We start from the raw sequence: 115,343 nt of genomic DNA on the forward strand, positions 1-115,343 counted from the left end.
GAGTAACTTTTGCATAGCCCCAACAGGTGCAACGGTAAAATCTTCCGGTTGTTGGGCATGTGTCGCATGACCTACAACTTTACACAGAGGCGTTAAACCGCGTTTATTGGCCTCAGATAAACGCATCATCACTAACGCAGCCGCACCATCTGAGATCGAGCTAGAGTTTGCTGCGGTTATAGTACCGTCGCGTTTGAACGCAGCGCGCAAGGTTGGTATCTTATCTGGTCTGGCGTTGCCGGGTTGTTCATCGGTATCGACCACCACTTCGCCTTTGCGAGTTTTTACGCTAACCGGCGTCACTTCATTGTTGAAAGCGCCTGACTCGATCGCCGCATTGGCTCGAGACAATGACGTTAGAGCAAAATCATCCATTTGCTCTCGACTGAATTCAACGTCATCAGCGGTATTTTGCGCAAAGCACCCCATGGCAATACCGTCGTAGGCATTTTCCAGACCGTCAAACATCATGTGATCTTTGATTTCACCGTGGCCCATGCGCATACCTTGTCGTGCTTTTGGCAATATATACGGCGCATTACTCATGCTTTCCATGCCACCGGCAACCGCAACGTCGATGCTCCCAGCAGCGAGCGAGTCGTAGGCAAACATCGCAGCCTTCATACCTGAACCGCAAACTTTATTAATGGTCGTACACACCGTTGATAACGCTAAGTCCGCACCAAGCGCAGCCTGCCTAGCGGGGGCTTGCTTAAGCCCCGCTGGTAATACACAGCCCATGATCACTTCATCAACTTGATCATTGCCAATCGCAGCCTGTTCTGTGGCCGCTTTAATCGCAGCACTGCCAAGTTCGGTAGCAGTGATTGAACTCAAACCACCCATAAAGCCACCCATGGGCGTGCGCATCGCACTTACAATTACAATTGGATCATTTAAAACCATAAGTTTTCCTACTCTTTGTGTTAACTATCATTGCAGATAACCAACAAACGTTACTTTTACTATTGCTATTGCGTTTTGTTGATTCTGTGGTTGTGTCGCAATGATTAAAATTACTCATAATGCTAGCCTACCGCAAAAGCTACGTTTACGCCAACGTAAAGCAAAAATAGTCGTAAAAAGTGTACAGTTTGATTGCCAACAACACGGAAACAAACCTTAAAAAGAAACACAAAAGCGATAAAAAACAAAGCATTAAACATTAAATATGGTCATTTTACATAGTGAAAGCTCTACCATCGACTCGATAAACCAACGATGAACAACTTTACCTTTACGTCAACTTACACTAAAGTAAAGGCACTATAGGTATTAGGCAGTTGTGTTTTACTGCCCAGACAATTCGGATAACTCATGGAAAAACAGCAATTTACAATTAGCGATCTTGCAAAAGAGTTTGATATCACGACACGAAGCATTCGATTTTACGAAGCGCAAGGGCTTATTACTCCGCTGCGCAAGGGGCAAACTCGCATTTACAATCGACGCGATCGGGTGCGCTTAAAGCTTATCCTGCGCGGTAAGCGTTTGGGCTTTTCATTAGCGGAAACCGGTCGTTTATTCGAGTTGTACGATACCGACAAAACAAGTGCAACTCAGCTCGACATGATCATGGATTTAATCGCTGACAAACGAGCTGCGCTACATCAGCAATTACAAGACATAAAAGTGGTGTTAACCGAGTTAGCCACATTAGAACAACGCTGTGCCGATGCTCGCAATGAGTTGAGCATAAAACAACACAGTGACCAATAAGTATTATTACGACAAAAACAAAAATTTTACAGCAAGGGTAAGACTATGATCTCTCGTTTTTCTTCTTTAAATTTCAATCTTGGTGAAACGGTCGATATGATCCGTGAACAAGTCAATGCGTTTGCCCGTGACGAAATTGCGCCACGTGCAGCGCAAATCGACATCGACAATGAATTTCCACACGATTTGTGGAGAAAGTTTGGTGATATGGGTCTACTCGGTTTAACTGTTCACGAGCAATACGGCGGTAGTAGCCTTGGGTATATTGAACATGTTATTGCCATGGAAGAGATATCGCGCGCCTCAGCATCGGTTGGTTTGAGCTACGGTGCTCACTCAAACTTGTGTGTAAATCAGATAAACCGCAATGGCACACACGAGCAAAAACTAAAATACCTGCCTAAGCTGTGTTCTGGTGAGCACATCGGCGCACTGGCGATGAGTGAGCCAAATGCTGGTTCTGACGTTGTCAGCATGAAAATTAAAGCGGAAAAACAAGGTGATGAATATATTTTAAACGGCAATAAAATGTGGATCACCAATGGTCCTGATGCCAATGTGTATGTGGTTTATGCCAAAACCGATATTCACGCCGGTTCTAAAGGTATTACCGCATTCATTATTGAACGCGACGCCCCCGGATTTTCTCGCCATCAAAAGCTCGACAAGCTCGGAATGCGTGGTTCAAACACCTGTGAGTTAGTATTCGAAAACTGTCGCGTTCCCGCTGAAAACGTACTAGGTGAAGTTGGTGCTGGCGTTCGTGTGTTGATGAGTGGCTTAGATTACGAACGCGTGGTTTTATCAGGCGGTCCTTTAGGCATCATGCAAGCGGCTATGGATGTCGTTGTTCCGTATATTCACGACCGTCAACAGTTCGGTCAATCAATTGGCGAGTTTCAATTAATTCAGGGCAAGATCGCCGATATGTACACGCAAATGAATGCGGCTCGCAGCTACGTATACGCGGTCGCGCAAGCTTGTGATCGCGGCGAAACCACGCGCAAAGATGCCGCAGGGGCAATATTATATGCCGCTGAGCTGGCTACTAAAATGGCGCTTGATGCGATTCAGATCCTCGGTGGTAACGGTTATATCAACGAATTTCCTACTGGCCGTTTGCTTCGCGATGCAAAATTATACGAAATCGGTGCCGGTACGTCAGAAATTCGACGCATGCTTATCGGTCGTGAATTATTCAACGAATCCAAGTAATCACCTATCCGCGTCAAGATGCTTTGGTGCGGATAACTATGTAACGGTTTCAAACCGGATAAACGAATCTATTGCAAAGGGGTTTGCTAGCCACAAAGGCGCAATCCCTTTGGTGTACCGAGAGGATATCTTGTGGCAGTAATAAACAGTAAAATAAATACGCGCAGCCAAGAATTCAACGACAATACCGAGCACATGCAAGCCCTGGTCGATGATTTAAATCAACTGGTTGAAACAATTAAGCTTGGCGGTGGTGAGCGCTCAAGAGAACGGCACTTGTCTAGGGGTAAACTACTACCTCGCGATAGGGTTTACCACCTGCTTGATCCGGGTTCACCTTTTTTGGAGTTGTCACAACTTGCCGCGCATCAAGTCTACGACGACAACGTCCCCTGTGCCGGTCTTATCACCGGTATAGGTCGAGTAAGTGGGCAAGAGTGTATGATTATCGCCAATGACGCCACCGTCAAAGGTGGCACATATTATCCGCTTACCGTGAAAAAACACCTCAGGGCACAAACCATTGCTGAACAAAACAACTTGCCGTGTATTTCGCTGGTTGACTCAGGTGGTGCAAACTTGCCAAATCAAGACGACGTATTCCCCGATCGCGAACACTTCGGTCGTATTTTCTTTAATCAAGCCAATATGTCGGCTGCCAATATTCCTCAGATTGCCGCGGTTATGGGCTCTTGTACGGCTGGCGGTGCTTACGTTCCGGCCATGGCCGATGAGTCAATTATCGTCAAACAGCAAGGAACAATATTCCTAGCCGGACCACCGCTTGTCAAAGCGGCAACAGGCGAGGAAGTCAGTGCGGAAGATCTAGGTGGCGCCGATGTCCATTGTCGCACATCGGGTGTCGCCGATCACTACGCGCAAAACGATCATCACGCATTGCAGTTGGCTCGCGCAAGCGTTGCTAATTTAAATCGGTTAAAGCCACAACAGTTACAATGCAAAGACGCTATCGACCCCAAATACGATAGCCGTGAGTTATACGGCATCATTCCCAAAGATTCTCGCCAACCATACGATGTACGCGAAGTGATCGCGCGCATTGTCGACGGCAGCGAATTTGATGAGTTTAAAGCGCTATTTGGTACCACACTGGTGTGTGGTTTCGCCCATATTTTTGGTTACCCTGTCGGTATCGTTGCCAACAACGGTATTCTGTTTGGCGAAAGCGCACAAAAAGGCGCTCATTTTATTGAACTGTGTGCACAGCGAAAGATCCCCCTTCTGTTCTTGCAAAACATCACCGGCTTTATGGTGGGTAAGCAATATGAATCGAGTGGTATCGCCAAGCACGGTGCCAAAATGGTGGCTGCCGTTGCCTGTGCAAAAGTACCGAAGTTTACCGTGTTAATCGGTGGTAGTTTTGGTGCCGGAAATTACGGCATGTGCGGTCGCGCCTACGATCCAAGATTTTTATTTATGTGGCCCAACGCGCGAATTTCGGTCATGGGAGGCGAGCAAGCCGCAGGTGTGTTAGCGCAAGTCAAACGCGATCAAAAACAAAAACAAGGTGACAGCTGGAGTGCTGAGCAGGAACAAGCGTTCAAGCAGCCGATTATTGACGCATATGAACAACAGGGTCACCCGTATTATGCTTCGGCACGGCTGTGGGATGATGGGGTAATTGACCCAGCCCAAACCCGTAACGTACTGGGTTTAGCCATTTCGGCATCGCTTAACAAATCAATTGAAGATACCCAGTTTAGCGTATTTAGAATGTAATAAGGGCAACGCTATGACTCAGATATTAAACGAGATTGCTGCTAGCCAACACTTTGTCGACCTATCCATCGACGAGCGCGGGGTGGCACATATCACCTTAAACAATCCACAAAAACACAATGCCTTTGACGATAGCGTTATTGCTAGATTAACTAGCATTTTCGACTGTATTGAACAATGCGATGACATACGCGTCGTAGTGTTAGCAGCGAATGGCAAGAGCTTCAGCGCTGGTGCCGATTTGATGTGGATGAAACGCATGGCATCTTACAGTCGAGATGAAAACCTCGCCGACGCCAATGCCTTGGCCACCATGCTACAACGCCTCAACTTTTTGAACAAACCAACGATTGCCAAGGTGCAAGGAGCCGCATTTGGTGGTGCAGTGGGGTTGGTCGCCTGTTGTGACGTAGTACTAGCGAGCTCACACGCCAAATTTTGCCTGTCAGAAGTTAAGTTGGGATTAATTCCTGCGACGATCAGCCCTTATGTCATTCAAGCCATGGGCGTTAAGGCAGCGCGCCGCTACTTTCAAACCGCAGAGCGCTTTGATGCCAATAAAGCTCAGCAATTGGGTTTAGTTGATGACGTCTTAGCACCACAACAACTCGATGAAATGACCGACAATATCGTCACAGCGCTACTCGCTAACAGCCCAAAAGCCGTTGCACAAGCCAAGCAATTGGTATTCGATGTGGCCTATCAAACCATTGATAAAGCGCTGATGTCGACAACGAGCGAACGCATCGCCAATATTCGCGTCAGTCCCGAAGGACAAGAAGGTTTGGCTGCTTTTTTTGAGAAGCGCCAACCGAGCTGGATAAACAGCAAACAATAATCGATACAGGGATTTTTATGTTTACAAAAATTTTAATTGCTAACCGAGGTGAAATCGCCTGTCGCGTTATTCGTACAGCAAAACAAATGGGTATTTTAACGGTTGCTGTTTATTCTGATGCCGATCGTGATAGCCTGCACGTAGAAATGGCGGATGAAGCGGTGTATATCGGCCCTTCACCATCAAGAGAATCCTATTTACAAGGGCAAAAGGTTATCGACGCAGCCCTGCGAACTGGCGCCCAAGCCATTCATCCTGGCTATGGTTTTTTATCGGAAAACAGTGAATTTTGTCGCCTGTGCCAAGACCACAATATTACCTTTATCGGTCCCCCGGTAGGCGCTATCGAAGCCATGGGCTGTAAGTCGGCGGCAAAAACCATAATGCAACAAGCCAATGTGCCTTTAGTGCCAGGTTATCACGGCGAAGATCAAAGCGAAGCCGTGTTAAAAGCCGCTGCCGATCAGATGGGCTACCCGGTGTTATTAAAAGCAACCGCTGGTGGTGGTGGCAAAGGAATGCGCCAAGTTTGGTCTGAAGCTGAATTTAATAGTGAACTCGCTGCCGCCAAACGCGAAGCGATGTCTTCGTTTGGCGATCAACAAATGCTGGTTGAAAAATATTTGACCCAGCCTCGTCATGTCGAAATTCAAGTGTTTTGCGATGGCCGTGGCAACGCGGTGTATTTATTTGAACGAGACTGTTCTGTACAACGTCGTCACCAAAAAGTCATCGAAGAAGCACCAGCACCAGGGATCAGCGACACTTTGCGCCGACAAATGGGCCAAGCGGCAATTCAAGCGGCTCAAGCCATTGGTTATCAGGGTGCTGGCACGGTAGAGTTCTTGTTAGACGTTGATGATTCGTTTTACTTTATGGAAATGAATACGCGACTACAGGTTGAGCACCCAGTCACCGAGAAAATCACTCAACAGGACTTGGTTGAATGGCAACTGCGTGTTGCCGCCGGCGAAGCGTTGCCTTGCACCCAACAACAATTATCGATTCACGGTCACGCCTTTGAAGCGCGTATCTATGCCGAAGATGCCGATAATGACTTTCTTCCGGCGACAGGCAAAGTGGCCTTTTTATCCACGCCGAGTGAAACCGAGTATGTCCGTATCGACTCGGGTATTCGCCAAGGAGACGAGATCAGTGTGTACTACGACCCTATGGTGGCGAAGCTTATTGTCTGGGACGAAGACCGAGACAAAGCGCTACAACGACTGCAAAAAGCATTGATGGAATATCGAATCCAAGGGGTAACCACGAACATCAACTTTTTACATAATTTGGCCACCAGTCAGCCGTTTATCGATGCCGAACTCGACACCAGTTTTATCGACAAGCATCGCGACATAGTGTTTGCAAGTCAAGATCAAACGCCAATCGACAACTTGCCTATTGCGGCATTGTGTGTGCAGTTACAACAGGAACGAGAACGCGCTGTTTATGCCAATTCACGAGATGTTCATTCACCGTGGAACGCGCACAACAATTGGCGTTTAAATGGGGCGGCCATCAATCGCTTTGAACTTGAATATCAGGACTGTATTTATCCTGTCAGTATCGAGCGCAATGACAGCAACGAGTCGACGCAATACACCATATCGGTTGCTGAGGTCACGGTAACTGCGCGAGGTTGGTTGCAAGGCGACTGTTTAACGGCGAGTATTGATGGTCACAACCGTCGCTTTCAAGTCAGCAAACACCAACAGCGAATAAGCCTTTTTGGCGAATTCGGTGCCATCGACGTTAAACTGAGCGACGAGCACCACGTTGGCGAGGAAGAGCAAACAGCGGGGGACTTCTCGGCACCGATGAATGGTACCATGGTTACTGTACTGGCCAAGCCCGGTGAACAAGTAGTCAAAGATCAACCATTATTGGTCATGGAAGCGATGAAAATGGAACACACCATCAAAGCACCGTACCCTGGGGTTGTAAATGAATTTTATTTTGCTCCTGGCGATCTGGTTGATGGCGGTGCCCAGCTATTGTCATTTAGCGCATTAGAGCAGTAAATGAGTAACATTACGCACATGAATAAACACAACAATCACCCCCTAGAAATTCTACCAAGTCAGGTTAAAATCGTTGAAGTTGGACCGCGTGATGGTTTACAAAATGAAGCGCAGTTTATCGAGGCTAAAGACAAGGTCAGCTTGATCAACAAGCTAACCGAAGCAGGTTTGAGTTACATCGAAAGCGGTAGCTTCGTATCGCCTAAATGGGTGCCGCAAATGGCGACATCAACGGCGGTATTCGAGACCATTAAACGAGGTGCTAACGTTACCTACGCCGCGTTGACGCCCAATATGAAAGGGTTCGAGTCAGCCTTAGCGGCGGGTGTTGATGAAGTGGCTATTTTTGCCGCGGCATCTGAGCGCTTTAGCGAAAAGAACATCAACTGCTCTATCGAACAATCGATACAGCGTTTCATCCCAATAATGCAAGCGGCTAAAGCTCACAATATGAAAGTAAGAGGCTATGTGTCTTGTGTGTTGGGGTGTCCGTATGAGGGTGATATCAGCGCTAAAAAAGTGGCGGAGGTAAGCAAAGCGCTTATTGATATGGGCTGTTACGAAGTATCGTTAGGTGACACCATTGGTGTTGGCACGCCACAGCGAGTGAAACAGTTACTAGCAGAGGTAAGTAAACGCGTTGCGTTAGAGCAGTTAGCGGTACACTTTCACGATACCTATGGACAAGCACTGGCTAATATTTACGCGGCATTGCAAATGGGCGTCAGTGTTATTGATAGTTCGGTTGCCGGACTCGGTGGCTGTCCTTACGCAAAAGGAGCATCAGGTAATGTTGCGACTGAAGACGTGGTTTATATGCTGAACGGCTTGGGGATCGAACACGGCATTAATTTTGATGCCTTGCTGCAAGCGGGTTGGTTTATTAGCGACACCCTCAACAAAGCGCCAACGTCTAAAGTGTCTCAGGCTTATCGTCATCAATGTGACGCCACCTAGGGCGTCTCTGGTAACGACGCTCAAAGTTTACGACAACGGCGAAAAAAAGTACTCTGTTCACGGTGAGTTCATCGTTGGTCAGAGTACTTTTGTATATCGCAATTAACTGGCTGGAATAATATTAATTTCTACGCGACGGTTACATTGACGCTGTTGCGCAGTGTCATTGCTACACAATGGCCATTGTTCGCCGAAGCCTTCGGCAATTAACCGGTTGCGAGTTACGCCTTGTTGGCTAAAGTAGTTTAGTACTGCCATGGCGCGTTGCTCTGATAGCAACTGATTTGATTGTTCACTGCCAACACTGTCGGTGTGACCAGCAATGTGGATTCGCGTTTGAGGAAACTCTTTCAATACTTCAACAATACCGTCTAACGTCGGGTTGATCTGTGCTTGTAAAAAGTACGAGCCCGTATCAAAGCCGATACCGTTACTCATCACTAACTGCAGTTGGTTCTCACCAACGCGTTTTACTTGCACCCCAGAAGCAAGCATCTTTTGACGTAAAATGCGCTCTTGTTGATCCATTTTATAGCCAACACCAGCACCGATCGCCGCACCACCAATAAGCCCTTGGAGAACGCCTTTCTTGCGATCGCTCTTGCTCGCAGTTGCGGCACCAATAATGGCGCCACCAATTGCCCCCGTTATTGCGCCCATGGTAGTTGCATTGGTTTCGGTCTGTCCTGTATGAGCATTTTCACGGGTGGTTTGACACCCTGTTAAAACCAGTGAACCAAGCATTATGGCTATCGTTGTTTTTTTCATAAGCTTCCCTTTCGGTATGTTAGATATGAACATCAGCTCTGCTCTCTCGTAACTGAGCTGACAAAAATTGCGCTCATCATACCTTTGCCGAATGCAAAAACAAATAGCCACAAGCCGTTTAACACGCGCTAGACAACTAACCGTACAAAAAACTAGCGATAACGCACTCTATACAGCATGGCGTAAAGCACGGGGACGGCAATTAACGTTAAAATGGTGGCAAACGCCAAGCCCCCCATAATGGTTACCGACATATCGGCAAAAAACGGATCGCTGAGCAATGGTGCCATACCTAAAATCGTGGTGATCGCCGCCAACGACACGGGGCGAAGACGACTGATACTGGCGTCTACTATGGCTAGCTTCTCAGCTTTGCCCTCTTGTCGTTGCAAATCGATTTCTTCAAGTAACACAATGGCGTTTTTAATGAGCATGCCAAATAGACTTAAAAAGCCCAGCAGTGCCATAAAACTGAAGGCCAAGTTGGTCACGTACAAACCTGCGACAACGCCAACCACAGCCATTGGCACAATCAGCCAAATGATCAGCGGTTGTCGTGCTCTACCAAACAGTAGCACGCTGATCACAAACATCGCCAAAAACCCGGCTGGCAAGCCTTTACCCAGCGCTTGCTGAGCGTCTTTGGAAGCTTCGTATTCTCCGCCCCATTGAAGTTCATAGCCCGGCGGTAATTCGATGCTTTCAATCACTGGACGAATTCTTGCCAAGGCTGAAGCTGCGGTTTCATTAAAGCCAGGGTCAGCGTGAACAGTGATCGTGCGAATGCGATTTCTGCGGCGAATTTGCACCTCTTCACTAACTAATTCAATACCTTTCGATACTTGTCTAAACGGCACGTATTGACGCTGTTGCAATGACCACACTTGCGCATTTTCTACCGCCTTTATCGGGTCTTCATCGGCATTGGCCATTTTGGCGATAATTTTATAGCGATAATCGCCATCTTGTAATTGTCCCAACTGTAGGCCTGAGCTTGCATATTGCATTGCATCATTAAAATCACTGCGAGAAATGCCGGCGACACCGGCGCTAACTTCGTCGTAGTGACCGTTAAGTGCTTTGCCTTTATCTCGCCAATCGTGCCGTATATCGCGAACTTGACCGTCGTCTCTCAGTTTGGCAACGGCTTGCTCAGCTAACTGACGAAGTACCTCACTGTCTGGACCGGAGAATCGCGCGGCCAATTTAGCACCATTACTCGGACCGAACTGCATACGCTCCGAATACCAGTTGGCATCTAAGTCCAACGTGGGTAACTGACGCAGTAAACGCTTGGTAAGATTTTCTATTTGCTCACTGCTCTTGGCGCGAACCATTAATAAGCCATAACTTTCATTTGGCGATTGAGGGGCATACGTTAAGGTATAACGAGCTGCTCCTTGACCGACAAAACTGGTCACTGACTCAACGTCTGACAGCCCTAACACGCTTTGCTCGGCCAACTTAATGACCACATCTGTGCTGCGAATATCCTGATCTTGAGGTCCCCAATAGTGAATAAAGAAAATTGGCGTATTCGAGGGAGGAAAAAAGCCTTGCTTGAGTTTCGAAAAACTGGCCATAGAGCCGATAGTCACCAGCAACAAAACCAGCATGGTAATACTCCGATGGCGAAGACACCAACTAAGCCCACGATGATAACCTGCTAACAAGCGATTTTTACGGTCATGTTGATCGCCATCACCACTGCCCACTTGATAAAAGTAAGCACCGAATAACGGGGTAACAAACACCGCTAACAGCCAGCTTAGCAACAGTGATATCAAGATAACCGCAAACAGCGAATAAAGAAATTCTCCCGTTGAATCGTTAGAAAGGCCGATTCCTGAGAAGGCGGCAATTCCGATAACTGTCGCCCCAAGTAACGGCCACTGGGTGCGTTTTAAAATAAATGTCGCAGCCTCTGTCGCATTCTTGCCGGCGCGCATGCGCAACATCATTCCCTCAGCGACGACGATGGCATTGTCAACCAACATTCCCATGGCGATAACCATGGCACCAAGTGAAATTCGCTGCAGTTGTAACCCCAGTTGCCACATAATTAAAATGGTGCCCATGACGGTTACTACAAGTATTGAGCCAACCACAACGCCCGAACGCCAGCCCATAAATACACATAAGGTGATAATGACCACTGCAACCGACATAAATAAATTTTCAACGAATCCCGATACGGCTTGATCAACTACTTGCGCTTGATCGTAAATCGGCTGCAAGGTTAGACCGAGTGGTAGCTGAGCGATAAGTTGGTTAATTTTCTGGTTCACTCGCTGACCAACGTCGACAATATTAACATCGTCAACGGCGGCCACCGCTAAAGTGATCGCACTATGGCCTTGGTAGCGAATAATCGTGCTTTGTACGTCAACCGGTTCAAGTTTTATTTGCGCAATGTCTTGCAGTTTAATGGTGCGATTAGTACCTGGAACGACGAGAGGCAACTGGTTTATTTCATTGAGCTTATTGGTTGGATTTTCCACCAATATTCGCACCTTCTTATCGCCAACTTGCAGCCGTGCACCGCTCGCTGGTGATAGATTATTGGCGAGTAGATTAACCACATCGGGAAATGACACTCCTAAACCGGCAATGTGATTTGGATCCATGTAGGCTACGATTTGCTCTTGCAGAACACCTTGAACATCGACTTTGCTCACCCCCGGTACGGTCAGTAAGTCACGGCGGATGATACGCGCAAATTCGCGCATTTGCCCTGGGCTAAAGTCTGGCGCAGTGAGTGCGTAATACAAGCCGTACACATCTCCGTAATCATCGTACACTATAGGCGTACCGCTGCCTTGTGGCAAAGACGGTTTTAAATCGACTAAACGCTTGCGCAATTCATCCCACACCTGGGGTAATTCACGTGAGTCGTAGTGCGATTGCATTTCAACCGTAACCTCCGATACACCGGGCTTGGATATAGAGGTCAGGCGACGCAGTTGTGACATTTGCTGCAACGCGATTTCAACCGGCTCGGTTACTTCTTGCTCAACTTGTTCTGCACTTGCCCCTTGATAAGGGGTGATAACTTTAATCGTTTTTATGGTAAAGGCAGGATCTTCAAGGCGCCCGATTTTCTCTAAGCCAATCACGCCACCAACTGTGAAAATGACGATCAACAACCAGATGTTTACCGGACGCGTAATCGCGTAATGAGCAATATTCATTAGCGCTCACCTTGATACACGCGTACACTCATGCCATCGCTTAAATGACTTGCGCCCGCAGATACGACGCGGTCGCCAACAACTAAATCTGACTCGAGTAAGGCATAACCATCAACGACTTTAATCACCTCAACAGGCACCAGCGACACTGTGTTATCACTCATCACTTTAAAGACTTTAAAACCACTTTCTGAAGCGCCAACTAGCGCTGAAAACGGCACCCGATGATGACCTAAATCAGAGCTGTTATTAAAAGCAATATCTACGGTTGCACGCGCTCCAGGGGTGATATTGCGATTGGCGATAGGGTCCATCGCAAACACAACTTTGTAGGTTTGACTTACCGGATCAACTGCGGTTGAATGTTCAACGTATTCAATGGCAAACGAGCCGGGTTGATTGACTAACTTAGCGCGTGCGGTCACAACCGGATTACCTTTATAGATAGACAGTAAACGCTCTGGCACGTTAAAGGTAAAATATATACGCGACATATCTTGCAAGGTGGCAATTGGTTGCCCCGCTTGAACTAAGTTATTCGAATCGATTAAGCGCTCAGACACTTGTGCATCAAATGGCGCGTATAGCTTAGTATAATCGAGATCCTGTTGTGCCTTGAGCAATGCGATTTGCGCCAACTCATAGTCCGTTTTGGCATTGTCTAATGCGGATTGAGCAACCAAGTTTCGACTAAATAACGCTTTTACCCGCTTTAACTCGCGAGCGGCCTTATCGCGTAACGCGGTTTTTTCATTGACTCGTCGCTGATACGGCACACTGTCAAGAGTGGCCAATAAATCGCCTTTTTTGACTTGGCTTCCTGTTAGTAGAGCGTTATCCAGCAAACGGCCTGATACTTCGAAACTCAATGCCAAATTTTTCACTGAGGTTACCGTCGCTGGAAACGTGTAATGGGTTAACTCAGGTCTATCAACCACCGCGGCCACTTGTACGACTTTAGCCGATGGCGAGGTTGATTCCACCGTTGTTTGACCGCTATCTGAACACCCCGCGAGTAGGCAGATAAGACAGACAACGAGATATCGACTTAAATGGTGCATAAAGTTCCCTTGAATTTTGAACAAAAAACACACGACAATTAACTGTCATCTAGAGTACAGCGATTATCGAAGCAACGACGGTATTAACCGGCTTGCGGATGTTAACACATTTACACTAAGTGTAAACATTGATGACCTGTAATTTATGCAATACGCTGTTCGTACCTACTATATTAGACCTTACTTAGCGTGTTAGAATGGTATTATCTACGCGGGACTCCCGTTTATTGGCGATCAACAACCTTGGTTACGACGAAGTTATGTGATGAGTAAACTATGGCAAAAAGCAGAGAGAGAATTTTAACTGCAGCAAAAAGCTGCTTTACCCAGCATGGGTACCAAGCAACCAACGTCTCGTTAGTTAGCCGTTACGCCGATATATCTAGAGTCACAATTCACAAGCAATTTGGCTCCAAGCAAGATTTGCTTAGAGCGGTAATCAATGAGCATTTTGACCAAGAAAATGCACTCTCTGAAGTGTTGGTCGAACGAGATATTGACTGCTGGTCGAAAATACATTGCCTGCTACAAACGTGGGCGACGCCGCTTTTTACCGATATTGAACAAGACCTTATCCGCAATGAGTTATTGTTTGCCGCCAACAAGTATTGTGATGACTTACTGTTCGAGCACCGTCAGAAAAATACCCGTTATATCGCCACAGTTTTAGAGCGGGCATTGGCTGCCAATCACATTCAGTTAGAGGCGGTTGATTTATCCACTGTGCAGTTTGCCGAGCTGATTGAATTAAACTTTAAAGGCTTATTACGCGCTCAGAACACTGGTGCGATTGACACACTTATTGAGCGCAATATAGGCGTGTATCGTCAAGCGACATTGGTTACTAACTGCAACTAAAATTCCAACTACCGACGGCTAGACTGCATTGACACCAAAGACACTGGCGCAGCGCGTGTTACTTTTTCGATTTTGCTCAGTTTAATTTTTTTATTTACTGCGATAAATCTTTACAGCGTCATAAAGTTTGCACATAGTTAACAAATAAGATGACCGTTTAACGTCACATGGCAGAGCATGGCTGGTAAGCAAAAAAAAACTTATAAAGATGGAAAAACCGGATTGCTACTCACCGGCGGTGGGGCGACGGCAGCCTATCAGGTAGGCGTGCTTAAAGCGATTTCTAAGTTTTTACCACGCAATCACTCAATTCCTTTTCCCATCATCACCGGAACCTCTGCCGGTGCCATTAATGCGACTACCATCGCCTGCTATGCGTCGTGTTATCACTTGGGTATTCGAAAACTAGAGTACGTGTGGAATAACTTACATACCTCAAAAATTTATCACTCGAATGCAAGTCGCGTTTTTGGCCATATTCTCACCGGTATCATCGATACCTATCGCGCTGACTACGCTGCCAAAAAAGCGGTTAGTTTACTCAATAACGAACCTTTGCGACAACTGCTCAATCAGGTCGTAGACTTTCGCCGGATTGACCGCAATATCGCACAAGGACACCTATCGGCCATCGCCTTGACCGCCTCGAGTTACACCTCTGGTGATTCAATCAGCTTTTATCAGGCTGACAAATCTATCACGCCGTGGAAGCGGGCAAAAAGACGCGGCGTGCAAACCACTTTGCACACAGACCACCTACTCGCATCAAGCGCAATACCAATGATTTTTCCATCAGTAAAAATCAAAAAGCAACATTACGGTGACGGCTCGGTTAATCAGTTATCGCCGTTGAGCCCCGCGATTCACTTAGGTGCAAAGCGAGTTTTTATTATTGGTGTGGCTCAGCCGATACAGCACGTGCACCAAGCGGTCGATTTTAATTCGCCGCCAACGACCGCTGAAATCGCCGGCCACTTAATGGATACGGTCTTTACTGAGGCTTTAAACAGTGACTTAGAGCGTTTACAACGCATCAATCGAACCCTGTCATTAATAGAACCTGAGCAACGCCAAGAGACGGTGTTAAAGCAGATCGATACATTTTTAATTAACCCCAGTAAAAACTTCCACGTTATCGCCAATGAACACTACGAAGAATTACGCTGGGCACTGCGGGTTATTTTACGCTTGATGGGCGGTGGTAAAGGCTCTGACTCTACCCTACTGTCGTATATTTTGTTTGAACAAAATTATTGTAAACGCCTGATCAACGCCGGCTTTGAAGATGGTATGAAACAAGAACAGCAAATTCGCGAATTTCTGCAACTGTAGTACCGGGCGTTTGCGTATATCAAGCCACTAAAATGTCGCCTCGCACTTCGCTCAAGATTGTTTGAGTTGCAACAACGCCGCTTTTAAAGATATCGTACAAACCGCATTAGCTCGACTCGCCTTGTTGCAAAAAGCGCTCAAGTCGCTCTACCCGGCGCGGTTTTCCTTGTAAAATAACCATATCCTGAGCCTTGATAATAAATTTGGCATCGATATCGGTTATTTCGTAATGCTCTCGGCGAACGCCAATAATATCAACACGGCGCTGGGTTAAATCCAGCTCACCGACTTGTTTACCAATTACCCAAGCGTCATCGGGAATCAATACCGGATGAATAAACTCCAAACGCTCGATAGACTCCGAACTCATATTCGTATCGACACCGGGGTAAAAGCCATGTAAACGATTGTAATGGTTTTTTCGTTCATCTTGGATACGCCGAATGACTCGAGCAAAAGGCACGCCCGATAGACTTAGCACTTGAGAGACTAACATCAAACTTCCCTCTAAGGATTCGGGTACCACCTCATTGGCACCGGCACCTTTAAGTGATGTCAACGCATCGTCGTTGCGGGTGCGAACCAGAATGGGAACGTCGTGTGATAAACTGCGAATCTTTTGCACAACTTCGACCGATTGTTCAGCCACCCCATACGATACCACAACCAAACGTGCCTGTGAGATGTTAGCGGCCTCGAGAACTTCGCTTTGCCGTGCTGAGCCAAATAATACGTGCTCGCCGGAGTCTTTTGCTTCATGTACTCTGAGCGGGTCAATATCGATGGCAACGTATGGTATTTTTTCTTGTTTTAAAAAGCGACTCACCGTTTGCCCTACTCGGCCAAAACCGCATATAACCACGTGTTTACTGATTTTTGCATGCTGTTTTGGTACTGATTCAACTGGCTCATCAAGCGTTTCACGATAGGCTAATTTAACCGCCCAAGCGCGTGCGTGTTTAATCATATAAGGGGTTATTGCCATCGACACAATACCCGCGCCGAGCAATAAAGAGCTCAGCTGTGGCGCTAACACATTATGGGTATCGGCCAACGATATCAATACAAAGCCAAACTCTCCCATTTGCGCCAGCATAAACGCCGCCGCCCAAGCGTCTTTTCTTGACTCCCCTGCGCGTATCGCTAAAACGCCGATAATCACAAATTTTATCAACATAAAAGCAACGACAATGGCCAATATCGTCAACGGGCTAGTTATTAAAATGGCCGGATCCAACTTCATGCCAACGGTAATGAAGAACAGTCCCATCAAGATGTCTCGAAACGGACGAATATCGGCTTCGAGTTGATATTTGTATTCGCTTTCACTAAGCATCATACCGGCTAAAAAGGCACCTAAGGCCAGCGACAAACCAAACGCTTGGGTGAGGCCGGAGGCAAATAAGGTAACAAACAAGGTGGTTAAAACGAATAATTCATCACTGCGCACTGAAGCGATTTGTTGATATATTTTAGGTAATATCCACTTGCCAACAGACATCAATAACGCAACCACAAACACGCCTTTTAGCAACGCTTGAGATAACGCCAGCATCATCGATGCACCATTTGACGAAGACAATAATGGAATAATAATCAGCAACGGTACAACGGCAATATCTTGAAACAGTAAGATGGCTACCGATATTTGTCCCGACTTGCGCTTGATAGAACCTCGCTCATTCAATTGGCGTATGACTATTGCAGTAGACGACAATGCCAATACCGCGCCAACCACTAAAGCCGACTTACTATCCATATTAAATAGCAACGCCAGCGCCCAAAATGCCAAAATCGACAACACCACTTGCTTCAGGCCAACGCCAAACACCAAGTGGCGCATCGCCATGAGTTTGGGCAAGGAGAATTCAAGACCGAGGGTAAACAACAAAAAGACGATACCAATTTCGCCTATGTGATCGTAGTCAACCTGACTGTTAAGCACGTTAAAACCGTGTTCGCCAATAGCAATACCTGCAACGAGGTATGCCAGTATCGCCGGCAAGTTCACGCGCCTAAACAGCCAAACACATACTACGGCCACAATCAGTAGCGCTAATATTTCATACACCTAATAATTGCCCTTTTCTCTCGTCACCTGTTAACAACACCTTAACATAAGAACGTTCAATTGCAGACTAAGATTTTTGTCTGCAATTAAAAGCAATGTTACCAAGCGAAATTGCTAAGCAGATTAGTAACATTGCAAACGTTGGCGCAAATACCATAATTAGTATTACCAAAAATGCCGTAACGAGACAGCTCATTGTCAGACACTACGCCTAAAAATGAAAAAAATAGCGCCGCTGAGTTCCATACAGTGATAGATCAGGCGACCTTGCAAAGCTTGCACCAAGGTTTTTGCTTAAATCACGTTATCGTTGAGCCCGATGAAGGGCTGATTATTCGCGACGGTACCCGCTATCACTTAGCGCCCAAAGCAATGGAAATATTAGTATTTCTCGCTAGTCAGCAGTGCCAAGTGGTCAGCCGTCAAGCGATCTTGAATTTTGGCTGGGGAGAAGGTGGTAGCAGTTACGCTAATGTAACGCACGTCATCAGTGAAATTCGCCATGCGCTCGGCGACCACAAAGAATGTCCTCGTTTCATCCAGACCATTCCGCGCAAAGGCTACCGAATGATGGTAGCGAGTGAGGAAAAGCCAATGAGTAGCTTTTTCAAACTAACCGATGACGCTGTTGAACCACTGCAGGCAAAACGCAAATGGAGCCTCACTTTATCCATCTTCAAAAGTAGTCGTCTGTTCAAAGCCAGTGTCGCGTACGTCATTTTTAGCTGGGTTATGCTGCAAGTTTTGTCGGTTGTCCTCCCCATTTTTCACGCCCCTAATTGGGTGTTGATTCTATCCACTCTACTACTGATTGTTTGTTTTCCCTTACTGATTTCATTTCAATGGTTTAAAGAACTTCGCAAGCGCCGAAGAAACCGCATAGATGAACGACAGCGATCGAAATTTTTTTACCAGCAATTGGCCGTAGACTCAGTGTTTGTTTCGCTGGTGTTAGTGGTTATTTATTTTGTTTCCAGTTATTTAATGGAGCGAATCGAAGAAGAGCAAAGTGGTCAACTTGATACGGTAAAAAACAGTGTCATCGAACAGCCTGTGACAGCCAACGCCATAGCCGTTATGCCCTTTACCGTCAACTCACAACAAGCCGATACAAATCAATACCTAGTCAATCAATTACAGGAAGAAATTATCAATGTCATCGGCATAAATCCACATTATCAAGTGGCCTCGTTACGAGCAACCGCTGGCATAGATAGCAACGCATCTATTGATGACATTAAGCGTCGCTTGGGGGTGCATTACATCGTTGAAGGCGTTGCCTATTTTAGTGGCAACTCGGTTCGAATTAACACCCAAATCATTGATACAGTGTCCGGATTTCAAGTTTGGAATGAACACATTGACAGCCCTCGCGACAGTGCTTTAGAGCTTTATCAAGAGCTGAGTCGCAAGCTCATCAGTGCACTACAACTATTACTCCCTAATAGTGCTAGCAATCAAGTAAGTGCCGAAATATCGACTAACAACGTTGATGCGTTTGATGCGTATTTGCAAGGTAAAGAAAAGCTGCGCAACAGCAAAAGTATTACCTCGTTAAATGACGCCATCACGTTTTTTAAGCAGGCCATTCAGTATGACCCAAATTTTGTCGATGCCTCAGCGATGCTGTGTCAAACTCATATGGAAGCGTACCTATTGAGCAGTCTGACAAGCCATTACGAAAGCGGCGTGCGAGTGTGTAACATAACTGCCAACGTGACCCGAATCAATGTCAATACCTATGTTTCGCTGGCCAAGCTGTATTTTACTGAGGGCAGACTTCTTCAGGCTCAACAACAGATAGACAAAGCCTTAGCTATCAACGCCAACGCTATTCCTGTATTACTTACCCAAGCGCAAGTATTAGAAAAGCAGAAGCAAATTGACGAGGCGGATCTCATTTTCAACAAAGTGATTTCGCTAGAGCCGACTTTTTGGCAAAACTATTACGATTACGGGCGTTTTCTATACAACCAAGGGCAATATCAACAAGCGATAGAGCAATTTAACAAAGCGACATTACTCAAAGAAGACGTTGCCATTGTTCACAATGCCTTAGGTGGCGCGTATTTTTTATTAATGGATTGGGAGAAAGCGAGCGTCAGTTGGTCAAAAGCGATGGCCATCGAGCCAACGGCGATGCTTTACTCAAATTTGGCCACGAGTCTATTTTTTAATAAGCAATTTGATGACGCCGCGACCACCTACTTGAAAAGTCTGGAGCTGTCACCTGACGATGATTTGCTTTGGGGTAACTTGGGCGATGCCTATAAATACTCTAGCGCACAACAACACAAAGCAACCGAATCCTACGAAACGGCGTTATTGCTGGCAAAAAAGAAAGAGATGATCAACCCAAATGATCTATTTTTGCAATCGCGAATAAGCCGCTACCACTCTGAGCTTGGTAACTGTAAAGCGGCTGACTCGTATCGACAAAATGTATTGCGCCAAACAATATCTGATCCGTACATTTATTACCAATTAGCGATATTAGCGCTCAATTGTAACGATAAAATCAGCGCCGAACAGCACTTACTAAGCGCCATTGAACTCGGCTACGCCAAACCTCTAATACTGGCAGATCCTCAATTTATGACCTATAAAGAACAACTTAGTAATGTGTTTAATTAACTAACCTCAACAACTGTGACCTAGCCTATTCGCTCAACTATCGTGGTTTTGAACGAGATTAAGGTGTATTGCAACTGACGTATAACGAGGTTAAATCACCTAGGACCCTAGATATGAACCACTATATGCCAACACTACCAAAGATGATTGCCACATGCCGTCGAGCGCTTATCATTGTGTTAACCGCTCTTGTAACAACGGGTGTCAGCTACGCCCAAGACGCCAATACAACCGATGCTGATGATAAAATCAAAAACACTACCATCACCATCAACCTTGATGAAAATAATTGTGTCATTGAGCCGTTAGCCATTTATCCTGATAATTGCGCGGCAAAATTTGGCAGTGAAAACAATCCGTGTCAAGATAAAAAAGACTGTATCTGTTCGAAAAAGGACAAGCACATTACTTGGCTGACATCGCCGAGTCAGGAGTTTGAAGTGCAATTTACCGCATCGGATAATGCCGATAGAAAAACGCCGTTCAAAGACGACTGTTCGCTAAAAGCTGATGGCGACGGTAATGTTGATTGCAAAGTCAAACACAAAGGCACGTTCGTCTACGATATTGCTGTAAAAGCTTGTGAAGGCTCTAGTTACGATCCGGTAATTATTATTCAGTAATATCGGCGTTTAGCTGACGTAACAAACGTTGTCGCTCGGCCGGGGTGTGATCAACGCACCCACGTGCAATGCGCACGGCCTGAGCGAATCGTTGCCTTCCTAAGATATGGACAATTTGCGTTAAAAACGCTTGTTCTAGGGCAAAGGTCTTAGCAAAAAATGAGATAGCGTGATGCACATCTGGGTAACGTACGCCATCAAAAGTGAACGCTTGGCTGATATCGTCAATGTGCAGTTCCTGGGCGTCGACAACGAGCGACCAGCCTTGAAAATTAAGCCGCTGTTTTGCAACTTCAAACACAAACCAAGCGCTCTTGGCAAATCCTGCAAAATTGCCCCCTTCAAACTCAGCCTCCGCCAACTCTTGTTGGGTCCAATTTTGACCGATCGCCAAGTGCTTTTGATAGCGGCTCAACAACGCCTGTTTGACCTCGTCTCGAACATCAAAGATAGTCGATTTTGACGAGGCTTTGGCGAAGCTTACGCATTCGTGGCAAGCGTTTAACGAGATCAACGGATGCGCGTTATCTACCAGCATAGAGTGAGCGTGTGGAAAGCAAAATTCTAGCGCACTAGGCTCTCCACAAAACCAACACGTATGGCGATAATTAAAAGGTACCTCTATGGCTTGATAGTCCATTATCTTTGCTCCGCTTAGCGCACTTATTTACTTGCTTGAGTAACGGCTACGCTTTTTCGGCTTGGTTGCTTTTTTACTGGTTTTAGCCGGTGTTTTTTTCGATACAGCTCTATTTTTTAGTTGCTGAGCTTGGTAACGATTTTTACCCGTTTTTGCGTTATCTGCTGGTGCACTTGCCTCATTGGCGGTAGCATCAAATTGATAACCGGGTAACTGAACCTTGGTAATCTTTTGACCTATGGTCTTCTCTATGTTGGCTAAAAACTTGTTATCTTTTGGCGATAATAACGAGATTGCTGTGCCCGTTTTACCTGCGCGCCCCGTTCGACCAATGCGATGCACATAATCCTCAGGCAAAAATGGCAAGTGATAATTGACCACAAATTGAAGATCGGGAATATCAATACCGCGAGCGGCAACATCGGTAGCAACCATGACTCGGGCTCGACCTTCAACAAAGTCTTGCAACGCTTTATTGCGCGCCCCTTGCGATTTTTCACCGTGACAAAGCACGGTTTTAATACCGTCTAGTTTAAGCTCTTTCGCAATTTGATTGGCACTGTCACGGGTTCCAGCAAACACCATTACCTGTTGCCAATTATTGACCCCAATAAGCTCGGCTAGCATCTCACTTTTGCGCTGCTCTTGCACCGGATAAACAAAGTGGCGTATTTTGGTGTTGGTGGCATTTTGCTTGGCTGTTTCAATCACTCTCGGATTGTGCAGAATCTGCTTGGTCAGCGTTTTTACTTTGTTTGAAAACGTCGCTGAAAACAAGCAAGTTTGGTACTGATGTTTGAGCGTCGCCAACAGCGTTTGAATATCGGTTAAAAACCCCATGTCCAACATCCGATCAGCCTCATCCAAAACGAGGTGCTTCACTTGTGACAAATTAACGTGACGAAGTTGTACGTGTTCCAATAAACGCCCAGGTGTGGCAACCAGTATATCGGCGCCTTCTTTGAGTTTTTTTTCTTGCTTAGCCATACCGGCACCACCGTATACAACGACGGTTTTCAAATGCGTATGACGGCAGTAATTCGTGATGTTTTCGGCCACTTGTTGTGCCAACTCGCGAGTTGGTGTAAGAATCAGCGCCTTAACCACTGGTACGCTTGAGGCTTTGGCCGTTAACAGGTGTTCAATAATTGGCAATGAAAACGCCGCTGTTTTACCCGTCCCCGTTTCTGCACTAACCAGCACATCTTGACCACTGCGAACCGCAGGAATAGCGCGTTGCTGTACTTTGGTCATGTTTTTGTAGCCGCACTCTTTTACGGCAGCTAACAGGGGCTCTGGTAAACCTATGGTGTCAAAACTCATTGCATTCCTAATTTGTTGTCAAAAATCGGCGCAAGCATAGCAAAGTCAGCGACGATAATAAAATAGTTAACACGTTAATACTGATCACGTTAGCCGCTAGTTGCGGTCAGTGCTGGCTTGTGTGTTGTGCAACGGATTATCTCGTTGCCAAATACCCGGCGTTAAATTCATTTGTTGCTCTTGCTCCGGTGACGCAACAAAGTGAGGTATCTCGCCGCGATCAATATGTTCATTATAGTCTTTTGCCAAGGTTACTAGGGTTTTGGTCATTAACACTATTGCACTGACGTTGATTATCGTCATTAAGGCCACGGCTAAATCGGCAAGCCCTAACACTTCACCTAACGTTGCAATCGAGCCATAGAAAATCATGCTTAAAAAGATCAACAAAAACGCTATTCGCCCCCATTTATTATTCATTTTTAAAAACGGTAAGGCATTTTCAGCATAAGCGTAGTTGGCAACGATTGAGGTGAAACCAAAGAAAAATATCGCCAATGCGATAAAATCGCTGCCCCAGAAACCAACTTGATTTTCTAACGCTTGTTGTGTCAGTTGAATACCAAAGGTTTGACCGAGTTCAATGCCACTGAGTAAAATAATCATCGCCGTACACGTACACAATACGATGGTATCAAAAAACACCCCCGACATTTGCACGTAACCTTGGGAAACAGGGTGTGGAGGGTTTGGCGAGGCTGCCGCGGCGGCGTGCGGCACCGAGCCTAAACCAGCTTCGTTAGAGTACAGACCGCGACGGATGCCTTGCATCATTGCCATACCTAACATACCCGCTCCAGCTTCTTGTAAGCCCAACGCAGAAAAAACAATGTCTTTTAATACCCCTGGAATTTGCTCTAAATTGGTTAAAATTACCCATAGCGCCACTAAAAAATACGCAACGCCCATAAACGGCACCACCATTTCAGAAAAGCTGGCAATTTTTTTCATTCCCCCCATCACAATGATACCGGCCAGGGTGGTAAGTACTACCCCAGTAATAATTGGCTCAATGCCATAGGAGTAATTGAACGCTTCAGCTATGGTGTATGCTTGTGGTGTTGAAAAAACAATGCCGTAGCCAATAAACAGACAAATCGAAAAAACCAATGCCATGGCTGGGCTTTTTAACCCTTTCAACATGTAATAAGCCGGACCACCGCGATAGTTACCTTGTTGGTTCTGTTCTTTATAAAGTTGCGCTAAGGTACTTTCGGCAAATGCTGTTGCCATCCCCAACAGGGCTATTAACCACATCCAAAAAATGGCACCAGGCCCACCAATAGATATCGCAACCGCTACCCCCATCAGATTACCCGTACCGACACGCGCTGCTAACGAGGTACACAGAGCTTGAAATGATGAAATACCGTGACCGTCAGTAACGCGGCTGTTTTTCATCACTTTAAACATATGCGCAAAGTGAAAAAACTGAATGGCTTTCAACTTAAAGGTAAACCAAACACCGGCAATAAGTAGTAGCGGTACCAGTAACTGGCCAAGTAAGCCATTTAATAAATGAAGAAGTTCAGTTAACAAAACAAGCCCTTAATTACACACAAATATGATGCTAATTGTTAGCACGCGTTTAGTCACTATAACTGCTATGACGCAACAGTAAAAGATTAACTATTACACCTTGTACCTAGCAGTTAATAATAGTGAGGGATACGGCAAAATGATATTTTATTGAATTGTTTTTGTGCGTGCACTGTTTTGTTGGGTATTTTTTATCAATTAGCACTATTTTCTTGCAACATTGGTCCTTAATTAATCGCTTGTGTAACCATTCTGGTTCCGCCGTTATCTACTATCGCCTCGCTCCCTCAGTGACGTACATTTTGGCTGTAAAAAGCAACGCGTAAATTGCTATTTTTTTATCGCCATGGCATATCCAAAAACCCAGCTGTAACGCTATAATACGCCCCCTGTTTACTGACTGTTTTATTCTCTTGTTAAAAACAATGTTCGATTCATTACAAAAAAAGCTATTTGCGTTAAAAGAAAATAAAGTGTTTGAGATGGCGGTGGTTGCCGTAATCATCATTTCAGCGTTAGAAATCGGTGCTAAAACATTTGAGCTGCCGGAAGGCGCGATCTCGATGACTCAGCTGCTCGACATTTTTATAACCGTTTTTTTCTTGTTTGAAATTACCATTCGCTTTTTAGCCGATGATAATAAAAAGGCATTTTTCAAAAATGGTTGGAATATATTCGACACGGTAGTGGTCGTTATAAGTCTTATTCCGATTAATGACGCTGAAATGGCCTTACTTGCGCGTTTGGTGAGAGTGTTTAGAGTACTGCGCATGGTATCTGTCGTACCGGAACTTCGGGTACTGATCAATTCCTTACTCAAGGCCTTGCCACAATTGGGTTATGTGTTGTTATTAATGTTTATCATTTTTTACATCTACGCGGCTATCGGCAGCTTTGTCTTTAAAGATATCAACCCGACCTTGTGGGGAGATATTGCTATATCAATGCTAACCCTGTTTCGAATTATGACCTTTGAAGATTGGACTGATATTCAATATGAAACAATGGAGTTTTATCCGTTAAGTTGGATTTACTACTTAAGTTTTATCTTTTTTACGGCCTTTGCTTTTTTAAATATGGTTATAGGCATTGTCGTGAATGTGATGGAAGAGGAGCACGCCAAGGCCAACAAAGAAAAGGCACAACAACAAGGCGAGCCAAGCATTGCCGATTTACACGCCGAAATACACGAGCTAAAAGCCCTGTTAACATTGCACATGAATACTAACACTGGCAACAATGTCGCAACCGAGAAAGTGACAAAGTCGGCTTAAGCCTGTGTTGCGCGGTCGGTATTGCGTATATGTTTTGCGCGCAATGCCGACTGTTCACAACACAATAACCAATTAGCCTCGCTGTACAACCCCGTTGCGCTGGTGGTGCTAGGGTGTCCTATGGCAGAACGGTAGTGGACTAAGCCATTTAGCACTAATTTTAGAGGTGATATAAGTTCCCAAGGGACATAAACCACTGACGACGGCTTTGCTCTTTGAGTCACTTGCCCAAAAATAGCGTCATCCCTGTGTCATTATTCCATCATGTTTTTCGACTGCAAGGATGCAGGAGCTAGAGCAACGCATGGAACAGTTACCGAGGATGGGATTTTTGCCAGTTTTAAGGTGCCTTGTACGGCTGTTTTGTGCCATTCAGAGTAGCTCACATAATTAGAAACAATTCAGCGTCATCCCATCATGTTTTTGGATGGGATCTCCTTCAGTTTCAATGTGTCTTGACCGGCCGTTTTGTGCCATAAGCCGAAGCTAGAAAAAGAGCACCGTCATCCCGTGCTACGACACGGGATCTCCGCATGTTTTGATGTGGCTATGAGGGGCTGCTTTGTGCCAATTACCGCCATAAACTATTACTTCAATAAATTAAAATCGAAATTGAGTTCTATTTAAAGTTTATCGATATTTGGAGCCCAACACCATATATCATCCTCTAGGGTTATAGATGAAAAGGTATAAGGCCAGTTTAAATTTGGAACTAACAAACTCGTTATTAAAATTTGCTCGCCTGTTTTTAATATAAGCACCGCATAACTATATGCTTGCCAAGGAAAACACTGTGGTGAGTTGTTCTTTTGGGCAGTATTTAAAACTATCCGTACATTATTTATATCCGAATGTTTAATTATCCGCTCTGAATTTCTAGATTTATATCGTATTTCTTTATTCTTTTTATCGAAAGAAACCTCTTTCCCGCGACTTAGTAGTGTGTATCTGATATGGATAATTGAATGGGGAATAAAGACGACAAAAAAAATTATTAACGCTGCATTGACACCAAATCCAAAGCTCTGTTCGCCGAACTCTGATACAAAAAGATAGGGGGTACAAAGTGCAATACCTAAAATGATAAAGATAGGCCAAGCTTGTATGAAGTGACTTTTAATGCTTAGGCTGAATTTTTTCATTTTAATTTATTATCGTTCTCGTCTAACGGCTGTAAATCGCTCACAGCAGCCCCTCACGACTATCAATTATCCAATAACTTATGTTATTTCTGACTGCGTCACAAATATGCCAGCAATAGACCGTGAGCTTTGGCTAATATAACAGCACTTGAAGTGCTAGCTCATAAATTCATGTCTAAGATGTCGGTAGCAAATTCATTATTCTGCTCTGACTCGAATTCTCTCAACGTTGGCGTATTGCGTTACCACCGGCTTTTCTGATAATGCAAATTCAATAACTACATACTGGTTGCGATGTTTTTGCGCTGACTTGGTGTAAACCCACTTCTGGATCCCAAGTATGGTTGTGGCATCAAAAAGGCCATCGAGATCTGAAGCAACAACTTGAATATCTGACACATTTCCATCTTTTTCTATACTGAAATTAACCAATACACTGCCTTCTAAGCCGTTTTTGATAGCGTACTTAGGATACACAGGCAATGCCCTTTTCACGACCGACACATCAGTAACATCGCCGCCAAAGGTGTTAAATGACAATAAACTGAGCATAAGTACAATTCCAACAGGAACTGCTCGCAAGGCATGAGTGAGCGCATTCAAAAAGTTAATAGGTGGTCTTATCATAGTGTTTTCCTTTTTTGTTTTTATAGGTGGTGATTCAATACCTGCGGCACTTTAGTTAACAAAGGATAGCAATATTCGTTCTGCTGCCAAATGAAGGTATCTGTACTGAAATAGTCATTTTTCAAACATTATAAAAGGCTGTAGGTCGCTCACAGAAAACGTTAAAGACTACATCTTATTCAATAACTTACGCCACATTACAAACAAACGCAAACGAATCAGAATCGGGCGTTTAACATACATATTTGGCTAAAATCGTATTTGAGTAACAAGTTTCAGTTGTCTTAACTCTAAGCGACAGGCCATATCGATTTTAAACGTAGCAAAACCTTTCCCTCTAGTTAAACTCATGCATGAGTCAAACATACTCATTATGGTCTATTAATTGCAAGAATAGCTTTAAATAAGTAAAAACAGCCACGAAATAGGACCATTATGCAAAAAATTAAAACAAATCAGATTCTAATATTTACCCTCAGTGTTTTACTTCTAAGCAGTGCTATATCTTACCTTGCTTACAATGCTGACAACTTAAATATTAGCTTTCTAGCGGTATTCACTCCGAGTTTGGTCGCACTTATACTAACCGTGGTGAATAATGGTAAAAATGGGGCTAAATCACTATTCATTAGTCAATTAACTAAGCGCTTTGACTTCAAGTGGCTGTTTTTTGCAATGTTGCTCTTTCCGTTTCTAGGAGGCTTAGCAATTATTATCCATAACCTTTTCGGTGGACCTGAGTTATCCTTGCGCACAACACAATTGTTCCCCCAACTCATCGTTATCTTGTTAATTTCACTAGGAGAAGAATTTGGTTGGCGTGGCTTCTTGCAGCCAAAATTGCAAAAACACGTTTCAGTGCTAACCGCCAGCTTAATCGTCGGAAGTGTATGGGCTATTTGGCATTACCCCGCCGCGTTAATTGGTACGGGAGTACCTCAAGACATGTCTTTTTTTACGTTCGCCATTTGGGTCTTGCTTGCAAGCATCGTTATTGGCTGGTTGTACAATAAAACAGGTAGCGTGTTAATCGCTATTATCATGCATAGCATGGCAAATATAACGTTTAATTATTTGCCTCTATTACCTGAATTTACTAATCAAATAACCACTTTTTATATATTTATGATTTGCGTCGCCGTACTGACAGTTCCATTTTTACCAGCCATTAACCGAAAATCAGTAGATGTGTTTTCTAAATAATAATTGCCCAAAAACAAGCTAGAAGTTAGATCCAGTGCTTAGAGCTGTAACTCCTTGGTTAAAGCCTTAAGCACGGTTTGTTAAAATCACAGTTAACATCCGCAAAGCCATTTGATTACAGCGTTTTGCTTAGATAATAACGCTTACCTGCTAACGGGTAGTCGTGCTGCGTACATTGCACTTGGTAACCGTTTTTTTGGTACAGTGGCTTGGCTTGAAAATCTAAGGTGTCAACAAATGCGAACTGGCACTGGCGTTGTTTGGCTTGCTCTTCGATAGCGACAAGCAATTGCTGACCAATGCCCTTACCGCGCAGACTATCAGCTACCCAAAGGCGCTCTATATGCAGCCAATGGCCAAATGTAACCCCTGATACGCCGGCTAAAATTTGCCCCTGCTGATCTCGATAGGTAAGTGCTAAGGGCTGTTTAGTAACCGTCCAATGCTGGTGATTAAATTCGACGATTTTTTTGCTCAAAAAAGATGCGACTTCAGCTTGTCGCGTCGTTTCAACGGTGATTTTCATTACTTACTCTTCAAAAACACAGGCACTCTTTGATACCGACAACATGCCCCAATACATTGGCTTTAACTTTTGCGTTAATGGCCGTCTTCGTTCACACAGGGACAGGCCTCGGTATCTAACGCACTCTAGCCGATTTTTGCATGCGTTCGCAATAGCGATAACAATTGTCGTCGCTGTTGCGATACACGAGGTGCTGCGTGTCACAAAAATTTGAGTCTTTTAAAAACGTATAGTTGAATAATACAGAGCAACAGTAATATCCCGCTAAAGATATAAAATGCCTGCCCATGTTCTACGCCGGGCATGCCGCCAATATTGATACCAAACAAGCCGGTTAAAAACCCAAGGGGTAAAAAGATCGCGGCAATGATCGATAGTAGATAGGTGTTTCGATTCATCAACGCTGCGTTTATTTGCTCGATATGTCGATTTAATACTTCTATTTGCGCTAAGTAAAAATCGATGGTTTCCACTAAACGACTAAGAAAGTCGAGTTGGTTGGCGCGATTGACTAATAAATTAGAAAAGCTGTTTAGTTCGACTTTTGTAAACGCTGTTAACGCATATGCTTGTGGTTTCAAAAAACGATTTAAGCGCAGTAACTTTTGTTGCATTTCATTCAGTGCGATCGAGTCGCGATGATCTAAGCCATTATCGTCGATATGGTCGATAAACGTCTCAACATCGGTTAAAAATGCGTCGATACGAATATTGAGTTGATTGATAATTTCGAGTAATAAATGCTCAATATCTTGCGGGCCGCGTCCGACCTCTAGTTGGGCAATGACCGCATCAATCGCCTTAGAGTTTTGCACGCTGCAGCTAATCAACTGCTTAGGAGTGTAGATAAAGCGTATTGTTAGCATGTCATCTGGGGTTTTGCCCTGATTCAAGTTCACGCCGCGTAAATTTAATACAAAACTGTCATCGCAAATCATTTGAAATCGCGGACGGGTATCATTGGCAACAACCGATTCGATAACCGAATCTGAAAAGCCGCGCTCGCTTAGCCAGTTGGCAAACTCAGGCGCTGAACGATCGGCATGAACCCAATCACACGTTTTCGCTTGCGCCGAATTCAACTCTACCCGGTGTGACTGTTCACCACCAACCATCCAACTCGTTGTAATGAAGGTACTCATTTATAATCCCAACTTGCAACGCCACCTTTTGTGTTAAGTGACATTTATTAATTGATATAAAAACCAATATAACACAGGCTATTAGATTGAAAATCTAAGATTTTATTAAACTTGATGAGACGCGCGTTACCGCAACCGATAAGAGGCTGTAAAGGTAAGCAAATTAAATCTCAAGTAAGACAAGTTAGCGATGTAAATACCGTATGGCGTCTACATCGCTACTTTGAACAAAGTATGGATTAGAAAGTGTTGTTAACCATTGGACGCAACAAAGGCATTTGCAGCATCGATATAGAAGTGCTCGCCTATTGCTTGACGACCCAATAGCATCAGGTAAGTCATATCTGAGCGATCGGTTAAGGTGATTTCTATATTCCAGTGATATTGACCTAACACCGCAGGGGTTTTTATCACATAGCGTTGCTCACTGATGCCATTAGACGACTTCACCTTTCGCACATCGTGAAGTAACGCTTGGCAACGAACAACTTTGTCAACATCGTGTATTTCAGGGTGTAAATCAAAAGCCACCCCCGGTTTTTGATCAATTTTGATGCGTTCAATATTGTCGACGTGTAGCGACGACGTTTGCGCTCCCGAATCAACGCGAACGGTGAGCTGTTGTATTCCCAAATCGGGTAAATCAATATTTTCGATATGGCCAATAATGATTCTGTCCATCACAGTAATGCCTCATTGTCTTGTATTTTTTCTACTAATTGTTCTTCTATTGATTCAATGTGCTCGGCAATCTCTTCATCGTCCTCTTTAAAATAGGCAATGTGATACATTGCTTCGCCTTCTTGCACCAAAGGAATATTTTGCTTGCCTATGATTACACCGCCCTTGTTAGCGGTAACCTCACCCAACGGTTCACCATATGGGCTACCGATATCAGCGAGAATTTGTCCTTTTTTAACCTGATCACCTAACTTAAAATGATGTGAGACAATACCGCTTGCGCTTGCCCTCACCCAACCGCTGTTATTGGCAATAAAATAATTAACCGCTTTTTTTCGAACCCGCCGTTTGGGCATCATTTTTAAATGACGTAATACATTGACCACACCGCGAATACCAGCACGGATAGAAAACTCATCAAGGCGTAACGCTTCTCCAGCCTCGTACAGCAATACTCGAGTATCATTAGCAACCGCAGATTGGCGTAGTGAGCCGTCTAATACATTTGAATTTAAAATAACTGGTACGCCAAATTCCTTGGCCAGTTCCAGAGTTTCATCATCACTCAGATCGGCTCGTATTTGTGGCAGATTAGAGCGATGAATAGCGCCGGTGTGTAAATCGATGCCGTAGTCGCAATGTTGGACAATTTCGGTGAGAAAAATATTGGCAACACGTCCCGCTAACGATCCTTTCGCAGAGCCGGGAAAACAGCGATTTAAATCGCGTCTATCGGGCATATAACGGCTTAAGTTAACCACACCGTAAACATTGACCATAGGAACAGCGATCAAGGTTCCCGCAGTAATTTTAAAGCCTTTTAAATTAATCAATCGGCGAATAATTTCAATACCATTAAGCTCGTCACCGTGCACCGCCGCACTGACAAACATAGTTGGTCCATCTCTTCTCCCCCTAACGATGTATACGGGTAAGTGCACATCAGCATCGGTATACAACTTCGCTACCGGCAGTTCAATTTTTTTTGTCTCACCCGGTAAAATAGTGTGTTCACCAATTTTTAACGCTTTCATCTGGCCACCTGCCACAATCGGTTATGCGACTAACCTTTGCCCTTTGTTTTATTTGCATTGAACTTAGCATTTTTTTCAATAAATTCAATAAGCTTACTGGCAACATCAAACCCAGTTGCGGTTTCAATACCTTCTAGCCCAGGAGATGAATTTACCTCCATTACCATGGGACCGCTGTTCGAGCGAAGTAAGTCAACACCACAAAAGTTTAAGCCCATGACCTTAGCGGCATTTACCGCTGTTTCTCGCTCTTGTTTGGTTAATTTAATAATTTCAGCGCTACCGCCGCGATGCAAATTGGAGCGAAATTCACCTTCTGCACCTTGTCGTTTCATTGCTGCCACCACTCTACCGCCAACAACGAGACAACGAATATCAGCACCACCTGCCTCTTTAACAAATTCTTGCACCAAAATATTCGCTTTTAAGCCCATAAAGGCTTCGATAATACTCTCCGCTGCTTTATTGGTATCCGCCAATACCACGCCAATGCCTTGCGTCCCTTCAAGTAGCTTAATAACCACCGGCGCACCACCAACGTTTTTAATTAAATCTTTGATTTTATCTGGTTTACAAGCAAACCCCGTTCGTGGCAGACCGATGCCCTTTCGCGATAATAGCTGTAATGAACGCAGTTTGTCACGTGAACGACTGATCGCCACCGATTCATTAACATTAAACGTGCCCATCATTTCAAATTGACGCGCAACGGCGGTGCCGTAAAAGGTAATTGAAGCACCAATACGCGGAATGATGGCGTCGTACAATGGCAGTTCTTGGCCGTGATAACGCACAGTCGGTCGGCTACTGGTGATATCCATATAGCAATGAAGTGTGTCGATTACATCCACCTCGTGACCTCGTTCTAATCCCGCTTCTTTTAGTCGGCGAGTTGAATATAAATTTTCATTTCTGGATAGAATGGCAATTTTCATTTGGTTTCCTTTTGTTAACAGCCGGGAAAGTATCAAAAAAATAATCAATAGAAAACAATAATTTGTCTTTTATATAACGAGCACTGCTTTGCTAAAGTCTAGTTGATAATTGAACAGCTTTGATGGAAACTGCACAAATTTGTTGAGTAAATATATGAACCCGATAATCAGCCGTTGATTATCGAATGATATGTATCAATAGATTGCATCAATTGTCGCTGCCAGAAGCTCATCCGCGCCATTCTACACTAGCAAAGTAAAGCTTTTATTCGCTAGCCCTACACACAGATAGAGCACTTGAATATCAATAAGCCATCGCGTGGTAAATGACGGTTTGCCGGTCATAGCAGATCAAACAATGTGATAAGACAACATATCGCTAACCGACCTTATTTGTTAGCGTGACTACATCACTCATATCCGACTGGATTTATTTTTATAAATGCGAAGAGTAGCAAGTGGTGAGATAAATAACAACGAGACCTTTATAAGATCTCGTTTGAGATAAAGAGGAAAAAGGTAAAAAGGTGTTCTATACCGAAGGCACTAGTGTTGGTGACCACCAACTCCATGAGCATGACCGTGACTGATTTCACTTTCTTCGGCCTCGCGTACATCGATGACGTCAATGTCGAATTCTAAGGTTTTACCAGCAAATGGGTGATTGGTATCCACAGTGATCATAAAGCGGCCCACTTTAACAACCGTTACTTGGCGTTGCCCCTGATCGGTATTAACGATGGCAACCATGCCTGGCTTCCACTTACTCGCACCTTGTAAGTGTTTAACCGGCACGCGTTGCTCTGCGCCTGCAACGTATTCACCGTAGCCGTCTTGCGGTGCAACTGTTACGCTGAAACTGTCGCCTTTTTGCTTACCCATCAGCGCGTTTTCAACGCCGACAATCATATTGCTATGACCAACTAGAATCGCTATCGGGTCGCTTGCCCGAGAGTCTTCAACCGTGTTGCCTTTGTCGTCCTTTAGCACGTAGTGAAATTGTACTACCGTATTTTTATCTATTTTCATGGATGTTAAGCCTAATTATTGATTAAATATCTATGTGTTTAACTTTAGTCGATTTATTGAGTAAGGCAGAAAAAAGCGGCGCAACAACACCTTCTTGGCCGGTGGTCAAAAAAACGTCCTCATCATCATGGCTTTGCTCGTCAACAAGACCAGATTGCAACAAGCGAGTTTCTACTTGACGGGCCACGGCCTCAGACGTATCAAAAATATCGACGCCTGCCGGCAATAACCGAGAAATTTGTTGTCTAACAAAGGGATAATGGGTACAACCGAGTACCAAGCCGTCAATGTTACACTCGGTGACTTGGCTGACAAAACCGGCTAACAGGTGATTAAGTTGCTCGCTATTGTGTGGGAGTGTTTCAATGGCTTCGACCAAACCTCGGCAAGCAACTGTGTGAAAGTCAACTTGCTGTTTGTACTTCGACATTAAGTTATTAAAGCTTGGGCTCGCTAGTGTAGCGCGCGTTGCAAATACGCCGACGTGTCCCGTTTTGCTGGCTAATGCCGCTGGCTTTACCGCTGGCTCAACACCGATAATCGGTAACTCAAACTCGTCGCGTAAGCGGCTAATCACCGACACCGTTGCCGTATTACAGGCGACGACGATAGCCTTTGCACCTTGTTGTTGCATAAAGCGACAAATAACTCGACAGCGCTGTAAAATATAATCCAGTGACTTTTCACCATATGGGGCATGCGCATTGTCGCCAATATAAACAAGCCGCTCATTGGCGAGGCGCTGTGTAATTCCTTGATAAATAGACAAGCCCCCCACGCCAGAATCAAAGATACCAATGCGATTAGTAAAGTTGTATTGGGTTGCTATCGTGTTAGCCGCAGATATCGATGCCAAAATAAGTAAGGGTCTGGAAATAAAAACAATTATAAACTGACACAGATTGCCAATGCCAGAGAAAAACGCCTCAACTGGACACTCCAATCGAGGCGCTGTGACATGTGGTTGTCAATTCATTAGAGCGCTTTAATAATTTGCTCAACGCTGTCTTTTGCATCACCGAATAACATATCGGTATTATCTTTAAAAAACAAAGGGTTTTGCACACCGGCATAGCCGGTATTCATTGAACGCTTAAACACCACCACTTGTTTTGCATGCCAAACCTCACATACCGGCATACCAGCAATTGGGCTACTTGGATCTTCGCTTGCGGCTGGATTTACGGTGTCATTGGCACCAATGACTAACACGACATCGGTATCGGCGAAATCTTCGTTGATTTCTTCCATACCAAGTACAATGTCATAAGGCACTTTTGCTTCGGCTAACAGCACGTTCATATGTCCCGGTAAACGGCCAGCCACCGGATGAATGGCAAAGCGCACTTGCACCCCTTTTTTCTGCAGCGCTCGCGTTAACTCATACACTGGATATTGAGCTTGCGCCACTGCCATGCCGTAACCTGGGGTAATAATAACCGACTTAGCGTCAGCTAATAATTCAGCCGTCGCCTCGGCACTAATTTCGCGATGTTCGCCATAATCAACATCACTTGCGGCCTGGGTGTCATTGCCAAAACCACCAGCGATCACACTAACAAATGAGCGGTTCATCGCTTTACACATAATGTACGATAAAATAGCACCCGAGCTACCGACTAAGGCACCGGTGATAATAAGTAAATCGTTGCCCAACATAAAACCAGCAGATGCGGCAGCCCATCCAGAGTATGAGTTCAACATAGACACGACCACCGGCATATCAGCGCCGCCTATTGATGCAACTAAGTGATAACCAAAGACGAAGGCGATTAAAGTCATAATCATTAAGGGCATGAGCACGCCACCTGCCGCTACAAATTGCACCATTAAATAGACCGACACCAACACCATAATTAAGTTGAGCTTATGCCGATGTGGCAGCATTAGTGCTGCGCTGTTAACCAACCCTCGCAATTTGGCAAAAGCGACCACCGAACCGGTAAACGTCACCGCGCCAATAAATACACCTAAGAAAATTTCGACATTGTGAATAGTCAACGCACTGCCGGTTATCGTTGGGTCGTGCGCTAAATAACTGTTGAAGCCAACAAATACCGCGGCTAAACCGACAAAACTATGCAAGATAGCCACTAATTCTGGCATCTCTGTCATTTCGACTCGTTTGGCTAGAATGAGTCCAACAATGCCACCTAGCGCCATACACGCGACAATAATACCAACTGCGCCAACGCTGGGGCTGGCAATGGTCGCAATCAATGCGATTGTCATACCAATAATGCCATACCAATTGCCCGCTTGCGCGGTTTCTTGCTTGCTTAAACCGGCAAGCGATAAAATAAATAACACCGCGGCAATGACGTATGCTGCGCTAATCATCCCTTCAGTCATTGTCATTCACCTCTTTACGGAACATCTTTAACATTCTTTTTGTCACCAAAAAACCGCCAGCTATATTGATAGATGCAATTAATACTGCAACGCCTGCCAATATTTGCACCACCGCATTATCGCTGCCTACCTGTAATAAAGCGCCAACAATAATAATCCCTGATATGGCATTAGTTACGCTCATAAGAGGGGTATGTAGAGCGTGGGTAACATTCCACACCAAGTGATAACCAACCACACAGGCCAATACAAAAACGGTAAAGTGAGACAAAAATTCACTAGGTGCAACGCTGGCTATCCAAACAAAAGCAAGCGCGGCTAAGACCATTGAGATATATTTTAACGCTCCTGATTTTTTTACTTCAGGTGGCGCTTGTTGATCACTTACCTGTACTTTTTTGGGCTGAGTTGGTGTGGCTGATACTTTGATTGGCGGTGGCGGGAACGTGACTTTGCCATCTTTTACCACCGTCATATTGCGAATCACTTGGTCGTTGAAATCAATGTCGATTTGACCATTTTTTTCCTTACACAATAACTTGAGTAAGTTGACTAAATTGTTGGCATACAACTGACTTGCTTGGTTTGGTAAGCGAGAGACTAAATCGGTATAGCCAATTATTTTTACTTGATTGACCTCAGTAACTTCGCCGGCTTTGGTAAGCTCACAATTTCCGCCGCCAGGCGCTGCTAAGTCAACAATAACAGATCCGGGTTTCATTAAACCCACCATATCTTCTAAGATTAATTTGGGTGCGGGTTTACCGGGGATCATTGCGGTAGTAATAATGATATCGACATCTTTGGCTTGCTCTCGAAACAAGGCCATTTCAGCATCGATAAAGGCTTGACTCATTTCTTTGGCATAGCCGTCACCTGAGCCGGCTTCTTCTTCAAAATCGAGCTCTAAAAATTGCGCCCCCATACTCTCTATTTGCTCTTTAACTTCTGGACGGGTATCAAACGCGCGAACGATGGCGCCTAAACTTCCCGCTGTCCCTATGGCGGCAAGACCAGCGACGCCTGCACCGATAATCAACACTTTAGCAGGAGGAATTTTACCGGCAGCCGTAATTTGCCCTGTTAAAAAACGACCAAAGTGATGGGTTGCTTCAACGACAGCTCGGTAACCGGCAATGTTCGCCATTGAACTCAACGCATCCATCGACTGCGAACGAGTCATTCGCGGCACCATTTCCATTGCCAAAGTATTAATATTTTTTTGCTTTAACGCCTCTAACAGTGCATCGTTTTGTGCTGGTGCAATAAAGCTAATCAAATTAGCGCCATCTTTGAGTAGGTCAACCTCATCCATGGTTGGTTGATTGACCTTAAGCACAATATCCGCCTGCCACGCTGAGTCTCGGTCGCTGATCACTGCTCCCGCTTGCTGGTACGCATCATCGTTAAAGCTGGCCTTATCCCCTGCTGCCGCTTCGACTATCACATCGAAACCTAACTTTATTAAACTTTGAATCGACGCAGGAGATGCTGACACTCGGTTTTCACCGTTGAGCGACTCCTTTACAATGCCTATTTGCATATCATCAACCTTTTCTTTGTTCACCTGTTATCAGGTTACGTTGTTATTATTCGTACAAACAACATGCATACAGTCTTTGAGTTATCCTTGCGAGCATCGGTAACAAGCTTTTGCCTCCAATGCGAACACTGTAATTACAGTGCATAGATCCTACTATTCGCATTTGATAACTAATCAATAAATGGCGATATAACAAAACCTTATAACGTTTAATTCGAACAAAAACCAACATGTCGTGTATTATTTGTAACACCTTTTTGAGTAAAAAAGAATCAAACCAGTTAACTTTTACAAATATACAAAGGGGTAATTAAAATGAGCGATGTCGCGGTGGTGTTTAAAGTTGCTAGCAATGTGCAAAAAAATGAAATATCTGCATGTTAATTATGGAAAAATTTGGTAAGTTAGTTGTACAATAAAATAACAACTCGGATCTGTCGGCATGGAAAAAAGTGGTGTGGCGCTTATTTAAACTGGTAAATATCGCCGGTGATACACCTCTCTATTAAAGGCTGGGCACTGCCGTCATTTTAACGGCATCACGTATAACATTTTTAAAACGAGCTATGAAAAAGATAATCCTACTGATCAGCGTGTTACTCAATCCCATATCGCTCAGTGTAGCTGCGCCCAAATTAAGTCATGACAGTATCAATCACATAGCTCAGCAATTTATCGAATATCACCGCACTGAAAATCCCGATTTATTAAAAAATGTTATGGCCAAAAACGTGCAAGTAACCGTCAGTCAAGGCTCAAATGGTTACGGCATGGTACTGCAATACTCTCGTCAAGAGTATGTTGATTACCTGCAACAAGGGCATCGCAGCAAAGTGCGAGTAGGCACAGATGTCGCCCTGTTATCGTCAGAGCTTATCGGTTCGTCGTCGGCAAAAATAGTGATTCGCTACCGTTCCAAAACGCTGAATAAATACGTGTGGATGGAAGGTATTATTGATGTCGTTAATGGCGCACCGAAAATAACCAGTATCGATGAATACACCTAACCAGGTACATACAAACCAGTAGCTGCGGTCAACTGGCTTTTAATCGTTCGCGAATAGTTTGCACAATCACGTAACACACGGGAATAAGCAACGTCCCGATCACTAGCGCCATCGTCATACCACCAAAAATAGTAATACCCAACGATTTTTGACTAAACATACCTGCCCCTGTTGCGACAACTAACGGAATAATACCGACGATAAAAGACACTCCTGTCATACATACCGCTCGAAACCTTAGTATTGCCGCTTGATAGCCAGCGTCACTAATCCTCTCGCCCTGTTCCCTTAAGTTCTTTGCAAATTCAACGATAAGGATTGCATTTTTAGCCGCCATGCCAATTAGCAAGATCAAGCCTATTTGGGCAAACAGGTTTAGCGATATCCCCGTTGCATTAAGACTGACTAATGCCCCAAAAACCGCAACTGGGACGACTAAAATAATGGCCACGGGTATTGACCAACTCTCATACTGACCAACCAAAAATAGATAAATAAACACCAAAGCTAGGGAATACGCATAAATTGCCATATTGCCCGCTTCGATTTCTTGGTAGGTCATGCCGGTCCACTCATATTGAAAGTTTTGCGGCAATATTTGATTGGCGATTTGCTCCATTGCCGCGATACCGTCGCCGGAGCTATATCCGGGCGCGGTTGAGGCGCGAATGCTTAGCGAGCTAAATTGATTATAACGCTCACTGATATCGGGTCCGTGGACACTGTCGATATCGGCAATGGTCGACAAGGAAATCATTTGCCCACTCGCATTTCTCACGTAGAGGTTACCGATGTCAAAAATTTCCGCCCGACTTGCAGACTTGGCTTGCATGATCACTTTATAAGTTTGGCCAAATTTATAAAAATCATTGATGTACATTGAGCCCAATTGCGATTGCAGTGTCGTAAAGACTTCACTCAATGGAATGCCTAATGTTTTGGCTTTGACTCGGTCAACATCTACCAAATACTGAGGCACATTGGCGCGAAAGGTGCTGTACACATTGGTTAGTGCAGGATGCTGATTTGCCTCAACGACAAAGGTATTAAGCACTTGAGATAATTCACTATCCGATGCGCCAAGTTTATCTTGTAAAATAAACTCTAAACCGCCAACCGCCCCCATACCGGGTACCGCTGGTGGTGGTATAGCAAACACCTGGGCCTCTGGCACTTCCATAAAAGCCAAGTAATTTACTTTTTGGGTGATCGCAAATACGATATCTTGGCGTTCAACCCGCTCATCCCAATGTTTTAATACGATGAACATTGAGCCGGCATTATTTTGCGCAGCACCGGATAAAATACTGTACCCAGCGGCGTAGGTAATACTTTCGACACGTGAATCTTGCTGTATTTGCTTGGTTAGCTTATCGAGCACTTCTTGGGTGCGTTTAAGAGAGCTCGCATCGGGCAATTGTACACTGACAATAAACACCCCTTTGTCCTCGGCCGGCACAAAACCGGTAGGTGTTTTTAAGAAACTCCACCCCAACAATGCAAACGTTATCGCCATCAACACACTCACGAGCAAGGTTTTGCGAATAAAAAACGCAACGCCTTTGCCATACCTATCTCGTATCCGATCAAAAAGGCGATTGAATTTTTGATACCAACTCGCCGAATTTTCACTGCGCTTTAACAGTAACTTACACAGCGCTGGTGATAATGTCAGTGCGTTTAACGAACTAAAAAGTACCGCTACACAAATGGTCAGTGCAAACTGGCGATACATAATACCGGTCAACCCCGGTAGCATCGCCACCGGAACAAAAACCGCCAACAACACTAATGTGGTAGCCACAATTGGCCCCGATACCTCTTCCATAGTACGAGTAACCGCCAACTCTGGGGTCATCGCCTCGCCGCCTTCATCTAAGTGACGTTCGGTATTTTCCACCACCAAAATGGCGTCGTCGACGACCACCCCTATGGCTAAAATCAACCCGAACAAGGTAACGGTATTGATGGTCATTCCAACCACAAGCATGACCGCTAATGTCGCAATAAGCGAAACGGGAATAGCAATCGAAGGAATCAGCGCCGCTCGCGCACTCCCCAAAAAAATGAAGGTGATAATAATTACGAGCGCAATGGCTTGGACAAGAGATATCACCACTTTACTGATCGACGTTGACACATAGCGCGTGGTGTCGTAACCAATAGAGTAATCAAGCCCTTGAGGAAACGTCTGTGCCATTTGCGCCATCATCTGCTTAACATTACTGCCTGTTTCAAGGGCATTTGCCCCTGGTAGAAGGTATAAGGCAACCGTGCTTGCGGGGTGCCCATCGACTGCGGTATAGATGTTGTAGTCTGCTTGACCTAGTTCGATATCTGCGACGTCTTTTAACGTGACCAAGGCTCCGTCATTTTCAGCGCGCAAGATGATGTTCTCGTAATCGCTCACCTCACTGAGTTTGCCCTTAACGGTAAGCGTATACGTTGTTTTAACGTTGTTATCTGACGGTGGGGCGCCCACCTTACCAGCGGCTACCTGCACATTTTGTTCATTTAACGCTGCTTTTATATCACTTGGGGTCACTTTTAAGGCGGCCATCTTCAGCGGGTCTAACCAAATGCGCATCGAATAAGCCGCTTCGCCCAAAATCATCGCTTCGGATATTCCATCAACCCGTTTCATTGCACTGAGTAGGTTAATTTTTACATAGTTAGAAATAAACGCGCGGTCAAACTCATCGTTTTGTGCATACAAGTTAACCAAAAACAGCATGTCTGGTGATTGTTTCTTTACTGAAACTCCTGTTAGACGGACGTCTTGAGGAAGTTTTGGCTCCGCCATTGCTACCAGATTTTGCACCCTAACTTGCGCCATATCTGCGTCGGTGCCTGTGGCAAAGGTCACCGTCAGTCGATAACTACCGTCATTGGCGCTTTTTGATTGCATGTAAATCATCCCTTCAACACCATTGACCGCTTCTTCAATCGGTTGTGCGATAGCTTGTTTGACAACGTTTGAGGATGCACCTGTGTAGTTGGCACTGACCACCACTTGTGGCGGTGCGACATTGGGGTATTCTGAGACGGGCAAGTTGATACCTGCGATAATGCCACACAACGTCAACACGACCGCAATAACCAGAGCCAGTTTAGGACGTTGAATAAAGGTCTTGCTAAACATAATCGCCCTTACTTTTTAATCACGGATGCTGAAGGGGGTTGCTGTTCATCTTCATCAGCAGAGATAGCCTTGACGGTCATGCCGTCGCGCACTTTTTGAACACCGCGAATAATCACTCGTTCACCTACATCAAGGCCCGACTCGACGATAACTAATGTATCAACACGGCGATCTAGGTAGATATTTTTGCGCTGTACTGTATTGCTAGTGTCTACGGTAAGTACATAATCCCCCTGCTGATCTGATTGCACTGCAGTTTGAGCAACCATGATCACGTCCACCGGGACGGGGAGTGTAACGTTGACGGTGACGTATTGACCGGGTTTGAGTACACCATCTGGGTTAGGCACTAACGCCCGTACTTCCATTGAACCAGTGTCTGGGTTAACGCGGTTTGAAATAAAATTAATCGTGCCTTGGTGTTCATAAATATCGTTTTCGGAAAATGCAATTTCAACGATCGGCTTGCGCACACTGTCGTCCATTTCTCCTTTTTGCAGTTTGCGCACCATGTCCCAGTATGCTTTTTCACTGACTTGAAAAGGTACCTCCATCGCATCACTGGCAACAATAGAGGTTAACAGACCGACATCTGGGCCAACTAAATCGCCTTCGGTAAAACGAGAACGATCAATAATTCCGGTAATTGGAGCGTGTATGCGAGTGTAATCTAAATTGACTTGCGCATTTTTAAGCTTTGCTTGAGCGGCTTCAAGTTGTGCCTTTGCCTCTAACACGTTTGATTCGAGCTGGTCGAGCTCTGAGCCCGATATGTAACCATCTGGCGCTAACTCGACGCCGCGGTCATAGTTTTTTTTCGCCACGGCAAGAGCTGATGTGGCTTGACTCACCGACGCTTGCACTTGATCGTACTGCGCCTGCAACTCATCTTGATTTAAACTGTACAGCAAGTCCCCTGCGCTAACCTGTGCCCCCTGCTGAAAGTGTACTTGTTGCACTGGCGCTTTTACTCGAGCAATAATTTCAACATCGCCAATCGCCTCTAAGCGGCCAACAAAGGCATTACTGCCCTGAAACGGGTATTGCTTCACCTCTTGCACGACCACTTCAACCTCGGTTTTAACCGGTGCTGGTTGTTCACACGATGACAATAACAGTATCAGCAGGGCTCCTACGATAGCGTTAACAAGGATTATTCTCATAAATGTTTGCCAAACTTCGGGGAATGATTTGTTAGTATAGTTCAAGAAAGACGTTAATATCTCGGGAGGTAGGCGTAGCAGGGTCTGCTGTTGAAACGGTGTAAAAACAACAGATGATGACAGCTACCGAGATGGTGCGCGACATTGACCAAGTTTAACTATTGGCACCGAAAAAGTACTCAGCCCACGACTCGTAGCCAAGCACTAAAGCGTTAAGAGATGCGCTGAGACCATGCCCTTTGCTCTGATCACCAGCCGCAACGATCACCAGCCGCAAATGATGAATTTAGCCTTCGTCGACATATTGGCGTTGGGCAAATAAGATAGCACCGTACTCTGGGGGACGTTGAGGACGACTTAGCACGGTTTTGACTCGGTTGGGCAAATGAGGTGTCAGTAACGGTACTAAACCACCGATGAGTGCAATCTTGCCTTGTTGGAAATCAGTAAGAGCATCAACCATCTGACAAAAATACGACAAACCTTGTTCGACAATATTCATAGCCAATTGATCGCCTTGCTCGGCGCAAAAAAATACCTGTTTCGCTAATTGGCCATAAAAACCCGCTCCTTGACCTGCACTTTTGGCAATAAGTTGATTAATGTTGGCCACCTTTAGTTGATCAAACAAGCACTGTTGCAACTGCGTTGCTGGCTGGAAACCATCGCTACTGAGCAGTACCTGTTCAACCGCTCGCAATCCAAACCAAGCGCCAGAGCATATATCTCCGTGGGCAAACCCGTGACCTCCGAGGTGAAGCTCACGTATACCGTTATGGGCATAACCAGCAGACCCTGTACCACAAATGATTATTGCACCGGGCTCTGCTTGATGGGCTCCCAAACACGCTATCGCCATATCGGTGGTCAGATAAAATTGCGCAAACGGATGTTGCCAGTTGAGCATCGCTTGGCGACTGGCATCGATATTTACTCCGGCAAGCCCCGCTCCGACGACCAAACTTGTCAACGACATATGCGATAAGCCGGCATCATCAAGCGCCAGCACAGTGGCATCTATAATTGACTGTTGGGCTAATGTTAAATGCTGAAATGCATTGGCTGGACCAGCGACGCCATGCCCCAGTATTTGCCCGTGGTTGTTAACAACGATAGCTTTGCACTTGGTTCCGCCACCATCGATACCTACGAATAACTGTTGCTTGGCAGTCATATTGTTTTCCTCGCCACAAAGACAAAAAAAGGAGCAAGCGCGTGCTCAACTCCTTTGTCGTTTCTTGATTATCAAAAAGTTTAGTGTTCGGTTATAAGCTTGATTACTTGCTTATGCTACGGCTAGAGCCGCCTTTTTCTGCGCTAATCGACGGATTTGATGCACAGATGTTAAGTGTGAATAAATCGGTCCTAGCATACCGCGCTGACGCAAGGTTACGAATTCCTCATCAGCCATTTCATTTAACTTTTTCTCATTAACAATGTACAAACCGTTAATTTGAATCTTTTCACCGTTAACATCAACGTTTAGGTTTTGCGCTACCAATAAATCGCGCTCAACTAGTTCTTTGGTGAATGCTTTGGTCATATGTGAATGCTCGTAAAAACGCACTAAAGCCTCTTTGCGCTTACTCATGTATTCGGTTTCTTGACCATCGTCGTTAAATAACGGCTGACCTTCTTGCTCGTTAACGGTGTTGTTGTCGGTAGCGATCAACACCATCAGCTTTTCGCTATCGTCTCGGTGCGGCACTAAGGCAAATGGAAAGTTAGTCAATACGCTCGGAACGTAGCTCGCCTGCCATGTATCATCGTTGGCGTATAAGTTTTCCCCTGGCTTAAGACCAAACAGAACAACTGGCTGAAAATCATTATTATCTGAGTTTTTAACAAAAACCACAGGAAACTCAGCTCCGGCACTTGAAAACTCCTGTACAACAACTGGCACCATATGCTGGTCTTTAACATGAGCGAAGTTTTTGGTTGCTTTGATTTTAGTATTTGCGTGAACGGTATTGTTTAGTGGTTGAATATTTGACTGGCTCATTTTACTACTCTCCAAATGTTGCCTTGTATTTCATTTTAAAAATCGTTGTCACTAAGACTAAACCGATTAAAGCCTGCAATACAAGAGATAATCGTCAAATATATTCAACATTAGTCATTCGATTAACTCGCAATACCATAACCGCGTAAAAACAAGCCGACCGATGAGTCGATGTAGGCTTTGATTTGTTTGGTTGATGGTTGCCATGTCGTGTTGTACTCGCGTCGCATGACTGCCTCTCCTTTTACCAAGCATAAAAACTGAATCGCAGCGCGATACGTATCGTCAATAGCCTTGCCCACGCCACCGCATTGGCTGACTTGTTTATTAATATCGTCTAAAAGCTCAGCCAAACTTTTGATCACCAATTCAGGCCCGGCTTGATAAAACAACTGTGACACCTTTGGATTAACTTGTGCCTCGGCAACGCACAAACGGTGAGCCGACATGCCTTCATCAGACAACATTAAACGAATAAACTCGACGGCAAAGTTTGTTAAGGTGCCTTTGATATCGGTTTGTTTGCTACTGGCAAACGCCGCTTGCTTAAACTCTTCGCATTTTTTCCCAACCGATGCCATAAATAAATCGTCTTTGTTGCCAAAGTGACTGTATACCGTTTGTTTCGATACCCCGGCGAGTTTAGCAATACTGTCCATACTGGTATGAACAAAACCGTTTTCACTAAAACAGCGTACCGCCGCTTTGAGAATACTGTCTCGCTTGAGTTCGCTTTTACTGCGAGTGCGTATTTTATCTGTCAAGGATCTGCCTCTTTGTTCTCGTCGAGCCTGTTATTTGGCTCACATCGTCTTCAACCAATCAGTAGGTTTACCATCAAATGTGAATAGTAAAGATATACTTAGTTTACACTACCCAAATCAAACTGGACAGTCTAGTATGATTTAACTAAACTAGACTAACCGGTCTACTTTAATATTTTTTGCTAATCATGTTTGATGTAACGCCAACTAAAGTTCACTCAACAGTAACACTGAGCAATACAAAAAAAGCAATACTGCTTATTTTACCCTGGTTGTGGTTAACAGCTTGCTCAGAAAGTGCACCTGAGCCTAAGGACAACGCGTCCTATTATCACCGCGTATCAGCAATGCCATTGGTGATAAGTGATGAATATCAGATAACTCGTCAATTTATTGGCAAAGTGGTTAGTAATCAACAGGCCCAATTAAACTTTGAAGTGGCCGGTAGAGTGAAGAGTATCGACGTTGATGAAGGTGATAAAGTTAGTAAAGATCAATTATTAGCGCGTTTAGATAACGATCGGCTGCTCATTGAACGCGCTCAACTAGACGCGCAAAAGCAACAATTTATCGCCCAAATAGAACTCAACCAAGCCACATTAAAGCGAGTTAAAGCGCTGCGTAAAAACGATTATGCCTCAATTCAAACTATCGACGAGTTAACCGCTCAAGACAAGGTGCTCAAAGCGCAATTACAACACATTGACGCTCAACTGGCTGCTAATACATACCAACTAGAACACAGCGAACTTCGGGCACCGTTTTCGGGCACGCTGAACAAGCGTTATATCAATATGGGTGAAGTGATTACCCCAGAGAAAACGGCTTTGTTATTAAATCAAGATCAGCATCTGCAAGTAAAAGTTGGCGTTCCACAAATGGTTGCAGAACAATTAGCGCAAATAAATGATCCCGCCAACAGTTTTGATAATCAATACCCAATCAATATCCGCTTGCAAGTTAACGACCGCGATGTTGCGATTAACGGCATTAATATCAGCAGTAACATCAGCTCCGATTCACGCAGTGTCCAATTGCGAATACCACTGGATGAAAACGTAAAAGCCTATCACAATCAACTTGCTTATTTGTATTATCAACAACAATACCAACAAATAGGGTATTGGATTCCGATGAGCGCACTGACAGACGGCGTGCGAGGTACGTGGAACATTTTCACCCTCGAAAAACATAAAGATGCCCTGTTTAAAGTCCATCAACACAGTGTCGAGGTAATACACAGCGAAGCTGACCGAGCTTTTGTCAAAGCTCAATTGCCAGATGATCAGTTACTTGTGGCCGCTGGTTTACACCGTATTGTACCTGGCCAGCTAGTCCGTATTAATCGCTCGGATGTAAGCACGCAAGGAGACTCGCTATGATAGAGGGCTTTGTTCGCAATGGCCGAATGATGGCGTTGTTTATTGCGATAATTGTCGTCTCTGGTTTAGCGTCGCTGAGCGTTTTGCCTCGCAGTGAGGATCCCGCCCTCGAAAATCGCTTTGCCATTGTGATAACCCACTATCCAGGCGCAAGTGCTGAACGAGTCGAGTCGTTAATTACCGAGCCTATTGAGCAACGATTGCGGCGCATTGCGGAAATTGATTACATAGAATCAACATCGAGAGCGCAAATATCCATATTACGAGTAAAACTCAAAGGTTCCGTGTCCGATGGTGCGCCTATTTTTAGTCTTATCAGAGATCAACTGGCCGATATACAAACGGACTTACCGGCGCAGGCTAGCCAACCGATTTTAGACGAAGAGCGCAGTTTTGCGTACACCGAGCTTATTGCTTTAAATTGGCAAGGCCCTGGCGAGCCGCAATTAATCCAAATGGGGCGCTACGCCGAAGAGTTAAAATCGCAACTGTTGCTCGTGACCGATACCGACATCGTCAATATTTATGGTCAAAATCAAGAACAAATATTAGTCGAACTTGATCAGCACAAAGCCGCCCTAGCCGGCATATCAATAGAACGTGTGATACGCGCCATTAACCAAGCCGATGTTAAAGTTCCCGCGGGTAAGCTAGTCAACAGCGAAAATCAATTACAAATAGAAATTATAGGTGCCCTAGACTCATTAGATAGAATTCGCAATATTCCAATTTACTCCGAGCAGTTTGCCGCGTTAACTGTTAGCGATATCGCATCTGTTGAGCGTCAATTAATCAACCCGTTAACTAAGCTAGCTATCGTCAATGGTAAACCCGCTATCGTGGTTGGCACGCGCATGTTGCAAAACGCCCGCATTGATCATTGGACGGAGCAGGTTAATACCGCTCTCGATCAGTTCACTGGCATGCTGCCGAGCAGTATTGGCGTTGAGGTATTGTTTAGTCAAAACCGCTACACCCAGCAACGGCTTACTGAATTACTCGATAATATATTTATCGGTTTTGCCTTAATCGCAATTGTCCTGCTATTTACCTTAGGTATGCGAGCGGCGGCAATTGTTACCGCAGCGCTGCCGTTAACCGTACTATTCACCTTGGCTGTGATGCGATTTTATGATCTGCCGATCCATCAAATGTCGATAACAGGCTTAGTTGTCGCCTTAGGTATTATGGTCGATAACGCCATTGTTATGACCGACACAGTATTACAAAAGAAGAAGCAGGGGATTAACGGTCTGCAAGCGGTGATTGAATCCGTACGCCACCTCTGGATGCCATTGCTCGGTTCAACCTTAACTACCATTTTGGCGTTTATGCCCATTGCCTTAATGCCTGGTGATGCCGGTGAATTTATTGGCGGTATCGCTTTGAGTGTAATTTTTGCTCTGATAGGCTCGTACTTAATTTCGCATACAGTGGTTGCCGGATTATCGGGACGGTTTCTAAAAAGAGCAACCAGCTATCCCTCAGGTACTAAACTACCCAATTGGTTGACTGAGGGTATGCATTTACCGCGGCTAAATGCATTATTTGTTCAATCTTTACAGCTGGCGTTAACGCATCCAAAAACGGCCACCCTATTACTCATTGCTTTACCATTGAGCGGGTTTATCAGCGCTCAACATCTACAGGAACAATTTTTTCCGCCCTCAGATCGAGATATGTTTCACATTGAAGTGTATTTACCGGCACAAAACAGCTTACAAGCAACTTATCAATTAACCGATAACATAAGTCAACACATCGCTCAGTACGACGGTATCAAATCTGTAAATTGGTTTGTTGGCGAAAGTGCCCCGTCCTTTTACTACAATTTGGTCGGCGCCAAAGACGGGATGCAAAATTACGCGCAAGCAATGATCACCACAAAACACTTTAGTGTCGCAAACCAGCTTATTCCAAAATTGCAACTGGCGTTAGACGATAAATACCCACAAGCGCAAATTATTGTCCGTAAGCTAGAACAAGGACCGCCGTTTAATGCGCCTATCGAAATACGCCTATTCGGTCCAAGCTTAGATACACTCAAGCAACTTGGCGATCAATTGAGACTGATCATTAACCATACCGAAGATGTCATTCACTCGCGAGCGACGCTGCTTGCTGGCACACCGAAAATTTGGCTAGATATCGATGAAACCATCGTCAATGGGCAAAATATGGGATTGACCGATATTGCCGGACAATTGCAATCATCACTTGACGGTCAAAAAGCCGGTTCGGTTATCGAAGCAACTCAGTCGATAGATGTACGAGTTCGGCGTCCGCAATCACTGACTCAATCGAGCGACGACTTGTATAGTTTCCCGATAGTGACACAAGGCCAGACAGAGTTTATGCCACTATCGACGGTGTCCCAATTGTCACTTAGCCCAAGTCACGGGGCAATACCGCATCGAGATGGTCGCCGGGTTAACATCATTGAAGGTTACTTGAGAGCCGGTGTACTGCCTTCCATAGCCCTAGATAAAATCAAGCAGCAAATTAGCGCGACCGATTTTGTTCTTCCCCCTGGCTATCACCTAGAAATAGGTGGCGAAGCTGGAGCTCGCAATAGCGCTGTAACCGATCTGATGAGCAGCATTGGTATTATTGCTATCTTGTTGGTGACTACCGTGGTGTTGTCATTTAATTCATTTCGCATTTCACTCATTATTTTTACCACTGCACTGATGTCTGCGGGCTTGGGTTTACTCAGTGTTTGGCTATTCAATTACCCATTTGGCTTTACCGTCATCATTGCTTTACTGGGTTTGTCAGGGCTAGCCATTAACTCTGCTATTGTGATTCTTGCCGAGTTAAAAGCGGATTCACAGGCAATTAAAGCCGATACAACCTCTATTATAGGTGCGGTAACGGGGTGTACTCGACACATCAGCTCAACAACAATCACCACCGTAGGCGGCTTCTTGCCACTGATTATCGCCGGCGGTGGGTTTTGGCCACCTTTTGCCATTGCGATTGCGGGTGGTACAGTATTAACCACGCTGTTATCGTTTTATTTGGTGCCGGTGATGTTCTATCGATTTGCTCGATACAAAGCATTTGAACAAACCAGTCAAAGCCGTCGTTAGTTAACTACCCAGCTCAAGCTATTCGCACCGATGCGGATTAAGATGAGTCAATATGGGTAAGGTTTAACCAAATGACACTTAAAATTGATAAATATCACCGATAACAAGCCTAACTTGCTCACTCTTTAGACAAACGAAAAAAAAGTGGTACTTTTTTTGAAAAAACAGTTGACGGCTACAAGGCAGATTTGCATAATACGCCGCACTTGCCGAGGGCAACCAAGGTAAGCAATGGTATGGCTACGTAGCTCAGCTGGTTAGAGCACATCACTCATAATGATGGGGTCCCCTGTTCAAATCAGGGCGTAGCCACCATATCGCGGGAGTGGCGGAATTGGTAGACGCGCTGGATTTAGGTTCCAGTATCCTCAGGATGTGAGAGTTCAAGTCTCTCCTCCCGCACCATTACATTGTAGGGGTATAGCCAAGCGGTAAGGCAGCGGGTTTTGATCCCGTCATTCAGAGGTTCAAATCCTCTTACCCCTGCCAATTTTTAATTGGCGGTTTAACACAGTGTAATGATGAAGCCTTTGCAGGGGTATAGCCAAGCGGTAAGGCAGCGGGTTTTGATCCCGTCATTCAGAGGTTCAAATCCTCTTACCCCTGCCAACTTCTTCATCTGAAGATGGTAGGCAAAAAAGCAACTGATGTGCGCTTTACAATTTATTGTTAAAAAACATCAACATCGCGGGAGTGGCGGAATTGGTAGACGCGCTGGATTTAGGTTCCAGTATCCTCAGGATGTGAGAGTTCAAGTCTCTCCTCCCGCACCATTTAATGGTTAGTGTTTTAACTACATTGAATTGGTTATAGAAAACTCTGAAGAGTGTTTCAAATGAAATCTTCTTCAGAGTTTTTTTAGCCCAGAATATTTCTCGGTTCGATAAACAACTCTGCAGGGGTATAGCCAAGCGGTAAGGCAGCGGGTTTTGATCCCGTCATTCAGAGGTTCAAATCCTCTTACCCCTGCCAATTTCTTTTTTTAGAAATTGAAAACTCAGGCGTTTGATATAGTCTTTTAAAGGCTTGTTAACAAACACCGATGGCTACGTAGCTCAGCTGGTTAGAGCACATCACTCATAATGATGGGGTCCCCTGTTCAAATCAGGGCGTAGCCACCATATCGCGGGAGTGGCGGAATTGGTAGACGCGCTGGATTTAGGTTCCAGTATCCTCAGGATGTGAGAGTTCAAGTCTCTCCTCCCGCACCATTTAAGAAAACTCTGAAGAATATTTCTAGTGAAATCGTCTTCAGAGTTTTTTTATGTCTTATACTTTTTAATCTCTCATCAGCTCGATAATTACATCCGTTTAAAGCGGGTTTAACGACAACTTTGTAGCAACGGCGACCCATTGATCGGTGCCAAATAACAGTGAGTACTTGCACTAACACTCACAGCCACACTCACATCGTCATCAAACACTAAAACAAGCCGTATGTCTTTGTCGCTTTATTGAGTCTAATGTTGACGGCTTGAGCTGTACACAACGGCCTTGATACAACCGCCAAAAAGAAAGTAAATAAAAGGCTTGCGCTTAAACGGAAATACTCTATAATCCTCATCCGAATCGCGGGAGTGGCGGAATTGGTAGACGCGCTGGATTTAGGTTCCAGTATCCTCAGGATGTGAGAGTTCAAGTCTCTCCTCCCGCACCATTTGAGAAAACTCTGAAGAATATTTCTAATGAAATCATCTTCAGAGTTTTTTTATGCCTATTACGGCGATATTGCCCTAACCTCTCGTTGTTTATCGCTTACAATGCATAAGCAAGCCAGTGATCTGCCTGTGCTAAATCGGCTGGAATGAGCTCGTTTTCACTGTAAAGTAAGGTGAGTATGTAGTTGGCGTTGCCGTATTTCCTCCTTCCTGCCTTCTTGAGGTAAGCAAGTGCTCGCTCAGTATTTAAAAACGCCTCTTCGCTAAGCATAAAGATTCCCGCTTTGTAAGCCCCCATGACGCTAAAGTACTTGGCAGCGCGCTTGTACCAGCGCAATGGCAGCTCTAAGTTTTTTTCAGTACCGTACCCAACGTGATAAAACGTCGCCAAAATTTCCATCGCATCGGCATAACCTTCGCGGCTGCGACGTTTGTATTCTTTAAAATAATGTTGGCACTGAGGTGTATCACATGCCGGTATCTGTTGATAGCCCGCCTGCGCGTCAGTTGACTGCAAACCGGATACGGCTGCGAACGCCATTGCACAGGTTGTGGTTATAACTTTGAAAACGCTCATAATGATCCCCTTGTGATTGGTGTAACACTGGTTGTTACACCACGGTTTAACTGCCCATGTAAATAAAGACAGCGAAAGCGCAAAAAGGGTTACAAAAAATAAAAACGAGGTTAAACAAAGCGTATGTATAGGGGAAAATAAAACCAAGCTCGGCCAATAGCCGACGATAAACGCTTCTTTAGGCAGTCTAACGGCAGTGTTTACTCAATGTGTTTCGAAGTAACTACACGGCTCTATTTCGGCTTGAACAACCGTTGAATGTAGGTGTGGTTTTAAGCTTGCTAACGCAATCCACAAGCGTATTCAAGTGCTTTTGCTTTTAACAGTGGCGCTCGATGAGCAACAAACAGCCCCATATTGCGCAACAGCTTTAGCGGTTTCGCTGGGTGGGAAAAAACGCTGTATAGAGTGTCCATTGCCGACATCATTAGCAGATTGTCGTTGCGTCGTTGCTGCTCGTAGCGTGCTAATACGGTGCTGTCGTAATAACACTGTCCAGAGCCTATGGCTTTGGCGATAACGTTTTGCAAGGCGAGAACGTCTTTAAAACCTAGGTTTACCCCCTGCCCCGCGAGCGGGTTGATGGTATGTGCGGCATCACCTAACAACACCACTTGGCCTTTGACGTATTGATTTGCATGGCGTCGCGTTAAGTTAAATGCCCCTTTGTTAACCACCTTAACTAAACCCAAACGCTTGGGGAAGGCGCGGTTGACCTCTGCCGTTAACTGGCTATTGGACAAACGAGATAAGCGGTTAATTTCACCTTTGTGCTGATACCACACCAAGGATGCGTTATTACCCGGCATCGGCAAAAACGCTAACGGTCCAGTTGGTAAAAATTTTTGCCACGTAATGTCTTGCTGGTCGAGTTCTGTCTCAACGTTAATCAGCATCGCACTTTGTTGATAATCCCAACCGGTGACGCCGATACCCGCGAGTTGTCTGACCTTCGAATTAGCACCATCAGCAGCGATTAATAGTCGTGCTTCAACCACTTGCTTACTCAATTGCACAGTGACTGAGTGGGTGTGGTGCTGAAAAGACTCTAATGTTTCGGGGCACAACACAGTAATGTTGTCGTGTTGTTGCATTTGTTGCCACAAAGCGAGCTGGATAACTCGATTTTCGATGATGTGCCCTAAATGCGATTGATTAATTTCATTGGCATTAAACTCGGTATACGACAGCTCGTCTTCCCAAACCCCTAAACGGCGATAAACACAATGGCGCATAGCCTCAATTGCCGGCCAAGCCTGTAGTTGGTTAAGTAATGACTGTGATGCTAATGATATGGCTGACACCCTCAAATCCAATGGCTGAGCAGAGTCAAATGCCAGTGGCTGTGCCCGTTCGATGACAGTCACCTGCAAACCAAGTTCTGCTAAAGCGATTGCTGCACTTGCACCGATCATGCCGGCACCCACAATTAAACAATCGGTATGTGTAGGGGCTTGTTGGATCAAAATATCGTCTCGTTGCTCAATAAGGTAGCTGAGCTTAGGCACCTTATCGGTTTCTTCTGTGATTACAGTAGATTGTAACCAAGCTAGTTATATTCGCCAAGGTATTAATCACACCGATCATTGATGACTATCAATAAACCGCTGATTTTTCGATATTTACAAGCTATAAAAGAGGCGCTAAAGTAATTTTATGCTCTCTTTCAATCGCTTACGCCAGAATAGGTTGTGATGACACTGTCTCAATATTGGTTTCGCACAGTGACTTGGTCGCTAAAAGTCGCCTCCAAATTTCTCAACATTCCCAAACCACTGCTGTTCTGTGGCCTCGACAGTCGTTATAAACTGTTGAATTTAATTGCTGATCAGGGCAGTCATCGCGTGTTATTGGTGAGTGACTCTGGGCTGTTGAAGCTGGGTCTTCTCGAACCATTAGCCAATCACTTAGAGCAACAAGGGGTAAGCGTTAGTCTGTTTACCGATATCATGGCCGATCCCAGTGAGTCGGTTATCGTCAAAGGCATTCATGTTTTACAGCAAAAACAATGCGACATTGTACTGGCCGTGGGCGGCGGTTCGGCGATTGATGCGGCAAAAATGATCGCGGCATTAGCGAGGCTACCAGATGTTAGCGAACACAGTATAAGGCGTTGTGCTGGCATGCTTAAAATAATCAACAAAGGCCTGCCGTTATACGTTCTGCCTACCACGGCGGGAACTGGCTCAGAAGCAACGATGGCGGCGGTGGTCAGCCATAGTAGTACCGGGCAGAAATACGCGATTATATCTCCAGCAATAAGCGCTGATGTGGCCGCCCTAGATGCACAGTTAATGACCAAGCTTCCCGCGCACTTAACGGCCGCGACAGGCATGGACGCGCTAACCCATGCCATTGAAGCGTTTTGTTCAAAAAACGCCAGCAAAGAAACCGACTTGTTTGCATTGACCGCGACCCGCTTAATATTTGCTAACTTATTAACCAGTGTTAACCAACCGGATAATTTAACAGCACGTGAAAATATGGCTTTGGCATCGTTTTATGCCGGTCTAGCCTTTAACAAAGCCGGTGTTGGCTACGTGCACGCTTTTGCCCATCAACTCGGTGCAAAATACCACATATCACATGGGCTAGCTAATGCCATGGTTTTACCCACTGTTATGCGCTTTAACCAGGGTGCATGCGCATCTCGTATGGCAGTATTAGCACGCCATATCAATCTCGAAGGCAATGAGCAGGATCAACTCAGTGAGCGGTTTATTCAAGCTGTAGAGCAACTGTGTCATCAACTCGACATCCCCCAAACGGTGTCGCCACTGAGTACTAACGACTACGATGATATCATCAAACACGCCCTTGACGAGGCGCATTACTTATATGCCGTACCGCGTTTTCTCGACGCTCAACTCGCTCGCTCTCTGTTACAATCAATCACCGCTTGAGCAAACCGCCCCCTCGTAGTGAACATATTAACCTGATAGTTACAAATTAATACGCGTGCAATGCTGGCAGAATATGTGAAGAAAGAGTAAAATACGCCCCCTTTAGATTAAACTTAGCGTACCTGTATAAAAGGTTTCCACAGCTAAATTGTGGTTATGCATGCGCTAGATTCGTGCGTAAATTATTTTAGACACAGTTATTTTGGGCAATTATCAGATGAGTAAAAAGCTTTACATTAAAACCTGGGGCTGTCAGATGAACGAGTATGACTCGCAAAAGATGGCAGACTTGTTAGATTCTACTCACGGTTTCGTAGAAGTAAGCGAGCCGGAAGAAGCAGATGTGTTGTTATTAAATACCTGCTCAATCCGTGAAAAAGCTCAAGAAAAAGTTTTCCACCAACTCGGCCGTTGGAAAACGATGAAAAGTAGCAAACCAGACCTTATCATCGGTGTTGGTGGCTGTGTTGCATCTCAAGAAGGCGACGCAATTCGCCAGCGTGCGCCATACGTTGATATCGTATTTGGTCCACAAACGCTGCACCGCTTACCGGAGATGATCAATCAGGTAAACAACAACGAGCAATCTGTGGTCGATGTGAGCTTTCCTGAAATTGAAAAATTTGATCGCCTGCCAGAGCCTAAAGCAGAAGGCCCAACTGCATTTGTCTCAATTATGGAAGGTTGCTCTAAGTACTGTACATTCTGCGTTGTACCTTATACCCGTGGCGAAGAAGTATCGCGTCCGTTAGATGACGTGCTATACGAAATTGCCCAGCTGGCGGCACAAGGCGTGCGCGAAGTTAACCTACTCGGCCAAAATGTAAACGCCTATCGCGGTGAAACCCACGACGGCGGTATTTGTCGCTTTTCTGAGTTGCTGCGTTTAGTGGCAACCATCGATGGTATTGATCGCATTCGCTACACCACATCACACCCAGTAGAATTTACTGACGATATTGTTGAGGTGTACAAAGACGTACCTGAGCTTGTGAGTCACTTGCACCTGCCTGTACAAAGTGGTTCAGACCGCATCTTAACAATGATGAAACGCGGTCACACAGCGATTGAGTACAAGTCAAAAATCCGTGCCTTACGTCGCGCTCGCTCGGATATTGCCATGTCTTCAGACTTTATCATTGGCTATCCTGGCGAAACTGACCAAGACTTTGAAGACACGATGAATCTGATCAAAGCCATCGACTTTGATTTGAGCTTTAGCTTTATCTACAGTGCACGTCCTGGTACGCCTGCCGCAGATGCGGTTGATGATGTGACTGATGAGACCAAAAAACAACGCCTACAGATATTGCAAGATCGCATCAACTCGCAAGCCTTACAGCATGCGCGACGTATGCTGGGCAGCGAACAGCGCATTTTAGTTGAAGGCCCGTCGAAGAAAAACCCAATGGAACTTCGCGGACGTACCGAAAACAACCGCATTGTTAACTTTGAAGCGCCTCATACGGTTATCGGTCAATTTGTTGATGTTGAAATTACCGATGTGTACGCAAACTCATTGCGAGGCAAGTTAGTGCGCACCGAAGATCAAATGGGTCTTCGCATCGCTCACTCACCAGCGGATATTTTGGCCAACCAACACCACAATACGCCGCGCCACGGTGTTGATGAACTCGGCGTTGCGACATTTGAGCCATAATTTATAGTAGTGTACGTCTATTACTTTTTACGTTGACGAATCGAGCATATTTTGACCAATACTGATAATGACAAGAAACACAGCCACGAAGCCTTGTTAGAGCCGCTTGATAATAATCGACTAGCGGTTCTATGTGGCCCGTTGGATGACAATCTACGCAAAATTGAACGCCGCTTTGGCGTTGAAATTAGCTACCGAGGTAATAACTTTAAAGTGCACGGTAAAGATTTAGTGTGCAAAGCTATTATCAAGTTACTCAAAGATTTATATGTGACGACGGCACCTGTCAAAGGCAAAATCGGCAATATTTCAGCTGAAGATTTGCACTTGGCGATGACCGAACTCAACGTATTAGAGCAAGAAAGTAGTGAGCATGAGGCTGACTACGAGAAGATGGTTACCATCAAAACAAAGCGCGGAATTATCAAACCACGCAATGATAACCAAGCCGAATATGTACAAAACGTACTCACTAATGACATTAGCTTTGGTGTTGGCGTTGCCGGTACCGGTAAAACATATTTGGCCGTCGCATGTGCGGTTGATGCCCTTGAACGACAGGAAATTCGCCGAATCTTACTAACCCGCCCTGCGGTTGAAGCCGGTGAAAAGCTTGGCTTTTTACCGGGTGACTTAAGTCAAAAAGTCGATCCTTATCTACGCCCGTTATACGACGCGCTATTTGAAATGCTCGGTTTTGAAAAAGTCGAAAAGCTGATCGAACGCAATGTGATAGAGGTAGCGCCTCTTGCTTACATGCGCGGGAGAACCCTAAATGACGCGTTTATTATTTTGGATGAGAGCCAAAACACCACCGTTGAACAAATGAAAATGTTCCTGACGCGTATTGGCTTTAATTCAAAAGCGGTGATCACTGGTGATATTACCCAGGTTGATTTACCTCGCGGTCAACGCAGTGGATTGCGCCATGCTATTGAAGTGTTGAACAATATCAAGGGAATTAGTTTCAACTATTTCCAAGCAAAAGACGTTGTTCGCCATCCCGTTGTCGCTCGTATCGTAGAAGCGTACGAGCGTCACGATACTCAGCACAATTAGCGAGACCGATGATGAGTAGCTCAGATATTGCCGTTGATTTACAAATTGCTTGCGATAATCCAAACCTGCCAAGCGCTGAGCAGTGTCAATTGTGGGCTGAAACCGCACTTGGCGAGTACAACAAGCCATTTGAATTGACCATTCGTCTGGTTAATCGCGATGAATCTCAACAATTGAACAAGCAATACAGGGACAAAGACAAACCGACCAATGTTTTGTCTTTTCCATTTGAGGTACCCGATGGCATTGATCTTGATTTACTCGGCGATCTGGTCATCTGTGCCGATGTTGTTGAAACTGAAGCAACACAGCAAAACAAACCGCTTTTTGCCCACTGGGCACACATGATCATTCACGGGTGCTTGCATTTGCTCGGCTTTGATCATATAAACGAAGATGATGCAAATGAAATGGAAGCGATAGAAATTAGGTTACTTGCCGATCTTGGTTTTACTAACCCCTATATCGTTTCTGAAGATTAACTAACTAAGGATATACAACTGCTCTATGAGCGACGACAATTCCCAGTCTCCTAACGGCTCTTCGAAGTCTTTGATGGAAAAAATAGTTCAAGCCTTTAGTCAAGAGCCGCAAAGCAAAGAAGAATTAGTTGATGTACTTGTTGATGCAACCGATCGCGATCTGATCAAGCAATCAACCAAACAGATGCTTGAAGGCGTGTTAGAAGTAAGTGATATGCGGGTAAGGGATATTATGATCCCTCGTTCTCACATGGTCACTATTGACATATCGCAAACGGTAGAAGAGTTTTTACCGACAATGATAGAGTCTGCTCACTCTCGATTTCCAGTAACCAATGAAGATATCGATCACATAGAAGGTATTTTGTTGGCCAAAGATTTATTGCCTTATGCGTTTAGTAAAGACGCAAGTGAAATTTGCGTTGCTGACTTGTTGCGCCCTGCGATGATTATCCCAGAGAGTAAGCGCGTAGAGCCATTGCTCACCGATTTTCGTCAAGAGCGTTATCACATGGCGATAGTCGTTGACGAGTACGGTGGCGTATCTGGGCTAGTTACCATCGAAGATATCCTCGAGTTAATTGTTGGCGAAATTGAAGACGAGCACGATGACACGCTAGAGCGCGAAATCCGCCATTTAAGTGGTCAAGTGTATCAAGTTAAGGCTTTAACAGAATTAACTGACTTTAATCAGTACTTTAATTCGGGCTTTAACGAAGAGGAAGCCGACACGGTTGGCGGTATTGTGATGCACGGCTTTGGTCATATGCCCAAGCGAGGAGAAAGCATCACCATAGACAAATTTAATTTTAAAGTGGTTAGTTGTGATCGCCGACGTATTCAACAATTGCAGGTAACCATTCCTGACGATCATGAAATCAGTGGCAAACTATCTGACTAACCTGCCTTTTCACTGACTGTAAATAAAATAAAAAATATGAAAAAAGCAGCGCTAAATAACCGTTTATTGATTACCAATTCGTTATTAGCACTGCTTTTTTGCTTTTTCAGTGGCGCCATAGCCACCCTGGCGTTTGCGCCGTTTGGCTATTGGCCGTTAGCGTTTGTCTCGGTCATCTTGTGGTTGTCGCAAATCGATCAACTCGATGCTTGGCAGGCGACTAAGCGCAGCTTTGCTTGGGGCTTGGGCTACTTTAGTTTTGGCATTAGTTGGGTTCACGTTTCTATTGAACAATTTGGCGGCTTACCACTGTTAGTTTCGCTGCTATTAATGTTGCTACTATGCGGTTATTTGGCTCTTTTTCCGGCGTTTGCGGCATGGATAAGCTCGCGCCTAACGCGAACCCAGCACGTCAGTATATTATTGCTTCCCATGGCGTGGTTACTCAGTGAGTATCTGCGCAGTGTGCTGTTAACCGGTTTTCCTTGGCTCGCCCTAGGATACAGTCAAATTGACGGACCACTTGCCCCGCTTGCGCCGATTGTCGGTGAAATAGGGATCAGTGTGTTGATGATGTGTATTTGTACGAGTCTGTGTTTACTGGTCAATAAACGTCGAATCACCTTGGCGTCTCTAGGTCTGCTGGTCATCGCCATTAGCACGGTTATTAGCCAGCAGCTGTCGTTTACACAAGTTAAACCAAATAGCTTTAGCGCCGCCTTAGTGCAAGGCAATATCGAACAGCAACTTCGCTGGGACGAACAAGCAGAGCAAGATATCATCGACTTGTACGTAAATTTAAGTGAACCTCTGTATAGCCAGCACGATATTGTAATATGGCCTGAAGCCGCAATTCCAAGATTAGAACCACTGGCGCAAGACACGCTTAGATTGGTTAATCAAACAGCACTAGCCAACAACAGTAGTGTGATCACGGGGATCATTAACTACCAACCGCAAAGCCGTGAGTTTTTTAACAGCATTGTCGTACTGGGCAAACACAGCCAAGACGACCAACGCTCGGGTTATTACTACGGCAATAGCAATACGTTTAATAAACATCACTTGCTTCCCATTGGTGAATTCGTGCCATTTGGCGATCTGCTTCGCACTATTGCACCACTGTTTAATTTGCCGATGTCATCGTTTACCGCTGGCGATTACGTGCAAAATAATTTATTGGCAAACGGCATTCAGTTACTGCCGTTAATTTGCTTTGAAATCGTTTTTGCCGATCAGCTTGCCGCTAATTTAACCGCGAACACCGACGCCATACTAACCATCAGCAATGATGCGTGGTTCGGTGACTCACACGGGCCTCACCAACATTTAGAAATAGCCCGCATGCGAGCCTTAGAGTTCGGCAAGCCGGTGATCAGAGCGACCAACAATGGCTTGACTGCGGTGATTAACGAGCACGGTACGATCACCGAGCAAATACCTCAATTTACTCAGGCGACACTATCGGCCAGTATTAACAAAGTACAAGGTAACACTCCGTATGCCACTTACGGAAGCCTAGTGCACACCGTCCTCGTATCCTTGATAGCCATAGTATTTTTATTGCGCTTTGGCCAACTTCGCTATCGACGCCCAACCGTTTAGCCTCGTATTTACCACGGTTTAACCCGCGTTTTTTTTTATCTTGTTGCCGCGTGTTTGATCGAATCACTATTTAGCCTGCGACATTTTTCTTTTGCTTTGGTGAGCATCGCGTTATGGTATAAAAACAGATGATAACAAACACTTAGACTGACGGGACGTTAACATGAAACTGCACGCCTTGCTTTGGCTCCCCTGCTATTTAATGGCCAGCTCTGCGCTAGCGCAAACCTCGCTGTTGAAAAACATTAATGGCTATACCATGGAAAATGGTAAGCTGGTTAAATTTCACGCGATAAAGTACAGCGATGATACCATTGATAAAATCTTCAAAGACGGCGAAACGCTGCCAAGTACTGACCAATTACAGGTCATTGACGGTAAACAAAAGACCGTATTGCCAGGGTTAATTGACGCACATGGCCACGTGCTTAACTACGGCCTTAGTCTGATTCGAGCAAATTTGGTCGATAGTACCAGCGAGCAAGATGCGGTAAGCATAGTCAGTCGATATAGCAAACAAAACCCAACGATCAAGTGGCTACAGGGGCGTGGTTGGAACCAAGAGCGCTGGGAGAATAAAAGCTTTCCTAGCGCGAGTAGCCTCGATCGAGTCATTGCTGATAAACCCGTGGTGCTGGCTCGCATCGATGGTCACGCAATATGGGTCAATAGTAAAGCCATGCAACTTGCCAACATAGATAGACACACTGATGATGTTGATGGTGGCGAAATCGTTCGCGACAGCGATGGAAATCCCACAGGCGTATTTATCGATAATGCGATGCAACTGGTATACGACACAATACCCGACATGACTGTGGCCGAAAAAGAACATGCGTTAACCATGGCGATGCAGTCACTTGCCGCTGTCGGGTTAACCAGTGTTCACGACGCGGGTATTAATTCGGATAATCTGCAGGCGTATAAAAATTTGAGCACGCGCAAGCAAATGCCGATCCGTATAAATGCCATGCTCGATGCGACTGACCCACTGTATAGCAAACATTTAAACGATGGACATGTTCGCTCTGACGATGACACGTTGGTAATGCACAGTGTTAAAATCTCCGCAGATGGTGCGCTCGGCAGTCGAGGTGCGGCACTCATTGAAGACTACACTGACAAGCCGCATCACAAGGGTTTACTGTTGCACTCAAAGCACCGGTTAACAGACTTAGTGCAGCAAGCTATGCAAGCTGGGTTTCAAGTCAACACCCATGCCATCGGCGACGATGCCAACAAGCTGGTTTTAGATACCTATCAACAACTGATCCAGCAAACACAAAGTGGTGCAATGCGACATCGCGTTGAGCACGCACAAGTTTTACAATTAAGTGATATACCTCGCTTTGCCGAGCTCAACATCATCGCTTCAATGCAAGCAACGCATGCCACATCAGATAAAAACATGGCCGAAGACAGACTGGGCAATCAACGCATAAAAGGGGCTTACGCATGGCGCAGTTTACTCGACAGTGGTGCGGTAATTGCCGCGGGCTCTGATTTCCCAGTTGAATACCCAAATCCATTTTTTGGCTTACACGCCTCAGTGACCCGCCAAGATCACGCCAATCAACCGCGCGATGGCTGGTATAAAAACGAAGCGATGACATTAACAGAAGCATTTAATAGTTTTACCCTAGGTGCAGCTTACGCAGGACATCAAGAAAACATTATCGGTAGCCTTGAAGCGGGCAAGAAAGCCGACTTTATTATCGTTGACCGCGATATTTTTAGCATCGACAGCAAAGACATTTGGAAAACACAAGTGCTAGCAACTTATGTAAATGGTCAGCCGGTAAAAATTGACTGAGGCAAAAACTTTTCTATTGGCATCAACGTAATGATGCCATTAGAATTATTAAAAACACGAGAGGCGGTATTATGAAAAAATTATTAACTTTAGTTCTTACCACGGTACTTTCAGTTAACACAGCTTTTGCAGAGCAGGTGCAAGAAACATCTGGCTTAGTTGTTGCTGGTGGTAAACCAATTACACTATTGGGAAAACAAGTGTACAAAGGCAACCCTGCACCTGATTTTAGTGTTGTTGACGAAGGCTTTAAAAGAGTCTCACTTGCCGATTTCAAAGGCAAGACGGTGTTAATTTCTGCGGTGCCAAGCTTAGACACAGGGGTATGCTCAATTCAAACCAAACGCTTTAACGAAGAGGTTGCCAATTTACCTGAAAACGTTGTTGTTCTGACGATCAGTGCCGATCTGCCATTTGCGCAAAAACGATTTTGCAGCACCGAAGGCGTTGACGCGTTAAAAGTGCTATCGGACTCTGTATGGCACGATTTCGGTGAAAAATACGGGTTGGTCATTAAAGATATGGGGCTGTTAAGTCGCTCTATTTTTGTTATTAACGGCCAAGGTAACATTGTGTATAAAGAGTTGGTTCCAGATATTTCAAAAGAGCCTAACTACGACCAAGCTCTGGCTGCAGCCAAAGAGTCAGCCGAGCTCGACAAAGCCATTTAATTGATACCCATAGTCCTTGGACCATGGGGTATTCAAGTTAAACAAGCCACCTGCGGTATCGGGTGGCTTGTTGATTGACCCAAGTTTCATTACATTACAATTTTCTCTGGCCAATACAAAGCGCCTACCCTGAATCCCCCTTTGCTGCGACTGATACGTTAATTTACCTTAATTCCCCCCCTGCCCTTACAAGTTGTTAATTCAGGCTTTATTTCACCTGCCACATAAAAAAATATAATTTTTTTAAGGTTTTCCCTTGAATAGACATTTTTTGCCCATATTAAATAATTGTCGCCGCCATAATGGGACGACAACACAGTAAACCGATGATCTGTTTACTTATTTTATTAACGCCTGTTCAATTGTGAAGGGCACAAATACACAGTCGAAAAACGCTCGAATGTGTCAACATATTGCTTAACGAGGATATGATTATGCGTACTTTAACTACAGATTTTAGCCCACTATACCGTTCTTTCATTGGCGCCGAGCACCTTGCGAGCCTGATGGACCAAGCAAGCCGTTCAGAAAAACAGTCGGCTTATCCCCCGTACAACATTGAGTCTATTGCCGATGACAAATACCGCATTACTATGGCTGTTGCCGGTTTTGTCGAATCAGAACTCGATATCGAGTCGCATGAAAATTCACTAACGGTAACCGGAACCAAAACACGCAAAGAAGACGAACAACGCACCTATTTGTATCAAGGTATCGCCGATCGTAACTTTGAGCGTAAATTTCAATTGGCAGACCACGTAAAAGTCGTCAATGCCTATATGGAAAACGGCCTACTGCACATTGAATTAGTACGAGAAATTCCAGAAGCATTGAAGCCTAGAAAGATTGCGATTAACGGCAAAAACTTATTAGAATCAACAACCAATTAAGCCGTAGCAACTTCATTTATCTCCCTGTTTAGCCCAGCCTTTGCTGGGCTTTTTTGTACATGGATGTACTTATCCTCGCGAGCCATGGATGGTGCTAGCGTGGGTTTGTACATGGATGGTGCTAGCGTGGGTTTGTACTTGGATAGTGTTAGCTAGCCAGTGTACTTATCCTCGCGAGCCATGGATGGTGCTAGCGTGGGTTTGTACATGGATAGTGCTAGCGAGGGTTTGTACTTGGATAGTGTTAGCTAGCCAGTGTACTTATCCTCGCGAGCCATGGATGGTGTTAGCGAGGGTTTGTACATGGATAGTGTTAGCTAGCCGATGTACTTATCCTCGCGAGCCATGGACGGTGTTAGCGAGGGTTTGTGCATGGATAGTGTTAACTAGCCGATGTACTTATCCTCGCGAGCCATGGATGGTGTTAGCGTGGGTTTGTACATGGATGTACTTATCCTCGCGTGCCACTGATGGTGCTAGCGAGGGTTTGTACTTGGATAGTGTTAGCGTGGGTTTGTACATGGAGTACTTATCCTCGCGTGCCACGGATGGTGTTAGCGTGGGTTTGCAGCGCCCTATTACACTCATCGTCTTGTTTAGGTAAAATACGCTGCACCAACGGCGAGAACAACGATAAGGACAAGTCACTCAATGGCTAAACCCAACAAAAAATTGCCACAAAGAACCGTCAGTGTGCAGTGTCAGCAATGCAAAGCGATATTGTATAAATACAAAAAAGGGGGCAAAGGAAGTTTGATCAAATGCTTTAAAGAGCGCATTGTCGAAGACTTCACCGAGCAGCCAGGGGTTTGTCCCAAGTGTGTTACTCAATTTGCCCGCGAAACCTTGGTAAGAGGAACGCCCGCATTTAAAATCATTGGCAATAAGGCAATTTGTAAATAGCAGTATGGTCAATAAAAACCAGTGAGCACCAGCGTTACTGGCGAAGCCGCAGTCAAAATACTCAGCGGATAGTAACGATGGCAGCGGAGCGCCTAATAGCTCAGTTTGAACAGAATGTCCTCGAGCGACACCTGCCATGCGTAATCAGCCAAACAGCTCCGTCCGTTGTCAATAACCACACCTTCTTGTTGTAAACGAGACTGTTGCAGTAAATACGCCGCACTGCCTTGGGGCAGTGATATTCTCCCCTTCGCGTTCACCACTCGATGCCATGGTATTGAGCTGTTATGAGCTGACTCAGCCAATGCTTTACCAACCAGTCTAGCTCGATTTGGCAAGCCGGCGAGGTCGGCAATTTGGCCATACGTAGCTACCTTACCTGGAGGGATGTATTTTACCGTTTGGTAAATACGCTGGTAGCGTTGTTGGCTCATTCGCTAACTCGCAACACCAATAAGCGATTTTGCCGGTGTTCTTTGGCGTCATTATCTTCGCTATCATAGCGCACGAGTAGTTCCGCTTTGCCGTCTAAATTGAGATCATCGGAGGTAAGTAAAACCCCATCTTTTGGTAAGCGCACACTGACACTTTGATATTTTTTATCGAGCAAGCGTCCCTTACCTCTGCCGGGATAAATTTTTAGCATATTATCGTCTTTTGATAAGATCAGCTCTTTCGAACCATCGCCGTCAAGATCGGCAAACTGAATCACCGGCGCACCACTTTTTCCCGATGACAAACTGAACTTAAGCTCCACTTCATCTTCAAAGCGTTGTTGATACTTTAACTCGTCATCAAGAGAGAAAATTAACACTTTCTGATCGACGCTACCCGATAACAGGGCCTGAATCACTTGTGATACCGATATATCAAAGCTCGAGGCCATCACTTCTTGACGCGCATCGTTATCGACGTCGATAAAGTCTAATTGTGCCAACGTTCCCTCTGACTTTATCGCGGTACTTGCATTTAACGGGTAAGCAATATTTTGCGATTGCTTTTCCCCAAGGTAAACTTCGTAATCATTGCTCTTATCGAGCACCCCTGAGCTTTTAGTAAAGCGCACGATAATATCGGCAACGCCATCGTTATCGACGTCGCGCAAGTCATCAATTGTGCGATGAATAAAGTTACTTTGATCTAAGTTTTTACCATCTGCGCCCCTAGCATCCCACCAATTTATGGTGCTGATGGTGGGGTTAAGAGCAATATTAATTGCCTTTGCGTTAAAACTGCCTCGTGTATTTTGCGGGTACACGTCAAGAACACCTTTTGCCGGTAACACTAAGTCTTTCAAACCGTCAAATGTCATATCCACCAAATAGTACGGCGTTTCGGTATAACTTACCGAATTTTCAAATATCTCTACTGTCGGCTCTATCGCCATCTGTTGTTGCATAAAGGTGGCATCAGGCAGCTGTAAATAAACGTTAAGCGTGGTGAAGTCGATTAATACCACATCGTCTAGCTTGTCATTATTGATATCTTTAATAAAATTAGAGCGCTTCAGGTATTGAGCTCGATTGTTGATGTAAATTGAGCTGACCTCAACGATGGGGGTGAAGGAGGGCTGCTTTGCAACATCGAGTTTGGCCACGTGATCACTGGCCAAAAAATACAAACTTGCCTTTTCTAGCGTATCGTCATTATCGCCCCGCTCGCTCATATCGTAGGCAAAGTAAGCGTCGCTTAGTTCAATGTCAAACTGCAAGCTATATTCACTAGTGTTCGGATCAAAGGCATACATAGCTAACCGAGACTGGCCATTTCGGTCTCCTACCAGCAAGATTTCTTTGCCCGGATGGTCGCTTAAATCAACACTAATAGGCTGTTGAGATATATTAAACGGCGCGTCAATTTGATAGGTGTCGAAATCAAAAAACGGTTTTGCATCAACGCCTAAGGATAGTCCTAATAGCGCAGTCATTAACCAAAAACGTGGTTGTCTTACCATAAATAACTCTCTTGCTGTTTGCCAACGCTGCAGCGCACGGCCACTCGTTCATTGATAGTTTACTGGACACACGAGCACAACGTCGCCCGTCCCTTGTTGTAGCCCTGTGTTGTAACTTACTGCTCGTCGTATTTAACGCCACCGCCTACCAGGCTAATGGCTCGCCATTGGCGTGAAAAAACATACCCGATGTATTCATATCCAACGTCTCGATAAGTGCCATTATCCGCTTGGCCGCTTGTTCTGGCTGAATATCTCCGCGCAATTGGGTCATTTGGGTTTGTACGTAACCCGGGTGATAAACCCCAACGGCAATGTGTCGTTCTGACAAATCTTTCGCCAGCGAAACAGCCCCAGCGTTTAACGCGGCCTTACTCATTCGGTAGCCGTATCGGCCGCCTGAGCTGTTATCGGCGATAGAGCCCATTCTCGATGTAATAAAAGCGATTTTGCTACCTTGCTTAAGCTTCGGTAACAAAGCTCGGCTAATATTTAACGGCGCTAAGGCATTTACCATAAACTGGTCTGTAATTGTTTGAGTATTAAAATCGCTTAAGGTTTCATTACGCAATACCCCCGCGTTATTGATCAGTAGATCAACATCAACGTTAGCCAATGCACTAATTAATCTTTGTACACCTTGCTGTTGAGTGATATCAATTTGGTCGATGATGTGGATATTGGGCAACTGACCGAGTTGTTCACTCGATTGACGACACACGGCGTAAACATTATCCCCGCGAGCGCAATAATGTTGCGCGAAGGCCAAACCAATACCGCGGTTTGCACCGGTGATTACAACGTTATTTTTCACAATAAACTCCTATTTTTATTGTAATTATGGTTTATAAACGATAATAGTTATTGATTACTAATGTAAATCATTAACACCGTAATAGAAACAGGTGACTATGACTCAATACCATTTGCCCACGCTCGAAACAGAGCGCCTCGTGCTTCGCCCTGGTTTGCACAGTGACTGGCCGTTTATTTATCGCATGCAGTCTGATGTTGAGCAAATGGCGCACATAAGAACGGTTCGAACAGATGCACAACTAAAGTCTTGGTTTGTCGACTTTGCCAAGCCATTTACTGGGCAAGAAAACGCTTGGGTTACATTAACGGCAGTAGACAAGCAAAGCGAGCGGCCAGTTGGGTATTTTTGCCTGCGAATTATCAATATGTATAGTAAAACCATTGAAATCGGTTATCAGATCTGTAAATTTCAACAACGCCGAGGCTATGCGAGCGAGGGAGCGTTAGCGACAAAAACAATGGTCTTTGAGCGATGGGATATGCACAAAGTATATGCTTATTGCAATCAACCCAACGTGGCCAGCTGGAAAGTCATGGAACGCATTGGCTTGCGAAAAGAGGGATTACTAGCGCAAGATTATCGCATTGGTGACACTTGGCACAATACGTTGATTTATGGCGAGGTTAACCCGAAGTACAAGTCGTAGCATTTTAGTTGTCCACTGGATTACCCGCCAATGCGTTAACCGCACAACGTAACAATCAACGCACTTGCCCATATATGTACTGCTATCCGGTTTGTTCTCGCTCAATAAACAAGGTGGCTAACTGTTGGTAAGCGCGTTGCCACGCTTGCTCTGTTTGTGAGGTAAAATCGGCACCGAGTAACTCGCGTAACGTTTCAATTAAATGAACGCCAACAATGTGATAATGCGCAGGTTGCACGCCTGCTTGCTGGTGCTTATGCACAATGTGATCAATAACACCATTGAGTACGGATAAGTCATCTAAGTGTTTGACGTAACCCACAATGGCTTCAAATAACGCCAATTGTTGCTTGCCTGTTTGCAAGTTTTCACTGCTAAACATTGGTTGTAATTCAGGGTGGTGGGAAAATAAACGTTGATAAAAGTGTTCGGTACTGGCACTTTTCACCGCCATTAGTGCGGGGAGTGTAGCCTGAACTCGCTCAATATCACGGCTTGATAACATACGGGTTTAAATCCTTATATTTTTTACTTTCTCAGACCTGTGTACAGCGTTTAATCCACTATAAACCTAAGTCACTGTGCGGTGTATCAATTTATTAGAGTGTAGCGCACAACCGACACTTACACCCTGCATTTGATACAAATATTGTCAGACATAAAGTGCCTATTACGCTATAATCTGGCCACTTGAAATTTGCCTATGTATCATTTTATTTGATAAGGACTCTCCATGACTGTTGAGCAATTCGATCCTAAACAAACGACCACTTTGCAGACGCCAAAGAAGGTTATAGAAGAACAGTCTCGCATGACAACCAACCAGCAAGTAGAAACCGGTGTTGCGAGTAAGCCATCTCGTATCGGCTTTGTTAGCCTTGGCTGCCCTAAGAACTTAGTTGACTCTGAACGCATTCTTACCCAATTGCGCACCGAAGGATATGACGTAGTAAATTCGTACAGTGATGCGGAGCTCGTTATCGTTAATACCTGTGGCTTTATTGACTCTGCGGTAAAAGAGTCACTTGATACCATAGGTGAAGCACTGGCTGAAAACGGCAAAGTGTTAGTAACGGGGTGTTTGGGAGCCAAAGAAGACGAGATAACCGAAATTCATCCAAATGTACTTGGCGTTACAGGCCCCCACGCGTACGATGAAGTAATGAACCAAGTTCATCAACACGTCACAAAACCCGAGCACAACCCATTTGTTTCACTGGTGCCTAAACAGGGGATCAAATTAACGCCGAAACACTACGCCTACTTAAAAATATCAGAAGGCTGTGACCATCGTTGTACCTTCTGTATTATTCCCTCAATGCGCGGAGACCTCGACTCTCGGCCGGTTGGAGAGGTCCTCAGTGAAGCCAAACGCCTAGTAAAGTCTGGTGTTAACGAGTTATTAATTATATCGCAAGATACATCAGCGTACGGCGCAGACGTTAAGCACAAGCTCGACTTTTACGAGGGGATGCCAGTAAAAACCCACATGAATGCGCTGTGCGAAGAGTTATCTAAACTTGGCGCATGGGTGCGTCTGCATTACGTTTATCCATACCCGCATGTGGACGACATTATTCCGTTGATGGCCGAAGGCAAAATACTGCCTTATTTAGATATCCCATTACAGCACGCCAATAAGCGCATTTTAAAGCTAATGAAGCGCCCTGGCAGCTCAGACAGAACCTTAGAGCGGATCAAAAAATGGCGTGAAATCTGTCCTCATCTGGTTATTCGCTCAACCTTTATCGTTGGCTTCCCTGGCGAAACTGAGGAAGAATTTGAAGAATTACTCGACTTTTTACGTCAAGCACAACTCGATCGCGTCGGTTGTTTTGCCTACTCAGATGTTGAAGGTGCACGCGCCAATGAATTACCTGACCACCATAGTGAAGAGGTGAAACAAGACCGCTTACAGCGTTTTATGGCGGTACAAGCTGAGATATCTAAACAAAAGTTAGCGGATAGAATTGGTCAAGAGTACTTGGTCCTTATTGATGAAGTAAATGCTGAAGGTGCTGTTGGGCGAAGTTATATGGATGCGCCTGAAGTTGACGGCAAAGTGTTTTTAACCGACGAATTCGATGTTGAACCGGGCGATATGATATGGGCACAAGTCATTCACGCCGATGAGCACGATGTCTGGGCGGTTAAGGTAGAAGACTAACCGCTAACAACGTCCTATCAATGCGCCTTTAGCGACTAAAGGCGTATGAACAGTCGCTAAAATAGCCTCTGGATACAAAATCAATACAAATTAAAACAAGCCTAAAATTCGAGCAAAACATTAACTTTGTTAATAACTTAGTCACACCTATGTCACATCCCTAGCGGTCACAGTGTCAATGCTGAGCAGCGCAGCATTGATTTTTACTGCGAATTTGCATAATCTAGCGCAAATTTTGAACACCCCAATACAAATCACCATCAAACTTAGAGGTAGTATGAGCTTAGTTTGTCCACAACGTCGTCGCTTTTTTAAGAAAGCGGGTAGTCTCCTTGCCATCGGTGCCACAGCGTCTTTAGTCAGTAAAACGGCTTACGCAACCTTGCCCGTTGAAGCATCGACAAAGCATTTGTCTCTCTATAACCGCCATACAGGTGAGCGCGTGCAAGGGGTATTTTTTAGCAATGGCAATTATCAAACAGAGGTGATGAGCGCATTTAATCACCACTTGCGTGATCATCGTCAAAATGAAATCACAGAAATGGATCCTAAGTTGTTTGACTTTTTACATAAGATTCAACAGTACTTAGTCACTGACAAAGAAATTCATATCATTTCTGGCTACCGTTCACCGAAAACCAACGAAATGTTGGCAAAGCGCAGTAATAAGGTAGCAAAACGCAGTTTTCATATGCGCGGCAAAGCCATTGACTTTGCCATTCCAGGCATTGAGCTGAGCCGAGTTCGCGATGCGGCCAGAGCATTAAAACTCGGTGGCGTGGGTTATTACCCCGGTTCTGGATTCATTCACATTGACACTGGGTGGGTGCGCAACTGGTAACGACTTCGCCAATTTAGTAGACATGTCGCATTTTCGCGAGAAACGATGCTAATTTTCCCTTATGATTGAAACCTCATAATATCATAAGAGATTGTCATGCTACTTGAACCAGCAATTTGCCATCAAGCGCGATTGAGTAAAGATCGCCGTTTTGATGGCAAGTTTTATACCGCAGTGATCACCACGGGTATCTACTGTCGACCAACCTGCCCTGCAGGTCCCGCACTCGAGCCCAATGTGCGTTATTTCAATACCGCCGAACAGGCTGAATCGCAAGGTTTTAGAGCCTGTAAGCGGTGTAAACCAGAGCTCGCACCAAGACAACCTCTGCCAACCACAATTGAACGCGCTATTAATAGCTTGCAGCAGCAACCGTATCTCAACGTTGCTGAACTAGCTCTACAATTGCAACTCAGTGAGCGCCAACTGCAACGTTTATTTGACCAACAGTTGTCGATAACGCCACAACAGTTCATTAGCCAGCATCGCCTCATTCGCGCTCGTACCTTGTTATTGCACAGTAACCTGACAATCTCTGACGTAGCAACGATTGCAGGCTTTCGCTCATTGCGAAGCTTTAACGACAACATTAAGCGTCATTACCAAGTTACCCCAAGCCAGTTGCGCCAGCAAAACACCGCAGCGTTAAACCCGCAACAAAGCTACAGTGTAAAACTTGCCTACCAAGCCCCGTTGGACTTCAAGCGATTACTTGAATTTTTTAAAACTCTCATGATCCCGGGTGTTGAATTTATCGATGACGACAGTTATCAGCGCTCCATTCAGTTATTTAATGACGCGGGGCAAGTGACGTGCCAAGGCTGGTTTAGGGTGAGTTATTACAATCAATACTACTTGCATTTAGAGCTTCAATTGAGTGATTACCAATACCTGAATCAGGTATTACAACAAGTTCGGGTGATGTTTGACTTGGATTGTCATATTGAGCAAATAAATCAGCACCTCAAACGAGATCCGCGGTTAGCCGACATTATTCGTCAACACCCGGGCTTGCGCCTGCCGGGTTGCTTTGATTTATTTGAATTTTCTATTCGCGCCATACTTGGTCAGCAAATTAGTGTTAAGGCGGCAACCACCTTAGCTGCGCGAATTAGTCGTCGCTACGGTACGTCAATTTCAGCATCTGCCTGTGCGCCGAGTCAGCTTAGCCATTACTTTCCCCGTGTTCAAACTCTTGCCAACGCGGAGTTTGAACAACTTGGAATCACCACGACGCGCATTGCCACCCTGCGCCGGTGGATAGATTACTATCAGCAAAACGGCGCGACATTATCTAAATATCAGTCGGCAGAAGACTTGGCCAAACAATTGTGCAAGATCAAAGGTATTGGTCCTTGGACCGCACATTACATTGCGATGCGCGGACTGAGCCTAAATGACGCTTTTCTGCCATCCGATCTGGGGGTGATAAAAGCCTTTGACCGCCAGCTCAGCAGCAAACAAATATTAACTGAAGCCGAAGCTTGGCGTCCTTGGCGCGCTTACGCGACTATGTACTTGTGGGCATCGCTGAGTTCTGCTGAGGTACCGATGAACAAGGATAAATCAAAATAATCATGCTTTATTATCAATCAATGAACAGCCCAATGGGCGACATTATGGTGGTCGCCAACGACCACGGCATAACCGAAGTGGCCTTTCAACAAGGCGCTGTACCGGTGATCGTGCCAACCGAGTCAAGTGATACGATCGTCCTTGCAAACCAGCACAGTGGCCGCCGTGTTCCCGACCATTTAGCGCGCGCAATAACACAACTCGATCAGTACTTTAGTGGCCGTAGAACAACATTTGACTTACCTCTAGCCCAGCAAGGTACCGATTTCCAACAGCGCGTTTGGCAGGCCTTAACTGATATACCTTACGCCAGTACTTGCAGTTACGGCGAGCTGGCTCAACAGCTTGGCAAGCCCAAGGCGATGCGCGCGGTTGGCAGTGCTAATGGCAAAAACAAGATAGCGATTATCGTGCCGTGTCATCGCGTTATCGGCAAAAATAATAAACTCACAGGTTACGCTGGTGGCTTAGCACTTAAAGCACAACTATTGTCACTTGAAAACGCCCGTTTTACTCCGTAAACTTGCGCAGCGAGGTTAGTATTTTAAGTGGGTTTTATGAATTTTGTAATTATCGCCTTAGCGATATTGATTTTGCTTTGGATGGCCTGGCGACTATACCAAGCAAAGCGCTACAACCGATTTATCGACTGGCTACACAGCGATGTACAGCCGCGGTTATGCGAGCAATTAAAACGCGAATTGATTGCCCATCGAAGTCCTGAATACCAAAACACAGATACACACATCGATGCGACATTGCGCTATTACAGTCAATATCCGGTTCGCATTTTTGACGCCGCCGTAGAGCGGCAATTGATTGGGCCTGAGTGGTTTGAGAACAAACAAAATAAACGCCACGCCCAACATTTATTGTTTGTACAAGCGGGCATGAGACAAACGGCGAAATCGCTTTTTTGCCAAACAAAGTCCGCCGAAGAACGAACCCAATAACGCGATAACAGCATTGGTTGGTGAGTAAACTAATAAGCCGCTTTCAACAATAGCTGAAAACGGCTTAGTGATATTTTAACGTGACCCGATACCGAGCCTATCGACGCTTGCGCCTCGCCGGCGGCGCACTTTGTTGGCGACGCTGTTGATGCTTTTTGACGTTTTTGCGGATTTTGCGACTTTTGTTGTGATCTATGCGCTTTTCATCCACTTTGACTTTTGATTCGGTTTCCGGTTTCAACCCCACTAATTTGCGATAGTAATTAACGTCTTTTAAACCCAGTTCAAGCCAGCCACCTAAAGGCAAGCGACGATCCATTTGCAAATCACCATAGCGAACTCGAATCAATCGACTTACCTGTACATCTTGGCTTTCCCACAAACGACGAACCTCGCGATTACGGCCTTCGGTCAATACTACGTGGAACCAGTGGTTGCGTCCTTCACCGCCTTTATAGGTGATTTTTTTAAAGCGCGCCATGCCGTCTTCAAGTTTCACCCCGTGTCGCAAACGCTGCAACATGGCTTCATCGATTTCTCCAAATACCCGTACCGCATACTCGCGCTCTACTTCGTGTGACGGATGCATTAATCGATTCGCCAGCTCGCCGTCATTGGTAAATATCAACATGCCCGAGGTATTGATATCTAAACGCCCCACGGCCACCCAGCGACTGCCTTCAATTTTCGGTAATCGGTCAAATACCGTAGGCCGACCTTCGGGATCTTTGCGGGTACACATCTCCCCTTCGGGTTTGTTGTACACCAACACTCGGCACACCTGTTCTTGCGCATCGGCAATTTTTACGATGTGGCCGTCAAGGCGGATTTGCTCAGTGCCTTCTACGCGGTCGCCTAGAAACGCAGTTTTGCCATCAATACTGACTCGCCCTTGGCTAATAACGGCTTCCATTTCACGGCGCGAGCCCTTACCAGCTCGAGCGAGTACCTTTTGTAATTTTTCAGACATTCAATCTTCTCATTTATTTGCGTTGCCTTCACGGCAAGTTATGCTTCCTCTGTTTGAGGTTGCTGCTCAGCGTCAGCCACGTCAATGTCAGTGATATCCATCAACGGGGGTAGCTGTTGTAACGATGTTAAGGAAAAATAGTCCAGAAATTCGTTCGTTGTTGCAAACAGCGCTGGACGCCCGGGGACTTCTTTGTGACCCACAACGTGAATCCAATCTCGCTCTTGCAATGTTCTAATTATATAACTACTTACCGATACTCCGCGAATATCTTCAATTTCACCACGCGTTATCGGTTGTCGGTAAGCAATTAAGGCAAGAGTTTCGAGTAACGCTCGCGAGTATTTTGGCGCTTTTTCCTTGAATAACAAACCAATGTAGTCACTGTATGCTTGGCGCGCTTGAAAGCGAAATCCTGAGGCTACTTCAACCAGTTCAACAGCGCGTGCATCATAATCATTTTGTAGCTGTTGTAAAATGGTTTGCAGCTGTTTTTTTGAAATTGTCACTTTTTCACTTAGCGTTTGATGCAGTGTATTTAACGACAATGGCACGGCGGAAACAAATATCATTGCTTCAACAACCGATTTAATGAATTTATCATTGTGATCTTGGGCCATGACGTACTACCTCAATCTGAGTTGAATTAAACCAAATGTTTGTGCTTGGATACACTCTACCAGTGACTCTTTAACAAGTTCCAATATCGCTAAAAACGTTACCACTACTCCCGCTCGCCCTTCGTCAACCTGAAACAAGGCAGAGAATTCGGTATAGTCGTGCTTGTTCAGTTGATTTAATATCATCGCCATTCGCTCTCGCGTTGATAAGCTTTCTCTTGCGATGTGATGATGTTCAAACGCGGCGGCGCGCTTGATTACGCCCTGCACGGCTAACACCAAATCTTGCACACTGACTTCTGGGGCAATATACGCCGGTTTAAAGCCATCTGGCAGGCCGACACTGGTCTCGAAGTTGTCTCGTTCCAAACGCGGTATTAACTCGATTTGCTCAGCTGCCTGTTTGATCACTTCGTATTCCTGCAACCGTCTAACCAGCTCTGCTCTGGGATCGTCTTCATCGTCATCAACATCCGTTTTAGGCAGTAATAGTCGAGATTTTATTTCAGCCAAAATAGCCGCCATCACTAAGTATTCTGCCGCTAACTCAAGCTTCAAGTCTTTCATTAGGTCGACGTAGTCCATATATTGACGAGTGATTTCGGCAATCGGCAAATCGACAATATCAAACTTTTGTTTGCGAATTAAATACAACAGCAAATCAAGTGGCCCCTCAAAGGCCTCTAAGATAATTTCTAATGCATCAGGCGGAATAAATAAGTCTTGTGGCTTTTCGACGACCGCTTGGCCGCGCACAAGCGCTAACGGTAAACTTTGCTGAAACATTTCACCGTTTGTCTGAGCTGATTCAGCGCGCTTGGTCATTGCTCAACCACCAAACGGCTCAACAGGACCTTCACCAACGCGAAGAATCTCGGGAAAATTTTCAGTAAAGTCGACGACTGTGGTCGGTTTTTCACCGAGATAACCACCGTTTAAAATAAGGTCAACATGCTTATCAAGGTGCTCTCGGATCGCGTCTGGATCAAACTCAGCCATCTCATTGCCCGGCAGGATCAGGGTGGTAGACATCAGTGGTTCACCTAACTCAGCGAGTAACTGTTGAGCAATTTGATTATCGGGTATGCGAATACCTATGGTCTTTTTCTTCGGGTTTAGCAAGCGTCTCGGTACTTCTTTGGTACCTTTAAAGACAAAAGTATATGCGCCTGGCGTGTTGTTTTTCAGCAAACGAAAACTGGCGTTATCAACCCGCGCATACTCGGCCAATTGTGACAGGTCTTGGCACACCAAAGTAAAATTGTGATCTCGATTGATATCGCGAATACGACAAATTCGGTCGAGTGCTTTTTTATCGCCCAAATGACAACCAAGCGCATAGCCCGAATCCGTCGGGTAAACAATCACTCCACCGTCGTTGATGATAGCCACGGCTTGCTTAAGCAGTCGAGGTTGCGGGTTGTCTGGGTGCATATAAAAGAACTGACTCATAAATATCCTTAATTCCAATGACGCCATACCGGCGGAACATCGGCGGTTAATTGCAAATTGCGGCCCAGTTCACTCCACCTATTTGGCGCGTGAAAATCAGAGCCCACCGAGGCTTGAAGGTCGTATTCAACACACAAGCTCGCCAATAATTGTTTTTGTTGGTCGTTCATTTGCGGCGACACAATTTCCATGGCATCGCCGTTAGCGGCTTTAAAGTCAACGATTAAGCGACGTAACCACTTTGTCGATAACTTGTATTTCATCGGATGAGCAATAACGCTCTGACCGCCCGCTTTGGCAATTACCTCAACCGCGTGTTCGACACTACACCACTGCGGCTTAACGTACGCTCGTTGACCTTTGCCGATGTATTTATCAAAGGCTTTTTGCATACCACTAACATGGCCTTGCTCGTGCAATGCTCGAGCAAAGTGTGCACGTGTGATCGACCCGTTTTTGGCTAACAACTTAGCGTATTGATAACAATCAGCAAAGCCGGCTTTGGCCAATTTTTCGGCCATTAGTGTTGCCCTTGTCTCTCTTGCTTGTTGTTGTGCATTGATAAGTTCAACTAACTGTGGATGTTTTGCATCGACGTTTAAACCGACGATGTGAATTTCAAAATTCTGCCACATGGTCGATATTTCGATGCCGCTTATCAAACGTAATGGCAACCCTTTTAGCTCAATAAAAGACCGTGCAGGAGCTAGCGCATCAACGGTGTCGTGATCGGTAATGGCAAGTTGCTCGACCCCCATTGTATCTGCCCTCAACACCAATTCTTGTGGCGTCAATCGACCGTCAGAGCAGGTTGTATGCGAGTGCAAATCAACTCTGATTAATTTGTGTTGCTGGATTAAATTATCGACAATAGGTCTTGACTTCATCGCCATTTTACGCTGTTCTATAGATAACAAGCCATTTTACGTGGTTAATTGATGAATTAACAGCGACAACAACAATTAAAGTCTGATAGTTGCTGACAGTACAAGACACAATCGTCGATTTGAGAGCGAATAGCACATGCCGAAACTGAGTTCAATGACCAAGGTCAACAACAAGCATTGGTGGTTTCATAACACATAGAAAGTGGGTTATGTGCGTTGTCGTATCTGTATTTTAAGCCCGCTTCTCGCGGGCTTTTTTGTACATGGATGTACTTATCCTCGCGAGCCATGGGTGGTGCTAGCGTGGGTTTGTACATGGATAGTGTTAGCTAGCCGAGTACTTATCCTCGCGAGCCAAGGATGGTGCTAGCGAGGGTTTGACTGGATGTACTTATCCTCGCGAGCCATGGATGGTGCTAGCGAGGATAAGTACACGGATGAGCTTTAGCTCGTAGAATACTCGGCGATCTCAACCGAACGCGTAGGCGTATGAAACACAAGTGCGTTCGTGAATGAGTACGTATCAAAACACATAAGATTGTCGATTCGCTCATCGCTGAACAAATAAAGCAACAGGCATAAGTATAAATAGGAGCCAAAACAATGTTAACAATCAAGGTAAAAGCATGGTTTATCTGGTGGTTACAACCACTGTACGCTGGATAACTAACAACAGACTCATTTGAAAAGGCAAACCATGAAGACAAAAAAGAACAACTGCGCAGCGGCTAAAACCGCGCAAACCGAACACCTTAACGAGATAAACACCGGCACATCGGCCGACACATCCTCCGTGCGTATCGTCACCCAAACACTGAGTGCTCCGTACCAAGCTGATCCGTTATCGCTTTACCAAAAGTTAACGGTTGACTCCAATCAGTCGCTATTATTGGAGTCAGCTGAAATTAGCGACAAACGCGCGTTAAAATCGATTCTCGTTCTCGACCCCCTGTTAAAAGCGACCTGTCACGGCAACAAAGTGGTGGTAAAAGCGCTACAACAACAAAGCAACGCCGCCTTAACGCACTTAGCAGATCAATTGGCCGCAAACCCCAAATTACACATTTCCATGGATAAGCATACGCTGACTATCAGCTGTCAGACAGAGGTCGAACCTTGCGATGAAATGTCGCGCTTATTGGCTACTACGCCGCTACATGTATTACGTCAAATTCAGCAGTTGCCTCATGATGACCATCCCTTTTCACTGTTTTTAGGCGGTTGTTTTGGTTTTGATTTGATCACGGTTAGTGAAGTATTACCCGATGTTGCACAGGGCGAGAACCACTGTCCCGACTTTGTCTTTATGCTCGCCGGCTCGCTGTTGGTCATCGATCATCAGCAACAAAGCTGTGAGTTAATAGTCAACTCAATCATAAGCGCAGACGATAAGCTTGCCGAGCGCCAACTCAAAGCACAGCTTCGCTTGGCAGAATTGCAGTTTCACTGCCAACAACATTACCCGAGTACCGAGCTCAACCTCGACCAAGATGTTAGCTACTCTGCTACTGTTGACATCAGTGATCAGCGCTTTTGTCAGCATGTCGAAACCTTAAAGCAACACATTAGAGCCGGTGACATCTTTCAGGTGGTGCCATCTCGCTGCTTTGGCCTGCCGTGTGCAAACCCGTTACTTGCGTATCAAGCGCTAAAACAAACTAACCCAAGCCCCTATATGTTTTATTTACAGGACCGCGATTTTAGTTTGTTTGGTGCCAGTCCAGAATCGGCGTTAAAGTTTGCTAGCCAGAGCCGGCAAGTTGAGCTGTATCCCATTGCGGGAACGCGCCCTCGCGGCTTTACCTCATCCGGGGAATACTGCGCTGATCTCGACGGCCGTATTGAGCTGGAATTGCGCTGTGACGTCAAAGAAAACGCCGAGCATTTAATGTTAGTTGACTTAGCTCGCAACGACATAGCGAGAATCTGTGAAGGCGGGAGTCGTTATGTGGCCGAGTTACTCAAAGTGGATCGATACTCTCACGTCATGCACCTAGTCTCTCGAGTGGTGGGCAAGTTGCAACCGCAACTCGACGCCTTACACGCCTATCAAGCGTGCATGAACATGGGCACTCTATCTGGCGCACCTAAAGTGATGGCCACCACGTTAATACGGCAAATAGAGGGCAAGCGAAGAGGTAGCTATGGTGGAGCCGTCGGTTATTTAACCGGACAAGGCGACATGGATACCTGTATTGTTATTCGCAGTGCCTTTGTCAGCGACAACCAAGCGATCGTTCAAGCTGGCGCAGGTGTGGTTTACGACTCTATCGCCAGTGCTGAAGCCGACGAAACCCGACAAAAAGCGCGCGCGGTCTTGCACGCCATCGCAATCGCTAACGCAAATCAAGGTGTCCGCCAAGGAGGCTTGTCATGAGCCAGTTGTTTATTCTCGATAACCTCGATTCATTTACGTATAACCTCGTGGATGAGTTTAAGCGCTTGGGTTACGACCCGATAATTTACCGCAACACTCTGCCTGCTCAGTATATTTTTGAGGCCATGCAACAGCAAGATGACGAAGTTATCTTAGTGCTTTCACCTGGACCGGGCTCGCCCAGTGACGCTGGTTGTTTAATGGCGTTAATCGCACTTTGCCACGGTCATTACCCGATGCTAGGTATCTGTCTTGGTCATCAAGCATTAATTCAGTACTTTGGTGGCCGTATTGGTCGTGCTGGCGATGTCGTTCACGGAAAAGCGTCTTTGATAACGCATACCGAAACCGGGCCATTTGCCCAGCTACCACAGCCACTTCATGTCGCAAGGTATCACTCATTGGTCGCCCAATCGATGCCATCAGAGTTGCAGACCTTAGCCACATACAACGATGTAGTCATGGCTGCCGGTAGCGACAGTGAACGCGTTTTGGGTCTGCAATTTCATCCAGAATCAATATTAACGTCGAATGGCAGTCAGTTACTGGAACAATGCTTGCACTACCTATCAACTTGTTCGATGGCGGTGGACAACACGTGCTATGGCTCAACGTCAACCACTCGGACAGCGGGTAAAAAGGGGTAAGAGATGTTATCACAATTAATAAACGGCGACAGTTTAAGCCAACAACAAAGTGAACAATTCTTCAGCGACGTTATCAGTGGGCAAGTGGAGCCCGCCTTGTTAAGTGCGGTACTCACTGCGCTGGCGATCAAAGGCGAGACGCCAGAAGAAATAGCTGGTGCGGCGTTGGCAATAAGAGCAGCAGCCAAACCCTTTGTAGCTAATCAACGTAAACTGGTTGACTGTGTCGGTACCGGCGGTGATGGCCACAACACCATTAATATATCAACCACGGCAGCGATTGTTGCCGGTGCGTGTGGTTTACCCGTTGCCAAGCACGGCAACCGCAGTGTTTCAAGTAAATCTGGCTCCGCCGATTTATTAGAGACGCTGGGAGTAAAATTGGATATGAGTGCGGCCACGGCCTATCAATGCATTGAGCAAGCCGGAACCTGTTTTTTGTATGCGCCTCATTATCACGCGGGCTTTAAACACGCCGCTAAGGTGCGCTCTGCTCTGGGTGTTAGAACACTGTTTAATATCCTCGGACCTTTAGTTAACCCCGCTGCGCCAAAAATCATGCTACTTGGCGTATACGATAGCCGCTTATTGATGCCGATGGCCAAAGCGTTGCAACTTACCGGAGTTGAACGAGCTTGGGTAGTTTACGGCTCTGGACTCGATGAAATAGCCATACATGGTCCAACACAGGTCATCGACATAACACCACAGTCATTGCGAGAACTGACTATTACGCCAGAGGATTTTGCTATTCCATATCACCCGCTCGCCAGTATCAAAGGCGGTAGTGCGACTGAAAATGCTCAGTTCAGTTTAAATGTCATCAACGGCTGCGGCCAACTTGCGCATCATCACGCGGTGGTGATCAATACTGCTGCTCTTTTGTATTTAGCCGGCCAAACCGATAACCTAGCCCAAGCAAGCGACATTGTACAACAGGCGATTGCACAGGGCTTGGCGGCCAATACCTTAGCAACACTGGTCGAGGTAAGTCATGGCTAATATTTTACAAAACATTATTGCCCACAAGCGCGTAGAAATTGACCAACTAAAACAACGCCAACCATTGGCCTCGCTGCTCGACTCGATTACCCCGACAACGCGCGATATGTATGCGGTGCTAGCACAGCCGGGTTGCCACTTTATTTTAGAGTGTAAAAAAGCGTCGCCGTCAAAAGGGCTAATTCGCGCCGACTTTAACCCTCAGGCAATTGCACGTGTTTATGACAAATACGCCAGCGCCATTTCGGTATTAACCGAACAACGTTTTTTTCAAGGAAGTTTTCAGTACCTTCGTCAAGTGCGGCAAGTTGTCGACTGCCCAATTCTCAACAAAGATTTTTTCATCGATGCCTATCAAGTACACTTGGCCCGTTATCACGGCGCAGATGCCATCCTGTTAATGTTAAGTGTGTTAACCGATGAACAGTACTGTGCTTTGGCCAAGGTGGCCGAAGACTACAATATGGCAATTCTCACCGAAGTTTCTACCGTTGCTGAAACCGAGCGGGCAATCGCCCTTGGCGCGCGCCTTATCGGTATTAACAATCGCAATTTAAGGGACTTAACAACCGATACCACGCGCACTTTTGACTTGGCGTCACTGATCCCGAGTGACCGGATGATCATTTCTGAATCGGGCATAAATGACAATAAACAACTTCGAGCTTTAGCCTCCGTCGCCAACGGCTTTCTCATTGGCAGCTCACTTATGGCCCAAAACGACATTGACTTCGCCTGTCGCCAATTGATTTATGGCGATCACAAAGTCTGCGGTATGACCCGCAGTGAGGATATCGTTCATGCCATAGGCGCAGGCGCAACCAGTGTTGGTATGATCTTTGTCGATTCATCGCCGCGTTGCATCAGTTTACAAAAAGCTCAACAACTACAAGCTGAGGTGGCGTTTCAGTGCGATCATCAGGTGCGCTATATTGCGGTATTTAAAGATCATAGTATTGACGTCGTGGTTGAGCATTGTCAGCTACTAAACTTGTGGGCTGTACAACTTCACGGTCGTGAAGACCAACACTATATCGCCCAGTTACGCCAACAGTTAGCCAGTAAAATCAAGATCATCAAAGCGTTGGCTGTTGACGCGTGCATACCGCAAGCCGTTGTCGGTAGTGATATGTATTTATTGGACAACAAGCAACCTGGTTCTGGGCAAGCGTTTGACTGGTCGCTAACACACCACATCCAACAGCTAAATGCACCGGTTATGCTCGCCGGTGGCATTGACAGCCATAATGTCAAAGATGCGATTGCCCTGCTGTTGCAAACCGATATGCTTGGCCTCGATATAAACTCTGGTGTCGAACTCTGTGCTGGGGTAAAAGACAAACACAAACTACAACAATTGTTTACTTTGCTAAGACAATATAACTAGGTGATATTGATGAATGACTTAGACCATAACCACGCTCAACACAGTGCCTATTTTGGCGAATTTGGCGGTATGTATGTTAGCGAGCTTCTCGTCCCTGCACTTGAGCAACTCGAACAAGCCTTCATTGACAGCCAAGGTGATGACCAGTTCCAACACCAATTAAACGAACTGCTGGAAAAATTTGCCGGTCGGCCCACACCACTAACCTTGTGCCGCAACCTGCACAACAACGATCGGGTTAAGCTGTATCTCAAACGAGAAGATTTATTGCACGGTGGTGCCCACAAAACCAACCAAGTGTTAGGTCAAGCCCTATTGGCAAAACGCATGGGTAAAACCGAAATAATCGCTGAAACGGGTGCCGGTCAACACGGTGTTGCTACTGCAATTGCCTGTTCGCTATTGGGTTTAAAGTGCCGCGTATACATGGGCAAAGTTGATTGCGACCGCCAACAGCCCAACGTATTTCGCATGAAATTGATGGGGGCTGAAGTGATCCCAGTAACCGCCGGCTCAGGCACCTTAAAAGACGCGGTTAACGAGGCGTTGAGAGATTGGTCGGCAAACTATCAAAACGCCCATTACCTGCTCGGTACGGCAGCCGGACCACACCCATTTCCCACCATCGTGCGCGAGTTTCAAAAAGTGATCGGTATCGAAGCTAAACAACAAATTATCGAAGAGCAAGGACGCTTACCTGACTATGTGGTTGCCTGTGTCGGCGGAGGCTCTAATGCCATCGGTATGTTTAATGATTTCATCCCGCACGAAGAGGTAAAACTGATCGGCGTTGAAGCCGGCGGTAAAGGCATCGACTCGGGTGAGCACGGCGCCACCTTAGTGGCGGGAACGAAGGGCATGTTACACGGTGCGTATACCTACATTATGCAAGATAACGATGGTCAAATTGAAGAGTCCTACTCGATTTCCGCGGGGTTAGATTACCCTGCGGTGGGCCCCCAACACGCGATGTTAAAAGACAGTAAACGCGCGCAGTACGTCGCGATTAATGACGAACAAGCGTTAGCCGCGTTTAAGGCACTGTCGCGTTCGGAAGGTATTATCCCTGCATTAGAGTCATCACATGCAATTGCCTATGCATTACAATTGGCCAACCAGGCAACCGAAGATACGGTGATCCTTGTCAACTTGTCTGGTCGAGGCGATAAAGACTTAGCGCATGTGATGAGCATTATAGGTGACAATAACGAGCAGGAGGCAGGACAATGACACAACCGCATAAATTGGGGTATCGCTACCGCGAATTATTTGCCCAGCTTGAGCAAAAACGACAAGGTGCCTTTATTCCTTTTGTCACCATTGGCGACCCGAACAAAGAGCAATCGATTGAAATCATTAAAACGCTGATCGATAACGGTGCCGATGCATTGGAGTTAGGCATCCCCTACTCCGATCCAAGTGCCGATGGCTTGACTATACAACGCGCCACATCCAGAGCCCTTACCGCCAATGTTAATACCGATGTTTGCCTAGACATATTAGCCACTATTCGACGTTACAACGCCGATATCCCCATTGGTTTATTACTGTATGCCAACATTGTCTTTGCTCGTGGTATTGATAGATTTTATCAACAAGTCAATGCCGCAGGTGTTGACTCGGTGCTGATTGCCGATGTGCCAATGCGCGAAGCTGCGCGCTTTAAACAGGCTGCCGAGCGCCATGGTATTGCGCCAATATTTATTGCCCCGCCAAATGCCAGTGAACACACCTTAAAGCAAGTTGCGGCGCAAAGCGTCGGTTATACCTATGTGCTGGCTCGAGCCGGTGTTACGGGAACCAACGTAGAGGCCGAGCAATGCTCGAGTAGTCTGTTATCAGCGCTGGCTGAGTTATCCGCTGCGCCACCGGTGCTTGGATTTGGGATCTCATCGCCAACACAGGTGCAAAACGCTATCGCATCTGGTGCTCGCGGTGCGATATCAGGCAGTGCGGTGGTCAATATCATTGCTGATAACCTCGATAATCAGCAACTGATGTTAAGCAAATTGGCTGACTTTACCAAGGCGATGAAACAAGCCACCGACATATCGGCGATGTAACACAGACCAGCGAATAACGCTTAAGTTGACAACAGGGTGTCGACGACGCCCTGTTATTGTTGTGTTATGATAAACAAACCGATTGGCCAAGGATCTCGCTTATGTTTAAAGTCATTTTACTTATTGCGTTAGCTTTTATTATTAGCGGCGTCTATCTGCTTTATAAAAGCGCGAAAAAATTCAACTTATCCGAGCAACAGTTAGAACGAATAAAACAGCGCAACCAGGAGCTTGAGCGACAAGAGCGCGAACACGACGAGCGACCTTAACATCGCGGCTGTGTTGTATTAGTTCTGGGCAAAAGCTAAATGCCCTAGTCAACACTGCCGGCGTCAAAGGCAAAAAGCGCTTGTACAGCTTTGCAGCGGCTTAACTCATTGAACTAAAACAGCGCCGTGATTAACTGCGGTAAATTGTTTGAATCAAGTGGAAGCCAAACTGGGTTTTAACCGGACCGTGAATTTCCAATACCGGCTTGTTAAATACCACATCGTCAAACGCTTTCACCATTTGGCCTTTGCGAAACTCGCCTAAGTCGCCACCTCGCTTGCCCGATGGGCAGGTCGAAAACTTCTTCGCGAGCTTTGCGAAATCCTCGCCGTTAGCCAATTGCTTTTTCAACTTTTCAGCTAGGGCTTTATCTTTAACCAGAATATGTCGAGCGCTTGCTACGGCCATATCGTATCTCCTATTTGACAACAATCAAAAAACCTACGTATTTAAGGGATATTATTATACATCAGTGTGCGACTTAGGTTAGAGTTTAAAATGATTTAAACAATTCGATAGTACGAACCACTGATGACCGATATCAAGACACTGTTTGCCAACAATCAGGCGTGGGCAAAAAGAATTAGTCAGCAACAACCTGACTTTTTCGAACAATTATCAAAACAACAGAACCCTGAGTACTTGTGGATTGGCTGTTCTGATTCGCGCGTTTCGGCGGACCAATTGCTCGGATTGATGCCCGGACAAGTGTTTGTCCATCGCAATATTGCGAATCAAGTCATTCACACCGACCTCAATTGCCTATCGGTGATTCAATACGCCGTTGATGTTTTGAAAGTAAAACACATTATTGTTTGCGGCCATTATGGCTGTGGTGGGATCAGTGCCTCGCTTGATCAAGACCAACACGGCTTAATCGATAACTGGTTGCGCCACATCAACGACGTACAGCGCTTTCACCAAGCGACTTTAGACGCACTTGAGGGAGAGGCCTTGGTCAATCGCCTGTGTGAGCTAAACGTCGTAGAACAAGTGATTAACGTTGCCAAAACCACAACCTTAATCAATGCTTGGCAAAACAAGCAAGAGGTAACGATTCACGGATTTATCTACAACTTAAAAGACGGAATTTTAAAAGACTTAAACGTCAGCGTGAACTAAACGTTAGCGCCACCTAATTGAGCACGGCAGTGGCCTCTTTTTGTATGCGCTCGTATCCTTCTGCGTTTAGACGTTGCCAATCACAACCTCACATCGCAAATGCAGGGTTGCAAATTGTCACGCCCCCCCCCGCACCGCCATCCGACAAAGATAAATAGCAGGCAAAAAAAAACCAGCGCGATGCTGGTTTTTTATTACTGATAGCGAGTATCCACTAGCCTAGCTTTTTCTTACGCTCTGCTGTATCGCGGATATAAGATGCCCAAGCACGCGCTGCTTTGCGAGTCTTAGGATCTTTTTGTGCTTCTTTGATCATAACCGCTGCTTGCGAGTATTTCTCTTGATAGAAATACGCTTCAGCTAATGTCATGTATACAGAGCCTTGGTTTTCGATGCCCAACTCTAGTGCTTTCTTAAGCGCTACGGTTGCTTCGTCGAAACGCTCAGACTGCTGCAACAGCATACCTTGACGGCGGTAGTGTTTTGGATCGTTTGACAGTTTCGCTGTCTCACCAAAGTACTTCGCTGCCGTGTCTACTTCTTGCGCTGCGTGGAATGCATTTGCCATGGTAAACAAGTTTGCATCTGTGCGCGGAATTAAACCGTTGTCAATGTACTTTTCCATAAGCTTTGCAGCGCGAAATGGAACATCGGCTTGCTGATATAAGTTGGCGAGCATTTTGATCTCAGACTCTTTCTCAAGAAAGCCTTGTTGATACGCCATATCTAACGTATACAATGCCTTTTTGTAGTCCTCAACCAAGGTATAAAACATACCTAGCTGCGTCCACCACTGCTTGTTCTCTGGGAACAACTGCACCACTTCTTCAAGTACACCTACCGCAGGCTTATACTGCTTGCGCTCGTAGTAAGAAGTCAGCTTCAAAATGTATGGATTTTGATTAGGCTCTTTGTACAAAGCAATCGCTTTGTCTGCAGGCTCAATCATTTTATCCAATTGCTTAAGCTCGTAATGTGCTTGCGCAATCTTTACATACGTATTAGCGTCTTCTTCACAGGTAAAGTCCATCCAAGCTGCATAGTTTTTCAATGCATCTTTGTATTGCTTTTCTTGCATTTGCAAGTCAGCTAATAGCTTGATGGTATCGGCGTGCTCTTTTTCGTTAAGCACTTCGTTCTTTACTGAGCTCTCAAGGTAAGGCAATGCTTTCTTCGCATGGTCTCCACCTTTGGTCGCGTACATATTGGCAATAAAGCGATCAAGGTAAGCTCGGTCATACTCTTTGCTAGCTTCAACCGCTAGTAAGATTGATAGCGCATCGTCGATGCGATCTTCAGAGTACGCTTCAAAAGCCTTTTGAACTTTTTTACCGATGCTTGGGCCAACAATCTTGGTGCGAGCAGGCTTTGCGTTCGGGTCTTTTGGACAGTTAGCAAATGCATGCGCTGTTCCAGAAACCGTTGACGTCGCAACCATTGCGACCACCACAGAAGTGCTTAGTAGTTTTTTGATCATTACTGTGCTCCCCCTTGTTGGCTCATCTTGAAGTCAAGCTGAACTGTCATGCCAGGTTGTCTTTGCGGCTTGCCGTCAACAACTTTTGGCTTGTATTTCCACTTGCGAAGCGCGCGTTTGGCTTCCTTGTCGAAAATACGTCTTGGCTCAGCAGCGATAACTTCAACATCTTCTACACCACCAACTTCGTTAATGGTGAAACGTAGCTGTACCCAACCTTCTTTACCGTCGCGAGCTGCTTGAATTGGATACTTAGGCTCAATTCGAACAATCGGTGTTGCTTCACCGTCGCGTCCAAATCCCGCACCAGGTGCATCCATACCAGCACTTGCACCAGACAACTCAACACCAGGAACGTTGAATGACACACCAGAGGTGTCGCTACTTGTTTCCGGCTCCGGAGCCTGAGGCTTCGGTGGCGTCTTCGGTGGCGGCGGCGGCGGCGGTGGAACGCGCTTACGCTCTTGTACTTTTGACTCAGGCGGTGCCGATACGATATCGATGATTACCGATTCATCTTCACCAGCGTTACGTTTAGCGCCACCTGAAATCAAGTATGCCATAAAGACAAACAAACCAAAGGTTACAGCAACGCCTAGTAGTATTGATACTAAAAAGCGAACCATAATTAACCACCTGTCGCTGCAGCAATGGAAATCTTATCGATTCCTGCATCCTTGATTGCATCCATAACTTTAACAACAACGCCGTGTTTAGCGCCTTTGTCAGCTTGGATGATTACGATATCGGTTGGTTGCTCAGCAAGTAGTTTTTCGATGTTAGCTGAAACACGCTCAACATCAACTACACGCTTGTCCATCCAGATCTCACCATTCTCACGAACAGCAATAAAAATGTTCGCTGATGGTTTTTTACTTGCATTGGCCGCTTTAGGCTTTTGCACATCTATACCAGCTTCTTTAACAAATGAAGTGGTTACGATGAAGAATATTAGCATGATGAATACGATGTCTAGCATCGGCGTCATATCTACTGCTGCTTCTTCCTCTTCACGAATGCGTTTACGTGCCATGTGAAAATCTCTCTAGTGATGAGGTAAGCTATCTACAAGCTTAGCCTTCGCCATTTTTACTTTCGCGTCTAATCGGGTACTGAAGAATACGCCAGATAATGCCGCTACCATTCCCGCCATTGTCGGGATTGTTGCCATTGAAATACCGTCAGCCATAAGGCGTGGGTTACCGGTCCCTTGTGTGGCCATAGTTTCGAAAACCGTAATCATACCGGTTACCGTACCTAACAGACCAATAAGAGGACACATGGCTACAAGAGTTTTGATAGTCAGCATACGCGCGTCTAATATCTCTGTCGCTTCAGAAATCCATGTATCTCTAATTCTGTGAGCATACCATGATGTAGTATCGGTTCTGGCTTCCCATTTGGCGATGATATCGCTTTTCATTTTTGGGTAAACTGATGCTAAGAACCAATACTTCTCAATCATTAATATCCACATTAAGAAGAGTGCCACGGCAACGAAGTACAATACTCCACCGCCGGTGGCTATAAATTCCCTGACAGATTCCCAAAGCTCTATCAGGTATAACATTAGTGTTTCTCCTTCTCGGCGATCTCAGCTACGATGCCCGCAGCTTGCTCGTCAAGAACATGGAAGATCTGCTTACCACGAGTAGCCACAATAGAGTGGATAAGGATTAGTGGTAGTGCAGCGATTAGACCCATAGCTGTTGTTACAAGTGCCATTGAGATGTCACCCGCCATGATTTTAGGATCACCAGTACCGTAAAGCGTGATTGATTGGAACGTACCGATCATACCAACAACTGTACCTAGTAGACCTAGTAGTGGCGCGATAGCCGCAAAGATCTTGATGATGTTGATACCGCGTTCAACTTTTGGTGTTTCACGCAAGATAGCTTCATCAAGTTTAAGTTCTAGCGACTCAGCATCAACGTCTTTGTTGTCGTTGTAAACTTGTAGCAAACGACCTAGAGGGTTGTTTGGATTAGGCTGTGCAGTGTTCTTAAGTTGTGCGCGGATCTTAGCACCGGTAGCACCTAAGTAAATTAGACGCTCAAGAGCGATTAATAGACCTAAGATAAGAACTGCAGTGATAACGTAACCTACTGTACCACCTTGGTGGAAGCGCTCTTCAAGAGTCGCTTTTTGCGTCTCTAACTTCAAGATTTGACCTTTTGAAGGGTCAATAAACAGAGGCGCATAACCAGCAGAGTTTGCGGTAAATGGCGCAACTGTACCAACGATTGCACCGTCAGGTTGCTTACCTAGTGGTTGAATAAGACCTTGCTCGTCGTTGTAGTTCAAGTAACCGATATCTGAAGATACCAAGTTGAATGAACCAATACGCGTTACATTAGCAGAACTCTTAGTACCGTCTAGGTTTGTGATTTCAGCTTCGAAGCTCGCAACTTTACCAGACTCAGTCATTTCTGTTTGTAGAGCGAACCAAAGTTCTTCTAGTTCAGACAATACTGGGATTTCTTTGGCGTTAGCAAGCTTGTTTAACACATCTTCACGACCTGGGTATTGAGCGCTAACAACTGAGGTAGCGATACGGCCGTATGCATTGCTTGATGCGCGACGAACAACACCGAACATTTCACCTAAGTCGCCTTTTGCAGCTTCAAGCTCGGCTTCTTTGTTGGTTAATGTTGTTTCGTTGTCAGCAAACTGCTTAGTTAAACGTGCGTTGCGCTCGTTTTCTTGAGCAAGTTCTGCTTTCGCTTTGTTTAGTAGTGCTTGCTTGTCAGCACGAGCAGATAAGAACTCTTGCTCACGAGCTTTGTCAAGCTTAGCAACAGATACGCGATCTGCTTTGATCTTTTGTAGTAGGTCGTCTAACTGGTTTGCATTTGCAGTCGTTGCGATACCAGCTGTTAGAGCCATAGTTGCAGCAATTGCTGCGCTTTTGATAAATTTATTCATTATTCACCCGCTGCATATACTGGTAGTTTAACTAAGTCAGGCGCAGACTGTTTACGAGCCATGCGAATTGCTTTAGTGATAGGGTTAAGGTATTCCTCACCTAACGCCTTCCAGCTGCGGTCGCTGTGATCCCAAATCCATGCGTTTTTAAGATCAAGTGATTGAGCAACTAACACAGTACGTCCCATGTGAACGAAGTCTACAGTGATAGTTTGACCTTCAAATTCAAGGTCACCTTGGTACGCAGAGAACATTGAACCGTAGTCTGTTTCAATTTCGTAGGCTTCAAGCACTAAACGGAATTGCTCAGCTACCGAGATACCTTGACGAGACATAACGTCTTTCAAGCGATCTAGACGGTCTTGACGGTCTGCTAAGTTTACAGGGATGTCAGCTTCGATAAATTGCTCTAGTGAGTCAATCATCTTGTACATTAATGGTACAACACCTTGCTTGGTGTTTTGAATCGTACCAATTTGACGCTCAAGTGAGTCGATACCCTTTTGCTGGTCATCTACTAGACGCTGAATGTGGTCATTGTAAACTTTCAAGTTTTCAGTTTCGTCAACAACGGTACGGTACTCAGCTAAAAGCTCTTGAGTTTGCTCATAAATATTGTTGATTTTCTTTTGTGAATTAGCTGATGCGTTAATTTTAACAGCTTCAGCTTTTTGCAGTTCATTTAGGCTGCTAGCAGAAGCAACATTGCTGCTTGCTAAAGCCAAGGCGCCAATAATCGAAGAGGCGATTAGGCTTTTCTTGCTCATTTTGGACATAGTTCCCAACCAATTGCTATTTAACTTGTTCCAATCAACCCAATATTGGGTCTGCGGATCTGATTCAACCGACGTACGCGTAAGCTTGTCGAGTTGCTCAGTGCTCTTACGTTGTCATACAACAGAAATACAACAATGTTAACCTAAAGTGTCGTTGACAACACGTTACGTTAGCAAACTTGCTATTTCTGCCATGTTATTCATAAAAAGACAGCTTTATATAAGACAATAGCTAGGCGCTAATGTCAATCATTTTGCGCTGTTGGGCGCAAATGAATGGCAAAAACCCTATGCATTGTATTATTTTTAGTCTAATTACTCAGATTCGACAACTGTTATGTATCCGCGCGCCATTTTTACTAACGGCAACGGGATAGTCAAACAAAAATTCGCGCCAATTGTCGCATTTTTAACGCACTTTGCAAACCATAGTAAAAGAATCTTTCTTTAACAATTATTTAGCCGATAAAAATAAATCTCGCCTCAGTCGATCCGAGGTAATTGAGCGTTCACTTTACCACCACATTATAGTTAAACAATGGCCGTTCGGTGAAATAATAGACGAACAACATGGGCAAGGGTGTGCTAGGCGCGTTAACAGTTTTATAAATCCACTTTGTAGCCGCATAAAAAGAATACATGAGTAAGCAAAGAGGTGCGCCACGAACTCATGCGTCTCCATGTAAGCGCGCACAGCTGTTTGATTGCCCTATCTCACTGTCGGCTATCATCGATTGACGATACGCTCGCCTAGCCTCGCACAGCACGATTGAACGCAGGGTTTGGCTGTTTGACCAAAGATAATTTGATCTGAGGTACGCCAGCAACACCAATAAAAAAGGCCGCCGAAGCGACCTTTTGTTATTGCTAGCTAAGCATCAGTTCTTAGAACTTGATGTTGTAGCTTACGCGGTAGTCACGACCAAAGTTGTTGTACAAGTTTTGGTCGGTCCACTGACCTAGTGAGTTAAGTACTGGGTCTTCGTCAGTCAAGTTGTTAACTTGGAACGTGATGGTACCGTATGAACCTGCATCGTATGATGCTGTCACGTGGTGTAGGATCCAAGAGTCTAACTTGCCGCTTTCTTCTAACTTGTTATCAACTACACGAGAAGACTCTGATGTAGAAGCTGTGTAGTTAGTCGTCCATGCGAAGCTAAATGCGTCCATTGACCAACCAACAGTTGCTACTGCTTTGTGATCTGGCGCACCGTCAGTACCTGCGTAGTTGAACTCGTCACCCCAATCAAGAACAAATGAGTTGATCATGTTCAAACGGAAGTCACCGAATGCTGTTTCAAATGCACCGCTTAACGTTACGTCAACACCTTCGATGTTAAGGCTACCTTCACTGTTGTAGTAACCAGTACCCGCTTCTAGTAGACCACCACCTGGTGAACGAATTAGGTAGAAGGTTTCATTAGTCGTGTCAGCACCTTGCTCAAGCGCAACCAAGTCGCCTTGGTCTTCGTCTGTCAATAGACCCTGAACAGTTTTGGTTTGGATTGCGTTAGTGATTGACAAGTCGAAGTAATCCACTTTTACGCCGATATCGTCAGTGATATCCCAAGCAACACCGATGTTGGTGTATTCTGATTCTTCAGCACCTAGGTTCGGGTTAGACTTGTAGTACGTATCAAATTGACGCTCTGGACAATCTTCTGGTGAAGTGCCTTGTTGCTCACACTGACGGAAGTCAGTTGCTGCTTCTGCAGAGAAAGTAGTTGCTGCGTTTAGCTCATCTAGGCCTGGTGCGCGGAACGACTCAGAGTAAGATGCACGAACAACAAGACCGTCTAGTGGCTCCCAACGAACAGCTGCCATTGGCGCTACGTTGTCACCAAAATCAGAGTAATCATCGTAACGTGCTGCGATGTTAAGCTCTACCGAGTCGATGATTGGCATTTGTGCTTCGTAGAAGAACGCTTTGATATCGCGTTCACCAGCTGCAGAGTTACCTGCTGAACCACCGATTAGACCTGCTTCTGACTGACCGTCGTACAAGTCAGAGTAAGTTTGCTCCATGTACTCAGTACCGAAGTAGTGAGCGATGTCACCACCTGGAAGAGCAAATAAGTCGAAACCGATACCAGCGAAGTATTGGTCAAACGTTGAAGACGAATCTTGAAGCGTGGTTGACTTCATGTTGGCTGTACCAACTTCAGAACCAAGTGGGATGTCATTCTTCTCGTTGTACGCTAAACCACCGTAAGATAGGTAGAAACGACCTACTGATTTGTTATCAGCGATGTTTCTGTGGTAGTAAACTTCCCAAGACGCGTTGTTCCAATCAAGCTCACCAGTTAAACCAGTTAAGTAATCTTGGTTGTAATCGTCTACGATACCGTCACGGTTACCGATACCAACCCAACGGAATAGACCGTATGCACCGTCAACACCGTACGGGTTGTGCGGGTTGTCAGCTGAGATGTTTGCCCAAGGCGCTGCTGGTGGCGCGTAACGACCAAACGATTCGTTTTGTACGAACATCGCACGACCGAACCACTCGATGCCATCAGTTAATTCATAGTTCGCGTCAACGAATAAGGTGTTACGGTCAACAGATGCCGTGTTGTATGAAACGTTTGCGTAAGCAAATGCACACACTTCACCGTCGTAACCAGTACCTGGTTTTGCATTCATTTTCATGAATACGTCTGAACCGTACTCAGCGATTAAGTCATCACATAGAGGTGACGCTTGAACTTCAGAGAAATCTGGAGCAAATACAGATGCACCGTACCAAGACCAACCGTCAGCTTCACCAGTGTAGATATCAATCACACCGTCGCCGTTTAAGTCGTTAGTTTTTGCTGCTGTGTACGGACGCGCACCATCAGAGATACCTTGACGACGTTGGTGATCGAACGAGAACGTTACGTTACCTTTGTCATTTGAGTAACCACCGATGATTGAGAATTCATTTGAGGTAGTACCTTCGTCTTGGTCACGTTGACCTGCACCAACAGTGAACTCTAAACCTTCGTAGTTCTTTTTAAGGATGATGTTAACAACACCTGCCATTGCGTCAGAACCGTAAGTAGAAGATGCACCGTTAGTTAAGATTTCGATACGCTCAACAGCCGCCATTGGAATGGCGTTAAGGTTAGCTGATTGACCACCTAGAGTTGGAGAACCAGGTAAACGCTTACCGTCTAGTAGAACTAGTGTACGCGCTGAACCAGCACCGCGTAAGTTGATGGTTGCTTGTGACTGAGCTGAAGAACCAGAACGCTCAGAGAAAGAACCAAATGAGTTGAATGATGAACCACGTAGCGCGTCAGCTACGGTAAAGTTACCTTCAACTTTGATGTCTTCAGCGGTCATAACGGTAACCGGTGAAGCACCTTCTAGGTCGGTACGCTTGATGCGTGAACCGGTAACCTCAATGCGTTCAACATCTTCTTCAGCTGTTGCTTCTTCTGCTGCAAATGCATTTGCAGAGATACCAGCTGTTGCGCTTGCGCCAAACACTAAGGCAAGGCGAACGGCTTTAGCAAGTTTATTATTGCTATACATGTTTACTCCCTGGATCACTTTAAGTGATTCGTGTTGTTTTAATATCAAAGCTATATTGCTTCGTTACTTTTCTTATCGAAAGGCGTAATGCCTAATCTGTCGACCTTGATAATAAAACGATTCTCTTTAACAGGTCAACAACATATCCACCACAAAGTTAAACTTTTTTAACATTTTTTTACCAAAACTAATAACTTACTCACAACAAACGCATAAAATGCCACAAAACATGCATTTATATTAACAAAGGTTATCTGTTAATCACTCTCGCATCAGCGAATGGGTCAAGAACAACCAGATAATGCGGCGGATTGTTCATATTTTGATTTGCTATACACACAAAGTTACATATGTTACCTAACGCTTGAAGGACATGTGATCATCGAAGGCGTGTTACCCATACTAAATAAAAGGAGAAATCATTTCACTTATGGTCTTGGCTATTTAATAATGTCTATTGGCAAATGTTGACACCCATTAGCATCGACAGCGGCCTTAGCGATAACGATAAACCTTAACACTCACATTTTCAGGACAGAATGACATCTAGGCACACCGTTGCCGGTCATGTTTTCAATGCTAGAGATATTTGAACAACCATCATTATTATTTTTATTGTCATTAGTTGGCTTACTGGCAGGGTTTATTGACGCCATCGCCGGTGGCGGAGGCTTGCTCACTGTTCCCGCCCTGCTTACCACCGGACTGCCACCGCATTTAACGCTCGGTACAAATAAGCTGGCGGCGTGTTTCGGCTCATTCACGTCGTCGCTAACGTTTTACCGTAAAAAACTGTTTGATCCGATTTTCTGGTTATCCAGTGCGATAGCAACCGCGATTGGCGCTTTTATCGGGACTATTGCGGTAAATTTAATGTCCAGTGAGGCATTAAATAAAGTGTTACCGATTATTATCTTGCTGTGTGCTGTGTACGCCCTATTGGCTAAAACCGCATTGGTTGAAACGACAACGCTGCCGTTAAAAACAGCGCGGTTGAAATTACAGCAAAGGTTACAGGGTGTAGTATTGGGCTTTTACGATGGCGTTGCAGGCCCAGGGACCGGAACGTTTTGGGTGGTATCTAACCTCGCCTTGTATAAAATGAACATTCTACTCAGTTCTGCCTTGGCTAAGAGCATGAACTTTATCAGCAATTTCGTTTCGTTAGTGGTATTTTTATATCTTGATCAGGTAAATATCGTTTACGGTTTAGCCATGGGCGTATTTATGGTGTTAGGTTCTTGGTTAGGTGCGCATTCAGCTATTCGCTATGGCAGTAAATTTATTCGACCGGTATTTATATCGGTGGTAGTTATTATGGCACTGCGTTTAGCGTATGAGGCATGGGTGATTTAATGAAACACAGCGACCAGCAAGCATGGCAAAAACTAAGTAGTATAATCAGCGAATTGGAGCAGCAAGCAACGGCTGTTGACCAGGCCAACGAGAAGCGCAAACAACATTATTACTTGCAAGAAAGCCCGCTGTTTTCAGAAACCACATTTCCAATATCAAGTAACCGCCTTCGCCCCTATGTGGTTTATGTACAAAAGCAACTTAAACACGTTCAACATTTGCTCAGCAATAATCAACAGCAACTAGCCGATGCGCTACTGATACAAATAGAGCAGCAAGTCAGTGCCATTATTGTCGCCATTAAATCGGATCAAAATCGCCACCGAGACAGTGACTACCGCTTGCAACGCAACAAGCGTCGCAATCAGCAACAGCAAGCCGAAGACAGCAATAAGCAGTTAGCAAAACGGGTTATGCTCAGCGCCCATCAATTACATACTAAACTGGTCGAATACCGAGGCTTTGAGAGTCGTTTGGAATTGATGATCAAAGATCACGAAAAAAAACTGGCAAGGGCCCAAGGCAACGACAAGACAACCGAGCAGCAGAAAATTTTCGCGTTGCACCAGCGATTAGGTCGATGTCGCCGAGCCATCAACGACGTGGAACGGCAAATAGAAGAAAGTGATAAGCGCAGCGTGCGCTAGTCAAAGCCAAGCTCAATAAACGAGCTTGGCTTGACGATTGCGACAAGCACTATCTAAGTAGCGTGTCAATTCTGGTTAGCGGTTGTACCCGTATTGATCAATGTGCTCTTTAAGAATTGGCTCGACCGACGCCAATTGCGCTTTGTAATGCTGGTGTCGGGCAACCGCTTTGGTTGATATTTCATTGGTCACGTCGCGGTAGCTTGGTGTGCTGATGTTGCGCTGCAACGCCTTTTGGCGATAGCTATTCATCTCGTCGTGCCAGCTAGAGCCGGTAAAATCAAGCACCCTTTGCACCGTGGCGTTAAAGTCACTGATCAAATCTTCGTAGCGATATTCAATGTATTCATCACTGCGCAAATGTTGCTTGTACACTTGCCACAACGTCATCACTTGATGGTAAAACTCTGCCGCGTCGTTGAGGTCGAGGAAATGGGTCATCGCTGAGTTTAACTCAAACTTTTGCATAAAGCAGCTGATCACCACATCGCGCGGATCGCGAAGCGCAACGATAAACTTGGCATCGTTGAACAAGGTACGAATCAACGGTAGATGGACAATATTAAGTGGCAATTTGTCAATTAACTGGCCGTTGGGCAAGGTGCCGTGCGTTGCCTCTATGTGTTGCCAAAACACCTGGCGATAACGGGCTTTATCGGCATCGGTTAAGTCACTTAATGCTTGTGGGTAGGCCTTGTATTCTTCGCGCATTTGTCCAATTATCGCGTTAATCGGCGAGTTTTCATCGGTGGTGGTGAGCTCTGGATGAGCTTTCAACACTTGCTCCATCAGCGTGGTACCAGAGCGTGGAAAGGCGACGAAAAAAATCGGTGTTTTGGGTTTTGTCGCTACCGGTTGCTCCACTTGGTTGTTGATCGCTTTGGCCTGTGACTGATACGCCAACAGCATGTCGGTGTAACCCGAGCTATCTATTTTACTGGCTGACATACTGGCCATAAGCTGATTGCTTTGCAAGAACGCTTGATACGCTTGTTGGTATTGGCCTGATTCATCAAGCGCTAAGCCCAACTGATGATAGGCTTCAACGCTGGTGGGTTTATCAAGCCCGTATTTTAACGATTTTTGTAATAACTTGACCGCTTTGCCCGCCTGCTTCTGCCGGCGCAAGACGATGCCCTCGAACATGATCACTTTCGGATTGCCCGGTTGTAACTGTTTTGCTTTAACGACATAGGCGGCGGCGTTATCGACATCGTTTTGCAATTCATAACAGCTCACTAACTGCAGTAAAACGTCGACGTTATCGGGCTCTAATGCTATCGCCCCACGCAAACAAGTTATCGCTGACAAGGTGTTTTTTTGCGCCAACAACACATTCGCCATCAGTTGGTGCCCTTCTGCTCGGTTGGCAAATAAGCGTTGATAATCACTGGCGACAAGGGCTGCTTTTTCCAGTTGGTTGCTGGCGATGTAACAGCTGGTTAAGTGTGCCAGTGCAGCGTCATTATCGGCCTCAATCGCCAATGCGCGGCTAAAATGCTCAATTGCAGGTGTCAGATTATTGCTTTGTAACGCACAAATGCCGGCGTTAACAAAGTAATTGGCCACAGTATCATCGCGGCTTATCGCGCTAGCAAAATAATCGTTGGCTTGCGCTAACTGCCCCTGCTGTAGTGCGACCACACCAAGCATATGCCAGACATCAGCGAGATCGGGATGAGCTTGGTGTAAGCTTTGATACACTGGCAAAGCAAGGTCGATACGTCCTTGTCGGTGTAATTGCTTTGCTTGTTCTAAGCGAGTATTAATCGACTCATCAGATGGCTCATTATCTGTGTGCGTAGAAGACGCAGCGGTACTGTGTTTTACATCATCAGTTGCCGAACGAGCGATGGGCTGACCGTGATCAGATGTGGTGTGCACAGACAACTCACTGTCACTTTGTTCCGCCGGTGTCTGCGCCGTATTGGTCGACTTTTCTTCTGTACTGTGGCGACTAACAGTTTGCGGTTGATGCTGCTTATTTGATGAAAACAGCGACTTAATCCAATTCATCATACCGTGGTTAACTTAGTGTTATTATAAAATTGCCTCAGAGTAAAATAATTACCCGATAACTGCAATGCCGACGAGAAATTTTAGCCGATGCTCTGCTTTAAGGTGCTAGAGTGGTGAAAAAGGCATTTACTTATAAAGCAAGCTAAAACCACAGTGACAATCAAAAAACAGCACTTGTACTGAGCTATTGAACGGCAAAGACTAAAACACCAACAACTGCGTCTGGCTAAATTGATTTACAACGTGAAGATTTACAAACTGAAGATTTTAAAGAGTAAGAAAGGTGATGATTGGGTGGCCCCTCTCAGCCTCATCCCGGCACATGAGTCGTCTGCTACGGTTGCTTCCTTCCGGACCTGGCCGGGTTAACAGAGTATCATTGCGGGAGGACCAAGAGGTGCCATAAAGTGCTTAGGTACAACCTAAGTGGCAGGCATTATGAATAAATGTGTTTTAGCTTGCAAGTGATATTTATTAAATTTGTGCATTTCTTGTCCACCGTTAAAACAACTGCGGTTTTTTTGCACTGTTGGCATCAAATAGCGCCTTAAACTCAGCCAATTCTCGGTCAATGTCATCGCCGATATAACGCAACGGCATAAACTCAATTTGTTTCTTTTTAAAATTAAATTGGATTGGAAATACCGGTACGTTTGCCTGACGTGCGATTTGTAAAAAACCGGTTCGCCAATGTTCAACTTTCGAACGCGTGCCTTCGGGAGACAGGGCTAGGATGAGTTGCTCGTGCTGATTAAATTGATCCACCATCTGCCCTACCACCCCGTGGGCACTGCGCCGATCCACGGCGATTCCACCCAAGCTAAGCAGTATCGGCTTTAACGGCCATACAAAAATCGTGTGTTTGCCGAGAAAGTGCAATTTTACATCGAGGGCAAGTTTGGCAATAACGCCAATAATAAAATCCCAATTCGAGGTATGTGGCGCGACCGCCATGATCATTTTTTGCTGTGCAGGAAATTCGCCAACAAAACGCCAACCAATCAACTCAAATAACCACAAGCCAAAACGCTGCCCCAAATGGCTGTGCTGTCTTGGCACTTGGGCAGGGACCTCGGGTAACGACGCCATAATCAATCGGCCTTCGCAGCCATTGCTCGGTCCAATTCGAGAGCGATGGCCTTTAATTGCATGAGATTTTCAGGTCCTAACCGCAACAGTAACTTATCGGCATCAGGTAAGCTCTCGAGCTCACTGTCTTGATAGGTATAGACCACCTTAGGCTGAATAAGCACTTCACGGCCACTTGCTACTTTAGCGTCGAGAATGCGTTGTAAACAGGCTTGTACAGCGCGTTCAAAATCTTGCTCTGAATAGCCTAATTCGGCATATGCATTAACCAATAACGGCCTCACGTTTTGGTACGTCGCCACCAGTTGTTCAGGCTCAAAAGAGAGAAATAAATCAATGTATTGTTGATAGCGTTCCCAGTTTTGTCGATTGACATTAAATACCGGAGCGTCATTGTCTTGCTCAACCACTTGATATTTGCTATCCAGGGGCTTTAACGGCAAGTGTTTATAGGCTATATCGCCTCGGGCGAAATTATCGATAACCACTGCACTGCGCCGGATCAAATCATCGCTCAAAATCAGCGATAACAGCGATTTACTGACACTTATTTGTTTGAGCTCTTGCATGATAAAGTCATCGCTGTTATCAAGCTCAGGTAAATCAACAACCGGCGTTGGTACCTCACTGGCTTCGGTGTTGATCACGGGTTCCGGTTCATCTACGGGTTCAACAACCACCGGCTCCGGTTCGGGCTTTGGCTCGGCGACGGGCTCTTGCGGCTCACTGACAACCGATTCATCCGCTGGCGAATCCACTTTTGTTGGGGTGTTCGAGTTAAACAAGAAAAAAGCCCAAATCGCAGCCACAAGCAAACAACAGACCACTATAAGAGTTGTCAGTGAGGTGGCTCCCGTAGCCTTTCTAACGCCGTTATTCATAAGCAAAAAATGCCTCTAAAATAGCTAATTTATCTAATAAAGATAGCTGTTTAGCTCGGCTGGGTAAAGTCTGATGAGCGATTTATCCGCTGCCTTTTGCGGCAACGGATAAACCAGATTGATTAACTGTTGGCGTCTGCTTGCTGTTCAGGCTCGGCATCAATAAACGCCTGCAGTGATGCGCAATTTTCAGCGATGCGAGTGATTGTTGGATACGCCGACATATCGACGTTGAAACGCTTGGCATTATAGATTTGCGGGATCAAGCACAAGTCAGCGACCGATGGCGTGTCTCGATAACAAAATTTACCTGCGCATTGACTCAATCGTTGTTCCAAGGCAGAAAACCCTTGCTCAATCCAATGGCAATACCAGTCTGACTTTTGTTGGTCGCTAACGCCCATTGACTGACTCAAGTATTGTAATACGCGCAAATTATTGAGCGGATGAATATCGCAGGCAATGTCATAAGCCAGCGCCTTCACCGCAGTACGGCCGGTAAGATCACTGGGATACAAAGGCACCTTGGGATATTTTTCGTCTAAGTAATCAATAATCGCCAACGACTGATTAATCACCATATCGCCATCGACTAGGGTTGGAACCAATTCATTGGGGTTGAGTTGCTTGTACTGAGCACTGTGTTGCTGGCCGCCATCTTTGACCAGATGAATGCTTTTGTGTTGATGGGGCAATTGTTTCAGGTTCAACGCAATGCGCACCCGATAAGCCGCCGATGAACGCCAATAGCCATAGAGAGTAAGCATACTAGCTCCTTAAATTTTAATGGTTTTCTTATTGATATTATATTCGCGCAGTTTATTGGCGATGGCGGTATGACTCAAGCCGAGTTTACGCGCTAGTTGACGCGTACTCGGGTACGCGGGATAAAGCTTGCGCAGCAACTGGGCTTCGAAATTCTTTACCGCCTCATCGAGTGTTTCGTTAAACTCAGTTTCTAAATAACCGCTATCCGAGCTATAGGTCGGTAATTGTAAGTGCGCTTTGCTCATTACATCGACGTCTAATAACGCCACTGCCCGTAAAATGGTGTTCTCTAGCTGCCTGACGTTACCCGGCCACGGATAATTTTCAATAAACTCAGCACATGACTGTTCCATTTTTATCATCGGCCGCTGACTTGCTTGGCACGCTTTTTTACAAAAGTGTTCAGCAAGAGGCAAGATATCTTTGCGCCGGGTGCGCAGTGCAGGGATGTTTAAGCCCAGTACATTCAAACGATAATACAGGTCTTCTCTAAACTGCCCGGTTTCCACCAACGCCAACAAATCAACATTGGTGGCACTGATGATACGCACGTTTATTTCGATTTCATTTTCATCGTCAACGCGACGATAGCGTCCGTCATCAATGACGCGCAATAACTTAGACTGCATCGTGGACGACATTTGCGCTACTTGGTCGAGGAATATAGTACCGCCTTGGGCCAATTCGAATATCCCTTTCTTAACGTCGCCAGATTGCTGTAAGCGACCAAACAGCTCCGATTCACATGCTTCATCGGGCATGGATGCGCAATTGACCACGATAAACGGCTTATCTGATCGATCGCTAGCCTGATGACAGGAGCGCGCAATGAGCTCTTTACCCGTACCGGTTTCGCCGGTTAAAAGAATGGATGAGTCAAGCAATGCCATGCGGCGAGCTTCGCGCACGACTTTTCGCATCAGTGGCGAAAATGCCAAGACATTGGCAAAGTCGTTGTCTTTAGGTTGATTAAACGCATTGATTTGTTGGCCAAGACGCGCTTCTGACTTGAGCATGATCACCGCGCCGGCAATCACCTTGGTGTTGTTTTCAGACGGTAATTGTACCGGCAGGATGTCGGCGACAAAGTCCTCGTCCATAAATTTGATACGACGCGTTTGCGGCAATACTTCACTCGACTCCATATATCGTGAAAAGTTAAACCCTTTGATCCAGTGATTTATCGGTTGCCCTTTGATCTCTTGCTCGGTTTCGGGAATGCGCTGCAACGCCATATCGTTTAACGAGTACACTAAGCCGCGGCCGTCAATTGAAAGAATGGGGTCGGGAATGGTTCTGACCAAGGTATCAAGAACGTGGCGCTCGCGCTCTGAAGGCATGTAATTGGTGGTCTTTACATCTTTAACGCCATTGATCAAACGCAACTGCGGCATAAAATCTTGCAATTGTGTGAACTCTAAGTCTGGCATATGCATAAAGATTTGTCCGGACTCGGTAATCGCATCAATACCTTTGATATTGATTTGTCGCTCAACAAAAATCGCTAACACTTCTTGTGCTATACCAACGCGATCTTCACAGGTAATTTCTAATCGCACTAAACATCTCTTCCCCAAAGTCAATGTAAACGATATTTTACATGAAAAAAGGCGAAAAACACCACCGTATTTTTCGCCTTTTACTGTAACTTTGTCTTACTGCTAATCGATGGTTTTGCTATTCGCTCAGCAGTTCGTCAGTTTTTGCCGCACAAATAAAATCGTTGCGATGTAAACCGTGAATCGCATGAGTCCACCAAGTGATCGTCACTTTTCCCCACTCGGTTAAAATGGACGGGTGGTGAAACTCAGCTTCAGCTAATGCCGCTACCTTATTGGTAAACTCAAGGGCTAGCTTAAAGTTTTTAAATTTGAATTCTCGCTCTAACATCATCACCCCATCGCGCACTACAGGAGTCCAATCGGGAATTTCGGCGATTAGCACAGCTAGTTCTTGTTCTGATACCTTAGGCGCATCTGCACGACACGCTTCGCATTCTTGTTTTGCTAACTCACTCATGGTGTATTTTTTTTCCTATTGTTAACTGGCAATTTTCACATTTTTTGCTTCAAATAATGGCTTGTGCATACCCAGAGCCTTGGCTTGTTCCAACAACGCCATTAGATCCATCTCGGCAATATCATCAAGCTGATTAATCGACTGTAATAAAAAGTAAACCGGTTGCATGATGTCAATGCGATATGGCGTGCGCAAGACATCAATCACATCAAATGGCTTTCTTAGTGGCTTTGGATCGTCAATCGCATATTGGGTTTCTCCCGGCGATGATAAGATGCCGCCGCCGTATATACGCAGCCCTTGCTCGGTCTCAAGTAAGCCAAACTCTACCGTAAACCAATACAAGCGCGCTAAAAATACGCGATCTTCTTTACTCGCTTGCAGTCCCAACTGGCCGTAAAGCTGAGTAAAGTTAGCAAACGCCGGGTTTGTTAACAACGGGCAGTGACCAAATATTTCGTGAAATATATCGGGCTCTTGCAGATAATCAAAATCTCGTTCACTGCGGATAAATGTCGCCACCGGGAACTTGCGCTCTGACAGCAAGCGGAAAAATTCGCCAAATCCGATTAACGCCGGTACGGGATGACACTGCCAACCAGTCGCTTGTAGCAATACATCACTGACTTCACTCAACTGCGGAATGCGATCGACAGGTAAGTTTAATCGCTCTAGGCCGTCAATAAACTCATCACACGCTTTGCCTTGAATACAAGACAGTTGACGAGTGTATAAACGTCGCCAAATATCGTTCTCTTGCTCGGTCCACGCTATGTAGCCGTTTTCATCACCGTGTTTAGATACATACGATGTTGATTTTCCCATAATACTTCCTCTCTAAAGATTAGAAAGACGAGTATGTATTGTGCGTTATTGTGTTATTTTTATTGCTTTAGTGTCTCTGTTGGTCGCATCATACTCGCTTCTTAACGCTAAGACTATAAGAAGATTTAACCAAATGATAACCCCTGGATAACAATTATCTTACCACAACCGTACGCTTTTGTTTACACTGCCGTTACGGCGTACCGTTAGCGCTGATTGTGTTTTTCCAGTTCAACTCTTGGCTGTACCGTTGATGCACTAGATTTGAATACCCGTTTTAGTTGCTTGATCATGGCGCGTCGAACATCGGCAAGAGAAGGCCCGATGTGCTGTTGGTCAAATGGGATCGGGCGACAAAACTGCAGTGTTTTTAACCCTAAGCGACTGGTTAGTATACCGGCGCCGAGTCCTTGTGCCGCGCGGCTGGAAAAGCGACCTAACGCTTCGACGCCAAACAAATCAACACCGAAGTCAAGGATCAATTCACTGGCGCCGGCATAGGCCATGTTAGCAAGTACTTGCTTGATTAGTTTTATTCGACTCCAGTAACCCAATTTAACCCCGTACAGACCGGCAATTTTATTGATCATGTTCAGATTGCGCCACATCATCAACAGCATATCGACGATGGCAAGTGGACTGACTGCAACCATCAACACCGCCTCACTAGATGATGATGCAATATGCTTAACCGCCTGCTCGTCGACATCGGATAACACGCGCTGGCTGTACAATTGCAAGATCTCTTTGTCCTGAAGGTGCGAATCTAACGAGTCAAGAAATTGATTAGCATCGATCTGATGGCTTTCAACCGGCAGCTTATCGGTTATTGATTGGCAAAACGTTTTTGCATCAAAGCTGGCTTTATCGTGAATAAGGTCGTGAGCACGTTGCACATCGTGTTGATGGCGCGATAACTCTCGTAAACTGAGTAACTCTTGCACCGCGTATTTGCCAACGACAACCAACAGTAAACCAACAAATATCGCATATAGACTGGTTATCACTGGCGCATTGGTAAAGCCGTTGGCAAAAAATTCAATGCTTTCTATGACCACAAGTAACGTGAATAAGGCAGCGATAATTCGCCACAGCCAATTCGGTTTATTGCGTTGTGCTTGCTGCTCGACTTGCTCAACTTGTTGCTCGACGGCTTGCCAGGCTTGCTCTGGCAATACCAACGCATCGGGTGGCAATGATGAAGACGACGAATCCTCTTCATCGTTGTTATCAAATAAAATTTGCTGTTGCTCTTTGTCGTCTTTCATCGCAGCTTATCTCCTAACAAAAACTGAAGAGCTTGATCGAGGCGGATATGTGGTAGCGGTATGTGATCGTCTTGACTGTGCATCGGTTTAAATGCAGTAAAGCGATACCCTGATTCCGGCCAGTTATCAGCTGAGGGGACTTTTGTCGGCACCGCGCCAGGATATAAAGTTATCACCTCATCGCTATCAGCACTGCGCCCTTTGATAACCGCCAACGGCTGCCCCTTGTAATCGGTGGTGCCTTGTTGCGTGGTATTTACCGAGGCAATTGCCAACGACTGCATGTTGATACCGTCAAAATTTCGCGATTTTTTCGCTTGATGCACTAGTTGCTCAAGCAACGCTAATAACCTCGGGTGCTGTTCACTAGGAATGTGATCAGCCTTGGTTGCCGCAAATAATAGCTTGTCAATTTTAGGCGAAAACAGGCGACTTAGCACATTACTTTTACCGTAGTTAAAGCTCTCTAAAATAACCGTAATTGCGCGTTGCAAATCGTCGAACGCATGACGGCCAAAATTGAGCGATGACAAAGGGTCCATCAACACAATTTGTCGGTCAAATCTGGAAAAGTGTTTTTTGTAAAAGCCTTTCACCAAGCGTTGCTGATATTCGATATAACGCGCTTGGAGCATGCCTATCATGGTTGAAGGATCGGCTTTTTGATAGGCGCTGTCGTCTAGCGTTGCAAAAAACGGATACGGTATGAATTGCAAGATAGGTGCCCCTTGATGCTCTCCGGGTAGGATAAACCTGCCGGGTTGAATTATCGACAGTCCATGCTGATTGCGAAATTGGTGCAGTAACTCGGTATACTCGGCGGCCAGTGAAGCCAACAGCGCCTCGTCGGCTGGCGCAAACGGTGACAGTTCCTCCACCCGTTTTAAAAAGGCCTCGGCGGCTGAGTAACGGGGCTGTTGATACAGCAAGTCGCGCATCGATTCTGACCATTGCCGATATGACATATCTAGCATTGGTAAATCCAATAACCACTCGCCGGGATAATCGGTAATATCGAGGTACAAGGTAGCCGCATCACTGAGGTATTGCTGTACCCCTTGTTTGGCGGTATAGCGGATAGCTAAGCGCAACTCACTTATCGTACGCGTTGGCTCTGGCCACTCGGGCGGATCAGCGGCAAGTGCAGCCATTGCCGCTTGGTAATCAAAACGGGCAATGTGTAAATGTTTTTGATTAACCCGCTTTGCTCCGATAAAGCGTTGACTGGCAACTACGTCAAAAAAATGTAGCGGGAACTCTGCAGATTCGTTTAGTAATTGGTTAACCAAGGATGTAATGAAGGCCGTCTTGCCGCTTTGCGATAATCCGGTGACCGCAAGTGATACGTGCTTATCGGCACTTCGGTGCACTAATTCATGTACGTTACCACTTAACTTGTCGGTAAAGTTTTTGATTGTTTTACTGCTGAAGATTGCCATATGTTGTACCAAACGACAGACGATTTGTTGTTATTGATAAACAACTATAAAACAAAAAAGCTGCTACGCAGCTTTTTTTCATAAATAACAACTTGTGCTACAAGCGATTGATTTCTCTCGATACAGTGTACTGTGACGATGTTACGTATCGCTCAATAGCCTGTAGTTCTTGCTCGAGACTATTAAACTTATGGCAAATGTCTCTTACCGCTTGTTTGGGCGTTTCCCCTGCTTGCCACACTTTCGCTTTCACTTTAATCGACTCGTTGATAACGTCGTCATCGACAAAGTTTTTGGCGTTGCCGTGAGCAGCTAGGTGGCTTGGCTTCTTATCTAAAATAAACCATCCGGCAATGTACAACAAGATAAACCAACCCATACCAAACAGGACACCCGAGACCACCAGAATACGCACTAACCACACTTCCCAGCCAAAGTATTGAGCTAAACCTGCACACACACCAGCTATTTTGCCTTTTTGCGGATCTCGAAATAACTCGCCTCTTGCCTTACTCATGCTTTGTTTCTCCACTCTGGTGCTTCTGCATCTAAGATAGCCTCAAGCGTTTTTATACGCTCTGCCATTTTGTCCGCAGTCTGCGATAACTCGGTTAGCTGTTGATACTCCTCAGCACTCAATCCCTGGCTTATTTGACGCTTTGAGCGATAGTGTAATATCAGCCAAATTGGCGCAACAATCACTAAGAATATGATGATCGGTGCCATTAATACATCTGGGTTCATAGTGTCTCTCCTTACCTTTTTTCTGACAGCGCTTTACTATTTCTTTTTCGATGCGGCTTTGGTCGCTTTGCTCGCGCCCTGCATTTTGGCCTTTAACGCTTCCAATTCCTTATCGATACTGTCATCGCTCTCTAATTCGGCAATTTCATCAGCGAGTGATTTTTTACCCAAATCATATGCATCAACCTGAGATTCCAAATCATCAATTTTTCTTTCGTAGCGATCAAAACGACTCAATGCGTCATCAACTTTACCGCTGTCTAATTTACTTTTCACTTTCAGGCGTGAACTAGCTGTTTTACCGCGCATCACAATGGCTTTTTGACGTGCTTTGGCATCGGCAAGTTTTTCTTGCAGTTGGCCAACCTCGCCTTGAAGTTTAGCAATGTGATCGTCAAAACTCGACAACTCTTGTTCCATTGCCTGAGCTGCTTCACTGCACTTATTCTTTTCCATTAGTGCCGCTCTTGCAAGATCATCACGTCCTTTGCTCAGCGCCAACTCGGCTTTTTCTTGCCAGCTATCGGCTTCTGCCAATGTGCGAGTTAATTGGCGCGTTAGCTCTTTTTTATCAGCCAAGCTGCGCGCCGATGAAGAGCGCACTTCAACAAGTGTATCTTCCATCTCTTGAATAATCAGACGAACCATTTTTTCTGGGTCTTCTGCCTTATCAAGTAAGTTATTAATGTTTGAGTTAATGATATCTGTAAATCTAGAAAAAATACCCATGGTTACATCCTCACAATAAATATTAATGTTATTAATACAAAAAAACGTAGATAACACTTAACATTCACTTTTAATGCCAACTTTAAAAAAAGAGCCAAACCTACTGATTTATATCGTATTTTTACAAAAAGGTAAAAAACACTTCTCTCCTTGCAGTTAATAAAATACACTATTTATTAGTGAAAAAAACCAATAAGTTCAATCATGAGTCGATTTCAACAACAAGATAACCTAATCGGTCAATCAAATAACTTTCTCGAAGTGCTTGAGCACATCTCACAAGTTGCGCCATTGTCCAAGCCGGTACTTATTATAGGTGAACGCGGAACCGGTAAAGAGTTAGTGGCTGCTCGCTTACACTATTTATCGAAGCGATGGGATCAAAATTATTTAAAACTCAACTGCGCAGCATTGAATGAAAACTTACTCGAAAGTGAACTATTTGGTCACGAAGGCGGTGCATTTACCGGTGCCAACAAGCGCCATGAAGGACGATTTGAACGCGCCAACGGCGGCACGCTGTTTCTCGATGAATTGGCCAATACATCGGGATTGATCCAAGAAAAGCTGTTGCGCGTGGTTGAATACGGTGAATTTGAACGGGTCGGCGGTTCGCGCACGGTTAAAGCCGACGTTAGACTTATTGCCGCCACCAATGAAGACCTGCCAGCTATGGCCGAACGGGGCGAGTTTCGCGCTGATTTACTCGATCGACTTGCCTTTGATGTCATTACCTTACCGCCTCTTCGAGAGCGCAAAGAAGACATTATTTTATTGGCCGAACACTTTGCTATAAACATGGCACGCGAACTAGACTTTGAATTATTCAGCGGTTTTACAGAAAAGGTGAAGAAGCATATGCTTGATTACCACTGGCCGGGTAACATTCGCGAGTTAAAAAACGTGGTTGAGCGCAGCGTATATCGCCATAACAACCCTCATTTAGCTGTCAGTGAGTTGGTAATAGACCCTTTTGACTCACCGTTCAGACCGCAAAAGCGAGTCAAGACAGCTGACCGACAAGTGGGCACAGATAACGACACTAATCATTCAGTTAACGAACAACAAACCGACTCTACAACGAGCTCCTCAGCGAATGCGAGTAACACCACTGTCGAGTACCCAGTATCACTCAAAGACTTATCTCAAAACTATGAAACCACGTTGTTAAAAGATGCGCTAGCGGCATGCCAATTTAACCAAAAGAAAACCGCCGAGGCACTACAATTAACTTATCATCAACTTCGTGGTTATTTAAAAAAATACAATTTACTAGATTCAAATGAGGCTGACTAATGCTCTGGCTGTGTAACTCAAACGGCTTTATCGCTTGCTGTCAGAGTTTTTTTAAACCTGCGTTGTTTGCCTTGCTGTTCGCGTTTATCGCTGGTTGCTCAGACGTTGAACAAGCGCCGGTACTCAATGAAGGTATTATTTATTGCAGTGAAGGTGCGCCAAATGCCTTCAATCCGCAGCTGGTGACATCTGGTACCACCATTGATGCCACGTCGCGACAGCTTTACAATCGATTACTCGACTTTAATGCGCAAAACTACGACAAAGTCCCATCACTGGCAAAGTCATGGCACGTCACTAAAGACGGACGATACATTACCTTTTATCTGCGTCACGATGTCTCTTTTCACCAAACCGAGTATTTTACCCCGACGCGCACGTTAAATGCCGATGATGTAATTTTTAGCTTTAATCGCATTCTCGATGTAAACAACCCGTTTTACAAATCGGCGAAAGGGCAATTTCCATTTTTTCAAAGTATTGACTTTGATGCCTTGGTAGACACCATTGAACGAATTGACGATTACACCATAAGGTTTCACTTAAACTACCCTCAAAGCTCTTTTTTAGCGAATTTAGCGGCGCCGTTTTCGGTGATATTATCTAAGGAGTACGCCGATTATCTGGTTGCCAACCAGTTGCCACTTACGCGTTTGGACTCAATGCCTATTGGCACCGGCCCCTTTAAGTTTAAAAGCTACCAAGTCGGCTCGTTAATTCGTTACGCGCGTCACGAAAATTACTGGCGTAAAAACGTTCAAATCAAGCAACTGTTGTTTAATATTTCACCGCGTAACACCGGCCGTTTAACGAAACTATTTACCCATGAATGCGACGTCATTAGTTACCCGATTGCACTGCAAGAAATTCGTTCGAGAACGGATCTTGAGCTAGAGCAAGTGACCTCGTTCAACGTTGCTTACATGGCCTTTAACACACAAAAACCACCGTTTGATAACCCAGTGGTACGCCGCGCCATTGCACATGCGATTAATAAGCAAGCCATCATTAGTGCGGTTTACTTTGACCAAGCCGATATCGCCGATTCCTTGCTGCCCAAAGCGTCTTGGGCTTACGACAGCACTATTAATGGCATTGAGTATTCAGTGAGTAAAGCCAAACGACTGTTGCGCGATGCCGGACTAGAAAACGGTTTTCAAATCGACCTTTGGGCAATGCCAGTGCAACGAGCCTATAACCCCAATGCGCTAAAAATGGCGAAACTCATTCAAGCCGATCTGGCACAAATCGGCGTGACGGTAAATATCGTCCGTTATGAGTGGTCGACGTTCTTAAAAAAATTAGCGCGTGGCGAGCACCAGTCAGTGCTTATAGGCTGGTTAGCCGATCATCCAGACCCGGATAACTTCTTTTCACCATTGCTCAGTTGTGCTGCTGTTGAAACCGGTAGTAATCGCGCCCAATGGTGCAATCGAAAATTTGATCGACTACTTAAAAAATCTCTTTTAACCAATGACTTAAGCGAGCGTCAAGCGCTCTACACTCAGGCACAACAAATGCTGATCCAAGAGATCCCGCTGTTGCCCATTGCCCACGCTAAACGCTCACAAGCAAGGCTAAGTCATATCAATGGCAACATCTTAACCGCTATTGGCGGCATTTCGTTTGAAGATGTACACAAGCAAGTGGAGAAACAATGATGTTGGACTTCACTCTTCGCCGGCTGAATTTATTATTCTTTACTCTGCTGATGCTGTCGATCGTCGCCTTTAGCTTGAATTACCTGTTTCCCGGGGATGCCTTAATTAATATGTCAGGTGAAATCGCGATGAGTGAATCGCGACGACTACAGCTGATCGAGCTCTATCACTTCGATGCAGGAATATTTTCTCAATACATCGCATATATGGGGCAAATATTTTCCGCCAATTTTGGCGTATCGATGGCAACGTCAGCCCCCATAAGCAGCGAGTTAATGATTCGCCTACCAGCAACAATCGAATTGTGTTTAGCGGCGTTAACACTAGCGCTTTTACTGGGCATGCCGCTGGGGTTTGTCGCGGCCATTTTTCACAATAGCCCATTGGATAAAGGCATCTTAGCGTTTGCCATGTTGGGTTATTCGATTCCAGTATTTTGGTTAGCGCTGATTTTAATTCTCGTATTTTCAATAACTTTATCTTGGCTACCCTCTGCCGGTCAGCTTAACTTACTGTTTGATATTGAAACGGTAACCGGCTTTAAGCTAATAGATATTCTGATCAGTGATAGCCCGCATCGAAGCGCCGCCCTTCGCGATGCCTTGCTCCACCTAATACTCCCTTCGGTCGCTGTCGCATTAGCGCCGATGACCATATTTATTCGATTGGCGCGCACCTCAATGTTGGATGTACTCGATTCAAATTATATCAAAGCAGCCCGTGCTAAAGGCCTATCAAAGCCGATGATTATTTATCGTCATGGGATCCGCAATGCGCTGGTAGGTATCGTCCGACAAGTCGGTTTACAATTTGCTAATATCGTCACTATCGCCATGATTGCCGAAGTTATTTTTGCATGGCAAGGCGCTGGCAGTTGGTTGATAGAAAGTATTGAAGCGAGAGATTATACTGCCATTCAAGGCGGCCTTATAGCGTTGGCCACATTTACTTTTGTGATCAATATCATTGCCGATTTTATGTACGTGGCATTAAACCCATTAGAGCGATATAAAAAGCATGGCGGCTAATAATATTTATTTGGAACAAGAGTTTCCATCACCGATAAAACAGTTGTGGTTAACATTTCGCAGTTCACCTATTGCGATCGTCGCTTTCAGTGTCTATGTGCTACTGGCCTTTTTGGCCTTAGTTGGCAACTTTATCACCCCTCACGACGTATTAGAGAACAACCTAGATAAGCTTTTACTGCCGCCAGCGTGGAGTAGCGATGGCGACATCAGCCATTTGCTCGGTACCGATGATTTAGGCCGTGATATGCTGTCGCGACTGATCAGTGGTACGTCGTTAACTTTTGGTTTAAGCTTTGTCGTGGTGTTTATCGCGATGACGGTCGGCGTGCTGATTGGCTCGTTTTCCGCGATCACTAGGGGGGTGAAAGCCAGCTTTCTAACCCACTTTTTAGATGTGATATTATCGATTCCGTCACTGCTATTGGCGATCATTATCGTTGCCATTTTAGGGCCGGGCTTGAGTAATGTTCTGTGGGCGCTTGCACTGGTATCCATTCCACAATTTGTGCACGTCACTCGCAACGCCATCAAGCAAGAACAAAAAAAAGATTACGTACTGATCCCCATTCTCGACGGGGCGAGTGAAGTTCGGGTATTGATCACCTCTATTTTCCCTAATATCGTCGACAAACTCATTATTCAAGCAACATTAGCTCAGTCAGCCGCCATATTGGATATTGCCGCCTTGGGCTTTTTGGGTTTGGGGGCGCCCATCCCTATGCCAGAATGGGGATCGATGTTGGCTACCTCACTTGACTTGTTTTATCTCGCGCCGTGGACCACATATCTACCGGGACTGGCCATTTTGGTGACGGTAATGGCGACTAATTTAGTCGGCGAAGGATTTCGCCACGCCTTAAAAATTCAAAAAGAAAGCTAATGAATTTACTAGACATTAAAAATTTGAGTATTGAGTTGACCAGCGGTGGAGAAAATATCGTCGCCGTAGACCGCGTGTCATTGGCGCTAAAAGGCAGTGAGTTTCGCGGTTTGGTTGGTGAATCAGGCTCGGGAAAATCGATACTTGCACAAGCTATCGTTGGTGTGCTCGATGATAAGTGGCACGTGCATGCCGATAAATTTCATTGGCAAGGTATCGATATATTGCGCTTGCCATTGGAAGAGCGGAGGCAAATCATCAATCGCGATGTAGCGATGATTTTTCAGGAGCCGATAAGCTGTCTCGACCCCACCAACACCATAGGCGAAGAAATCGAAGAAGCGCTTGACAGCAGCCAGTTCAGCGGCTTTTTTTGGCAACGAGCCCAACAGCGCAAAGCGGAGATTACGCGCCTATTTCACAAAGTGGGTATTAAAGATCATCGCGCTTGTATTAACAGCTACCCACATCAATTGAACAATGCGCTATGTCAGCGCGTGATGATCGCCATTGCCCTAGCGAAAAAGCCTAAGTTACTGATCGCCG

The 115,343-nt window shown here is 45.4% G+C and carries 101 protein-coding genes, 9 tRNA genes and 1 other RNA gene (2 of these 111 running past the window's edge); 55 read left to right on the forward strand and 56 right to left on the reverse strand.

Going from position 1 to position 115,343, the window contains the following annotated elements:
• A protein-coding gene (locus ACAY30_RS10245) for an acetyl-CoA C-acyltransferase (protein WP_290252117.1) crosses the window boundary here: on the reverse strand, positions 1–906 show its 5' portion. It extends 279 nt beyond the left edge of the window; the window shows 906 of its 1,185 coding nt (coding positions 1–906); its start codon is at positions 904–906; its stop codon lies beyond the left edge, outside the window.
• Between the two features lie 411 nt (positions 907–1,317).
• Here ACAY30_RS10245 and ACAY30_RS10250 point away from each other — a divergent pair, with 411 nt between their 5' ends.
• The 6 genes from ACAY30_RS10250 to ACAY30_RS10275 all read left to right on the forward strand — a co-directional run bounded on the left by ACAY30_RS10250 (position 1,318) and on the right by ACAY30_RS10275 (position 8,493).
• Positions 1,318–1,719: a MerR family DNA-binding transcriptional regulator gene (locus ACAY30_RS10250; protein ID WP_290252116.1), complete on the forward strand. Its 402-nt coding sequence runs from the start codon at positions 1,318–1,320 to the stop codon at positions 1,717–1,719.
• 45 nt (positions 1,720–1,764) lie between these two features.
• Positions 1,765–2,934, forward strand: a complete 1,170-nt coding sequence (locus ACAY30_RS10255; protein WP_290252115.1) for an isovaleryl-CoA dehydrogenase — start codon at positions 1,765–1,767, stop codon at positions 2,932–2,934.
• Between the two features lie 132 nt (positions 2,935–3,066).
• On the forward strand, positions 3,067–4,674 hold the full coding sequence (locus ACAY30_RS10260; protein ID WP_290252114.1) for a carboxyl transferase domain-containing protein: 1,608 nt from the start codon (positions 3,067–3,069) through the stop codon (positions 4,672–4,674).
• Between the two features lie 13 nt (positions 4,675–4,687).
• Positions 4,688–5,512, forward strand: coding sequence for an enoyl-CoA hydratase/isomerase family protein (locus tag ACAY30_RS10265; protein ID WP_290252113.1), 825 nt, complete (start codon positions 4,688–4,690; stop codon positions 5,510–5,512).
• A gap of 17 nt (positions 5,513–5,529) precedes the next feature.
• Positions 5,530–7,536 carry an acetyl/propionyl/methylcrotonyl-CoA carboxylase subunit alpha gene (locus tag ACAY30_RS10270; protein ID WP_290252112.1) on the forward strand — a complete coding sequence of 669 codons (2,007 nt, stop codon included), beginning with the start codon at positions 5,530–5,532 and terminating at the stop codon, positions 7,534–7,536.
• Positions 7,537–8,493 (forward strand): hydroxymethylglutaryl-CoA lyase, encoded by a 957-nt coding sequence (locus tag ACAY30_RS10275; RefSeq protein WP_290252111.1) that lies wholly within the window; start codon positions 7,537–7,539, stop codon positions 8,491–8,493.
• 102 nt (positions 8,494–8,595) lie between these two features.
• Here ACAY30_RS10275 and ACAY30_RS10280 read toward each other — a convergent pair whose 3' ends face one another.
• The 3 genes from ACAY30_RS10280 to ACAY30_RS10290 all read right to left on the reverse strand — a co-directional run bounded on the left by ACAY30_RS10280 (position 8,596) and on the right by ACAY30_RS10290 (position 13,513).
• Positions 8,596–9,261, reverse strand: coding sequence for an OmpA family protein (locus ACAY30_RS10280; RefSeq protein ID WP_290252110.1), 666 nt, complete (start codon positions 9,259–9,261; stop codon positions 8,596–8,598).
• A gap of 152 nt (positions 9,262–9,413) precedes the next feature.
• The gene (locus tag ACAY30_RS10285) at positions 9,414–12,452 is read right to left on the reverse strand and encodes an efflux RND transporter permease subunit (protein ID WP_290252109.1); all 3,039 of its coding nucleotides are present in this window, start codon (positions 12,450–12,452) and stop codon (positions 9,414–9,416) included.
• On the reverse strand, positions 12,452–13,513 hold the full coding sequence (locus tag ACAY30_RS10290; RefSeq protein ID WP_290252108.1) for an efflux RND transporter periplasmic adaptor subunit: 1,062 nt from the start codon (positions 13,511–13,513) through the stop codon (positions 12,452–12,454). Before ACAY30_RS10290 ends, ACAY30_RS10285 begins: the two co-directional genes overlap by 1 nt.
• Before the next feature lie 276 nt (positions 13,514–13,789).
• Here ACAY30_RS10290 and ACAY30_RS10295 point away from each other — a divergent pair, with 276 nt between their 5' ends.
• A complete protein-coding gene (locus ACAY30_RS10295; RefSeq protein ID WP_290252107.1) occupies positions 13,790–14,371 on the forward strand; it encodes a TetR/AcrR family transcriptional regulator in 582 nt (193 codons plus the stop codon).
• Between the two features lie 177 nt (positions 14,372–14,548).
• A complete protein-coding gene (locus tag ACAY30_RS10300) occupies positions 14,549–15,703 on the forward strand; it encodes a patatin-like phospholipase family protein (RefSeq protein WP_290252106.1) in 1,155 nt (384 codons plus the stop codon).
• A 106-nt stretch (positions 15,704–15,809) separates the two neighbouring features.
• On the opposite strand, the gene ACAY30_RS10305 is transcribed toward ACAY30_RS10300, so the two are convergent.
• Positions 15,810–17,774, reverse strand: coding sequence for a cation:proton antiporter (locus tag ACAY30_RS10305; RefSeq protein WP_290252105.1), 1,965 nt, complete (start codon positions 17,772–17,774; stop codon positions 15,810–15,812).
• A gap of 195 nt (positions 17,775–17,969) precedes the next feature.
• On the opposite strand from ACAY30_RS10305, the gene ACAY30_RS10310 reads away from it, so the two are divergent.
• Both ACAY30_RS10310 and ACAY30_RS10315 read left to right on the forward strand, forming a co-directional pair.
• Positions 17,970–20,408 carry a tetratricopeptide repeat protein gene (locus ACAY30_RS10310; RefSeq protein ID WP_290252104.1) on the forward strand — a complete coding sequence of 813 codons (2,439 nt, stop codon included), beginning with the start codon at positions 17,970–17,972 and terminating at the stop codon, positions 20,406–20,408.
• A gap of 113 nt (positions 20,409–20,521) precedes the next feature.
• Positions 20,522–21,031, forward strand: a complete 510-nt coding sequence (locus ACAY30_RS10315; RefSeq protein WP_290252103.1) for a hypothetical protein — start codon at positions 20,522–20,524, stop codon at positions 21,029–21,031.
• Here the strand turns inward: ACAY30_RS10315 and ACAY30_RS10320 are convergent.
• The 3 genes from ACAY30_RS10320 to ACAY30_RS10330 all read right to left on the reverse strand — a co-directional run bounded on the left by ACAY30_RS10320 (position 21,021) and on the right by ACAY30_RS10330 (position 24,533).
• Positions 21,021–21,671 carry a hypothetical protein gene (locus ACAY30_RS10320; RefSeq protein ID WP_290252102.1) on the reverse strand — a complete coding sequence of 217 codons (651 nt, stop codon included), beginning with the start codon at positions 21,669–21,671 and terminating at the stop codon, positions 21,021–21,023. The two genes, ACAY30_RS10315 and ACAY30_RS10320, sit on opposite strands and share 11 nt — an antisense overlap.
• A gap of 27 nt (positions 21,672–21,698) precedes the next feature.
• Positions 21,699–22,994: a DEAD/DEAH box helicase gene (locus ACAY30_RS10325; RefSeq protein WP_290252101.1), complete on the reverse strand. Its 1,296-nt coding sequence runs from the start codon at positions 22,992–22,994 to the stop codon at positions 21,699–21,701.
• A 96-nt stretch (positions 22,995–23,090) separates the two neighbouring features.
• Complete coding sequence (locus ACAY30_RS10330; protein WP_290252100.1) at positions 23,091–24,533, reverse strand: sodium:alanine symporter family protein; 1,443 nt, start codon at positions 24,531–24,533, stop codon at positions 23,091–23,093.
• 425 nt (positions 24,534–24,958) lie between these two features.
• On the opposite strand from ACAY30_RS10330, the gene ACAY30_RS10335 reads away from it, so the two are divergent.
• Entirely contained in the window at positions 24,959–25,807 is an 849-nt protein-coding gene (locus ACAY30_RS10335) for an ion transporter (protein ID WP_290252099.1), read from the forward strand.
• Between the two features lie 623 nt (positions 25,808–26,430).
• Here the strand turns inward: ACAY30_RS10335 and ACAY30_RS10340 are convergent.
• Both ACAY30_RS10340 and ACAY30_RS10345 read right to left on the reverse strand, forming a co-directional pair.
• A complete protein-coding gene (locus tag ACAY30_RS10340) occupies positions 26,431–26,949 on the reverse strand; it encodes a hypothetical protein (protein ID WP_290252098.1) in 519 nt (172 codons plus the stop codon).
• Between the two features lie 198 nt (positions 26,950–27,147).
• Positions 27,148–27,576, reverse strand: coding sequence for an energy transducer TonB (locus ACAY30_RS10345; RefSeq protein WP_290252097.1), 429 nt, complete (start codon positions 27,574–27,576; stop codon positions 27,148–27,150).
• 435 nt (positions 27,577–28,011) lie between these two features.
• On the opposite strand from ACAY30_RS10345, the gene ACAY30_RS10350 reads away from it, so the two are divergent.
• A complete protein-coding gene (locus ACAY30_RS10350; RefSeq protein WP_290252096.1) occupies positions 28,012–28,779 on the forward strand; it encodes a CPBP family intramembrane glutamic endopeptidase in 768 nt (255 codons plus the stop codon).
• A gap of 115 nt (positions 28,780–28,894) precedes the next feature.
• Here ACAY30_RS10350 and ACAY30_RS10355 read toward each other — a convergent pair whose 3' ends face one another.
• From ACAY30_RS10355 to ACAY30_RS10395, 9 genes are all read right to left on the reverse strand, one after another.
• Entirely contained in the window at positions 28,895–29,305 is a 411-nt protein-coding gene (locus ACAY30_RS10355; RefSeq protein ID WP_290252095.1) for an N-acetyltransferase, read from the reverse strand.
• A gap of 200 nt (positions 29,306–29,505) precedes the next feature.
• Positions 29,506–30,447 (reverse strand): CorA family divalent cation transporter, encoded by a 942-nt coding sequence (locus ACAY30_RS10360; protein WP_290252094.1) that lies wholly within the window; start codon positions 30,445–30,447, stop codon positions 29,506–29,508.
• 252 nt (positions 30,448–30,699) lie between these two features.
• Positions 30,700–31,128: an ATP-dependent zinc protease gene (locus ACAY30_RS10365; protein ID WP_371189884.1), complete on the reverse strand. Its 429-nt coding sequence runs from the start codon at positions 31,126–31,128 to the stop codon at positions 30,700–30,702.
• Positions 31,128–32,162 carry a succinylglutamate desuccinylase/aspartoacylase family protein gene (locus ACAY30_RS10370; RefSeq protein WP_290252092.1) on the reverse strand — a complete coding sequence of 345 codons (1,035 nt, stop codon included), beginning with the start codon at positions 32,160–32,162 and terminating at the stop codon, positions 31,128–31,130. Before ACAY30_RS10370 ends, ACAY30_RS10365 begins: the two co-directional genes overlap by 1 nt.
• 29 nt (positions 32,163–32,191) lie before the next feature.
• Complete coding sequence (gene rimK / locus ACAY30_RS10375; protein ID WP_290252091.1) at positions 32,192–33,097, reverse strand: 30S ribosomal protein S6--L-glutamate ligase; 906 nt, start codon at positions 33,095–33,097, stop codon at positions 32,192–32,194.
• Between the two features lie 546 nt (positions 33,098–33,643).
• Positions 33,644–34,126, reverse strand: a complete 483-nt coding sequence (locus tag ACAY30_RS10380; RefSeq protein ID WP_290252090.1) for a peptidylprolyl isomerase — start codon at positions 34,124–34,126, stop codon at positions 33,644–33,646.
• Positions 34,127–34,148: 22 nt separating this feature from the next.
• Positions 34,149–34,982, reverse strand: a complete 834-nt coding sequence (murI, locus tag ACAY30_RS10385) for a glutamate racemase (RefSeq protein ID WP_290252089.1) — start codon at positions 34,980–34,982, stop codon at positions 34,149–34,151.
• Positions 34,983–35,101: 119 nt separating this feature from the next.
• On the reverse strand, positions 35,102–36,478 hold the full coding sequence (gene pntB / locus ACAY30_RS10390) for a Re/Si-specific NAD(P)(+) transhydrogenase subunit beta (protein ID WP_290252125.1): 1,377 nt from the start codon (positions 36,476–36,478) through the stop codon (positions 35,102–35,104).
• Positions 36,471–38,021, reverse strand: coding sequence for a Re/Si-specific NAD(P)(+) transhydrogenase subunit alpha (locus ACAY30_RS10395; RefSeq protein ID WP_290252088.1), 1,551 nt, complete (start codon positions 38,019–38,021; stop codon positions 36,471–36,473). The genes pntB and ACAY30_RS10395 overlap by 8 nt, the downstream gene beginning before the upstream one ends.
• Before the next feature lie 566 nt (positions 38,022–38,587).
• On the opposite strand from ACAY30_RS10395, the gene ACAY30_RS10400 reads away from it, so the two are divergent.
• Positions 38,588–39,028 (forward strand): hypothetical protein, encoded by a 441-nt coding sequence (locus tag ACAY30_RS10400; RefSeq protein ID WP_290252087.1) that lies wholly within the window; start codon positions 38,588–38,590, stop codon positions 39,026–39,028.
• A 28-nt stretch (positions 39,029–39,056) separates the two neighbouring features.
• On the opposite strand, the gene ACAY30_RS10405 is transcribed toward ACAY30_RS10400, so the two are convergent.
• The 5 genes from ACAY30_RS10405 to ACAY30_RS10425 form a co-directional block, all read right to left on the reverse strand.
• Entirely contained in the window at positions 39,057–42,170 is a 3,114-nt protein-coding gene (locus ACAY30_RS10405; RefSeq protein WP_290252086.1) for an efflux RND transporter permease subunit, read from the reverse strand.
• A gap of 8 nt (positions 42,171–42,178) precedes the next feature.
• Positions 42,179–43,333 (reverse strand): efflux RND transporter periplasmic adaptor subunit, encoded by a 1,155-nt coding sequence (locus tag ACAY30_RS10410; RefSeq protein ID WP_290252085.1) that lies wholly within the window; start codon positions 43,331–43,333, stop codon positions 42,179–42,181.
• A 286-nt stretch (positions 43,334–43,619) separates the two neighbouring features.
• Complete coding sequence (locus ACAY30_RS10415; protein ID WP_290252084.1) at positions 43,620–44,507, reverse strand: BadF/BadG/BcrA/BcrD ATPase family protein; 888 nt, start codon at positions 44,505–44,507, stop codon at positions 43,620–43,622.
• A 111-nt stretch (positions 44,508–44,618) separates the two neighbouring features.
• The gene (locus ACAY30_RS10420; protein WP_290252083.1) at positions 44,619–45,335 is read right to left on the reverse strand and encodes a SapC family protein; all 717 of its coding nucleotides are present in this window, start codon (positions 45,333–45,335) and stop codon (positions 44,619–44,621) included.
• A 122-nt stretch (positions 45,336–45,457) separates the two neighbouring features.
• On the reverse strand, positions 45,458–46,099 hold the full coding sequence (locus ACAY30_RS10425) for a TetR/AcrR family transcriptional regulator (RefSeq protein WP_290252082.1): 642 nt from the start codon (positions 46,097–46,099) through the stop codon (positions 45,458–45,460).
• A gap of 188 nt (positions 46,100–46,287) precedes the next feature.
• Between ACAY30_RS10425 and ACAY30_RS10430 the strand changes: the two genes are divergently transcribed.
• The 11 genes from ACAY30_RS10430 to ACAY30_RS10480 all read left to right on the forward strand — a co-directional run bounded on the left by ACAY30_RS10430 (position 46,288) and on the right by ACAY30_RS10480 (position 52,230).
• A complete protein-coding gene (locus ACAY30_RS10430; protein ID WP_290252081.1) occupies positions 46,288–47,481 on the forward strand; it encodes an efflux RND transporter periplasmic adaptor subunit in 1,194 nt (397 codons plus the stop codon).
• A complete protein-coding gene (locus ACAY30_RS10435) occupies positions 47,478–50,573 on the forward strand; it encodes an efflux RND transporter permease subunit (RefSeq protein ID WP_290252080.1) in 3,096 nt (1,031 codons plus the stop codon). The genes ACAY30_RS10430 and ACAY30_RS10435 overlap by 4 nt, the downstream gene beginning before the upstream one ends.
• A gap of 238 nt (positions 50,574–50,811) precedes the next feature.
• Positions 50,812–50,888, forward strand: a tRNA-Met gene (locus ACAY30_RS10440).
• Between the two features lie 4 nt (positions 50,889–50,892).
• Positions 50,893–50,978, forward strand: a tRNA-Leu gene (locus tag ACAY30_RS10445).
• Between the two features lie 9 nt (positions 50,979–50,987).
• Positions 50,988–51,062 (forward strand) — tRNA-Gln (locus ACAY30_RS10450).
• Positions 51,063–51,107: 45 nt separating this feature from the next.
• Positions 51,108–51,182: transfer RNA gene (locus tag ACAY30_RS10455), tRNA-Gln, on the forward strand.
• 78 nt (positions 51,183–51,260) lie between these two features.
• Positions 51,261–51,346, forward strand: a tRNA-Leu gene (locus tag ACAY30_RS10460).
• A gap of 124 nt (positions 51,347–51,470) precedes the next feature.
• Positions 51,471–51,545: transfer RNA gene (locus tag ACAY30_RS10465), tRNA-Gln, on the forward strand.
• A 72-nt stretch (positions 51,546–51,617) separates the two neighbouring features.
• Positions 51,618–51,694: transfer RNA gene (locus tag ACAY30_RS10470), tRNA-Met, on the forward strand.
• A 4-nt stretch (positions 51,695–51,698) separates the two neighbouring features.
• Positions 51,699–51,784, forward strand: a tRNA-Leu gene (locus tag ACAY30_RS10475).
• Between the two features lie 360 nt (positions 51,785–52,144).
• Positions 52,145–52,230: transfer RNA gene (locus ACAY30_RS10480), tRNA-Leu, on the forward strand.
• 98 nt (positions 52,231–52,328) lie between these two features.
• On the opposite strand, the gene ACAY30_RS10485 is transcribed toward ACAY30_RS10480, so the two are convergent.
• Both ACAY30_RS10485 and ACAY30_RS10490 read right to left on the reverse strand, forming a co-directional pair.
• Positions 52,329–52,808 (reverse strand): tetratricopeptide repeat protein, encoded by a 480-nt coding sequence (locus tag ACAY30_RS10485; protein ID WP_290252079.1) that lies wholly within the window; start codon positions 52,806–52,808, stop codon positions 52,329–52,331.
• Between the two features lie 281 nt (positions 52,809–53,089).
• The gene (locus ACAY30_RS10490) at positions 53,090–54,316 is read right to left on the reverse strand and encodes an FAD-dependent oxidoreductase (RefSeq protein WP_353958587.1); all 1,227 of its coding nucleotides are present in this window, start codon (positions 54,314–54,316) and stop codon (positions 53,090–53,092) included.
• A 186-nt stretch (positions 54,317–54,502) separates the two neighbouring features.
• Between ACAY30_RS10490 and ACAY30_RS10495 the strand changes: the two genes are divergently transcribed.
• The 10 genes from ACAY30_RS10495 to ACAY30_RS10540 all read left to right on the forward strand — a co-directional run bounded on the left by ACAY30_RS10495 (position 54,503) and on the right by ACAY30_RS10540 (position 65,695).
• On the forward strand, positions 54,503–55,711 hold the full coding sequence (locus tag ACAY30_RS10495; protein ID WP_290252078.1) for an iron-containing alcohol dehydrogenase: 1,209 nt from the start codon (positions 54,503–54,505) through the stop codon (positions 55,709–55,711).
• Positions 55,712–55,928: 217 nt separating this feature from the next.
• Complete coding sequence (gene miaB, locus ACAY30_RS10500; protein WP_290252077.1) at positions 55,929–57,371, forward strand: tRNA (N6-isopentenyl adenosine(37)-C2)-methylthiotransferase MiaB; 1,443 nt, start codon at positions 55,929–55,931, stop codon at positions 57,369–57,371.
• Between the two features lie 51 nt (positions 57,372–57,422).
• Complete coding sequence (locus ACAY30_RS10505) at positions 57,423–58,430, forward strand: PhoH family protein (RefSeq protein ID WP_290252076.1); 1,008 nt, start codon at positions 57,423–57,425, stop codon at positions 58,428–58,430.
• 11 nt (positions 58,431–58,441) lie between these two features.
• Positions 58,442–58,912, forward strand: coding sequence for an rRNA maturation RNase YbeY (gene ybeY, locus ACAY30_RS10510; RefSeq protein WP_290252123.1), 471 nt, complete (start codon positions 58,442–58,444; stop codon positions 58,910–58,912).
• A gap of 25 nt (positions 58,913–58,937) precedes the next feature.
• Entirely contained in the window at positions 58,938–59,813 is an 876-nt protein-coding gene (locus ACAY30_RS10515) for an HlyC/CorC family transporter (protein ID WP_290252075.1), read from the forward strand.
• Between the two features lie 36 nt (positions 59,814–59,849).
• Positions 59,850–61,418, forward strand: a complete 1,569-nt coding sequence (gene lnt, locus ACAY30_RS10520; RefSeq protein ID WP_290252074.1) for an apolipoprotein N-acyltransferase — start codon at positions 59,850–59,852, stop codon at positions 61,416–61,418.
• Positions 61,419–61,581: 163 nt separating this feature from the next.
• A complete protein-coding gene (locus tag ACAY30_RS10525; protein WP_290252073.1) occupies positions 61,582–63,231 on the forward strand; it encodes an amidohydrolase in 1,650 nt (549 codons plus the stop codon).
• A gap of 68 nt (positions 63,232–63,299) precedes the next feature.
• Entirely contained in the window at positions 63,300–63,902 is a 603-nt protein-coding gene (gene tpx / locus ACAY30_RS10530; protein WP_371190274.1) for a thiol peroxidase, read from the forward strand.
• A gap of 434 nt (positions 63,903–64,336) precedes the next feature.
• Complete coding sequence (locus ACAY30_RS10535; protein WP_290252071.1) at positions 64,337–64,792, forward strand: Hsp20 family protein; 456 nt, start codon at positions 64,337–64,339, stop codon at positions 64,790–64,792.
• Between the two features lie 651 nt (positions 64,793–65,443).
• Positions 65,444–65,695 (forward strand): hypothetical protein, encoded by a 252-nt coding sequence (locus ACAY30_RS10540; RefSeq protein WP_290252070.1) that lies wholly within the window; start codon positions 65,444–65,446, stop codon positions 65,693–65,695.
• Positions 65,696–65,787: 92 nt separating this feature from the next.
• On the opposite strand, the gene ACAY30_RS10545 is transcribed toward ACAY30_RS10540, so the two are convergent.
• The 3 genes from ACAY30_RS10545 to ACAY30_RS10555 all read right to left on the reverse strand — a co-directional run bounded on the left by ACAY30_RS10545 (position 65,788) and on the right by ACAY30_RS10555 (position 68,463).
• Complete coding sequence (locus ACAY30_RS10545; protein WP_290252069.1) at positions 65,788–66,129, reverse strand: MGMT family protein; 342 nt, start codon at positions 66,127–66,129, stop codon at positions 65,788–65,790.
• Positions 66,126–67,649 (reverse strand): VCBS repeat-containing protein, encoded by a 1,524-nt coding sequence (locus ACAY30_RS10550; protein ID WP_290252068.1) that lies wholly within the window; start codon positions 67,647–67,649, stop codon positions 66,126–66,128. The genes ACAY30_RS10545 and ACAY30_RS10550 overlap by 4 nt, the downstream gene beginning before the upstream one ends.
• A gap of 145 nt (positions 67,650–67,794) precedes the next feature.
• Positions 67,795–68,463: an SDR family oxidoreductase gene (locus ACAY30_RS10555; RefSeq protein WP_290252067.1), complete on the reverse strand. Its 669-nt coding sequence runs from the start codon at positions 68,461–68,463 to the stop codon at positions 67,795–67,797.
• A gap of 97 nt (positions 68,464–68,560) precedes the next feature.
• Between ACAY30_RS10555 and ACAY30_RS10560 the strand changes: the two genes are divergently transcribed.
• Positions 68,561–69,112 carry a GNAT family N-acetyltransferase gene (locus tag ACAY30_RS10560; protein WP_290252066.1) on the forward strand — a complete coding sequence of 184 codons (552 nt, stop codon included), beginning with the start codon at positions 68,561–68,563 and terminating at the stop codon, positions 69,110–69,112.
• Between the two features lie 82 nt (positions 69,113–69,194).
• Here the strand turns inward: ACAY30_RS10560 and ACAY30_RS10565 are convergent, their stop codons facing one another.
• Positions 69,195–69,617 (reverse strand): globin domain-containing protein, encoded by a 423-nt coding sequence (locus ACAY30_RS10565; protein WP_290252065.1) that lies wholly within the window; start codon positions 69,615–69,617, stop codon positions 69,195–69,197.
• Positions 69,618–69,845: 228 nt separating this feature from the next.
• Here ACAY30_RS10565 and rimO point away from each other — a divergent pair, with 228 nt between their 5' ends.
• From rimO to ACAY30_RS10590, 5 genes are all read left to right on the forward strand, one after another.
• Complete coding sequence (gene rimO, locus ACAY30_RS10570) at positions 69,846–71,279, forward strand: 30S ribosomal protein S12 methylthiotransferase RimO (RefSeq protein ID WP_290252064.1); 1,434 nt, start codon at positions 69,846–69,848, stop codon at positions 71,277–71,279.
• Between the two features lie 277 nt (positions 71,280–71,556).
• Entirely contained in the window at positions 71,557–72,120 is a 564-nt protein-coding gene (locus ACAY30_RS10575; protein WP_290252063.1) for a DUF882 domain-containing protein, read from the forward strand.
• A gap of 96 nt (positions 72,121–72,216) precedes the next feature.
• Positions 72,217–73,695 carry a DNA-3-methyladenine glycosylase 2 family protein gene (locus ACAY30_RS10580; RefSeq protein ID WP_290252062.1) on the forward strand — a complete coding sequence of 493 codons (1,479 nt, stop codon included), beginning with the start codon at positions 72,217–72,219 and terminating at the stop codon, positions 73,693–73,695.
• 2 nt (positions 73,696–73,697) lie between these two features.
• A complete protein-coding gene (locus tag ACAY30_RS10585) occupies positions 73,698–74,216 on the forward strand; it encodes a methylated-DNA--[protein]-cysteine S-methyltransferase (RefSeq protein ID WP_290252061.1) in 519 nt (172 codons plus the stop codon).
• Positions 74,217–74,252: 36 nt separating this feature from the next.
• Positions 74,253–74,648, forward strand: a complete 396-nt coding sequence (locus tag ACAY30_RS10590) for a hypothetical protein (protein ID WP_290252060.1) — start codon at positions 74,253–74,255, stop codon at positions 74,646–74,648.
• A gap of 97 nt (positions 74,649–74,745) precedes the next feature.
• Here the strand turns inward: ACAY30_RS10590 and rluB are convergent, their stop codons facing one another.
• The 5 genes from rluB to ACAY30_RS10615 are packed head-to-tail and all read right to left on the reverse strand — an operon-like array spanning position 74,746 to position 78,577.
• Entirely contained in the window at positions 74,746–75,618 is an 873-nt protein-coding gene (gene rluB, locus ACAY30_RS10595) for a 23S rRNA pseudouridine(2605) synthase RluB (protein ID WP_290252059.1), read from the reverse strand.
• Positions 75,619–75,656: 38 nt separating this feature from the next.
• Positions 75,657–76,238 (reverse strand): SMC-Scp complex subunit ScpB, encoded by a 582-nt coding sequence (scpB, locus tag ACAY30_RS10600; protein WP_290252058.1) that lies wholly within the window; start codon positions 76,236–76,238, stop codon positions 75,657–75,659.
• Positions 76,239–76,244: 6 nt separating this feature from the next.
• Positions 76,245–77,063 (reverse strand): ScpA family protein, encoded by an 819-nt coding sequence (locus ACAY30_RS10605; RefSeq protein WP_290252057.1) that lies wholly within the window; start codon positions 77,061–77,063, stop codon positions 76,245–76,247.
• 3 nt (positions 77,064–77,066) lie between these two features.
• Positions 77,067–77,690 carry an L-threonylcarbamoyladenylate synthase gene (locus ACAY30_RS10610; protein WP_290252056.1) on the reverse strand — a complete coding sequence of 208 codons (624 nt, stop codon included), beginning with the start codon at positions 77,688–77,690 and terminating at the stop codon, positions 77,067–77,069.
• A gap of 8 nt (positions 77,691–77,698) precedes the next feature.
• Positions 77,699–78,577 carry a PHP domain-containing protein gene (locus ACAY30_RS10615; protein ID WP_290252055.1) on the reverse strand — a complete coding sequence of 293 codons (879 nt, stop codon included), beginning with the start codon at positions 78,575–78,577 and terminating at the stop codon, positions 77,699–77,701.
• A gap of 697 nt (positions 78,578–79,274) precedes the next feature.
• Here ACAY30_RS10615 and ACAY30_RS10620 point away from each other — a divergent pair.
• The 7 genes from ACAY30_RS10620 (at position 79,275) to ACAY30_RS10650 (ending at position 86,322) form a co-directional block, all read left to right on the forward strand.
• On the forward strand, positions 79,275–80,954 hold the full coding sequence (locus tag ACAY30_RS10620; protein ID WP_290252054.1) for an anthranilate synthase component 1: 1,680 nt from the start codon (positions 79,275–79,277) through the stop codon (positions 80,952–80,954).
• A complete protein-coding gene (locus ACAY30_RS10625; protein ID WP_290252053.1) occupies positions 80,951–81,601 on the forward strand; it encodes an aminodeoxychorismate/anthranilate synthase component II in 651 nt (216 codons plus the stop codon). The genes ACAY30_RS10620 and ACAY30_RS10625 overlap by 4 nt, the downstream gene beginning before the upstream one ends.
• A 3-nt stretch (positions 81,602–81,604) precedes the next feature.
• A complete protein-coding gene (gene trpD, locus ACAY30_RS10630; protein WP_290252052.1) occupies positions 81,605–82,603 on the forward strand; it encodes an anthranilate phosphoribosyltransferase in 999 nt (332 codons plus the stop codon).
• The gene (gene trpCF / locus ACAY30_RS10635) at positions 82,596–83,990 is read left to right on the forward strand and encodes a bifunctional indole-3-glycerol-phosphate synthase TrpC/phosphoribosylanthranilate isomerase TrpF (RefSeq protein WP_290252051.1); all 1,395 of its coding nucleotides are present in this window, start codon (positions 82,596–82,598) and stop codon (positions 83,988–83,990) included. Before trpD ends, trpCF begins: the two co-directional genes overlap by 8 nt.
• Before the next feature lie 9 nt (positions 83,991–83,999).
• Positions 84,000–85,220, forward strand: coding sequence for a tryptophan synthase subunit beta (gene trpB, locus ACAY30_RS10640; protein WP_290252050.1), 1,221 nt, complete (start codon positions 84,000–84,002; stop codon positions 85,218–85,220).
• Positions 85,217–86,053: a tryptophan synthase subunit alpha gene (gene trpA, locus ACAY30_RS10645; protein WP_290252048.1), complete on the forward strand. Its 837-nt coding sequence runs from the start codon at positions 85,217–85,219 to the stop codon at positions 86,051–86,053. The genes trpB and trpA overlap by 4 nt, the downstream gene beginning before the upstream one ends.
• Before the next feature lie 101 nt (positions 86,054–86,154).
• Positions 86,155–86,322, forward strand: coding sequence for a DUF2897 family protein (locus tag ACAY30_RS10650; protein ID WP_290252046.1), 168 nt, complete (start codon positions 86,155–86,157; stop codon positions 86,320–86,322).
• Positions 86,323–86,452: 130 nt separating this feature from the next.
• Here ACAY30_RS10650 and ppiC read toward each other — a convergent pair whose 3' ends face one another.
• Complete coding sequence (gene ppiC, locus ACAY30_RS10655) at positions 86,453–86,731, reverse strand: peptidylprolyl isomerase PpiC (protein WP_290252045.1); 279 nt, start codon at positions 86,729–86,731, stop codon at positions 86,453–86,455.
• Positions 86,732–86,854: 123 nt separating this feature from the next.
• On the opposite strand from ppiC, the gene can reads away from it, so the two are divergent.
• The gene (gene can / locus ACAY30_RS10660; protein ID WP_290252044.1) at positions 86,855–87,445 is read left to right on the forward strand and encodes a carbonate dehydratase; all 591 of its coding nucleotides are present in this window, start codon (positions 86,855–86,857) and stop codon (positions 87,443–87,445) included.
• Between the two features lie 214 nt (positions 87,446–87,659).
• Here the strand turns inward: can and ACAY30_RS10665 are convergent, their stop codons facing one another.
• From ACAY30_RS10665 to ACAY30_RS10695, 7 genes are all read right to left on the reverse strand, one after another.
• On the reverse strand, positions 87,660–88,922 hold the full coding sequence (locus ACAY30_RS10665) for a hypothetical protein (protein WP_290252043.1): 1,263 nt from the start codon (positions 88,920–88,922) through the stop codon (positions 87,660–87,662).
• Entirely contained in the window at positions 88,922–89,548 is a 627-nt protein-coding gene (locus ACAY30_RS10670) for an energy transducer TonB (RefSeq protein WP_290252042.1), read from the reverse strand. Before ACAY30_RS10670 ends, ACAY30_RS10665 begins: the two co-directional genes overlap by 1 nt.
• Positions 89,549–89,550: 2 nt before the next feature.
• Positions 89,551–89,955: a biopolymer transporter ExbD gene (locus ACAY30_RS10675; protein ID WP_290252041.1), complete on the reverse strand. Its 405-nt coding sequence runs from the start codon at positions 89,953–89,955 to the stop codon at positions 89,551–89,553.
• Positions 89,956–89,967: 12 nt separating this feature from the next.
• Positions 89,968–90,492: a MotA/TolQ/ExbB proton channel family protein gene (locus tag ACAY30_RS10680; RefSeq protein WP_290252040.1), complete on the reverse strand. Its 525-nt coding sequence runs from the start codon at positions 90,490–90,492 to the stop codon at positions 89,968–89,970.
• Positions 90,492–91,850, reverse strand: a complete 1,359-nt coding sequence (locus tag ACAY30_RS10685) for a MotA/TolQ/ExbB proton channel family protein (protein WP_290252039.1) — start codon at positions 91,848–91,850, stop codon at positions 90,492–90,494. The genes ACAY30_RS10680 and ACAY30_RS10685 overlap by 1 nt, the downstream gene beginning before the upstream one ends.
• Positions 91,850–92,626: a DUF3450 domain-containing protein gene (locus tag ACAY30_RS10690; protein WP_290252038.1), complete on the reverse strand. Its 777-nt coding sequence runs from the start codon at positions 92,624–92,626 to the stop codon at positions 91,850–91,852. The genes ACAY30_RS10685 and ACAY30_RS10690 overlap by 1 nt, the downstream gene beginning before the upstream one ends.
• Positions 92,627–93,511: 885 nt before the next feature.
• On the reverse strand, positions 93,512–96,145 hold the full coding sequence (locus ACAY30_RS10695) for a TonB-dependent receptor (RefSeq protein WP_290252037.1): 2,634 nt from the start codon (positions 96,143–96,145) through the stop codon (positions 93,512–93,514).
• 576 nt (positions 96,146–96,721) lie between these two features.
• Here ACAY30_RS10695 and ACAY30_RS10700 point away from each other — a divergent pair.
• Both ACAY30_RS10700 and priC read left to right on the forward strand, forming a co-directional pair.
• A complete protein-coding gene (locus ACAY30_RS10700) occupies positions 96,722–97,501 on the forward strand; it encodes a TSUP family transporter (RefSeq protein WP_290252036.1) in 780 nt (259 codons plus the stop codon).
• A complete protein-coding gene (gene priC, locus ACAY30_RS10705; protein WP_290252035.1) occupies positions 97,501–98,148 on the forward strand; it encodes a primosomal replication protein PriC in 648 nt (215 codons plus the stop codon). The genes ACAY30_RS10700 and priC overlap by 1 nt, the downstream gene beginning before the upstream one ends.
• A 75-nt stretch (positions 98,149–98,223) precedes the next feature.
• On the opposite strand, the gene ACAY30_RS10710 is transcribed toward priC, so the two are convergent.
• The 13 genes from ACAY30_RS10710 to pspA all read right to left on the reverse strand — a co-directional run bounded on the left by ACAY30_RS10710 (position 98,224) and on the right by pspA (position 109,929).
• Positions 98,224–100,167, reverse strand: a complete 1,944-nt coding sequence (locus tag ACAY30_RS10710) for a tetratricopeptide repeat-containing sulfotransferase family protein (RefSeq protein ID WP_290252034.1) — start codon at positions 100,165–100,167, stop codon at positions 98,224–98,226.
• A gap of 299 nt (positions 100,168–100,466) precedes the next feature.
• Positions 100,467–100,563, reverse strand: an RNA gene (gene ffs / locus ACAY30_RS10715) — signal recognition particle sRNA small type.
• Between the two features lie 105 nt (positions 100,564–100,668).
• Positions 100,669–101,256, reverse strand: coding sequence for a lysophospholipid acyltransferase family protein (locus ACAY30_RS10720; RefSeq protein WP_290252033.1), 588 nt, complete (start codon positions 101,254–101,256; stop codon positions 100,669–100,671).
• A gap of 2 nt (positions 101,257–101,258) precedes the next feature.
• Positions 101,259–102,041 (reverse strand): DUF3014 domain-containing protein, encoded by a 783-nt coding sequence (locus tag ACAY30_RS10725; protein WP_290252032.1) that lies wholly within the window; start codon positions 102,039–102,041, stop codon positions 101,259–101,261.
• Between the two features lie 218 nt (positions 102,042–102,259).
• A complete protein-coding gene (gene maiA / locus ACAY30_RS10730; protein ID WP_290252031.1) occupies positions 102,260–102,904 on the reverse strand; it encodes a maleylacetoacetate isomerase in 645 nt (214 codons plus the stop codon).
• 9 nt (positions 102,905–102,913) lie between these two features.
• A complete protein-coding gene (gene tyrR, locus ACAY30_RS10735; RefSeq protein WP_290252030.1) occupies positions 102,914–104,464 on the reverse strand; it encodes a transcriptional regulator TyrR in 1,551 nt (516 codons plus the stop codon).
• A gap of 118 nt (positions 104,465–104,582) precedes the next feature.
• Positions 104,583–104,924, reverse strand: coding sequence for a 4a-hydroxytetrahydrobiopterin dehydratase (locus ACAY30_RS10740; protein WP_290252029.1), 342 nt, complete (start codon positions 104,922–104,924; stop codon positions 104,583–104,585).
• A 21-nt stretch (positions 104,925–104,945) separates the two neighbouring features.
• Positions 104,946–105,749, reverse strand: coding sequence for a phenylalanine 4-monooxygenase (gene phhA, locus ACAY30_RS10745; RefSeq protein WP_290252028.1), 804 nt, complete (start codon positions 105,747–105,749; stop codon positions 104,946–104,948).
• A 206-nt stretch (positions 105,750–105,955) separates the two neighbouring features.
• Positions 105,956–107,017, reverse strand: a complete 1,062-nt coding sequence (locus ACAY30_RS10750; RefSeq protein ID WP_290252027.1) for a YcjF family protein — start codon at positions 107,015–107,017, stop codon at positions 105,956–105,958.
• Positions 107,014–108,456: a YcjX family protein gene (locus ACAY30_RS10755; RefSeq protein WP_290252026.1), complete on the reverse strand. Its 1,443-nt coding sequence runs from the start codon at positions 108,454–108,456 to the stop codon at positions 107,014–107,016. Before ACAY30_RS10755 ends, ACAY30_RS10750 begins: the two co-directional genes overlap by 4 nt.
• A gap of 97 nt (positions 108,457–108,553) precedes the next feature.
• Positions 108,554–108,973 (reverse strand): envelope stress response membrane protein PspC, encoded by a 420-nt coding sequence (gene pspC / locus ACAY30_RS10760; RefSeq protein WP_290252025.1) that lies wholly within the window; start codon positions 108,971–108,973, stop codon positions 108,554–108,556.
• A complete protein-coding gene (gene pspB, locus ACAY30_RS10765) occupies positions 108,970–109,200 on the reverse strand; it encodes an envelope stress response membrane protein PspB (protein WP_290252024.1) in 231 nt (76 codons plus the stop codon). Before pspB ends, pspC begins: the two co-directional genes overlap by 4 nt.
• Positions 109,201–109,236: 36 nt before the next feature.
• Positions 109,237–109,929, reverse strand: coding sequence for a phage shock protein PspA (pspA, locus tag ACAY30_RS10770; protein ID WP_290252023.1), 693 nt, complete (start codon positions 109,927–109,929; stop codon positions 109,237–109,239).
• A 204-nt stretch (positions 109,930–110,133) separates the two neighbouring features.
• On the opposite strand from pspA, the gene pspF reads away from it, so the two are divergent.
• The 5 genes in view from pspF to ACAY30_RS10795 are tightly spaced (each overlapping or abutting the next) and all read left to right on the forward strand, a layout consistent with a single transcriptional unit that may run on beyond the window.
• Complete coding sequence (gene pspF / locus ACAY30_RS10775) at positions 110,134–111,225, forward strand: phage shock protein operon transcriptional activator (RefSeq protein WP_290252022.1); 1,092 nt, start codon at positions 110,134–110,136, stop codon at positions 111,223–111,225.
• A complete protein-coding gene (locus tag ACAY30_RS10780) occupies positions 111,225–112,886 on the forward strand; it encodes an ABC transporter substrate-binding protein (RefSeq protein ID WP_290252021.1) in 1,662 nt (553 codons plus the stop codon). The genes pspF and ACAY30_RS10780 overlap by 1 nt, the downstream gene beginning before the upstream one ends.
• Positions 112,883–113,914: an ABC transporter permease subunit gene (locus ACAY30_RS10785; protein WP_290252020.1), complete on the forward strand. Its 1,032-nt coding sequence runs from the start codon at positions 112,883–112,885 to the stop codon at positions 113,912–113,914. The genes ACAY30_RS10780 and ACAY30_RS10785 overlap by 4 nt, the downstream gene beginning before the upstream one ends.
• Entirely contained in the window at positions 113,904–114,797 is an 894-nt protein-coding gene (locus ACAY30_RS10790) for an ABC transporter permease subunit (protein ID WP_290252019.1), read from the forward strand. Before ACAY30_RS10785 ends, ACAY30_RS10790 begins: the two co-directional genes overlap by 11 nt.
• On the forward strand, positions 114,797–115,343 hold the 5' portion of the coding sequence (locus ACAY30_RS10795; protein WP_290252018.1) for an oligopeptide/dipeptide ABC transporter ATP-binding protein. The gene runs 446 nt beyond the window's last position; only the first 547 of its 993 coding nucleotides appear in the window; it begins with the start codon at positions 114,797–114,799; the stop codon falls past the right edge of the window. Before ACAY30_RS10790 ends, ACAY30_RS10795 begins: the two co-directional genes overlap by 1 nt.

The organism is Thalassotalea ponticola, assembly GCF_041379045.1.
In the GTDB taxonomy this organism is placed as follows: domain Bacteria; phylum Pseudomonadota; class Gammaproteobacteria; order Enterobacterales; family Alteromonadaceae; genus Thalassotalea_A; species Thalassotalea_A ponticola.

Excerpts from the sequence above, each read along its gene's own strand:
- ACAY30_RS10710 (WP_290252034.1), bottom strand. The coding sequence starts at position 100,167 with ATGATGAATTGGATTAAGTCGCTGTTTTCATCAAATAAGCAGCATCAA.
- ACAY30_RS10320 (WP_290252102.1), bottom strand. The coding sequence starts at position 21,671 with ATGGACTATCAAGCCATAGAGGTACCTTTTAATTATCGCCATACGTGT.
- ACAY30_RS10675 (WP_290252041.1), bottom strand. The coding sequence starts at position 89,955 with ATGGCACGTAAACGCATTCGTGAAGAGGAAGAAGCAGCAGTAGATATG.
- ACAY30_RS10525 (WP_290252073.1), top strand. The coding sequence starts at position 61,582 with ATGAAACTGCACGCCTTGCTTTGGCTCCCCTGCTATTTAATGGCCAGC.
- ACAY30_RS10695 (WP_290252037.1), bottom strand. The coding sequence starts at position 96,145 with ATGTATAGCAATAATAAACTTGCTAAAGCCGTTCGCCTTGCCTTAGTG.
- ACAY30_RS10290 (WP_290252108.1), bottom strand. The coding sequence starts at position 13,513 with ATGCACCATTTAAGTCGATATCTCGTTGTCTGTCTTATCTGCCTACTC.
- trpCF (WP_290252051.1), top strand. The coding sequence starts at position 82,596 with ATGGCTAATATTTTACAAAACATTATTGCCCACAAGCGCGTAGAAATT.
- ACAY30_RS10650 (WP_290252046.1), top strand. The coding sequence starts at position 86,155 with ATGTTTAAAGTCATTTTACTTATTGCGTTAGCTTTTATTATTAGCGGC.
- rimK (WP_290252091.1), bottom strand. The coding sequence starts at position 33,097 with ATGAAAATTGCCATTCTATCCAGAAATGAAAATTTATATTCAACTCGC.
- ACAY30_RS10750 (WP_290252027.1), bottom strand. The coding sequence starts at position 107,017 with ATGAAAGACGACAAAGAGCAACAGCAAATTTTATTTGATAACAACGAT.
- ACAY30_RS10720 (WP_290252033.1), bottom strand. The coding sequence starts at position 101,256 with ATGGCGTCGTTACCCGAGGTCCCTGCCCAAGTGCCAAGACAGCACAGC.
- ACAY30_RS10265 (WP_290252113.1), top strand. The coding sequence starts at position 4,688 with ATGACTCAGATATTAAACGAGATTGCTGCTAGCCAACACTTTGTCGAC.
- ybeY (WP_290252123.1), top strand. The coding sequence starts at position 58,442 with ATGAGTAGCTCAGATATTGCCGTTGATTTACAAATTGCTTGCGATAAT.
- ACAY30_RS10780 (WP_290252021.1), top strand. The coding sequence starts at position 111,225 with ATGCTCTGGCTGTGTAACTCAAACGGCTTTATCGCTTGCTGTCAGAGT.
- ACAY30_RS10620 (WP_290252054.1), top strand. The coding sequence starts at position 79,275 with ATGAAGACAAAAAAGAACAACTGCGCAGCGGCTAAAACCGCGCAAACC.
- ACAY30_RS10420 (WP_290252083.1), bottom strand. The coding sequence starts at position 45,335 with ATGAGCCAGTCAAATATTCAACCACTAAACAATACCGTTCACGCAAAT.
- ACAY30_RS10515 (WP_290252075.1), top strand. The coding sequence starts at position 58,938 with ATGAGCGACGACAATTCCCAGTCTCCTAACGGCTCTTCGAAGTCTTTG.
- ACAY30_RS10755 (WP_290252026.1), bottom strand. The coding sequence starts at position 108,456 with ATGGCAATCTTCAGCAGTAAAACAATCAAAAACTTTACCGACAAGTTA.
- ACAY30_RS10700 (WP_290252036.1), top strand. The coding sequence starts at position 96,722 with ATGCTAGAGATATTTGAACAACCATCATTATTATTTTTATTGTCATTA.
- pspC (WP_290252025.1), bottom strand. The coding sequence starts at position 108,973 with ATGAGTAAGGCAAGAGGCGAGTTATTTCGAGATCCGCAAAAAGGCAAA.
- ACAY30_RS10370 (WP_290252092.1), bottom strand. The coding sequence starts at position 32,162 with ATGAAAGCGTTAAAAATTGGTGAACACACTATTTTACCGGGTGAGACA.
- ACAY30_RS10605 (WP_290252057.1), bottom strand. The coding sequence starts at position 77,063 with ATGACCAAGCGCGCTGAATCAGCTCAGACAAACGGTGAAATGTTTCAG.
- maiA (WP_290252031.1), bottom strand. The coding sequence starts at position 102,904 with ATGCTTACTCTCTATGGCTATTGGCGTTCATCGGCGGCTTATCGGGTG.
- ACAY30_RS10300 (WP_290252106.1), top strand. The coding sequence starts at position 14,549 with ATGGCTGGTAAGCAAAAAAAAACTTATAAAGATGGAAAAACCGGATTG.
- can (WP_290252044.1), top strand. The coding sequence starts at position 86,855 with ATGACCGATATCAAGACACTGTTTGCCAACAATCAGGCGTGGGCAAAA.
- ACAY30_RS10280 (WP_290252110.1), bottom strand. The coding sequence starts at position 9,261 with ATGAAAAAAACAACGATAGCCATAATGCTTGGTTCACTGGTTTTAACA.
- ACAY30_RS10345 (WP_290252097.1), bottom strand. The coding sequence starts at position 27,576 with ATGATAAGACCACCTATTAACTTTTTGAATGCGCTCACTCATGCCTTG.
- miaB (WP_290252077.1), top strand. The coding sequence starts at position 55,929 with ATGAGTAAAAAGCTTTACATTAAAACCTGGGGCTGTCAGATGAACGAG.
- phhA (WP_290252028.1), bottom strand. The coding sequence starts at position 105,749 with ATGGGAAAATCAACATCGTATGTATCTAAACACGGTGATGAAAACGGC.
- ACAY30_RS10270 (WP_290252112.1), top strand. The coding sequence starts at position 5,530 with ATGTTTACAAAAATTTTAATTGCTAACCGAGGTGAAATCGCCTGTCGC.
- ACAY30_RS10590 (WP_290252060.1), top strand. The coding sequence starts at position 74,253 with ATGAATTTTGTAATTATCGCCTTAGCGATATTGATTTTGCTTTGGATG.
- trpB (WP_290252050.1), top strand. The coding sequence starts at position 84,000 with ATGAATGACTTAGACCATAACCACGCTCAACACAGTGCCTATTTTGGC.
- ACAY30_RS10545 (WP_290252069.1), bottom strand. The coding sequence starts at position 66,129 with ATGAGCCAACAACGCTACCAGCGTATTTACCAAACGGTAAAATACATC.
- rluB (WP_290252059.1), bottom strand. The coding sequence starts at position 75,618 with ATGTCTGAAAAATTACAAAAGGTACTCGCTCGAGCTGGTAAGGGCTCG.
- ACAY30_RS10405 (WP_290252086.1), bottom strand. The coding sequence starts at position 42,170 with ATGTTTAGCAAGACCTTTATTCAACGTCCTAAACTGGCTCTGGTTATT.
- ACAY30_RS10435 (WP_290252080.1), top strand. The coding sequence starts at position 47,478 with ATGATAGAGGGCTTTGTTCGCAATGGCCGAATGATGGCGTTGTTTATT.
- ACAY30_RS10415 (WP_290252084.1), bottom strand. The coding sequence starts at position 44,507 with ATGACTGCCAAGCAACAGTTATTCGTAGGTATCGATGGTGGCGGAACC.
- ACAY30_RS10295 (WP_290252107.1), top strand. The coding sequence starts at position 13,790 with ATGGCAAAAAGCAGAGAGAGAATTTTAACTGCAGCAAAAAGCTGCTTT.
- pspB (WP_290252024.1), bottom strand. The coding sequence starts at position 109,200 with ATGAACCCAGATGTATTAATGGCACCGATCATCATATTCTTAGTGATT.
- ACAY30_RS10400 (WP_290252087.1), top strand. The coding sequence starts at position 38,588 with ATGAAAAAGATAATCCTACTGATCAGCGTGTTACTCAATCCCATATCG.
- trpD (WP_290252052.1), top strand. The coding sequence starts at position 81,605 with ATGTTATCACAATTAATAAACGGCGACAGTTTAAGCCAACAACAAAGT.
- ACAY30_RS10610 (WP_290252056.1), bottom strand. The coding sequence starts at position 77,690 with ATGAGTCAGTTCTTTTATATGCACCCAGACAACCCGCAACCTCGACTG.
- ACAY30_RS10740 (WP_290252029.1), bottom strand. The coding sequence starts at position 104,924 with ATGAGTGAGTTAGCAAAACAAGAATGCGAAGCGTGTCGTGCAGATGCG.
- ACAY30_RS10395 (WP_290252088.1), bottom strand. The coding sequence starts at position 38,021 with ATGCAAATAGGCATTGTAAAGGAGTCGCTCAACGGTGAAAACCGAGTG.
- ppiC (WP_290252045.1), bottom strand. The coding sequence starts at position 86,731 with ATGGCCGTAGCAAGCGCTCGACATATTCTGGTTAAAGATAAAGCCCTA.
- ACAY30_RS10550 (WP_290252068.1), bottom strand. The coding sequence starts at position 67,649 with ATGGTAAGACAACCACGTTTTTGGTTAATGACTGCGCTATTAGGACTA.
- ACAY30_RS10325 (WP_290252101.1), bottom strand. The coding sequence starts at position 22,994 with ATGAGTTTTGACACCATAGGTTTACCAGAGCCCCTGTTAGCTGCCGTA.
- ACAY30_RS10350 (WP_290252096.1), top strand. The coding sequence starts at position 28,012 with ATGCAAAAAATTAAAACAAATCAGATTCTAATATTTACCCTCAGTGTT.
- ACAY30_RS10575 (WP_290252063.1), top strand. The coding sequence starts at position 71,557 with ATGAGCTTAGTTTGTCCACAACGTCGTCGCTTTTTTAAGAAAGCGGGT.
- ACAY30_RS10615 (WP_290252055.1), bottom strand. The coding sequence starts at position 78,577 with ATGAAGTCAAGACCTATTGTCGATAATTTAATCCAGCAACACAAATTA.
- ACAY30_RS10790 (WP_290252019.1), top strand. The coding sequence starts at position 113,904 with ATGGCGGCTAATAATATTTATTTGGAACAAGAGTTTCCATCACCGATA.
- ACAY30_RS10285 (WP_290252109.1), bottom strand. The coding sequence starts at position 12,452 with ATGAATATTGCTCATTACGCGATTACGCGTCCGGTAAACATCTGGTTG.
- rimO (WP_290252064.1), top strand. The coding sequence starts at position 69,846 with ATGACTGTTGAGCAATTCGATCCTAAACAAACGACCACTTTGCAGACG.
- ACAY30_RS10535 (WP_290252071.1), top strand. The coding sequence starts at position 64,337 with ATGCGTACTTTAACTACAGATTTTAGCCCACTATACCGTTCTTTCATT.
- ACAY30_RS10365 (WP_371189884.1), bottom strand. The coding sequence starts at position 31,128 with ATGGACAGAATCATTATTGGCCATATCGAAAATATTGATTTACCCGAT.
- ACAY30_RS10485 (WP_290252079.1), bottom strand. The coding sequence starts at position 52,808 with ATGAGCGTTTTCAAAGTTATAACCACAACCTGTGCAATGGCGTTCGCA.
- ACAY30_RS10665 (WP_290252043.1), bottom strand. The coding sequence starts at position 88,922 with ATGATCAAAAAACTACTAAGCACTTCTGTGGTGGTCGCAATGGTTGCG.
- ACAY30_RS10355 (WP_290252095.1), bottom strand. The coding sequence starts at position 29,305 with ATGAAAATCACCGTTGAAACGACGCGACAAGCTGAAGTCGCATCTTTT.
- ACAY30_RS10680 (WP_290252040.1), bottom strand. The coding sequence starts at position 90,492 with ATGTTATACCTGATAGAGCTTTGGGAATCTGTCAGGGAATTTATAGCC.
- ACAY30_RS10315 (WP_290252103.1), top strand. The coding sequence starts at position 20,522 with ATGAACCACTATATGCCAACACTACCAAAGATGATTGCCACATGCCGT.
- ACAY30_RS10495 (WP_290252078.1), top strand. The coding sequence starts at position 54,503 with ATGACACTGTCTCAATATTGGTTTCGCACAGTGACTTGGTCGCTAAAA.
- pspA (WP_290252023.1), bottom strand. The coding sequence starts at position 109,929 with ATGGGTATTTTTTCTAGATTTACAGATATCATTAACTCAAACATTAAT.
- ACAY30_RS10380 (WP_290252090.1), bottom strand. The coding sequence starts at position 34,126 with ATGAAAATAGATAAAAATACGGTAGTACAATTTCACTACGTGCTAAAG.
- pntB (WP_290252125.1), bottom strand. The coding sequence starts at position 36,478 with ATGACTGAAGGGATGATTAGCGCAGCATACGTCATTGCCGCGGTGTTA.
- ACAY30_RS10580 (WP_290252062.1), top strand. The coding sequence starts at position 72,217 with ATGCTACTTGAACCAGCAATTTGCCATCAAGCGCGATTGAGTAAAGAT.
- lnt (WP_290252074.1), top strand. The coding sequence starts at position 59,850 with ATGAAAAAAGCAGCGCTAAATAACCGTTTATTGATTACCAATTCGTTA.
- ACAY30_RS10430 (WP_290252081.1), top strand. The coding sequence starts at position 46,288 with ATGTTTGATGTAACGCCAACTAAAGTTCACTCAACAGTAACACTGAGC.
- ACAY30_RS10335 (WP_290252099.1), top strand. The coding sequence starts at position 24,959 with ATGTTCGATTCATTACAAAAAAAGCTATTTGCGTTAAAAGAAAATAAA.
- ACAY30_RS10410 (WP_290252085.1), bottom strand. The coding sequence starts at position 43,333 with ATGAGAATAATCCTTGTTAACGCTATCGTAGGAGCCCTGCTGATACTG.
- ACAY30_RS10670 (WP_290252042.1), bottom strand. The coding sequence starts at position 89,548 with ATGGTTCGCTTTTTAGTATCAATACTACTAGGCGTTGCTGTAACCTTT.
- ACAY30_RS10275 (WP_290252111.1), top strand. The coding sequence starts at position 7,537 with ATGAGTAACATTACGCACATGAATAAACACAACAATCACCCCCTAGAA.
- ACAY30_RS10565 (WP_290252065.1), bottom strand. The coding sequence starts at position 69,617 with ATGTTATCAAGCCGTGATATTGAGCGAGTTCAGGCTACACTCCCCGCA.
- ACAY30_RS10250 (WP_290252116.1), top strand. The coding sequence starts at position 1,318 with ATGGAAAAACAGCAATTTACAATTAGCGATCTTGCAAAAGAGTTTGAT.
- pspF (WP_290252022.1), top strand. The coding sequence starts at position 110,134 with ATGAGTCGATTTCAACAACAAGATAACCTAATCGGTCAATCAAATAAC.
- trpA (WP_290252048.1), top strand. The coding sequence starts at position 85,217 with ATGACACAACCGCATAAATTGGGGTATCGCTACCGCGAATTATTTGCC.
- ACAY30_RS10690 (WP_290252038.1), bottom strand. The coding sequence starts at position 92,626 with ATGTCCAAAATGAGCAAGAAAAGCCTAATCGCCTCTTCGATTATTGGC.
- ACAY30_RS10685 (WP_290252039.1), bottom strand. The coding sequence starts at position 91,850 with ATGAATAAATTTATCAAAAGCGCAGCAATTGCTGCAACTATGGCTCTA.
- priC (WP_290252035.1), top strand. The coding sequence starts at position 97,501 with ATGAAACACAGCGACCAGCAAGCATGGCAAAAACTAAGTAGTATAATC.
- ACAY30_RS10340 (WP_290252098.1), bottom strand. The coding sequence starts at position 26,949 with ATGAAAAAATTCAGCCTAAGCATTAAAAGTCACTTCATACAAGCTTGG.
- ACAY30_RS10540 (WP_290252070.1), top strand. The coding sequence starts at position 65,444 with ATGGCTAAACCCAACAAAAAATTGCCACAAAGAACCGTCAGTGTGCAG.
- ACAY30_RS10785 (WP_290252020.1), top strand. The coding sequence starts at position 112,883 with ATGATGTTGGACTTCACTCTTCGCCGGCTGAATTTATTATTCTTTACT.
- scpB (WP_290252058.1), bottom strand. The coding sequence starts at position 76,238 with ATGGCCCAAGATCACAATGATAAATTCATTAAATCGGTTGTTGAAGCA.
- ACAY30_RS10625 (WP_290252053.1), top strand. The coding sequence starts at position 80,951 with ATGAGCCAGTTGTTTATTCTCGATAACCTCGATTCATTTACGTATAAC.
- ACAY30_RS10255 (WP_290252115.1), top strand. The coding sequence starts at position 1,765 with ATGATCTCTCGTTTTTCTTCTTTAAATTTCAATCTTGGTGAAACGGTC.
- ACAY30_RS10585 (WP_290252061.1), top strand. The coding sequence starts at position 73,698 with ATGCTTTATTATCAATCAATGAACAGCCCAATGGGCGACATTATGGTG.
- ACAY30_RS10560 (WP_290252066.1), top strand. The coding sequence starts at position 68,561 with ATGACTCAATACCATTTGCCCACGCTCGAAACAGAGCGCCTCGTGCTT.
- ACAY30_RS10360 (WP_290252094.1), bottom strand. The coding sequence starts at position 30,447 with ATGAGTACCTTCATTACAACGAGTTGGATGGTTGGTGGTGAACAGTCA.